Consider the following 81701-nt stretch of genomic DNA (forward strand, 5'->3'; position numbering starts at 1 on the left):
GACACTGCTGGCAACGCGACGGCGTGGCACGTCGACACCGACGGTCCGGTGAACGCGCTGCTCGTGTTCTCGTCGAACCTGTATCTCGCCGGTGGCTTCAACACGACGGGCGGCAACGCCTACGGGTCGCTGTCGGGCGTCGACGCCAACACCGGCGAGGTGCTCGACTGGCAGCCCACGCCGAGCGGCCTCATCCGCAGCATGGCGCTGACGACCAGCGGTCTGATTGCTCTCGGAGGCGACTTCGTGACGTTCAACCCGCCGGTCACCGGCACCAACCCGAATCCGGTGTTCACCTACCGGCCGGGATTTGCCCTGCTCGGCTAACGGCTCGTCGTCGTCGAGTTCACGGAGGACCCCGCCCGCGCCGGGCGGGGTCCTCTGCTGCTCGGACCATCGAGCGGACGGATCGACATGGTGAGGACGAACGCGTCGTCGGCGAGCACGAGACCACCACCCTGGCTCTCGGCGAGGCCGCGGGCGATTGGAAGACCGAGACCTGAGCCCCCGCGGTCGTCGAGGGTGGCGAACCGCTCGAAGATGCGATCGCGCATCGCGGGAGCAACACCGGGCCCGTCGTCGGTGATCGTCATCGTGAGCGTGTGATCGGCGACGTCCACGACCAGTTCGATACGGGTGCGGGCGAAGCGGCGGGCGTTGTCGAGCACGTTTTGCAGCGCTTCGGCTGCTGCTTCAGGACTGATCGCCACGAGCTCCGGGACGGCGTCGCCCACCTCGTAGTCCACGGAGATCAACGGGTTGAGGGCGCGCGTACGCTCGACTTCGTCGGCGACGAGGGCGCGCACATCGGTCGGCATCGTCGGCAGGACTTCGCCTTGATCCAGGCGGGCCATCCGCAACAGGCCGGTGACGAGGCGGCCACAGCGGGCTGCATCTGACGCGATCCGTTGCAACAGTCGAGCCGCCTTCGGGTCGACGCCCTCGAGTACGAGCGCATCGCTGGCGGCGCGCACGCTCGCGATTGGCGTGCGCAGCTGATGCGCCGCAAACGCGAGGAACTGCTGGCTGCGCTGATCTGACGTGCGGGCGCGGTCGAGCACCGAACGAAACCCGGCGATGAGAGCGACGACGATCATCAGCATGGCGGCGCGCATGGCCCCGTTGGCGATGTGCACGTCGACGCTCGTGTCGTGGCGACGCACGAGGTCGGCCGCAAGCCCGACGACCGCCGTCTCGGCCACCATCACCATGCCGCATCCCGTGCCGACGAGCACGACGCCGACCGCCACCGGCAGGAGGTACACGGCGCCGAGCGTGAGGTCGGCGCCCGTGCTGACGTCGACGACACCGATGACCGCCACGACCACGCTGCACACGGCCCCGATCGCCAGCGCGCGACCGCGCGTTGGCCGCGGCTCCAGCAGCAACTGGTGGAACCACTGCGTCACGCGCGGGCGGATCGACGTCATACCTGCAGCACGTAGCCCTCACCGCGCACCGTGTGGATCAACCGGGAGCCACAACGCTCGAGTTTGCGCCGGAGCGTGCTGATGTAGACCTCGACGAGATTGGGGTCGTACTCGTCGTAGCGCCAGACGAGCGACAACAGTTCTTGTTTCGAGAAGACGCGTCCGGGTGCACGCGCAAACACGCACAGCAGACCGAACTCGGTCGGTGTGAGGTCGATCGCGTTGTCGCGGCGCGTCGCGACACGTGCCGCTTCGTCGATGGTGACGTCCCCGGCCCTGATAACGGCCGACGCGAACCGTTCGTTCCGCCGCAGGATGGCCCGCAACCGAGCGAGAAGTTCGGCCATGGCGAACGGCTTCACGAGGTAGTCGTCGGCCCCAGTGTCGAATCCCCGCAGGCGGTCGTCGACGCCGTCGAGCGCGGAGAGAAACATCACCGGCACCGTCGAGACGTTGCGAATGCGGGACGCGACCTCGAAACCGTTCGCGCCCGGCAGCAGGATGTCGAGGATTACCGCGTCCGGCCCGAACGCCGCCACGACCGATTCCGCCGCGCTGCCGTCGCTTTCCGCCTGTACGTCGAAGCCGCAGGCGCCGAGTGCGGCGGCGACGCTCTCCCGCAGGCTGTCGTCGTCCTCCACGAGCAGGACCCGTGCCGCCCGGTCGTCTGCCATGGCATCAGGTTAAGCACGACCGCGGATTGTCCGGCTCCCTAACACGTCCGGGCGGTGTGGCCGTTGGCCCGCTGCACCTGCACGAAGCCGGCCCCGGCCTTGAGGTTCAGTATGAGCTTCGAACCGCTGTCGCAGCCGTTGAAGCTTCCGGCGTAGTCGGGGCTGAAACCGTTGCTCGGGTGGCCGAAGACGTCGAAGCCACCACCGGATTTGGTCGTGGCGTGCACTACGACCGCAGCGTTGTTGGGCACCGTGACCTGGAGGTAGCCGGCACCGACGCGAGCGTTGACGGTCGACGATGACGACTCGAAGCTCGTCTTGGTGAGGTCGAGTTTCATGTAGCCCGCGGCGACGCGTTCGGTCACGGATCCGTGCACCGCGGTCGGCCGCACCTCTTGGTAACCGATGGCGCCGTTGATCGTCAGCGACGCAACGGCGATGCCGACGGGGATGGCGAGCAGCGCCAGTGCGGGGATGATGGCCCGGGCGAAGCGGGCGTGCAGCAGCGTGTTCAGCACGCCGATGAACACGATCCACGCCGCCACGCCGAGCACGACGGGGGCCCGCACGCTGACGGCGCCGACCAGCCACAGCGCCACCACGGCGACAGCGCCGATGGACCACCAGATGAGCAGAAGCCAGCCGAGCACACGCGCCCAACCGAGGGCGGCGCCGCCGGAGTGGCGCACGTCGCCGCTCACCGTCGCCGTTGCGACCGGGCGCGTCGCCGCCTCTTCTTCGCCGGCGTAGGGGTTGTAGTTGCCGAATTCGTCGAAGCGGTCTTCGGTGTCGTCGTGGTCGTAAGTCGTCGTGTAGGTCGGCGCCGGCGGCTCACCGCTGCGGCGCGGCCGCGACTCGGTGACCGTGGTGCGGAACTCGCGGAAGGCGTCGGACACGGCTCCGTGAACCGAACCCATCGCTTCGCTGAACGGGCCGGTGAACGTGGGCGGCAGATCGTCGTCACCGGCCGGCGTCGCGCTGGGGGTTGCAGGACGCGGGTTGGGGGGCCTGGCGTCCCACAGGTTGCGGTCCGGCCGGTGACGAGTGAACAGGACGGCGATGCCGATGCCGAGGAGGATGAAGCCGAGTCCGCCGTCGAAGCCGAAGGGGTGCGGATGCGGATTGGCGAAGCCCCAGAAGCCGCCGACTTTGTTGAACAGCGACAAGACGGCGAGGACCACGAGGGCGATGCGGATGATGCGCGCCGTGGGCTCGGGTGCCGGCTCGATGAGGCGGCCCCGTTTGGGCGACTCCTCGGGGAGGATGACCCACATCAGGATGTACGCCGCCACGCCGAAGCCCGACAGCACCATGGCGCCGACGCAGAGGCGCACGAGGGTGACGTCGAGACCCGAGGCGCGGGCGAGACCCGCGGCCACGCCGCCGAGCATGCGCCCGTCGCGGGCCCGCATCAGCTTGTAGTCGTTCACGGACACATTTGCCATGCGTGCATCCTGCGCAATCGGGGGCGCCGGCGGTATCGGGAATCACCCTGATTCGTCGGCCGGATGATCTCAGGGTCGTTCCCGATGGTCGAAAACGCCGTCGCGTGCGACCATCGTTTGGTGCCGACGCCCCCGCTGCGCCTGTCGATCACCCGGCGACCGCGCTCGCGCATGGTCGCCGGCGTGTGCTCGGGCATCGCCGCCGCCTTCGGCGTCGAAGCGGGCGTCGTGCGACTCGCTGCCGTGCTGCTGGCGCTCTGCGGCGGACTCGGCGCGGTCCTCTACGGCGTGCTGTGGTTGTCCCTCCGCCCGTCGAATCAGCCGGTCAGGCCGCCGCGGCGCGGCGCGGCTATCGACTCCGTCGCCATTCTCTGCGCGGTGGCGGGCGTCGGCCTGATGGCGCGGGCCAGCGGCTACTGGGTGGGCGACCGCATCGCGCTGCCGACCCTCGTCGTCGCAGGCGCGGCCGCGTTGTTCGGCGGGCGCGACGAGTCGGCGCGCGGGGCGCGCACGCGCGGTTGGCCGCTGCGCGTCGCGCTCGGTCTGACGCTGCTGGCAGCCGGCGCGGCGGTGAGCGCGGCGGTGGCCGCCGGCGGGTGGACGACGGTGAGCCAGAGCGCGCTCGGTGCCCTGGCCATCGTGGCCGGCGTGGCCTTCCTCGGCTGGCCGTGGATCGGGCGCTTGACGGCCGACCTCAAGTTCGAACAACGCGAGCGCATTCGCAGCCAGGAGCGCGCCGACGTCGCCGCGCACCTCCATGACGGCGTCCTCCAGACCTTGGCGCTCATCCAGCGCCGCGCCGACGATCCCAAGGAAGTGCGCGCTATGGCGCGGCGTCAGGAGCGGGAGCTGCGTGAGTGGCTGTTCGAAGACCCGAACAAGCGCCAGATCGACTCCGTTGGCACTCTGCTGCGCCGCGAACTGGCAGCGGTCGAAGACGACCATCAGGTGCGCGTCGAGGTCGTATCGTCGGGCGACGCACCGCTCGACGACGCCGGGCGCGCGCTGGTGGCCGCGGGGCGCGAAGCCGTGGTGAACGCGGCGCGCCACGCCAAGGTCGACAAGATCGACGTGTACATGCAGGCCGACCCCGACGCCGTCGAGTTGTTCGTGCGTGATCGCGGGGTCGGTTTCGACCCGTCGACGGTCGACGGGGATCGCCACGGGGTCGCCGAGTCGATCAAGGGACGCGTGGAGCGCGCCGGAGGCACGGCCACGGTGCGTACCGCACCCGGCGAGGGCACCGAGATCGAACTGCGGGTGCCGCGTCCCAAGACCAACGGCGCAGTGGCGCAATGACGGCACGCGTGTTCATCGTCGACGACCACCCGCTCGTGCGTTCCGGCGTGCGCACCGAGCTGGGCGACGCCGTGTCGGTGGTGGGCGAAGCGGGCGACGTCGACGAAGCGGTCAAGGGATTGCTGGCGCTCGACGACGACGCCCTCGACGTCGTGCTGCTCGACGTGCACATGCCCGGCGGCGGTGGCGTCGAGATCCTGCGTCGCGTCGCGCCGAAGAAGCCGGCGCTGCGCTTTCTCGCGCTGTCGGTGTCCGACGCGCCTGAGGACGTGATCGCCGTCATCCGCGCCGGTGCGCGGGGCTACATCACCAAGTCGGCCACGGGCGCCGAGATCGCCGAAGCGATCGAGCGCATCGCTGCGGGCGACGCCGCGTTCTCACCGCGCTTGGCCGGCTTCGTGCTCGACGCGTTTTCGTCAGGAGTGCCGGCTTCGGTGGCCGAAGCACCGGTCGACGCCGAGCTGGAACAGCTCACGCCGCGCGAACGCGAGGTGCTGCAACTCATCGCCCGTGGCTACGCGTACAAGGAAGTCGGGCGGCGGTTGAACGTTTCGGTGAAGACGGTCGAGACCCACGTCAGTTCGGTGCTGCGCAAGCTGCAGCTCAGCAGTCGCCACGAGCTGGCGCGCTGGGCGACGGACCGCCGGCTGATCTAAGGGGAACTACTGCGGGGTGAGCGACGTCAGCGTCTGGGTGACGTCGGAGGTCAGCTTCGACGAGAAGCCGTAGCCCGACGACGCCTTGGCGTTGATCACCTGGCGCTGGACAACGGGCAGGCGCAGCGTATTCGACACCCACATGGTGAGGTCGGCGCTGCCGCTGATGTCGCCCGAGATGCTCAGCGAGGCCGTGATCTCGGTGACACTCACGCTCTGACCGGCAATCGTCATCGTCTTGGAATCGCCGACGCCGCCCGTGACGCTCACGTGTGTCGCCCCGTCGCTCGACGTCGCCGACCACGTCCACGACGAGCCCGACGGTGACGAGTACGGGATGAACAGCGCGGGGCTCGAGGGCGTGAACACCTTGGTGGTGTCGCCCGCCTTGAGCTGGAAGCTGACCAGGCGCGCCTCGTTCTGCGAGAACCGCTGCGTGATCTTCACGTCGCCGGGCGTGTTCGGGCTGCTCTGGCGTAAGTCCGAACCGGTGGCGGTGAAGACCACCGATCCCGTCGACGGGACGGCCTGCGCCCGGCCGTTCACGCTGGCGCTGCCGGCGAACGTCGCCGCGTAGCTGCCGGCGCCCGGCGCGACGCGCGCAACCGGTGGCGGCGCGGCAGACGACACGATGCCGGTCATGTCGTCCACCGCGGCCGCCGGACGCGTCGTCGAGGTCCTTGTCGAGGAGGACGCATGCGACGACGTCGATGGCGAGGCGTGGGGTGCCTGGGGAGAGGGGGTTACGCCGGTGACACTTCTATCGGCAGCAGTGGTGTCGGTTGTGAGGGGATTAGTCGTCGTTGTCGGCTTCGGCCTGTGGTGCGCCCCGCCGGCGACGTGCGTGACATCGGTGACCGGAGCGTTGACGGTGACGAGCCCGACGACCGCGAACGCCGCGTTGGACGCGACACAGGCGAGCAGGATGCTGCGGACGCGCCGGGGGATGCTCACTTGCCGACCTTCGGCGTGAAGAACGTGAACAGCTTGAAGAAGTTGCTCATCGGCGACGGCGTCGGCGTGGCGTTCGTCGGCGTGACCGTCGGCGGCTGCGGCAGGACCGTCGGTGTCGTCGTCGGCGTCTCGGGCGTCACGATCTGCGCGTCCGAGGCGACGGGCGCCTCGGTGGTCGGTGTCTCCTGCGGCGCGGGCGTCGCGACGACACGCGGTGTGATGACCGGCGGAGTCGTGACGGCGGGTGCGGTGACCGGCGGCGTGGTGACCGGTGTTGCGACGGCGGGAGTCGTGACGTCGGTCGTGAGCGGCGCGGCCGCGAGCGGCGTGCTGCGGGGCGTGGGCGTCGTGGTGCCGTGGTGCAGATGACCAAGGGCGAGCACGCCGGCGCCGGCGGACGTAAGGCTCAGCGCGACCGCGATGCCGGTCGCGGGCACGGCGGCGAAACCGAGACGGAGCCGGGGAACGCGAAAGTCATGCGCGGCACCGGCGTCGGGGTGCAGCGTGCGGGAGACGGCGCGCACCGTGACGATCACCCCGAAGGCGCTCAGCGCGCAGAGGGCGACGACGGCGTGGGTGCGCTCCGAGGTCGGACCGTTGAGCGTGGCGGCCATCGCCTCGAGCGCCCATCGGGTGCTGACGAGCCAGCGCGCCTGGTGCAACAGCGGCACGTGGGCACGCGCGGCCCACTCGCCCGCGAGCACGAGTTGAGCCACGAGGGTGACAGGCAGCAATGCGCCGGCGCGTTCGGTCGACTTCGACCACGCCGACAGCGACAGGCCGAGGGCCGTGGCGACGACACCGGCCACCGCGGTGAGCAGCACGAGTTCGATGCGATGGTTGGGATGCTGACGGCCCGTCGCCAGGAAGCCGACGAGCCCGCACTGGAGCGCGGCGATGACGCTCAGCGTCACGAACTTCGAGGCCACGTAAGCGCGGGCGGACAGGCCGCTACCCGCTTCCCACTGGAGGATCTTGCGCTCGCGCACGACCTCGCGGATCGAGTTCGACACGCCGAGCCACGTGGCGCTGAGCACGATGAACAGCAGGACCACGCCGGCCTTCGAGCTGTACGAGCCGTCGGCGTTGGGCACGAGGCCGTTGCCCGGCAGTACCGCCCACAGCAGCGCGCCGACGAGGGGCGCTTGGAGGGCGAGCAGGACGAGGTGGCGGCTATCGGCGCGCAGCACGTCGACCTGACGACGCACCAGCAGCGCGAACTGTGACACCGCACCTACCGCGGCCCGCGGCGCGGTGTCGTCGATGGTCGCCGCGCTCGCGTGCAACTTGGCGTTGCGGTGGTTGCGAAACTTCTGCTGCCACAGGTCGGGTGCGGACTCGAGGGCGAGGAACACGTCGGCGGCGTCGGCCTTGCCGAAGTACCGCGTCGCCTCTTTGGGCGTGCCGAAGAACGCCACGCCGCCGCCGGCGAGGTAGAGCACGCGATCGGCCGAGTGCAGTGCGTCGACGCTGTGGGTAACGGCGATGATCGTGCGGCCGCTGCGGGCCAAGGCGCGCAGGGTGTCGAGTACGACCTTCTCGTAGCCGGGATCGAGGCCGGCGGTGGGTTCGTCGAGCACGAGCACGTCGGGGTCACCGAGGAGCTGCGCGGCGATGCTCGCCCGTTTGCGCTGACCGCCGGAAAGATCGCCGATCTTGGTGCGCGCGTGCGTCGCCAATCCGAGTTCGTCGAGGACGGCGTCGACGCGATCGGCGCGCGCGTCGGCCGACGCGTCGGCGATGCGCAAGCCGGCGGCGAAGTCGAGCGCTTGGCGCAGCGTGAGCCCCGCGTGGAAGGCGTCGACTTGAGGCACGAAAGCGACACTCCCGCTCAGACGCACGTCGCCGCTCTGGGCGGCGAGCGACCCGGTGATGGCGCGGGCCAGTGAAGTCTTACCGGCACCCGTGGGTCCGACGACGGTGAGCACCTCGCCGCGGGCGGCGCGGAAGCTCACGTCGTCGAGGAGGCGAGTGCCATTGGGGGCGTAGGCGGTGACGCCGTGCACGTCGACCACGACGGCGTCACGTGAGCGAATAGACGCGTCAGCGTCACCCGCGAGGGCAATTTCCGGCATAGCGCCCTATCGGCGGGCTCCGCCCAAACATAAGACAAGGCACAATGTCGGCGTGGATCTCGGGCCCCGTGCGTGGGGCAAGGCGCTGAGTCGGTTGGGGGCCACCGCGCAGAACGCCCTCGAGGTGGCCCGCTTCGGCGGTTTGGACACCGGCGAGGAGCCCTCGCCCTACGACGTCGTGGTCACCCGTCCGGTCTATCGGCTGCGGCGCTACTTCCCCGAACGCGTGGGCGACGGGACCCGCCCAGCCCTTGTGCTGGTGCCGCCGCTGATGCTGTCGACGGAGGTGTACGACGTCGCCCCGGCCACCAGCGCCGTGGCGCAGCTCGTGGACGACGGCGTCGACGTGTGGGTCGTCGACTTCGGTGCGCCCGAGAAAGAGGCGGGCGGTCTCGACCGGACGCTGACCGATCACGTGCTGGCCGTGAGCGACGCGGTCGACGAGGTGCGCCAGCAAACCGGACACGACACGGTGCATCTCGCCGGCTACTCGCAGGGCGGCATGTTCTGTTACCAAGCGGCGGCCTACCGCCGCACTGCCGGTCTCGCCAGCATCATCACGTTCGGCAGCCCGGTCGACACCAGCGAGACGTCACCGATTCCCTTGCCCGAGGTGCAGGTGATCAACGCGGTATCGGGGATCACCGAGCGCCTGCTCGGCCGCAGCGGCGTGCCGGCGTGGGTGACGCGCACCGGTTTCCAGATGCTCGACCCGGCGAAAGCGATCCGCTCCCGCGTCGACTTCCTCCGGCAACTACACGACCGCGAGTCGTTGCTCGAACGCGAAGGCCAGCGGCGCTTCCTCGAAGCCGACGGCTGGGTGGCGTATCCAGCCCCGGCGATCGCCGAGTTGCTCGACCAGTTCGTGGCCCACAACCGCATGCTCATGGGCGGCTTCGTGATCGACGGGCGCCTCGTCACCCTCGCCGACATCGACTGCCCGGTGCTGTGCTTCGTCGGCGAGGTCGACGAGATCGCCGCTCCCAAGGCGGTGCGCGCCATCCGCCGGGCGACGCCGCGCGCCGAGATCTGGGAGCACACGATGCGCGCCGGTCACTTCGGCCTCGTCGTGGGGTCCAAGGCGATGGACGAGACGTGGCCGACCGTCGCGTCGTGGGTGAAGTGGCGCGACGGCCTCGGCGAGCAACCGGCGTCGATCGTGACGCTGCGCGAGTCCGACGACGCCGGCAGTGTCGACTGGCTCACCCGTGTCGGCCACGCCGCCAACCTCGTCACCGACGTCGCTCTCGCCGGCGCGCGCTCGACCCTCGACGCGTCGGTGCGCAGCGGCGACGCGCTGCGCCGCGCCGTGGGCGACGCCATCGACCAGTTGCCCCGCATCAACCGCCTCGAGTCGATCCGTCCCCAGACGCGCATCTCGCTCGGCCTGCTCCTCGACGAGCAGGCGCGGCGCGCGCCCGACCAGGTGTTCTTTCTCTACGACGGCCGCGGCCATACCTACGGCGACGCCAAGCGGCGCGTCGACAACATCGTGCGCGGTCTGATCTCGGTGGGCGTGCGCCAGGGCGAACACGTCGGCGTGCTCATGGGGACGCGTCCGAGCGCGCTGGCGGTCGTCGCCGCCTTGAGCCGGCTCGGCGCGGTGACGGTGTTGATGCGCGTCGACGGTTCACCGGCGCGCGAGGCCGAACTCGGCCACGTGTCGCGCATCATTGCCGACCCCGAGTCAGCCGACGTGGCGAGGGCCATCGGGCCGCCGGTCCTCGTGCTCGGTGGCGGCGGCGAGCCGCGTGAACTCGGCTTCGGACTCACCGACATGGAGCGCATCGATCCCGACGCCATCGCCGAGCCGGCGTGGTACGCGCCCAACCCGGGGCGCGGGCGCGATCTCGCGTTCATGCTCTTCGCCGGTGAAGGCGAACAGACGCGCGTCAACCGCATCACCAACAAGCGCTGGGCGCTCTCGGCGTTCGGCACCGCGTCGTCCGCCGCGCTCTCGGGCGCCGACACCGTCTACTGCGTCACGCCGATCAGCCATCCTTCGGGCCTGCTGACGTCGATCGGCGGCGCCATCGCCGGTGGGGCGCGCCTGGCGCTCACGTCGAGCTTCGAGCCCGAGACGTTCTGGGACGAGGTGCGCCGCTACGGCATCACGGTGGTGTCCTACACGTGGGCGATGTGCCGCGTGCTCGTCGACGCGCCCGTCGACCCCTTCGAGCGCGACCACCCGATCCGCCTGTTCATGGGCTCGGGCATGCCGACGGGCTTGTGGCGCCGCGTCCTCGACCGCTTCGACCCGGCGAAGATCGTCGAGTTCTACGCGTCGACCGAAGGCGAGGCGGTCCTCGTCAACCTGGGTGGGCAGAAGGTCGGCGCCAAGGGCCGACCGCTGCCGGGCAGCGCGCCGGTGCGCATCGCGGCGTGGGACGTCGCGGCGGGCAAGCTGGTCGAGCGCGAGGACGGGTTCGCCCGCCCGTGCGGGCGCGGCGAGGTCGGCATGCTGCTGGTGGCGTCGCGCGAGGACCGCGGCGGGCTGCTGGCGGCGCCGGTGCGCGGCGTGTTCGCCAAAGACGACGAATGGCTCATCACCGGCGACCTGTTCCGGCGCGATCGCGACGGCGACTACTGGATCGTCGACCACGTCAGCGGCCTGATCGCCACGCCCCACGGGCCGGTGGCGTCGTACCCGATCGCCGAAGACCTCGAGGCGCTGCCGGCGGTCGACCTCGCCGTCGCCTACGCGGTGCAGGGGTCGAAGGGGCCCGTCGTCGTCGCTGCGGTTGCGCCCCGAGCCGGCTTCGCGATCCGCGCCGACGAGTTGTCCGACGCGGTGCGCGATCTCGCACCGACGAGTCGGCCGGCGGTGGTGCGCGTCGTCGCCGCCATCCCGCTCACGACGTGGTACCGGCCGGTGTCGGCACCGCTGCGGGCCGCGGGTGTGCCGGCCAACGACTGCGCCTACGCGTGGGACGCCGCGACCCAGGCGTACGCGCCCATCACCGACGACCGGCGCGCCGACCTCGGCCTCGACGTCCCACCCTCGCTGTTCTGAGCGTGGCCGACGCGTTCCCCGCCGGGTTCTTCGACCGCGTCGACCCGTCCGCCGACGCCCGGTTCTACGCCGAGCCGCGCTTGGTCACCCACATCGACGACGGTGCGATCGCCGCGGTCGGCGCGCTCTACGACGAACTCGGCCTCGGCGGCACCGACGTGCTCGACGTGATGAGTTCGTGGATCTCGCACTTCCGTCCGCACGCCGCGCCGCGGCGGCTCACCGTGCTCGGCATGAACGCCGCCGAACTGTCGGCCAACGCGATGGCGGACGAGGTGGTCGTGCACGACCTCAACGCCGACCCGCGGTTGCCCTTCGTCGACGCGTCGTTCGACCACGCCACTTGCTGCGTGTCTGTCGACTACCTCACGCAGCCCGTGGCCGTGTTCCGCGACGTGGCCCGCGTGCTGCGCCGCGACGGGTTGTTCGTGGTCATGTTCTCCAACCGGTTGTTCCCGACCAAGGCGATTCGGGGGTGGCTGGCCAACGACAGCGAGGGGCACTGCGAGATCGTGCGGCGCTACTTCGAGTTGTCGGGCGCGTTCACGCCGGCAACCGTGGAACTCCGCACGGCGCTGGCCGATCGGGGAGACCCGCTGTATGCCGTCTACGCGCGGGTACGGTCCCCCGAGTGAGTGAAGCCATCGACGTCGTGGTCGAGATCCCCCGCGGGTCACGCAACAAGTACGAGTACGACCACGAGCGCCACGTGATGCGCCTCGACCGCCGGCTCTTCACCGCGACGGCCTATCCCGCCGACTACGGGTTCATCCCCGACACGCTGTCCGAAGACGGTGACCCACTCGACGCCATGGTCGTGCTCGACGACCCGACGTTCCCGGGCTGCTGGGTCAACGCCCGGCCCGTCGGCGTGTTCTGGATGACCGACGACAAAGGCCCCGACGCCAAGATCCTGTGCGTACCGGCCCACGACCCGCGCTGGCACGACGTCGCCGACCTCGAAGGCCTGCCGCCGTTTCTCACCGACGAGATCAGCCACTTCTTCGACGTGTACAAGGAACTCGAGCCGGGCAAGTCGACGAGCGTGCGCGGCTGGGAGGGTGCGGCCGCGGCGTGGATCGAGATCGAATCGTGCCGCGAGCGCTACCGCTCGGCGACGGCGTAGCTACTTCGTACCGACGATGCAGCGCGCCGCGCCGGGGACGTGCACCGCGCCGTCGCGCGCGTAAGGCGCCACCGCCGCGATGGCGTTGGCGCGCATGCGGGCGCGGGTGGCGTCGTCGGCCTCGGCCAGTGCGGCGACCGCGAGCGACACGTGCTCGCTCATCACGTCCCAGTACTCGTCCGCTGACCGGGTGACGAGGTCGACGGCGACGTCGGTCTCGGCGACGTCTTGGAGGCCCGCGTCGCGGAACAGCGCGCTGACGAAGCCGTCGCCGGCGCAGCGGTACATGTTGGGACCGTTGGGGTCGGGTGGCGACAGCTCGACTTCGGCGCCGATGGCTTGCATCAGGATCGACGTCCACGGGTTGTCGGCCGCGTTCACCCACACCGATGCCGCCAGGCGCCCGCCGGGCCTGAGGACGCGCACGAACTCGGCGGTGGCGCGCGCCATGTCGGGGAAGAACATGTAGCCGAAGCGCACCGACACGGCGTCGAACGATTCGTCGGCGAAAGGCAGGTCATCCGCGCTGCACACCTGCGTGGCGATGTTGGCGATGCCGCCGGCGTCGGCGCGGCGCTGCGCCACCGCGAGCATCTCGGCCGACAGGTCGGTGAGTATGACGGTGGCTTTCGGGTTGGCTGCCGCGATGGTGAGGCCGGGTTCGCCGGTGCCCGACGCGATGTCGAGCACGCGCTGGCCGTCGCTGACCGCCAGGCCGTTGACGATGGCGGCCGACACCGGCGCCATCTGGTCCATGATCACCGCGTCCCACTTCTCCCATCCCGCCGACAGCCGCGCCCACGTGGCGCGCTGGGCGGTGCGGATCTCGTCGGCGGTCGGCATCGCGTCGGACTCTACGACGGCGCCCGCAACTCGCACAGGGCGACGAGGTTGCCCTCCGAATCGTGGAAGAACGTCATCCACTCCTCGGTGCCGGCCGCTTGGCCGAGTTGGCCTTCGTGCACGTGGATGCGATGGATCTCGTCGACGAAGGCGACGCCGGCCGCCTCCATGGCGGCCCGTCGCGCCGCGATGTCGTCGACGCCGATGTAGAGCAGCGCGGACGAGCCGCGGCCCTCGAGCAGCAGGCGCGTCCCGCCGCCGAGGCCGAAGAACGACAACCCTGGCGGGTCGTACTCACCGAGCAACGGCAAGCCCACGACGTCGCGGTAGAACGCGACGGCGCGGGCGCGATCCTCGACATGCTGCGCAACCTGTACCAACATGCTTAGCAATGCTAAGTAAGTTGGCGCTCGAACTCAATAGCCTGTCGATCCACCTGACGCGCCACGCCCGGGTCGCCGACGCGCAGCTCGGCGTGCCGCCGGCGCGCCTGTCCGCGTTGTCGGTGCTCGTCTTCGGCGGCGACCGCACCATGGGCCAGCTGGCGGCGGCCGAACTGGTGACGCAGGCGACGATGTCGCGCATCGTCGACGGCCTCGAGGCCAGCGGCCTCGCCGCGCGGCGACGCAATCCCGAGGACGCCCGCTCGTGGGTCGTGCGCGCCACGCCGAAGGGTCGCCGGCTGATGGAGCGCGGCCGCGCCGCCCGCGCCGAGCGCATGGCGGCGGTGCTGGCCGCGGTTCCGCCTGCGGATCGCCCCGCGGTCGAGCAGGCGCTGAAAGCCCTGCGTAGGGCGCTTACGGAGGTCTCGTCTTAGGCCCCAGAATGCCCCATGTGCTACCTTGATCTGCCCTTGACCGACGGCAAACCCGCAGGTCAGAGGCACAATCAGCGCTCGTAGCTCAACGGATAGAGCATCTGACTACGGATCAGAAGGTTAGGGGTTCGAATCCCTTCGAGCGCGCTGGCTCCGCCAAATCGATCGCCCAGGGTCAGACGACAAGTTCTGACGACGTCACCGATCGGATTTCATCGACGCTCGATGCAAGGTGGGCCCGCGTTGCCAGATGAAGCCATTTCTCGACGTTCGAGGTCTGGTGCCTGAACCGCGAGATCCCCTTGGACCGCCGGCAAACCGTCAACATGGTTCTGAGGCGGCTCGGATGTCGCATCGAGGAGCGAGGACGCCGCAATGTCAACCAGTTCTACGGCGGCGCGCCGGGACGGTCCGACTAGGAGGCGACGACTTTGTGTCGCCCGTTGGGCTCGCGAGACCGCGTTCGAAGTCGGTGAATGCTTCGATGATGCTTGGAACTTCGAACGCCCGGTTTCGACTCTTGCCGATGTTCACCTGTTCGATGATGCCAGCGTCGATGAGAACCTTGAACGCTTCGTTCGTTGCTTGAGTCGTCCGATCGATCAGCGCCGCGGCGCTTGTGACCGTAACAATCGGAGCGCCAGGCAGAGCACCTATAAGCCGATCCGTCGCGGAGTTCGCTCGAACCCTGCCGAGTGTTTGTCGCCAACTCTCTTGGATTGCTCGAATGCGGGTCTCGAATGAGAGAGCCTCGGTAGCAGCCCTCCTAGCGGCTGATGCGAAGGTTGCAAGCCACCGGTTGAGTCCCTGGCGCGCCTCGTCTGACCGGGGCTCCCCGAGGTAGCGATAGGCCGTCAATCCGCCGATGTATTGAGCGGCCTCCGTCGCCAAGATCAGCGAAATCGGTGGCGTCGCCCGGTCAATTAACCCGCGCCTCTTCAATACGACGTAAATCAGCGCACGTCCCGTTCGGCCGTTTCCGTCGGCGAAGGGATGGATCGTTTCGAACTGCGCGTGCACGAGAGCTGCCTGGACGAGGGCAGGCAATTCGTCCTCGTTAATGAACGCGCACAGATCGTCCATCAGCCGAGGAACGTCGTCCGGCGGTGGTGGCACAAAGGTTGCGGAACAAGGGTTGTAGTCGCTTCCACCGATCCAATTTTGTGTCGTTCGAGGCTGTCCTCCGATGCGCTCGTGCTGAGTTCCCTCCAAGAGCCTGCGATGGACCTCGCAGATTCCCTCGACGTCGACGGAGGTTTCGAGAGCGAGCGTCTCGATCGCCCATCGCATCGCTGTGATGTTTCCGAGTACTTCGGTTGACGTCACGTCTCTCGAGTCGTCGCCAACATCGTGAGCCAACTCAGCCCTGAGAAGTCGTCTGCCTCCGACCTCAAGTCCCTCGATTCGCGACGACGCGACCGCCTCTGCTCGCAGGAGTAGTCGGGCGAGCGCTTCAGTGTTAGCCAGTGCTTTCGCGGACTCGCTAAGCCGCCTGATCGCTGCTTCCGCATCTGAGATGTCTGCTGCGACGTCGCCTTCGATCGTGTAGGAGCGCTTTCGCAGAGGGTCCGGGAGGTAGGCCTCGTAGTCGCAGGATTTGCGGTCGCGACGAGACAGGCCTTTGTCCACTCTGCTTTCCCAGTTGGCGGGAACAACCTTGGCCAATGGAGCCTCCTGGTCAAGGTTGCGGAAGAACCTTGACCAAACTCTGAGTTCGGAAACCTTGCCTTACAAGGTTTGTTAGTCAAGTTTACCGCATAACCTTGACTACCAAGAGTCGAAACTCAAAGGCGCCTATTCCCCTCGGTAGCGGGGGGACTGAGTTTCAGACCTGGAGTCTGGCCCCTCGCGCTGATCCGCCAGGCGGCATCTAACAGAACAGTTTGTTACACCCGGACGGACAAGTCCGCGGTACCGAGACCGTCAGATGGCGTCTTAACTCGCTTTCAGAGTTGCTTCCACCTGCTCACGCGAGGGAAGGCCCGCCAAGAACTGCTCGACAGCCCGCGTAACGAGCCAGTTAACCGACACGTCTCGCATCTCTGCATGTTCCTGGAGTCGGGTGTGGAGTTCCGCGGGCAACCGCACAGCGGTCGCTACACGCCTCTTTGAGCCAGTCGTTGCCATAGAGCGAACGTAGATCCAAAGCGCGCGCAGTTGGTGGATGCCCGAGCACCTCATGCACGCGCGCGCTGTGGTTCGTTCAGCGCGCATGCGAGCAAACCTCGCGCGTTCTGGAGAAGCGCGCGGATCCACCAGTTGCGAGCACTGCCTTCGTATGGTCGAAATCGGGCGCCGAATTCGGCGTCACACCCCATCCGTAAGGTCGCCGAATCGAGGATCAAATGGCGAAGCGATACACCAAGCAGGCGCAAAGCGGCGAGGGCGGGATGGCCCTCATCAGCATGCGAGTAACGGCAATGGGACTCATCTGGCATGCGCGCCGGACGGACCACGGAATCGACGGCGAGATCGAACTCGTCGCTCCGACTGATCGACGGCCTTTGAACCGGGTGATCGCTGTCCAGAGCAAGGCGCGCGAGCGCTTCCCAGGCGAGGACGAGCAGTCCTTCCATTTCGACTGTGACCGCGACGACCTCGCCTACTGGGCAGAGGCCAACGTGCCAGTGATCGTTGTCTTTTCGCATCCGAAAACGGGCGAGGCATGGTGGGCCTCGATCACTGCCATGTTGCGAGACCCGATGCGGCGGGCGAGCCGCCGCCTCCACATCGACAAACAACGCGACCGGTTTGACGCGAGTGCGACAGCGCGATTGCTCGACCTGGCGATTCCGCCTTCGGGTGGTCTCTATGTGCCGACGCCGAGGAAGCGTGAAACGCTGACCTCGAACCTTCTGGCAGTCGACCGTCTGCCTCAAACGATTTGGGCGGCGCCATCGACGGTGCCCGGAAATCGCGAAGCCAGAGAAGTCCTTCGTCGCCACCATGTTCACTCGGTCAACTGGATGGTTCTCGACGGAACTGTTTTCTCGTTCGACCGTACCGCCGACGGACTTCCACTCATCAGCGACGGTCCGCCAGAGGAGATCGACTCCGCCGAATGGGCACTCACCAAGTCCTCTGACGTGTACAGGCACTTCGTTCGACTCCTCAATCAGACACTGATCGAGATGCATCACCGCGAGCTCCGTCGGCATCCGAAGGGCCGTTACCTCTATTTCCGGCCGACGTCTGACCTACGGCCACGCAACCTGTCGACAGGCAAGTCGAAGTCGGGCCGAGTTGTCTTCCGCGCTTACCCACACGCTCACGCCGTTTCCGAAGCCAAACACTTCCGGCATCACGCAGTGGACCATCAGTTCGTGCGGCTGGATGGGCAGTGGTTTCTGGAACTGAACCCGACGTATCACTTCACGACGAACGGCTACCAGGACCTCCCGTGGGGCGCCGACTACGTGAAGGGAATGAAGCGCCTTGAGAAGAATTCGGCGGTGTGTTCGCTTGTCGAGATGTGGGCTCACTATTTCCGGGGAACCAATGAGCTCTTGGCGGGCCAAGCCTCAGAGCTCAGCTTTGGAAACCTCCAGGCGTTCGAGGTAGCCAATGGCCTCGACGATCGGTCTTGGCGTTCGTCGGACAGCGACAAGGCGCCAACCTCAGACGCTCCTGCTCTGTTTGAGGCGTCGTGATGCGCGCGGTCGTGTTCGATGAGCCCCCGGTCGAGTTCGCCGGCGGAAGCCAACACGTCGATCCACGCTTTGGCGTCGCCGACTATGGCCCAGTCGACCTCGGCACCCAATCCGCACCGAGCGAGATTCGAGTCGGAGTGGTGGGCCCTGCTGACGGCATCGATGGCGCGCGCCGCTGGCTCGAGAGTTGTCGCGAACCAATCCCCGCGAAGCAGAGCGACCGCGGATCGCGTCTCTTTCGAGATTTTCCGGGGTTTGACAACGACACGACCTTCAGGTCGCGCCTCACATTCGACGAAGCGCTCACCCGTACGCTGTCGAGCCGCACCCTGGCGCGCGCCGCCTCGAGGCCTGGCGCTCTCGGAGTCGTTGACGTCGTGGACCTGTACGCCGCGGAGGTTGCGGACCTTGCAGCCACGAACCGTTGTGACGTGATCCTTTGCGCTCGACCGGATGGGCTTGAAGAGGAGGATGCCGGAGCCGCCTCGGAGGACGGCGCGCTCGACGGCCCGAGCGTGGAGGTCGACGCGCGACGAGTGGACTTTCGCGATCTACTCAAAGCAAAGACGCTTCACGCGACGCCACCCCTCCAGCTCATTCGGTCATCGACGTGGGATCCAACTCGCGCAAAGGTTCGGAAAGCCGGACGGCGTCGTGGAACACCAGGTCAGTTACAAGACGAGGCAACGCGGGCGTGGAACATCCACACCGCTCTCTATTACAAAGCGGGCGGAGTGCCGTGGCGTCTCGTGCGAGCAGCGACGGACCTCTCGACTCTCTTCGTCGGTGTGTCCTTCTTTCACACGCCTGAGCGGGACTCGGTCCACACCTCCGTTGCGCAAGTTTTCAACGATCGCGGTGACGGGGTCGTCGTACGCGGAGGACCGGCCGCGCGCCGGAAGGACGATCGCCAGCCTCATCTCAGCGGGGCCGATGCGCAATCCCTTCTCGGCGACGCCTTGGCCGTGTATCGCAGGACACATCACAACTTTCCCGCTCGCGTCGTTCTTCATAAGACCTCCGAGTTTGATGACGCAGAAGTGCGCGGTTTTGAGGCAGCCATCGATGCTCTCGGCATCGAACACCTCGACCTTGTCTGGGTGCAAGCGAGCGAGCGCATACGGCTGTTTCGAAACGGCGACAACGCCGTGGCCCGTGGGACCTTCGTTCAGTTGGAAGAGCGTCGTGGCGCGCTGTTCACCCGCGGCACGATCGACTTCTACCGGCTGTACCCGGGCATGTACGTGCCGGTCCCGATCGGACTGCGGGTCGCCGTAGCCGAGCGCTCCGTGGAAGAACTGGCGAGGGAGATTCTGGCGCTCTCGAAGATGAACTGGAATCAGAGCCAGCTCGACGGCCGGCTTCCGATCACGCTTCGAGCCTCGGCACGGGTAGCGAACGTTCTCAAGCACGTGGCGATAGATGACCGCGTCGCGCCGCGCTACGCGCACTACATGTGAGCGATGACTATTCAGTAGACGGCCCGCGCCTGCGTGACGGACTCGGCGCTTCCTCGGAGAGCTGACAAGGTGACGTTCTCCTTTCGGGAGCCGACTTCCAGCTGCCGAATAGTGATGCAGTTCCTGGCATTCCAGGTGTGGTCGAGTTCCATGCCGGGCGGAATCGCCCCGACGTGACTTTCGAAGCAGGACCTTGCATCCAATGACAGGATTGCTCGTGTGCACAGAGCGTGGCCGGTTAGCGAAGGCGTGCGCGCTCGCGCTTGCAGCACTTTTACTGTCGGCAGCAGGGTGCGACTCCTCTCGTGAGACTCAGAGCGCAGCAAACGGGACTGATGCGGATCGGAGTTGCCCACTGCCGATCAACGATCCAGGTATCAAGTCGACCGAACCCTGGATACGAGCAGGCGGTCCGGGCTGCTACGGCGCGTACGGCCGCTTACAACGCTGCGGGGACGGATACCGCGATGGGCCTGGGGACATCGCGACCGGCGACAATTGGCTCGGCGATTGCTACGAGCGGGGAATTGCGGATTCGCCCGTGTCCTCGCTCCCAGCGGACTACTGCTTCGTACGCGCCGTGATAACGCACGTGGAGAAACGCTTCGGCGTTTGGTACGAGACGACCTTCGATTTGCTGAACCGGTATCCAGAAGCTGGCACTCTCGACGTTCAGTTCGACACGAACAACGAAGTGGTCCGTCTGCACAATCAAGTCGGTGTCGCGAAAGAGCTTGATGTGCCCGCCTCGTCAGCAACCGTGTCAACGCGTGTTGAACTCACCCTTGGCGATGGAGCGCCGACGAGAGTTACTTCCTTGCGTTTCGTCGGACGAGGCGGGCGTGGGCACACGTTCGACTGTGATCCGTACACCACGGGTTCTGCGACTGTGACGACCGCCGATCCGATCACGCCGAACATCCCCGCCCCTCCGCGTCAAAGCCTCTGTTCGCCCGGCATCCCGGAGTGTGGTTCTTAGCCCCTGAACTGCTCGGAGTCCGAAGCTACGTTCAAGGGGAGTAGGTCTCTCATCAGCCGTAGGGCAGCACTCTGATGGGCCGAGGCGACTACGACGATGTTCTTCACGCTGATGTTGCGCTCGCCCATTTGAACGGAGCCAGGATAAGGCCCGTGCAGTCCAACCTCTTCGGCCAGTCGCTCGATGGACCAACCAAGCTCTCGGCGATGTGACCGGTTCCCGGTGAGATGCATTGCGCGTCGAAGAGTTGTAAGGCGTAGGACAGCTTCGAGATGCGCTTCAGAGGTTCGCGATCTTGACGCCGCGCGGTTCTGCTGGATGTCCTCAGCTGACGGGCGTCGCGCTCAGCGGCGTACGCTGATGGTGCAGGAGCGCAAACTGGAGGTCTGCGTGGCGAAGAACACAGGTCATGGATCTCGGACCGGAGCCGTGCGTGACCGGTTCCAGCTGTTCGACTTCGCCACCGGCCTGTTCGTGGTGTTCTGCACTAGCACGGGCAAATTACTGAGGGTCAAGAAGTCACCGGGCCCAGCCAAGGGGATCAGCGTCAGGCTCCCAAAGCGGTACCGGTAGGAGCGCTCGCCGAGCGCGGCAGCGACGTGCCGTTGAAGTAGGGGACCGTATGGCGAAGATGACCAACGCGACGACGTGGTCGAAGGTGGGCCCTGATGATGGGACCGGGTCCCTCATCGATCTCAACTACACCTGCCCGCACTGCGATTGCCCTACCGGCGACCTGATCTTCATCGGACCGGGCAAGGATCTCGACCATGGGTGGGAGACCGATCAAGTCTGCGGCGTGTGCGACAAACAGGTGACAGTCATGGTCCGAGTAGCCGCCTCCTGACCGTGATCCGGTTCGGCGTTGACGCAATTCACTCGCGTCCGTGGTCCACAACAGCGACCAACTGAGATGAGGTCGATGGCGGGTCACCGAGGTGCCGTTGGACAGCCGAGACGGTCTGGCTGTAAGTCCCTGCAAGTCCCCGAGTTGGGCGCCGTGAATCGATGGACGCGATGGACGGTAGAGCCAACTGGTCCACGGGTCCAGCGTGTGGTGGAAGCCGTGGACGCATCGGACGCCTCCATAATCTGACTACGGATCAGAAGGTTAGGGATTCGAATCCCTTCGAGCGCGCCACGTAGCCATGCCCCCATCTGGTGGACCAGCTCGAGCCCGTTCGCAGCCGTTGGCGCTTACGATCGGCTCGGAAGCGCGACAGCCACACTGACAGCCAGTTGCATTGTCGCCCTAGCCGTCGACCCGCAGCGCAGTGCGCAGGAACGCGACGACGCGACGTTCCCACTCCATGCCGGCGACGCGCATGCCGGCGGTGTGGCCCGCACCCGGGATCGTCCAGATCTGTGTGCGGGTGGGCGCGCCGCTGGCGATGTAGTCGGCGGCGTAGCGTTCGTCGGCGACGCGCCCGCCGGTGATGAGGAGGTACTTGGTGCCTGCGCTGGCTGCGGCCGCGGCGCGCAGTGTCTGTGGACGGGGCGCATCCGTGAGGAGGCCCGTCACCCAATCGCGCGGGCGTGCGAGCAGTTCGGTGACCGTGCCCCGAACGCCGTACGCGTCGGAGAGCCACGCGTGATCGCCGGCAACGCGGCCGGTGGCGCCCTCGGCGACGACGGCGCGGATCGCGTCGTTCGAGCCGCTGGCACCGATGGCCTCCTCTCCGCCCATGGACAGGCCGACGACGCCGAGGCGGCTGGGGTCGACGTCGGCGCGATGCGCGAGGTAGTTCAGCGCGGCAGCGACGTCGGCGTCGCCATGCCAGCCGAAGTCCATGGCGCGTCCGCCGCTGGCGCCGTGGCCGCGGGCGTCGATCATGAGCACGCCGAATCCGCCGCGTGACAGCGCAGCTGCTTGCTGCAACACGTTCGAGCGTGTGGATCCCGCGCCGTGCAGCAGCACAACGGCGGCGCGGTTGGTCGATGCCACGTACCAAGCCGCAAGCTGCACGCCGTCGTCGGTCTTCAAGCGCGTCGCCGACATCGCCAAGCCGACGCTCGACGGCGTCGCGCCCACCAACGGCCGTGGCACGTGGGTGGCGGCGACGGCGGGGGCGGCGACGAAGGCAGCAGTCGCCGCCGAAATCAGCGCGAGGGCGACGAGGTCGAGACGCCAAATCACTCCGCGCTTTCGGCCGAGACGGATGACGCCGAGGGCACCCAACAAAAGCCCAACGGTCGTCCACGCCACCGCGGCGACCTGCATCGTCAGCGGCCCGTGCTTCCACAGGTGCGGCGCAAGCCCGGCGCCGACGGCGACACAGGCCACGCCGGCCGGGACGTCCATGACCGCGGTGATCTTGCGGAGACGCAGCCGGGGGAGAGACGGCGCGACCCTTGCAACTCGATATTCCATCTCCCAAGCGTGAAGGGTGCTGGTGCGCCGGTGGCAGAGGCGAAGGTCCCCGCCAAACAGCGGATGCGCGTACCGGTCAATCGGCGGACCCCACGATGGCGGCCGCCGCGCTTAGGACGTCGCCGACCTCACCGAACAGGGCTGGCTGGGCGGAAGCGTTGCCGTCGCCCCGACCCGCCGGGCGATCCAGTCGGCGACCTGGGCGTACCAGGCGGGGGCGTTGCGGTGCAGGTTGATGTCATGTCCTGCGCCCGGCACGATGACCGACTCGAGACACGCCGCGGGCGAGAAGAGCAACGGCGACAGCGACGCGGTCGGGTTCAGCGTGCTCGTGCAGGCAATGTCGCAGAAGAAGCGGTCGTGCTCGCCGTAGACCGAGAAGACCGGGACCCGCACGGTGCGCGTCGCCAGGTAGTCGACGAGGACGGTTGCCTCGCCCGCGGGGAACAAGTCCTTGAGCGCCTCGTCGGCCGCGACGACCGCGGGGTCGGCGTGGTCGAAGAAGAGGTGCTGGCGCGTGCCGGGCCGGGTCGTCGTGTAACCGAGCGGAATGTGCGCGCCGGAGAACGCCGGGTCGAGTTGCGCCGCGGTGAGGCTGGCGAACGTGAGCGGCGCGCTCGAACCGATCGGCACACCGGGCAGCCCGGTGTCGATCAGGCCGTTCACGTCGTGGTACGTCTCGGCCTCGAGCAGCACGATCGCCGAGCCTTGCGAGTGCCCGATGCTCACCACGCGGGGAAACGCCACGCCACCGAACGCACCGGAACGCAACCGGCGCACGAGGGTGTGCATGACCCATGCATTGGCCTGCCCGGTCGACGCGAGCGCCGCGGGATGATCGCTCTCACCGATGCCGATGCGGTCGAAGTTCAACACCGCATAGCCCGCCGCGGTCAGGGCGCGGACAAACGAGTAGCGGCCTGGATCCACGGGAAAGTCCCAGTAGGTGTGGTTGTACGTCGTGCCCGACACGCTGACGATCACAGTTCGCCCCGGCGCGGCCCCGCACAGCCACGCGACGACGCGGTAGGTGGCGCGAGCGTGCGTTCCGAGAGAGACCGGCACGGTCTGCTTCACGCACGACGGATCGGCGTAGTCGCGCGAGATCGCCGCGGAAGCGGACGCGGGAAAGACGCCGCCGGCTACGAGTGCGAGCGCGACAACGATCAGCAGGCGACGCATGACGACCTCCGAGATTGATAACGACCGTTAACGCACCTTAGCGATGACCGCGATGTCGACGGACAGATGCCGCTGGCGCGAAGAGTACGAGGGCAACGGTGCTCACTGAGATTGGCGATCTGCTTGACGAGGGATTGCCGGCGAACAAAGGCACGGTGAGCAAGACCAAGCTCGTGGTGGCGGCGGTTTGATGCGAACGCGTTTTGGGCGGACGAAGAGTTAACACAGGGCTTGTGACCCTATTTCGCGGCCTGCGCTGGGCTTACCGTCGACTTGTGGCAGCAGACGTACCGCCGACACTCATCGACTACTTCGAGCGCAACGTGCGGACCAACGGTGCCGCGATCGCGATGCGGTTCCGGGTGGGGACGCAGTGGCGCGACATCAGCTGGGCCGATTACGGCCGCGCCGTCGAGGAGATCGCGGCGGGCCTCATCGCGCTCGGTGTTGCGGTGGACGATTCCGTAGGCGTGCTCTCGGGCAATCGTCCTGAATGGCACGAAGCCGATCTCGCGGTCATGCGCGCTGCAGGACGGACCGTTCCCGTCTACCCCACCAACACGGCGTCGCAGACGGCCTACGTGCTGCGTCACTCCGGCGCCCGGGTCTGCTTTGTGGACGGGGCGGGCCAAGCGGCCAAAGTGCTGCTCGAGCGCGACACGCTGCCGGCGGTGGAGCGTCTCGTGATCATGGGCGAGGACGGGGGTCTCGACGATCCGTTCGTGATGTCGCTCGAGGACCTACGCGAGCTCGGCCGCGGACTGCTCGCCGACACACCCTCGGCCGTCGCCGAACGCAGCGGCGACATCACACCGGAGACGGTGGCGACCATCGTCTACACGAGCGGGACGACCGGGCCGCCCAAGGGGACCTTGATCACCCATGGGAATATCACGGCCACGATCGCCGGGATCACCCTCGCGATCCACATCGGGCCCGAAGACCGGTTCTTGTCCTTCCTGCCGTTGTCGCACATCGCGGAGCGAGTCGTCAGCCACTTCGGTCAGGTCGTCTCCGGCGGCCAAACCTGGTTCGCCCAGAGCCTCGCCACCGTTCCCGATGATCTCAGGGCGTGCCGGCCCACGATCTTCTTCGCCGTGCCCCGCGTGTGGCAGAAGCTGCGGACCGCGATCCTCGCCGACGTCGAGCGTTCGGCTGCGCCGATCCGCAGCGCCGTCGAGAGGTATCTGACCCTCGCCGTCGAACAAGGGCCGCGCTCGGCGTCGCACGAGCGCATGTTCCGGGTGCTCGACCGTGTCATTGGACGCTCGATTCGCCGGCAACTGGGACTCGACTGTGCCGCCGTCCTCATTTCCGGTGCCGCCCCGATCGCCCCGGAGATCCTCTCGTGGCTGCACGGCATCGGTCTGCCCGTCGGCGAGGTGTACGGCCAGACGGAGGACTGCGGGCCGACCACGCTCACCGTGCCCGGGCACGGCCGGATCGGAACGGTCGGCCGGCCACTGCCGGGCCTCGAGGTCCGCGTGGCCGACGACGGCGAGATCCTGGCGCGGGGACCGAGCGTGTGCGTCGGCTACCTGAACGATCCGGAGCGCACCGCGGAACTCCTCGACGCCGACGGGTGGATGCACTCGGGTGACCTCGGCGCATTCGACGTCGATGGCTATCTCACGATTACCGGGCGCAAGAAGGACCTGATCGTGACCTCGAGCGGCAAGAACGTCGCGCCACAGAATCTCGAGACGGCGCTGTGCGCGTCGCCGCTGATCTCGCAAGCAGTCGTCGTGGGCGACAACCGCGCCTATCTGACCGCGCTCATCGCACTTGACAGCGACGAGGTCGCCGCCTTGCGCGAGACCGAGGGCGACGACGCCGTCGAGGCGGCCTTGCGTGCCGCCGTCGAGGACGTCAACAGGGTGCGTGCACCGATCGAGCAGATCAAGACGTGGCGGGTGCTGCCCCATGAACTGGCGCTCGAAGACGGCGAGATCACGCCTACGCTGAAGGTCAAGCGCGACGTCGTCGCCGCCCACTACCGCGCTCTGATCGAGGAGATGTACGCGACCGAAGCCGCGTAGCCGACGTCTAGGCCCGGGCGGTTGCGAGGAAAATGCCGTACGTCGCGCCGTCTTTGACCATCGTCGTGCAGTCGCTGAACGCGACATCGCGGAAACCAGCGCGGGTGACGTCCTGCCCGAGCGCGTCGCGCGCGAAGCCGTGGTGACCGTCGAAATCGGCGCCGTGGAACGAGCCATCCTCGCGCTCGAGGTCGGCGATGCACAGGTAGCCGCCGGGCGGGAGTAACCGCCGGAACGCGCCGAGCACCCGGGTGAGATCGGGAATGTGATGCAGCGTCATCACGGTCACAATCAGGTCGAACTGCTCGTCGGGTGGCGGGTCGGTCGCGAGGTCGAGCGCCCACACGCGGGCGTCGACGAGTTGTCCCGCGGCGATCTTGGCGTGCATCACGTCGCGCATGCCGCTCGACGAGTCGGCCAGCGTGACGGGGCCCACCGCAGGCCGCAGCGCCTGGGTGACGAGTCCGGTGCCGGCGCCGTATTCGAGCAGGCGCGTCGTGGGTGCGAGCGGGACGGCGGCCTCGATGCACCGAGCGACCGCCTCGGCGCGCGCGATTTTCGTCGGATCGGCGTCCCACGTAGCAGCCTTGTCGTCGAACCGGTTCACGGATGCATCTTGGCGCTGTTCCGAGCTATCCGCTGTTCGGTCGACATTGGGCCCGAGAAGGTGCCGTTGGTCCGTGCCCTAAGCCTCTGATGGTGCGGATAGGAGGAGGCGCAGACTGCCGCAGTGGAGGCTCCGGTGGCGACGCTGCGTTGTGAGGGACTCGTCAAGCGCTTTGGCGAGCGCACCGCCGTCGACGGCGTGTCCTTCACCGTGTCCACCGGCGAGATCTACGGCTTGCTCGGGCCCAATGGTGCCGGCAAGACCACGACGATCAAGCTCGCCTGCGGCCTGCTCGAACCCGACGCCGGAGTAGCGACGGTCGACGGCATGGAAAGCCGCGACCTCGCCGCCAAAGCGGTGGTTGGCTACGTCCCGCAGGACATCGCGCTGTACCCCGACCTGACGGCGCGCGAGAACCTGGCTTTCATCGGGCGGCTGTACGGCCTCCGCCGCGCCGGCCTGCGCGAGCGCGTCGACGAGGCCCTCGAGCTGACGGACCTTGCCGAACGCGGCGGCGATCGTGTCGACACCTTCTCCGGGGGTATGAAACGCCGGCTCAACATCGCGGCCGGACTGCTGAACCACCCGCGGCTGCTGGTGCTCGACGAGCCCACCGTCGGCGTCGATCCGCAGAGCCGCCACGCCATCCTTGAGCGTGTGCACGAACTTGGCCGTTCGGGCATGGCCGTGCTCTATACGACCCACTACATGGAGGAGGCCGAGAAGGTCTGCCACCGGGTGGGGATCATGGATCAGGGCCGCATGATCGCCGAGGGCTCCCGGCGAGAACTCGTGGCGCGCCTGGGTGAAAAGGACCGCATCGACCTTGTCGCCGCGGGTGATCTGCGATCGCTCGCCGAGGCCTGCCGCAAGGTCGACGGCGTCGAGGCGGCGGCCACGACCGACGGCCGGGTGCAGCTCGTCGCCACCGACGGCCGCCACGCCCTCCCGGCGGTGCTCGAAGCCGCCGAGCACGCGCACGTCGCGGTGACCAGCGTCGAGGTCGTCGAGCCCGACCTCGAGTCGGTGTTCATGCACCTCACCGGCACTGCGCTGCGGGAGTAGCGGTGAAGGCTGCGTTCGTCATCGCTGCCAAAGACCTGCGTCAGCGCGTCCGCGACCGGTCCGCACTCGTGATCGGGATCATCGCGCCGGTGGTGATCGCCGGTGTCATGGCGCTCGCCTTCGGATCGTCGGCGTCGTTTCACTACACGCTGGCCGTCGTCGACCAAGACCACGGGATCGTGTCGGCCGGTGTGATCCAAGCGCTGCGCCAGCCGGCGCTCGCGGACGTGGTCTCCTTGCGGCCCTACTCGAGCGCCGACGCGGCGTCGGCCGCGGTCAAGTCGGGCAAGGTGCAGGCCGGCCTCGTCATCCCCCCGGGGTTCTCGGCGTCGATGACCGGCGCAAGCCCGCTCGGCATGACGACGCTGAGCAGTGTCGACCAGGTAATGGCAGCCAGCGTGACGACGTCGCTGGTGCGCTCCTTCGCCGCCCAACTCAACGCCGACCGGCTGGCTTTCACCACCGCGGTGGCCGCCGGTGCGTTACCGAGTCCGGCGCTCCAGGCGGCGGTCGCCAAACTCACCATTCCGCTGCAAGTCGTGCAGCAACCACTCGGCGCGCGAGCGGTAAGCGCCATCGGCTACTTCAGCCCGGCGATGGCCACGTTCTTCCTGCTGTTCATCATCAGCTACACGGCGCGCAGCTTCTTCGTCGAGCGCAGCCAGGGGACCGTCGAGCGGATGCGCGCCAGCCCGGTACGGCCCCTCGCCATCGTCGCCGGCAAGGCGTTGTCGGTCCTCGTGTTCGGCGGCGTGTCGCTGGCGACGGTCGCCGTGATCACGTCGGCGGCCTTCGGCGCGTACTGGGGCAGTCCGCTTCCGGTGGCGACGGTGTGCCTGGCGCTCGTCGTAGCCGTCATGTGCCTGACCACCCTGGTGATAGGCCTGGCGCGAACGCAGCGCCAAGCCGAGGGCGTGGCATCGCTGATCGTGTTCGGCCTCGCGTTGCTCGGCGGCAACTTCATGTACGTGTCAGCGGCGCCGAGCATCATGCGCCGCCTGGCACTGCTGACGCCCAACGGCTGGGCCATGCGCGCCTTCATGGACCTGTCGACGACCGGCGGCGGCTTCCGCACCATCGCCGAGCCCGTGCTGGCCATCGCGGTGTTCAGCGCCATCGTCGGCGCGCTCGCCGTCGCGCTGGCGCCGCGGGCGGTGGCGTGACGCGTCGCGCCCTCGCCGTCACGCGGGTCGCCCTCGGGCGTTACCTCGCCGACCGCCGCGCCCTGCTGTTCATGCTCGTGCTACCGGTCGCCGTGATCCTCATCGTCGGCGCGACCGTTTCGGGCGTCACGAAGTTCCGTGTCGGAGTGGTCAACCTCGGCGCCGGGGCGGCCGGCGCCGACCTGTCCGCGTCCTTGCACGGTTCGGCCCTGCTCAAGGTCACCGACTACCACAGCATCGCCGACGCGCGCACGGCGCTGACGCGCGGCGAGATCCTGGCCGCCGCGATCATCCCCGTCGGCCTCGACGCCACCCTCGCGCGCGGTGACAGCGCGCAGGTCGCGGTCATGACCGAGCCGAACAGCAGCGACGGCCAGGCCGCCCTCGCCGACATCGGCTCGATCGTTTCGGACCTCGGCAGCCAGGTGCAGGCCGCAGCGTTCGCCACCGTGCACGGACACGGCACCTACGCGGCCAACCTGGCCTTGGCGCGCTCGCGCGACGTCGCGCTCGTCACCGTGGGCGACAAGATCGTGCAGGCGCACGAGAAAGTCCTCCCGCAAGGATTCAGCTACAGCGCGCCCACTGAACTGGTGCTGTTCGTGTTTCTCAACACCCTCGCCGCCGGTGCGTTCATCATCGACACCCGTCGCCTGGGCATGTACGAGCGCATGGCGGCGGCGCCGCTGCGGCCCGTCGCGATCGTCGCCGGCGAGACCCTCACCTACGTCGCCATCGCGCTGGTGCAGTCGGCGCTCATCGTGTTCGTGGGCACGATCGTCTTCGGGGTCTCGTGGGGTGATCCGCTGGCCGCGCTCGCCCTCGTCGTCACCTGGGCGTTCGTCGGAGCGGGAGCCGGGATGCTGTCGGGCACGCTGTTCCGCACGCCCGAACAGGCGACGGCGGTCGGTCCCGCGCTGGGCATCGCGCTCGCCATGCTCGGCGGGTGCATGTGGCCGCTGGCGATCACGACCAAGGTCATGCAGACGGCCGGCCACTTCACACCCCATGCGTGGGCGGTCGACGCCTGGACGGCGTTGCTGTCGCGCCACGGCACGTTGCTGACGATCGGCCGCGAAATCGGAGTGCTCGTGCTGTTCGCCGCCGGCTTGCTCTGTCTCGCCACCATCAGGCTGCGGCGGCTACTGGCCTAGCCGCGCGAAGCGGCGCGCCAACGCCGAATACCGCCACTGGCGAACGTCCAGTACCCTCCGCAGCAGGCTCGTGTCCGTCTGGGACATGCCTGAAAGGCGCAATGTCCCGCACCCTGACGCGGGTGGCTGACGAAAAGATCAACTGGCTGTCGTCGCTGCCGTTCCTGCTGTTCCATCTCGTTCCGCTGTTCGCGTTCATCACCGGCGTGACGTGGCGGGCAGTGGCGATCTTCGTCGTGCTCTACGCAACGCGGATGTTTGCCGTCACTGCCGGCTACCACCGGTACTTCTCGCACCGGTCGTACCGGGCGAGCCGGCCCGTCCAGTTCCTGCTCGCCTTCGTCGGCACGACCGCCTCGCAGAAGGGCCCGCTGTGGTGGGCGGCCCATCACCGGGCGCATCACCGCTATTCGGACACCGAGGACGACGTGCACTCGCCGCAGAAGGGCTTCTGGTGGAGCCACGTCGGCTGGATCCTGTGCGATCGCTATAGCGGCACGGATCTGGACGCCGTGCGCGACTTGGCGGCGTTCCCGGAGTTGCGGTTCATCGATCGGTACAACTTCATCGGGCCGTGGTTCGTCGCCCTCGTCGCGTTCATGCTCGGCGGGTGGAGCGGGCTCGTGGTCGGGTTCTTCGGCTCGACGGTCGCGCTGTGGCACGCCACCTTCACGGTGAACTCGCTCAACCACACGATCGGCACCCGGCGCTACGCCACGCCCGACACCAGCCGCAACAACCCGGTACTCGCCGTGTTGACCATGGGCGAGGGATGGCACAACAACCATCACCACTACCAGGCGTCGGCGCGTCAGGGGTTCTTCTGGTGGGAGTTCGACATGTCGTGGTACGGGTTGCGCGCCCTCTGCGCGTTGCGACTTGTGCGTGACCTGCGGCAACCGACGCCGGAGGCGCTGCGCCGCAACCGCGTGCGCGACGGTGCCTTCGACCTCGGCATGTTCCGCGCCGCGTGGCGTCGCGCCGGCACGGCGGTGGGCGAGGCGCGTGACCGGCGCGCCGGCGAGGTGTCGGCCGCGGTGCACGCCAAGCGCGTCGCGCTCGAAGAGGCAGTGACGGCCTCACTCAAGGCCGCCGAGGATCTCACCCGCGCCGCCAGTCACGCGGCGCGCATCCAGCCGAGCTAGTCGCGGCGATGGCGGATCGTCCGCCGGGCCAGCACCAGCCAACAGACGATCGCGACCGAGGACAGCACGGCCGGAACGACGTGGCCGAGCAACGTCGAGGCGGCCACGGCGCAGCCGAAGGCGGTCAGGTTGGCGACCACGTCGTAGACCGGCGCGACGAATTTCCGATTGACGACGTGGGCGATCGCGATCACGACACCGCACGCGAACGTGACCGACAGGAGAAAGCTGACCACGCCGCAGTCTCGCCCGTGGCGTGACCCCGCTCGGCCCGGGCGTGCCAACATCGCGCCGATGACGCAGGCCTACGTCGACGAGTGCTGGACCGGCATCGTGCCGGTGATCGAGGACTACATCCGCATCCCCAACAAGTCGCCGGCGTTCGATCCCGACTGGGAAGCGCACGGGCACATGGAGCGGGCGGTCACGCTCGTCACCGACTGGCTGGGGGCGCAGGGCGTCGACGGGCTGACCGTGTCGGTGCACCGCCTGCCGGGGCGCACACCGGTGATCGTCGCCGAGATCCCGGCGACCGACCCAGCGGCCGCGGGCACGGTGCTCCTCTACGGCCATCTCGACAAGCAGCCGGAGATGACGGGCTGGAAAGACGGGTTCGGTCCGTGGGAGCCGCGCCGCATCGGCGACCGGCTCTACGGCCGCGGCGGCGCCGACGACGGATACGCGGCGTTCGCCGCGCTCACCGCAGTCAGAGCCGTGCGCGAGCGCGGCGGCGCGCACGCCCGCTGCGTCATTCTCATCGAGGCGTCGGAGGAGAGCGGCAGTCCCGACCTGCCGGCCCACATCGAAGCGCTCGACGACTTCCTCGGCGACGTCGAGTTGGTGGTGTGCCTCGACTCGTCCTGCGCCGACTACGACCGGCTGTGGACCTCGACGTCGCTGCGGGGCCTCGTCGGCCTCGACCTGCGCGTCGACGTGTTGACCGAAGGCGTCCACTCCGGGGCGAGCGGCGTGATCCCGTCGTCGTTCCGCATCCTGCGGGCGCTGCTGTCGCGCGTTGAAGACGAAGCCACCGGCCGCCTGCTGCTGCCGTCTATGCAGGCGGAGATTCCCGCGGAGCGCGTCGCCCAGGCGGAGCGCGTGGGCGCGTTGCTCGACATCGCGGCGGACTATCCCTTCGCCGGCGACACCCGACCGATGACGACCGATGGCGCCGATGCGATCCTCGCCCACACGTGGCGCCCGGCGCTGTCGGTTACGGGACTGGCCGGCGCGCCGGCGCCCGTCGATGCCGGCAACGTGCTGCGCCCGTACACGACGGCAAAGCTGTCGTTGCGCCTGCCGCCGACGGTGGACGCCGAGCGGGCCATGGCCGACATGATCAGCGCCCTCACCACCGATCCGCCGTACGGCGCCGCGATCTCGGTGTCGGACACCGAATGCGCCGACGGCTGGAACGCCCCCGCCACCGCCGACTGGCTCGCCGCCGCGGTTGACGACGCGTCGGTGCGCGCCTTCGGCCAGCCCGCGGGCGCGACGGGCATCGGCGGCTCGATCCCGTTCATGGCCATGCTCGGGCGCCGGTACCCGCAGGCGCAGTTCGTCGTGACGGGCGTGCTCGGGCCCGAGTCGAACGCGCACGGGCCGAACGAGTTCCTCGACCTGCCGACGGCGCGCCGCGTCACGGCATGCGTCGCCGACATCGTCGCCGCCCACGCGGCCTCCGCTTAGCCGAGGGAGTCCCGGCGAACCTGCCGGACTCGCCTATCGCGGCCGGGCGAGCGCCAGCGCCACGAAGGCGCTGGCCCCGGGCGACAGCGGACCGCGCCGATGCACGACGCCGACTCGGCGTCGCAACGGTGGGTTGAGTGCACACACCACCGCGCCCTGCTCACGTGCGCGGCGGGCGAGCGGGCCGGGGAGAAAGCACGTGCCGGCGCCCGCCAGCACGAGGGGCAGGATCGCCTCGCGTTGGCCGGTCTCGACCGCGATGTTGGGCACGACGTCGGCGCCCGCGAAGGCTTCATCGATGAGGTTGCGTGTTGACGTACCGCGCGGCGTGGTGACGAGCGGCAGGCGCGCCGCGGCGGTGGCGTCGAGCGTCTTACGCGCCCGCGTACCGGGCGGGCTCACGGCGAACAGCTCCTGCACGCCGAGTTCGTTCACGACGAGATCGGAGCGCACCGGAAGCTGTGCGAGGCCGACTTCGCACCGGCCGTCGCGCACCATCTCGATCACTTCGGATGCGCTGTCAGGTTCGGCAAGCCTGACCGTCACCTCTGGGTGCTTGGCGCGGAACCGCCCGATGAGTGCGGCCAGTGGGTCCACGGCGAGCGTCGGCAGTGACACGACGTCGAGACGGCCAGCGGCGTTACCCGCGACTTGGCGCACGGTGTCACGCGCGGTGAGGGCGTCGCGCAGCACTTGTCGCGCCGGCTCGAGGAACGCGGCGCCAGCCGACGTCAGTTGAACGCGGCGGCCGAGGCGGTGAAACAGCGCCACGCCGAGTTCGCGTTCGAGCGCGCCGATGGCCTGCGAGACGCTGGGTTGCGATACCCCGAGCGCTTCGGCGGCGCGGCCGAACCCGCCGTGCTCGACGGCGGCCACGACGTACTCGACCTGGCGTAATTCCACGGCTAGCGCGGCGCCGACGTGCTCAAAGCAGGCCGTGCGCCAGGAACGCGCCACCGAGCGCGACGAGAACGACGGCATACATCCGCTCCAGGCGGGCCGACTGGGTCGTCACCGCGACGCGCGAACCGACGATCGACAGCGGAACCGAGGTGGCGGCGAGCACGGCCACGATGGTCCAGTCGATGTGGCCGAGGAGCACGTGGACGATCGTGGCCGGGATCGCGAGCACAGTCGCCGCGCTCAACGACGTGGCGAACGTGCGCTTGATGGGCAGACGAAGCACAGTGAGGTACAGCGGCGCGAGGAGTGCACCTCCGCTGTTTGCCAGCAGGCCCGCCGAGAACCCGACACCGAGGCCGATCCACATCGCCGAGCGCGTCGGGGCCGGCCGCGGGTCTCCGTCGTTGGTGGAGTGGCTGAACAACAGGCGCACGCCGATCGCCGCAATGACCGCGTCGGTGACGAGCACCAGGGTATGGCCTGCGATCCAATTCGTGACGACAGCGCCAGCGATGGTCGCGGGAACTCCGAACACCAGCGTCGTCTGCAGGACGCGCCGGTCGAGCCATCCCTGTCGCCAGTAGACGGCCGCGGCCGCGATCGTGGTCGGAATCGTCGCCGGCAATGGCGACGCCACCGCGATCACGGAGGGAATACCGGCTGCGCTCAGCAAGGGCGTGGCAACGGCGGAGCCGCCCTTGCCAAACATGCCCGACAGAAACCCGACGCCAGCGCCGATCAGGCCCAGCACTGCGAAGGTCGACGCGGTCATGCGCCCATGGAATCACCACATAAGAAGTATCACAACTTCCGCCAGATCCATAGGACATCCCTATCAATGCTGATCGCGCGCTCGCAGGCAGTCCGAACGCGCGCGGCTCGCCCGTTAGGTTCGGTGGCGTGACCGCCACCCATGCAGAGAACCGGCCGGGCATTCGCCGCCTGGCTCTCGAACAACGCATTCCCTTCGAGGTCGGCGCGTTCGTCGCCGCGTCGCCGCTGCTGCGCACGCTCGGGCGCGGCGATCGCCATCCCGTGCTTGTGCTGCCGGGCTTCTCGGCGTCGGACTTCTCCACGGTGCCCCTGCGCGGCGTCATCCGCAGCCAGGGCTACTGGGTGCACGCCTGGGGGCTCGGGCGCAACATCGGCCCGACGCCCGAGATCGTCGGCGGCATGGTCGAGCGCCTGCACATGCTCCACGACCGGCACTCGGCGAAGGTGAGCCTCATCGGCTGGAGCCTCGGCGGCATCTACGCCCGGGCGATGGCGCGCATGTTTCCCGACATGGTGCGCCAGGTCATCACGCTCGGCAGCCCGTACCGCCTGCGCGACGCGTCGAGCACGCCGGTGGGCCGGCTGTATCGCAGTTACGCGGCGCGCCACGTCGTGGCCGCGACCGATGGCATCGACCTGCCGCCGGAAGAAGAGTTGCCCCCGCTGCTCGTGCCGGCCACGTCGATCTACACGCGTACCGACGGGATCGTGCACTGGTCGTCGTGCATCGACGCCGAAGGACCACTGCGCGAGAACATCGAAGTCGACAGCTCGCACATCGGCCTCGGCGTGAACCCAGCCGCCATCGGCGCCATCAGCGATCGCCTGGCGCAACCCGAAGGCGAGTGGAAGCCGTTCGTGCCGCCCAAGCTGTTCCGCGGGCTGTACCCCAAGCCGGTGTGGTGGAAATAGCACAAGGCGAAAGAGCGTTGAGATGCCTATGAGCACCGTTGCCCTGAGCGCCGAAACCTTCGAACCGACTATTCGCGACAACGACATCGTTCTGGTCGACTGGTGGGCGTCGTGGTGCGGGCCGTGCCGCATGTTTGCTCCCGTGTTCGAAGCCGCTGCCGTGAAGAACGACGACATCGTCTTCGGCAAGATCGACACCGAAGCCGAACAGGCGCTCGCCGGCGCCGCCGGCATCCGCTCGATCCCCACGTTGATGCTCTTCCGCGAAGGCGTCCTCCTCTTCTCCCAGCCGGGGGCGCTGCCCGCCGCCGCCCTCGACGACCTCATCGCCCAGGCGCGGGCGCTCGACATGGAAGAAGTCCACCGGGCGATCGCCGCGCGAAGCAGCTAGCTCGCCCGCGCGCGAGGCTCTGCGTCGTGACGCGCCTCGCCAAGCTGGTGCTACTCGCTGTCGCGCTGTTCGCGCTGGCGCAGCTGGTGCCGTTTCGCGTGAAGAATCACCCCGTTGTCTCCGAGCCGAACTGGGACTCGGCGCGCACGAAGCAACTCTTCGCCGCCGCCTGCGCTGACTGCCACAGCAATCAGACGCGGCCGCGCTGGTACGAGAAAGTGGCGCCGGTGTCGTGGTGGATCAACCACCACGTCGAGGACGGGCGCGCCGCGTTGAACGTGTCGGAGTGTGGGCGCGGTCGGGAGGGCGGCCACGAAGGACCCGAAACGGTCCGCGAGGGCTCGATGCCGCCGTCGTATTACACGTGGTTCGGCCTGCACCCCGACGCCAAGCTGACGGCCACGGAACGCCAGCAACTCGCCGACGGCCTCACCGCCACGGCGCGCCTCGGCTGCACGAAGTAGGTCGGTCGGCCGGGACCTTCAGCCCTACCGGCGGGGGGTCCGACGGCGTTCGCTGGTCCGGTGGAGAACCCGTTGCCTCTGCGTGACGCCGTCCGGGCGCTGGCGCGGTGTGTCACGCAGACGTTCGTATTGCTGGTGCGGCGCGAGATCGTGCAACCCAGCGACAACGTCGGCGCGCAGCTTCACTTCGCCGACGGCACCACCGGCCGCGTGTACCGCGAGACGCAAGTTCAGGGTGCGGCGGGCGACGACGTGGTGCAACTCGTCGTCGGGTTCCGCCTGCGGGGCGTGCGCGGTTGGGGCCACGCGTTGTTCCGGGCGGAGAGCTTGCTCAACACGCCGTTGTTCGTCGGCTTCCCCGGCTTTGTGTCGAAGCTGTGGGTCGCCGCGGACGAGAACGGCCTATACCGCGGCGTCTACGAGTGGAACGGCGCCGCGCTCGCGCTTGCATACGTGCGGGCGCTGTGGTGGGTGCTGGCGCTGGTGAGCTACCGCTCGTCGATCGATTACGCGGTCGTGCCCGGCGTGCGACGCGCCGCCGTGCTCGCCGGCGACGAAGTGCGGGGCGCGACCGCGGCGTGGTGGCGGGTCACCGGCGTTGCGTCCTACGCGCGCCAAACCCGATAGGAGTGCAGACCATGGAGTCACCCGGCGAAACAAAGGGCGACAAGTCCGTCGTCAACGGCACACGCATCAATGTGGCGTTCCCCTTCTCGCACATCAAGGTCGACGAGCCGTCGGAGGAGGTGCGGCGTCTCGCAGCGTTGGTGGCCGATCTGGCGGAGGCGGTGGCGCCGCTCGTCGCCGATGACATCGCGGCGGGCTTGCGGCGGCGCGCCCACGAATTGCTGGTGGCCCTGGGCGGCGCCTAGCGCGACTCGTCGAGCGGTGTGAGCAGCCCTCCGGCGAGCACCAGCTCGAGCGACAGGTTCCGGTAGCCCGCCTCGTCGAACAACACGACGAGCACGTCGGCCTCGGCGCGGATGATCTGGCCTTCGCCCCACTGGGCGTGGGCCACGCGAGCTCCGGCGCGGAAGGGGCTTCGAACCGCGGCCGCCTCCTGTTGGCTGCGGCCCGACACACAGTTGTCGCAGCGCCCGCACAGCTTGTCGAAGGTCTCGCCGAAGTACGTGAGCACGAAGCGGACGCGACAGCCGCGGGCCTCGGCGTAGTTGCGCATCATCTCGATGCGCGACCGGTCGAAGTCCTGCCGCGCCGCTTCGAGGTCGTCGACGGCCTTGGCCGCCGCGGGCGCCGACAGCCCGCGGCGCAGTTTCACTGTGCCAGAGGTGTCGACGGTCGCGGCATTCACGTCGGCCAGCTTGTTGAGCACGCGCGTCACTCGCCGGGCGGACATATCGGTGCGCGCCGCGATGTCTTCGACCGTCACGCGTCCGCGCTGCTTGGCGGCGTGGACGACTACCAGCACGTCTGCGGCGCGAACCGAACCACTCGCCCCGAAGTAGCGCCGCAACGACAAGTCCTCGGGGCGATAGAACAGCACCGCCTCCGCCGGCTTGCCGTCGCGGCCGGCGCGGCCGATCTCCTGGTAGTACGAGTCGACGGACTCGGCGATGTCGGCGTGCAGCACGAAACGCACGTCGGGCTTGTCGATGCCCATACCGAATGCGGTAGTAGCGACGACGACGTCGATGCGGCCGTCGAGGAACGCGTGATGCGCCAGGTCACGGCGTCGCCGCGAGAGCCCGGCGTGGTACGGCGCCGCCGGCGTCCCGGCATCCGTGAGTGCGGCGGCGACTTCCTCGGTGCGCTTCTGCGTGGCGACGTACACGATCCCGGCGCGGCCACTCTCGGCCAGCTCGCCGGTGCGGGTGATGACGCTCGCGTCCTTGTCGTCGCCGTCGCGGAAGTGCTCGACGGACAGCGCGATGTTGGGACGCCCGAAGCCGTGCACGACGACTTCGGGATCGCGCATGTGCAGCCGCTCGACGATCTCGGCGCGCACCGGGGGCGCCGCCGTCGCCGTGAGCGCGATGACGACGGGATGGTCGAGCGCGTCGATGACGTCGCCGAGGCGCTGGTAGTCGGGACGAAAGTCGTGACCCCACGCGCTGATGCAGTGCGCCTCGTCGACCACGAACACCGACGGCTGGGCGGCGCGCAACGCGTCGAGCGTGTCCGGCCGGGCGAGTTGTTCGGGCGCGAGGAACACGAACTCGAGTTCGTCGCGTGCCAGGCGGTCGAAGATGCGCACCCGCTCGCTCTCGCTCACGTTGGCGTTCACCTCGGCCGCCGCACCGGCCGCCTCGGTCGCGAGGGCGGTCACCTGGTCGTGCTGGAGCGCCACGAGCGGCGAGATGACGACGGTGCACCCGTCGATCGCCGCCGCGGCCAGCTTGTACACCGCCGACTTGCCGTAGCCCGTTGGCATCACCGCCAGCACGTCACGACCGGCGATCGCCGCGGCCGCGGCGCGGCGCTGCCCGGCGCGCAGCCGGTCGAGGTCGAGCGCGGCGCGCGCGAGCTCGTCGAGGTCGACGTCGCTGACGGCCACGACGAGCGTTCAGCGCCCGGGGATCTCGGGAGGCAGATCGGTGTGATGCGCTGCGGGCTCCGCGCGGCCCGGTGTCGGCGGGTCGTCGTCGCGTAGGGAAACGACCACCAGCCCGGCGATCGCCGCGGCGGCTACCAACCAGGCGATGGCGGAACGCGCCGGCGGTCGCCGTCGCGTCGCGAGCGGCGACGCCGGAACCGGCGCTTCCATCGTGGCGGTCGTCTGCGTTGCGGCGATGGGCATCGTCAACTGAGCCGCCAGGGCGCGGCGATCGCCCTCGACGCTCGGCGGTTCCGTCTGGGCCAGCGGCGACCGCGGCACAACCCCGGCGAACGCGGGATAGATGCCGGCGTCGGCCAGCTTGCCGGTGCCGTCGTCGTCCACGAGCAATGCGGTGTCGTCGATGGCGCCGTGGACGAGTCCCGCGGCGTGGGCGGCGCGCAACCCCGCTTCGAAGTCGGCAGCGACGCGCGCCAGTTCGTCGGGTGACAGCGAGCGCCGCGCTTCGGAGAGTCGCTGCGTCGGTGCTTCGGTGACGATGCACGTACGCCCGCCGATCTCGCCGCTGTCGTACACGGCCACGAGGTGCGGATCGACGACCGCCGCTGCCCTTCGTGCCGCCGCGAGGAAGCGCGCCGCGGCGTCAGGACTGCGCTTGACGACCGGCTTCAGCAGCCGCACCTGAACGGGACGGTCAAGGCGCAGGTCGCGTCCGTCGTAGACGTCGACGATCGGCGTGTCGAAGCGCCACGCTCCGAGCCGGAACCGATCGCCGAGGTCCTCAGTCGCCGGGTGGTCGTCCGTCGAGACCAAATTCGTTCACCAACATCGAGCCGGAGAGACAGGCGAGACCGATCATCGCGACGTCGAAGGCGTTCGCGTCGAGGATGACGGCGAGCACGAACATGAAGATCGCCACGATCAGAAGGACGGCGCGCAACCCGAAGCGGAGTTCGACGCCGCGGCGGGTCGTTCCTGATGTGGTTCCAGGTGTGGTTTCCACCCTGGACGAGTACCCGTCGCGCGGCGGCATGTAACGCGTGACATCGACTACACCTACGCGAATGATTACGACGACGACGGCCGGGAAGATCGAAGGGCGCGAGCTCACCGAGCGGGGACCGGCAGTTCTCCAGTTCCGTGGGGTGCCGTTCGCGGCGAGTACCGCCGGCGCCAACCGTTTCCTGCCCGCCCAGCCCGTCGATCCGTGGGACGGCGTGCGCGACGCCACGCGCCGCGGCCCCGCTGCGCCGCAGCCGCCGTCGCCGCTCGAGTCGGCGCTCGGCGGCCAGATGGGTGGTCAAGGCGAGGACTGCCTGAGCCTGAACATCACGACGCCCGGCCTCGACGGTGCCCGTCCCGTGCTCGTGTGGATCCACGGCGGTGCGTTCGTCGGCGGGTCGGGGAGCGTGCCGTGGTACGACGGCGAGTCGTTCGCCCGCAACGGCGACGTCGTGGTGGTGTCGTTGAACTACCGCCTCGGCGCCCTTGGGTTCATGGACGTCAGCGGTCTGCTCGGCGATGCGTACGCCGACTCGGGCAGCGCCGGCATCGGCGATCAGATCACCGCCCTGGAGTGGGTGCGCGACAACATCTCGGCGTTCGGCGGCGACCCGCAGCGCGTCACGATCTTCGGCGAGTCGGCGGGCGGCATGAGCATTGGCTGCATCCTCGGCTCACCCCGCGCCCGCGGCCTGTTCACCACCGCGATCGCGCAAAGTGGTGCGGCGCAGAACGCGTCGAGCCGCGACCACGCGGCCGAGATCACGAACCTCGTGCTCGCCGAACTCGGCACGACCGACCCCGCCGCGCTGCTGTCCGTCGACGTCGACACGTTGATGGCGGCGCAGGCGGCGGTGAACCTACGGGCGCAGAGCGGTGGCGTGGGTCTCTCGAGCGCCGGGCTGCCGTTCCAGCCAGTGATCGACACGCCGACCATTCCCGTCGCGCCGATCGAGGCCATCCGCGGCGGCAACGCGGCGGACGTGCGCGTCGTCACCGGCACGACGACTGACGAGTTCAAGCTGTTCGGGGCGATGCTGCGCGCCGCCAGCCAGCCGCTCGACACCGACGCGCTGCGCACGCGGGCCCAGGGCGCGCTCGGCGACCGCGGCGCGGACATCGTCGACGCCTACACCGCCAACCGTCCGGGTCAGTCGCCCGACGACGTGTGGAGCGCCATCGTCACCGACTTCATCTTCCGCATTCCCGCGATCCGCATGCTCGAGGCACAAGCGACGCAACGCGACGACGTCTACCTGTACGAGTTCGGCCACAAGTCGACGGCATTCGGCGGCGCGCTCGGCGCTTGTCATGCCATCGAGATCCCGTTCGTGTTCGACAACGTGCACAAGCGCGGCGTCGACGGTCTCGTGGGTGAGATCGGTGAGCGCGAGCGCGCCCTCGCGAAGGAAACGAACGGGGCGTGGATCGACATCGCGGCCGGCAAGGAGCCCTGGGAGCGCTACGACCTCGACCGTCGCGCCACGCGGCGCTTTGGCAGCGACACCCCCGGGCTGCTCGACGATCCGGCGGGCGACGAACGCGCCTTGTGGGAGGGCATTCGCTAGCCGGCGGACTGCGGCAGGCCCCGCCCGGGCACGACAGAACGTATGGGCCTACCCGATGAAGCGTTCGAGCAGTTAGCCGCGCTCAGCGGGGTCGTGCTCCGGCACGAAAACCTGCCGTCCGCCCTCGACGAGATCTGCTCCATCGCGGTGCAGAGCGTTCCCGGCGCGGAGGGCGCCTCGCTTACTTCCTTTTCCGAGGCCGGCCCGCACGCGGCCGCCGCCAGCGACGAGTGGGCCCGCACGCTCGACGAGACACAGTTCGTCGAACGAGAAGGACCCTGCCTCGACGCCGCCCGCAGCGGTTTCGTGTTCCGCGTGCGCGACGCCACCGCCGAGGCGCGATGGCCGTCGTACATGCCGCGAGCCGCCAAGCTCGGCCTCCGCAGCATGCTGTCGGTGCCGTTGACGTCGGAGGCGAAGCTCATCGGCGCGCTGAACCTGTACTCACGCCAAACGGACCGGTTCGAATCCGAGGACGTGTCCCTCGCCGAGGTCATCGCCGGGCACGCCAGCCTGGCGGGCCAGGTGGCTGCCGCTCTTTTCCAACACAAGGCACTCGCCGACCAGCTGCGCGAGGCGATGGCGTCGCGGGCCACGATCGAACAGGCCAAGGGCATCATCATGGTGACGCGGCAGTGCAATCCCGACGACGCCTTCAAGACGCTCGTCGAGCAGTCGCAGCACGAGAACCGCAAGCTGCGCGACGTCGCCACCGACATCGTGCGGCGCTACACGGCCTGACCCGGCGCGCCTGACAGGATGCCGGGCATGAGTTGGCCCGGAGCTACCGACGCGCCGCCCGATCCGAAGCGGTGGATCGCGCTGTTCGTGTTGTCGATGTCGCTGTTCATCATCGTGCTGGACAACACCATCGTGAACGTCGCCGTGCCGACGATCGTGCGCGAGCTGCACACCAGCGTCTCGGCGTTGCAGTGGGTGATCTCGGGCTACGCGCTCGCGTTCGCGTCGCTGCTGATCAGCTTCGGTCGCGTCGGCGACGTCATCGGCCGCCGGAAGCTGTTCTTCATCGGCGCCTTGCTCTTCGCCGGCGGCTCCGCGTTCGCGTCGGTGTCGCACTCGGCGTTGCAGTTGTTCATCGGCGAGTCGCTGATCGAAGGCGTCGGCGCGGCGATGATGCTGCCCGCCACCCTCGCCATCATCTCGGCGACGTTCCAGGGACGCGAGCGCGGCCTGGCGTTCGCGGTGTGGGGCGCAGTCGCCGGCGGCGCCGGAGCGCTCGGCCCCTACATCGGCGGCATCCTCACCAGTGACTACTCCTGGCGCTGGGCGTTCCGGGTCAACGTGATCATCGCTCCGGCCGCGGTGCTCGCCGCCGTGTTCGTCGTACGCGAGTCGAGGGACGACCGCGGCGGCGGGATCGACATACCGGGGCTGATCGTCGTCACGCTCGGGCTCCTCGGTGTCGTGTTCGGCATCATCGAGGCGGCGCGCTACGGCGCGGTGAAGGCGATCACATCGACGCGCGTCTTGGGTTTGTCACCGGTGCCGTGGTCGATCCTCGCCGGCGCGGCGTTCCTCGCCTTCTTCGTGGTGCTGGAGGACAGCCGAGCCGAGCAGGGCAAGCCCGTCATCTTCGACTTCCGTGACCTCGTGCACCGCGGGTTCCGCTACGGGCTGATCAACACGCTCGTGCTGGCGATGGGCGAATTCGGTGCCTTCTTCATCCTGCCGATCTTCATGCAGGCGTCTTTGCACCTGTCGGCCATCCGCACCGGGACGTGGCTGTTGCCCGCGGGTGCGTGCGCCTTCGGCGGCGGCTGGATCGGTGGTCTGCTGAGCCGCAGGTACGGGCCGAAGTATGTCATCACCGTCGGTCTGTTCTTCGAGGCGGCTGGCATCGTCGGCTACGCCATCGCGTTCGGTCCGCACACGACGTTCCTGTCGCTGCTGCCGGCGCTGGTTCTCCACGGCATCGGCATCGGGTTCGCCACCAGCCAGTTGACCAACGTCGTGCTGAGCGACATCCCGCCGCAGAAAGCGGGTTCGGCGTCAGGCGCGGCCGGCATGGTGCGCCAGGTCGGCACGTCCCTCGGCATCGCGGTGATCGGCGCCATCCTGCTTTCGCAGGCGGGATCGCACATCCGCGGCGACCTCAAGTCCGTGCCGGGCCTGTCACCGCAGGCGCAGGCCGGCATCGTCGACAACGTCAGCAACTTCGATTCCGCTGCTACCCGCTCCGGAGCGAACCCGGAGATCGGCGGCATCGTCAGCCGTGGCATCGCCGACGGCTCGGTGCCCGCCGCCGGCTTCGCCGCCACCGTCGTGTTCATCGGCGCGCTGCTGTCGATGCTGGTGCCCAACATCCCGCCTGACGCCCACCCCGGCCAGCTGGCGCAGCCGAGTGCGGCCTCTTAACCCGGGAGTTCGCTCAGCCCTTCCCATCCTGCGAGCGGGCGAGCGAGGCGCCAGTGCTGCTCGCCGAGGTTGGCGTCGAGGCGGTCGTCGAGCAGGTGGTCTCGTTGGAGGGGCGGAATCTGCGAGGCGTACGCCTGCAGGGCGCGGGTGCGGCGGGCGAGGTCGTCGTCGATCGGCACGACCGCCGGTGTGGGCCACCAACCCGAGCGGAACAGCGCGCTGATGCGCCACGCCAGCAGCCCGGGGATGTGTTTGTAGCCGGCGTCTTCGTAGCAGTACCACGCGACGTCGCCGAACTCGTCGAGGAGCAAGCGCGCCGCGGCGTGCGTGAGGTCGTGATCGGGATTGCCGAGGCCGAAGGGCACGAAGATCGCGGTGGGCGCCAGGTCCGTGAGGGCGACGCGCAGCGCGGCGGCTACGTCGTCGGCGGTCGCGCGCGCCGCGGCGTCGAGGTACTGATGGTCGACGAAATCGAGCCAGCGCGGCGCCGCACCGACCACCGCCAACGCCGCGACGTCTTCGTCGCGCCGGAGCGCCACGACGTCGTCGCCCGACGCGAATCCGCCGAGCGCATCCCACTCCGAGGGCGGATCGGGGTACGCGGCAGGAGGGCCGCCGAAGACGGTGAGCACCGTCGCGCCCGGATGCCGCGCCAGCAGCAAGCCAGCCCCCTGCACGGCGTCGTCGAAGTGCGGCGACACGACGACGATGCGTTGGAGGACGTCGTCACCCGGCAGATCGGCCCAGTCGGCGAAGCTCATCGCCGTCAGGTTGCCACGCGCGGCGACTGACGATGTCGCCGGAAAGACCATCGCATTTCTCGTCGCCAACGAAGGCATCGAGCAGGATGAGCAGCCCGTCGCGATGCGCTGAGTCGCTACCGTCGCGTGCATGCCGATCACGCGAGGGTTCAACCACGTTGCGACGCTGACCACCGACATGAACCTGACGGTGCGCTTCTACGAGCAGGCGTTCGGCGCCACTGTCACCTACGAGGTGGAGAAGAGTGACAACCACCCGTGGATGAAAATCGTCGACCTCGGTGGCGGCGCCGCGCTCAACATCTTCCAAGTCGCGGCCGACGACATCATCGGTGAGCGCCGGAGGCAGGGCCACCGCGGCGCCGTCGACCACTTCGGCCTCGCCGTCGACTCAAAGGCGACACTCGAAGAGGTGCAGCAGCGCCTCAAGGACGCCGGCGCCCAGGAAGTCGGGGAGATCCAGCAGTTGGGTCACGAGTGGTCGCTGTTCTTCCGCGACCCCGACGGGATGGAACTCGAGGTGTGCTGTCCGGCCGACTGAGCGGACTCACGCCGCGCGGCGTCCGGTGTAGGCGAGAAGTTTCGTCTGGATGTCGGCGTCGGGGGCGACGGGGATCTCCGGTTTGAACACGCCCTGCCGGTTCTCGGCGGTGAACTGCCCGTAGACGAAATTGAAGACGCCCTCGGCGAGGTCGGGCGGCATGGTGGCGTCCTGCTGGGTGGCGCGCGCGACGTCCCAGCCGTGGATGAGGAAGTCGCCGGCAGCGGCGCCGAGTCCGAAGCCCTTGTTCGCGAGCACGTCGGCGTCGGCGTAGCTCGCAACGATCGCATCGCGCACCGCCGTCAGATCGGCAGCCGGGTCGTCGCTGATCTGCGCCGGTGGCGTGGGCGCCGGCGGCGAGGCCTCGCGGCCCTCCGCGGTGGCGGCGAAGTACTGCTGGGTTTCGAGCATGTGGTCGAGGAGCGTGCGCAGGTTCCACTCGTCGCACGGGGTGGCGGCGTCGAGATCGTGGGCGCCGTTGACCTTCTCGATGGCCCACACCGACGCCTTTCGATAGAGATCGAGCAGTTCTGGTGGCATGCAGAGGTTTTACCCGCGCGCAATGGGAGCCAACGGGCGAAATCTGGCGTATGAGTTGCGCGTCAAAATCGCCGTGAACTCGTTGAACTAGTCCAGTGAGGAGCGACACGACGACGCGGCGGATTTGTCTCAGACACGTACTTATCGGCGTAACGGCCGGTCTGTTCTTGCTTTTGGGCGCGGTGACGCCCGCGGCGGCCCAGACCAACTATCCGTTGACCTCGAGCATCGAGTTGCGCGATGCCAACGGCAACCTCGTCACGTCGACCACACCGACCTGCCCGCGCGACGGAATCACCGTGCATTCGACGGGTTGGCTGCCGCTGAGCTCGGTCCACGCCACGTTCCACTCCGACCCCGTCGACCTCGGATCCCATCCCGTCGACGCCAATGGCAATCTCGACTTCACTTTCCGCGTGCCGAACGTCGAGAACGGGCTGCACACGCTGATTCTCGAAGGCGTCGGTGCCGACGGGCAGCCGCGGACAGTCCAAGCCTCGATCGTGTGTAACTGCAACCCGACGACGACGCCCACGGTGGCGGTGCTCGGTCAGACGCTCGACGCCACTGGCGGGTCGTCTGGGGCATCGTCGGCCACGGGGTCGTCCACCAACGGCAGCGTGTTCGCGACGACGGGTGCGGATATCGCCGGCCTGCTCGCGATCGCCGTCGACCTCATCCTCGTGGGCGTCGTCCTGCGCCTCGTCAAACAACACCGCACGCTGTTCCCTTCGCGCCGCTAGCGGGTACGCCCCAAAAAAACGGGTAACCCTCCTCCGCCATGCGGGTCGCACCAGGACTGCCCTATCCCCTTGGCGCGAGCTACGACGGGGCCGGCACCAACTTCTCCGTCTTTTCCCGCGTCGCCGAGCGCGTCGAGCTGTGTCTATTCGACGAGCACAACAAAGAAACGCGCTACGTCCTCCCCGAGGTCGACGCCTACTGCTGGCACGGCTACCTCTACGGCGTGGCGCCGGGCCAGCGCTACGGGTTCCGCGTGTACGGACCGCACGACCCGGCGCAGGGGCATCGCTGCAACCCGGCCAAACTCCTGCTCGACCCGTACGCCCGAGCCATCGAGGGGCAGGTCACGTGGAACCGCGCCGTGTTCGGTTACGACACCACGGGCCGGCGCCAGAACCGCGCGGACAGTGCGCGCTTCGTGCCGCGCTCGGTCGTGGTCAACCCGTTCTTCAGTTGGGACAATGACCGCCACCCGCGCACGCCGCTGCACGAGACGGTCATCTACGAGACCCACGTCAAGGGTCTGACCCAGCTCCACCCCGACGTGCCCGAGGAACTGCGCGGCACCTACGCCGGCTTGGCCACTCCCGCCGTGATCCGGTACCTCCAGGACCTCGGCGTGACCGCGGTCGAGCTGTTGCCCGTCCATCAGTTCGTGCCCGAAGGAGCCACCCTCGAGCGCGGCCTCACCAACTACTGGGGCTACAACTCGATCGGCTACTTCGCGCCGCACAACGCGTACTCCGCCAGCGGCCAGCGCGGCCAGCAGGTGCAGGAGTTCAAGTTAATGGTCAAAGCGCTGCACGCCGCCGGCATCGAGGTGATCCTCGACGTCGTCTACAACCACACCGCCGAAGGCAACCACCTCGGGCCGGTGTTGGCGTTCAAGGGCTACGACAACGAGGCGTACTACCGCCTCACGCCCGAGGACGCTCGGTACTACCTCGACTACACCGGCTGCGGCAACAGCCTCAACATGCGCAACCCGCACGTGCTGCAGCTGATCATGGACAGCCTGCGCTACTGGGTGAGCGAGATGCACGTCGACGGGTTCCGCTTCGACCTCGCGTCGACGCTCGCCCGCGAACTCCACGACGTCGACCGCCTGTCCGCGTTCTTCGACCTCATCCAGCAGGACCCGATCGTGAGCCGCGTGAAGCTCATCGCCGAGCCGTGGGACGTCGGCGAGGGTGGCTATCAGGTGGGCAACTTCCCGCCGATGTGGTCCGAGTGGAACGGCAAGTACCGCGACTGGATCCGCGACTACTGGCGCGGTGACGAACAGAAGCTCGGCGAGCTTGGGTACCGGCTCACCGGCAGCTCCGACCTGTACGAATGGGGTGGACGGCGCCCGTCGGCGTCGGTGAACTTCGTAACCGCCCACGACGGGTTCACCCTCGCGGACCTCGTCAGTTACAACGAGAAGCACAACGAGGCGAACGGCGAGGACAACAACGACGGCGACAACACGAACCGTTCGTGGAACCATGGCGTCGAGGGGCCGACCGACGACGACGCCATCAACGCGCTGCGGCGCAAGCAGCAACGCAACTTCCTTGCCACGCTGTTCTTGTCAGCGGGCGTGCCGATGTTGCTCGGCGGCGACGAGTTCGGTCGCACCCAGCAGGGCAACAACAACGGCTACGCCCAGGACAACGAGATCTCGTGGTTCGACTGGAACCTGCTGCGCGACAACGCCGATCTCCACGATTTCGTGCGCCGCCTCATCCGATTCCGGCGCGAGCAGCCCGTCCTGCAGCGCCGACGCTGGTACCAGGGCCGCCAAATCCACGGTGTCGCCGTCACCGACATTGCCTGGTTCCGGCCCGACGGGAACCCGATGTCCGAGGACGACTGGTCGCAGGGTTACGCCCGCGCCGTCGCCGTGTTCCTGAACGGCGAGCACATCACCGAGCCTGACGATCGCGGCGATCCGATACGCGGTGACAGCCTGCTGCTGTTGCTCAACGCCCACGACGGCCCGCTCGACTTCGTGCTGCCCGACGACAGCTTCGGCGACGCGTGGCACACCGTGGTCGACACCGCTGACCCCGGCGTGAATTTCCATACCGGCAGCGAGCACAAGGCGGGTACGACGGTCACCGTGACCGATCGTTCCCTCCGGGTGCTGCTGCATGAACGCAACCGCTGACGAACGCCGCGCGGCGTCCACCTACCGCCTTCAGCTGACGCCGTCGTTCGGTTTCGCCGCCGCGGCGTCGGTCGTGCCGTATCTCGCTGCCCTCGGCATCACCGACGTGTACCTGTCGCCGATCTTCGAGGCGCGGCCCGGTAGCACGCACGGCTACGACGTCGTCGATCCGACGCGCGTACGCGCCGAGCTCGGCGGCGACGACGGCTTCGCCCACCTGCGCGACACCGTGGACGCGGCCGGGCTGCGCTTGCTCGTCGACATCGTGCCCAACCACATGGCCGCCGCCGACGCCAACCGCTGGTGGCGCGATCCGGCCTACGCGTACGTGTTCGACCGCGACCGGGAGACGGGAAGGTACCGGCGTTTCTTCGACTACGACGAGCTCGCGGCGGTGCGCCAGGAAGAGCCCCGCGTCTTCCAGCTGACGCACCGGCGCATCGCCGAGCTGGCCGTCGAAGGGATGCGGGTCGACCACGTCGACGGACTGCGCGACCCGCGCGGGTATCTCGAACGGCTGCGGGCGATGGCCCCCGAGCGGTACGTCGTGGTCGAGAAGATCCTTGAAGGCGACGAGGCGTTGCCCCGTACGTGGCCGGTTGCGGGCACCACGGGATACGAATTCGCGTCGCGGGTGCTCGGCTTGTTCGTCGACCCCGCCGCGCTCCCCGCACTCGACGCTCTCTACGTCGACCTGACCGGCGACCGCCGCACGTGGAGCGACGCCGTGCGCGCCGGCAAGGCGCACGCCCTCGATGCCGGCTTACGCCAGGATGTCGCCCGGGTGGCGCGCGCCTTCGGCGACGCCTCGCTGGCCGACGTGATTCGCGCACTGGCGATCGAGTGGCCGGTGTACCGCACCTACACGCGCCGCGGTGACGTGTCGCCCGCCGACGTCGCCGTGATCGAGGCGACGTGTGCTCGCGTGCGGACGCTGATGCCCGACCGCGTCGACGCCATCGACCGCGTGGAACGAGCGCTGCTGCGCGTCGGCGGCGGTGACGAGGGTGCTGACCGCTTCCAGATGCTGACCGGCCCGGCGATGGCGAAGGGCGTCGAGGATCGCGCCTTCTACGACTACACCCGCTTCGTGGCCCTCAACGAAGTGGGTGGCAACCCGGACGCGTTCGGTGTGTCCGTCGCGGAGTGGCACGCGGCGTGCGCGCGTGCGGCCGAATTGCATCCGGCCGGCATGCTCACGACGGCGACGCACGACACCAAGCGCGGCGAGGACGTGCGCGCCCGGCTGGCGGCGATCACGGCGCGGCCCGGCTGGTGGGCGGACCACGCCGCAAAGTGGATGGTCAGCCACGACGGTATCGACGGGCCGACCGCCTATCTCTTGCTCCAGACCGTCGTCGGCGCGTGGCCGATCAACGAGGAGCGGTTGGCGGCCTACATGCGCAAGGCAGTGCGCGAGGCCGGTACGCACACGTCGTGGGGGGAGCCCGACGACGCCTACGAGCGCGCCGTCGACGCCGCGGCGCGCGCCGCGGCGAGCGACGCGGCGCTGCCTGAACTGGTCGAGTCGCTGGCCCCGGCGGGAAACGTAAACGCGCTGGCGCAGACGTTGCTGCGGCTGACGGCGCCCGGCGTGCCTGATACGTACCAGGGCACCGAGTTCTGGGATCTGTCGCTCGTCGATCCCGACAACCGTCGCCCGGTCGACTTCGACCTGCGGGCCAGGACGCTGGCGAGTCGCGGCGGCGACGGCTGGGCCAAGATGGCGGTGATCGCCGCCGCGCTCGAAGCGCGCCGTGCGTTCCCGCAGGCCTTCGCTGGCGCGTATCGCCCGATCGAAAGCGACGAAGGCGTGGTGGCCTTCGCCCGCGGCGACGACGTCGTGGTTGTCGTGCCGGTGCGCCCCGGTGCCGACGTGGCGCGGGTGGCGCTGCCCGCAGGCGGGTGGACGAACCGACTCGAGGGCTCGCCCGTAGCCCTCTTCACCCGTTGACCCGCCCGCGGGTGTGGGCGCCGGACGCGTCGAGCGTCGTCCTCGACCGCAACGGCGCGCCCGTACCCATGACGCGGGCGGGCGAGTGGTGGGAAGCGCCGTGTGAGCTCGGCGACGGCGACCGGTACACCTTCGCGCTCGATGGTGGCGCGCCGATGCCCGACCCGCGCAGCGCGCGCCAGCCCGACGGCGTACACGATGCCTCGGCCGTGGTGACGCTTGTTCCGCCACCGTCCTTCACGCCGCCGCCGCTGGCGGACTCGATCGTCTACGAACTCCACGTCGGGACCTTCACCGAAGGTGGCACCTTCACGTCCGCGATCGATCGGCTCGACGACCTGGTCGACCTCGGCGTCACGACGGTCGAGGTGATGCCGATCGCCGCCTTTCCGGGCACCCGCGGGTGGGGCTACGACGGCGTCGACCTCTACGCGCCGCACGAGCACTACGGCGGCCCGGCGGGTTTCCGCGCCTTCGTCGACGGCTGCCACCGCCGCGGTCTCGCCGTCATCCTCGACGTCGTCTACAACCACCTCGGACCAGACGGGAACTACCTGCCGGCATTCGGCCCGTACTTCACCGACCGTTACGAGACGCCGTGGGGCCCGGCGCTGAACCTCGACGGTCCCGGCAGCGCCGAAGTCCGCGCCTTCATCGTCGACAACGCGCTCCAGTGGCTGCGCGACTACGCCGTCGACGGCCTGCGGCTCGACGCGGTGCACGCACTGTACGACCAGTCGCCGACCCACGTTCTCGAGGAGCTGGCCGACGCGGCGCACGGCCTCGACACGCCCAAGCTCGTGATCGCCGAGCACGAAACCCTCGAACCGCGCTTGGTCGACGACTATGGCCTCGACGGCCAGTGGTTCGACGCGTTCCACCACGCGTTGCACTCGCTGCTCACCGGCGAGCAGGGCGGCTACTACAAGGGCTTCGGCACGCTCGACCGCTTGGTGGCCGCGCTAGCCGTCGGCGACGTCGACCCGAGTCGCCTCGTGGGCTTCGCCCAGAACCACGACCAGATTGGCAATCGTGCCCGCGGCGAGCGGCTGTGCCACCTTGTCGGGCCAGAGAAGCAACGGATCGCCGCCGCCCTCGTAGTGCTCGGCCCGTTCACGCCGCTGCTGTTCATGGGCGAGGAGTGGGCGGCGTCGACGCCGTTCCAGTACTTCACGGATCACCAGAACCCGGCGCTGGGGCAGGCGGTGCGCGACGGCCGCCGGAGCGAGTTCGCCGCGTTCGGTTGGAAGCCCGAGGACGTCCCGGATCCACAAAATCCCGACACCTTCGCCGCGTCCGCGCTGCGATGGGACGAGCGTGAAACGCCGCCGCACGCCCGCATGCTGGCGTTTCACCGTGACCTCATCGCGCTACGCAAAGCGAACCCGGGGCCGGTCACGGTTACGTCGCCGGCCCCGAACCGCCTCGAGATGCATCGAGGCAGCCTCGAAGTCCGTGTCGATCTGGTGAACAACGCATTGGAGATCGGCGGCAGCGGGTACGGCCATCCCTGATGAAGCGCGGGATCGTCGTCGACAACGTGCGTCCACGCACGCCCACCGGTCTGCCGGCGAAGGGAGTCGTCGGCCGCCGCTTGCGCGTGTCGGCCGACATCTTCCGCGACGGCCACCATGTGCTGGCGGCGCGGGTGGCATGGCGGGTGGCGGGCAGCAAGAAGTGGCAGGTCACGCCCATGGCGGCTGGAGTGAACGACGCCTGGGCCGCCAGCCTCGAGCCGACCGAACTCGGGCTGCACGAGTTCTACGTCGAAGCGTGGACCGACGCCTTTGGGACGTGGCGCCACGACACCGCGGCGAAGTTGCACGCCAACGCGGACGTCGATCTCGAACTGGAAGAGGGGGCTCGCCTGCTCGAGAGCCGGACGCGCCGGCTGCACCGGGTCGACCGCGAGCACGTGCGCTACGCCCTCGAAGCGCTGCGGGACCCGCAGCGCCCGGCGCAGGAACGATTCGACGCGGCGCTCACGCCCGAGCTCGTCGGGGCGCTGTCGGAGCTGTCGGGCAGCGACGCCACCAAGTCGCCGGTCCAGCGCGTGTGGATCGACCGCGAGCGCGCCGCGGTGGGCGCGTGGTACGAGCTGTTTCCGCGTTCCTACGGCGGCTTGCGCGGCGCCACGGCGCGCCTCGACGCCGTGGCCGCCATGGGCTTCGACGTGGTGTACTTACCGCCGGTCCACCCGATCGGCAGCAGCTTTCGCAAGGGTCGCGACAACTCGCTGACGCCCGACGACTCCGATCCCGGGAGCCCGTGGGCCATCGGCAACGCGTCGGGCGGCCACACCGCGATCGAGCCCGCGCTGGGCGACATCGCCGACTTCGACGCCTTCGTAGCCCGCGCCGACGAACTGCACCTCGACGTCGCGCTCGACTACGCCCTGCAGTGCTCGCCGGATCATCCGTGGGTCGCGGAACACCCCGAGTGGTTCCACCAGCGGCCCGATGGGTCGATCCAGTATGCCGAGAACCCGCCGAAGAAGTACCAGGACATCTACCCGATCAACTTCTGGCCCGACGAGGAGTCGGACCGGCGGGCGCTGTGGGACGCATGCAAGGAAGTCGTCGACTTCTGGATCGGCCACGGCGTGCGCATCTTCCGCGTCGACAACCCGCACACGAAACCCCTCACGTTCTGGGAGTGGCTGATCGCCCAGGTGCACGCCGACCACCCCGACATCGTCTTCCTGTCCGAGGCGTTCACGCGGCCGAAGATGATGGCCAAGCTCGCCGAAGTCGGCTTCAGCCAGAGCTATACGTACTTCACGTGGCGGACGTCGAAGCACGAGTTGCGCGACTACGTCGAGGAACTCGCGTACGGCCCGACGGTCGATTACATGCGCCCGAACTTCTGGCCGACGACGCCCGACATCCTCAGTGGGCCGCTGCGCAACGGTCATCCCGGTGTGTTCAAGCAACGCCTGGTGCTGGCGGCGACGCTGAGCCCGTCCTACGGCGTCTACAGCGGGTACGAACTGTGTGAGAACGAACCATTCTCCGACGGCAACGAAGAGTTCCTGCATTCGGAGAAGTACGAGATCAAGCACCGAGACTTCGACCGACCGGACTCGCTGGCGCCGTTCCTGACGCGGCTCAACGAGATCCGCCGACACCACCCAGCGCTGACCGAGCTCGACAACGTCACCTTTCACCACAGCGGCAACGACGAGATGCTCGTGTACTCGAAGGCGACGGCTGACGGCAGTGACGTCGTGCTCGTCGTCGTCAACCTCGACCCCCACAACCCGCAGGAGGACACGCTGGGCCTCGACGTGTGGGCCCTCGGCGTCGGCGACCGCGGGCGTTATGAGGCCCACGACGAGATCACCGACACCACCTTTGTCTGGTACGGCGCCAACCCGTACGTGCGCTTGTCGCCGGCCGAGCCGGCGCACATCCTCCACATTCGCGAGGCGCATCCGTGACCGCGACCGATCACGCCACCCAGCTGTCGCTGGTGATGCCGCCCCGCGATCCCACCTGGTACCAACGCGCCGTCTTCTACGAAGTGCTCACTCGCGGCTTCTACGACGGCAACGCCGACGGCACCGGCGATCTGCGCGGCCTCATCGAGAAGCTCGACTACATCGAGTGGCTCGGCGTGGACTGCCTGTGGCTGTTGCCGTTCTACAAGTCGCCGCTGCGCGACGGCGGCTACGACATCAGCGACTTTTTCTCGGTCCTGCCCGAGTACGGCGACATCGACGACGTGAGCGAGTTGATCGAGCAGGCGCATCGGCGCGGCATCCGCATCATCGCCGACCTCGTCATGAACCACACCAGCGATCAGCACCCGTGGTTTCAGGAGTCGCGGCAAGGCCGAGTCAACCCGAAGGCCGACTGGTACGTGTGGAACGACGAGGACACGCGCTGGTCCGAAGCACGGGTGATCTTCGTCGACACCGAGCCGTCGAACTGGTCGTGGGACGCGCGCCGCGGTCAGTACTACTGGCACCGCTTCTTCAGCCATCAGCCGGACCTGAACTACGACAACCTCGATGTGCAGGCGGCGATGTTCGACGTGTTGCGCTTCTGGCTCGACCGCGGCCTCGACGGCTTCCGCCTCGACGCCGTGCCGTACCTGTTCGAGCGCGACGGCACCAACGGCGAGAACCTGCCCGAGACGCACGAGTACCTGAAACAGGTCCGCAAGGAAGTCGACGCGCTGTACCCCGACCGCGTGTTGCTGGCCGAGGCGAACCAGTGGCCCGCCGACGTCGTCGACTACTTCGGCGACGGCGACGAGTGCCACATGGCGTTCCACTTCCCGGTCATGCCCCGCATCTTCATGGCCGTACGGCGCGAGCAGCGCTATCCGATCACGGAGATCCTGGCGCAGACGCCTGACATTCCTGCGGGCTGCCAGTGGGGCATTTTCCTGCGTAACCACGACGAGTTGACCCTGGAGATGGTCACCGACGAAGAGCGCGACTACATGTACGCCGAGTACGCCAAAGACCCGCGCATGAAGGTGAACATCGGCATTCGCCGCCGCCTGGCGCCGCTCGTGGACAACAACGACAACCTCGCCGAGTTGTTGCACGCGCTGCTCTTCAGCCTCCCCGGCAGTCCCGTCCTGTACTACGGCGACGAACTCGGGATGGGCGACAACATCTACCTCGGCGATCGCGACTCGGTGCGCACGCCGATGCAGTGGTCGCCTGACCGCAACGGCGGCTTCAGCCGCGCCGACTTCGCCCAGCTGTACCTGCCCCCGCTTATGGATTCGGTCTACGGGTACCAGGCGTGCAACGTCGAAGCCCAGATGAAGAACCCGTCGTCGTTGCTGCATTGGATGCGCCGCATGATCGCGGTCCGCAAGCAGCATCCGTTGTTCGGCGTCGGCTCGTTCGACATCGTCCACTGCGACAACCCCTCGGTGCTGGCGTTCATCCGTGAGCACGAGAACGACGTCGTGCTGTGTGTGAACAATCTCTCGTCGCGGGCGCAACCCGTCGAGCTGCCGCTCCAGCGCTTCGACGGCTACGCGCCCGTCGAACTGCTTGGCCGCGTGCCATTCCCGCGCATCGGTGAGTTGCCGTACTTCATCACCCTGCCGCCGCACGGGTTCTTTTGGTTCCAACTGTGTCCGGGCGAAGAACAGTGATCTCCGACGAGCGCGTCCGCGAACTGCTTGACGGTCGCCGGTGGTTCGCCGGCAACGCCGCGACCGCCGAGGTGCTCGCGCGCACGGAGTTGGCCGGCGACCCGCCGCTGACCCAAGTGTTCGTGGCGAGCGACGGCCACCGCTATCAACTCGTGGTCGACCCCGACGGCGTCGAGGTCGACGACAACGTGAACGACGCGTACGCGTTGCTCCACGTCGTCGCGCCCGACGAGCGGGTGTCGTCGGTGCGGCACCTCGCGGCCGAGCAGTCCAACACCTCGTTCGTGTTCGACGAACGTGTGCTGCTCAAGTTGTTCCGCAAGGTGGGCGACGGGCCGAACCCCGACGTCGACGTCCCCCAGGCGCTGCGCCGCGTCGGCTTCGCCCACGTGCCCGACGTGCTGGCGCGTTGGCAGCGCGACGGGCGCGACCTCGCCGTGCTGCAACCGTTCCTCGCCGGCGCCACCGACGGCTGGACGCTGGCGCTTACGTCGCTGCGCCAGTTGTTCGCCGAAGGCGCCGAACCTGAGTCCGCCGGCGGCGACTTCGCCCCCGACGCCCGCCGGCTCGGCGCCATCACCGCTGAGATGCACGTCGCCCTCGCCGACGCGTTCGGTACCGAGCGCGCCAACGCCGAACTCCTGGCGAAATCGGTGGCCGGTGGCGAGACGGCGTCGAAGCTCGCCGTGCTCGAAGACGGTGGCGCGCTGATCCGCGTGCATGGCGATTATCACCTCGGTCAGGTGATGCGCACCGACGAGTCCTGGTTCGTGTGCGACTTCGAAGGCGAGCCCGCGCGCCGCGAGATCGAGCGCATCGCCCCGAACTCGCCGCTCAAAGACGTGGCCGGGATGGTGCGCTCGTTTGATTACGCGGCGTCGATCGCGGCGCGCGAGCAAGACGAAGACGTACGCGGCTTGGCGCGCGCGTGGGAACGGCACAACCGCGTCGAGTTCCTGGAGAGCTACTGGGAAGCGATCCACGGCCACGACCTCGTGCCGCGCAACCACGCCGATGCCGTTGCGTTGATGGAGGCGTTCGAATTGGAAAAGGCCCTGTACGAAGTTGCCTACGAGCGGGCGCACCGCCCGGCGTGGGTCGAGATTCCGGAGGCCGCCGTGGCGCGGCTGCGTGTGGCATGACCGTCACCGTCAGCGACGAACTGGCGCGGGTGACACGCGGTGAACACCGCGATCCCCACCGCGTGCTCGGCCCGCACGCCGAGGGCAACCAGGTAATCGTGCGCGTGCTGCGCCCCGACGCCACTGCCGTCGACATCGTGACGGCCGAGGGTGTCACCGCAGCGCGCCCGGTGCAGCCCGACGGCCTCTACGAAGCGGCCCTGCCCGGCCCGCAGGTGCCCGACTACCAACTGCGGATCACGCGGCGCGACGGCGCGTCGTTCACCGTCGAGGACCCGTACCGCTTCTGGCCCACCATCGGCGAGCTCGACTTGCACCTTTTCGGTGAGGGGCGGCATCACGCGCTGTGGCGGGTGCTCGGCGCCCGGCCTATGCAGCATCAGGGCGTGACGGGGACGGCCTTCGCCGTGTGGGCGCCCAACGCCCGCAGCGTGCGCGTGGTGGGCGACTTCAACAGCTGGGACGACCGCGTCCATCCAATGCGCCAACTCGGCTCGTCGGGCGTGTGGGAGCTGTTCGTTCCTCACGCCGGCAGCGGCGATCACTACAAGTACGTCGTCGTCGACGCCTGGGGCCAGCGCCGCCCGAAGGCCGACCCCATGGCGACGGCCACGGAGTTGCCGCCCGGAACCGCCAGCCGCGTGTACGCCAGCGCCCACGAGTGGCACGACGAGGACTGGATGCAGCAGCGCCGCGGGTGGGACCGCCTGCACGCGCCGATCTCGACCTACGAGGTGCATCTCGGATCGTGGCGGCGCTGCCCTGAAGAGGGCGACCGCCCGCTCAGCTACCGCGAGGCGGCGGACGCGCTCGCCGATCACGCGCTGTCGCTCGGGTTCTCCCACGTCGAACTACTGCCTGTCGCCGAGCACCCCTTCGGTGGGTCGTGGGGCTACCAGGTCACGTCGTACTACGCGCCCACGTCGCGCTTCGGCGAGCCCGACGACTTCCGCGCCTTCGTCGACACGCTGCACCAGCGCGGCCTCGGCGTCATCGTCGACTGGGTGCCGGCGCACTTCCCCCGCGACGACTGGGCGCTGGCCAACTTCGACGGCACCGCGCTGTACGAGCACGCCGACCCGCGCCGGGGCGCGCACCCCGACTGGGGCACGTTGGTGTTCAACTTCGGCCGCCACGAAGTGCGCAACTTCCTCGTGGCCAACGCGCTGTATTGGTGCCAGGAGTTCCACGTCGACGGGCTGCGCGTCGACGCCGTCGCGTCGATGCTGTACCTCGACTACTCGCGTAAGGACGGCGAGTGGCTGCCCAACCGCCACGGTGGTCGGGAGAACCTCGAGGCCATCGACTTCCTGCGCGAGGTCAACGAGCTCGTGCACGGCCAGCACCCCGGTGCCATGGTGATCGCCGAAGAGTCGACGGCGTGGCCGTCGGTGTCACGGCCCACGTATTTGGGCGGGCTCGGCTTCACCTTCAAGTGGAATATGGGCTGGATGCACGACACGCTCACGTACTTCTCGAAGGATCCGATCCATCGGCGCTATCACCACAACCAGCTCACCTTCGGGCTGCTGTACGCCTTCAGCGAGAACTTCGTGCTGCCGCTGAGCCACGACGAAGTCGTGCACGGCAAGGGCTCGCTGCTCAACAAGATGCCGGGCGATCGCTGGCAGCAGCTGGCGAACCTGCGGGCGCTGTACGGCTGGATGTGGGCGCACCCCGGCAAGAAGCTGCTGTTCATGGGCGGCGAGATCGCGCAGGAACGCGAGTGGTCCCACGACCGCAGCATCGACTGGCACCTGCTCAACCTGCCGGAGCACGCGGGCGTACAGGCCCTCGTCGGCACGCTCAACGAGGTCTTCCGGCGCGAACCGGCGCTGCACCAGCGCGACGTCGACGAGGCGGGCTTCCGCTGGATCGACGCCAGCGACGTCGACAACAACGTGCTGTCGTTCATGCGAGTGGGCGGAGACGACGCCCGCCCCGTCGTGTGCATCGCCAATCTGTCGCCGGTGGTGCACCACGACTACCGCGTCGGCTTGCCGCAGGGCGGCGAGTGGGTCGAGGTCGTCAACACCGACGACACCCGCTTCGGCGGCAGCGGCGTACTGAACGGCTCCGTCATTGCCGACGATGCACCGTGGCACGGGCTGGCGTACTCGGCGGGCTTCACGCTGCCGCCGCTCGGCGTCTGCTGGTTCGCGCCGACCACCTGACGGCGGTGATCGTCGAGCCGCGCTACCGGGACTGGAAGGGTGAGTGGCGCGACGTCAACCCCGACACGCTCAAGCTCGTGCGCGACCTGGTCGACGAGCATCCGGCGAACGAAGCGGCCTACGAGATTGCCAACGCGTCGCCGCGCTACGCGCGCCGCTGCGTTGTTCCCGGCGAGCGGCGCCTCGGCCTGGCGGTGCAGGTGTACTCGCTGTGGTCGGAGCGCAGCGCCGGTATCGGCGATCTCGCCGACGTGGCGTCGCTGGCGCGAACCAGCGGCGCCGACTTCCTGCTGCTGAGCCCGCTGCACGCGCCGGCGCCGGGTTTTCCGCAGTCGGCGAGCCCGTACTTTCCGAGCTCGCGCCAGTACCGCAATCCGTTGCACCTGCGCGTCGACGGCTTGCGTCTGCCGAACGATCCGGCGACGCCGATCGACCGCGACGCCGTGTGGCGCGCCAAGCTCGCGGCGCTCGAGGCGGAGTTCGTTGCCTTTGCCGGTGACCCCGCCTTCGAGAGCTACTGCGCCCTCGAGGGCGACGACCTCATGCGCTACGCGACGTTCGTCGACCCGCACAACGTCCGGTTTCAGCAGTGGATCCAGTGGCGCATCGACGAGCAGTTGCGCGCCGCCGCGGCCGCCGGCGCCAGTCTCGTGCACGACATCGCGGTGGGCTTCGATCCCGCGGGTGCCGACGCGTGGATGTGGCGCGGGCAACTGGCGAGCGGCTGGCACATCGGCGCGCCGCCCGACGAGTTCAACACCGCGGGCCAAGACTGGGGCCTGCCGCCGTTCGTGCCCGACAAGCTCGCGGCGGTGAACTACCGCCCGATCGAAGCCGCGCTCGAGGCGGCGGCGGCCCACGGTGCGGGACTGCGCATCGACCACGTGATGGGCCTGTTCCGGCTGTTCTGGATTCCCGAGGGCGCCGGGCCGGCCGACGGCGTGTACGTGCGCTACCCGGCGACCGAACTGCTCGACGTCGTCGCCACGGTGAGCCAGCGCCACGGCGTGTTCGTGGTGGGCGAGGATCTCGGCACGGTCGAGCCCGGGGTGCGCGAAGCGCTGGTGGCGCGCGGCATCCTGTCCTACAAGGTGCTGTCGTTCGAAGACGACGCGCCGCGCGCGTGGCCGCGCCTCTCGCTGGCGTCGGCGGGTACCCATGACCTGCCGACGCTCGCGGCGAAGGGCGAGGACGTCGACGCGGTGCACGCGCGGCTGCGCAATGCCAACTCGGTGCTCGTCGTCTTCACCGCCGAAGACGTGCTGGCGATGACCGACCAGCCGAACCGTCCCGGCACCGACGATCCGTGGAACTGGTCGCGGCGGCTACCCGTCCCCGTCGAGGGGCTCGCCGCTCGCTTTGCCGAGCAGTGACTGTTTCCACGAGCGGAACCGGGTGTGGTGCGAGCCGTCCGGGCCGAACCCGTCGGCCGAACCATCGGGGTACAGGCGCAGCGTCACCTGCCGCGTGAGGTCGGTGGCGAAGTAGCGCGCGTCACCGCCGCTCGCCGGACCCGATCGCCACAGCAGCCAGTCGCCGATGCGCCGCTTGTAGTCGGCCACGGGCGTGCCCGGCAGGTCGTCGCCGAGGTGGAGCAGTTCGGGCGGCGCCTCGATCCACGCCGTCGCCTTGATGTTGCGGTCGCGCACCGGCGTGGCGGGCAACTCGGCGGTCGAGATCGGCGTGTTGTCGTCCGGTCGCTCGTCGTACCGCAGTGCCATCGCTCGACCCTAGGGGCTGTCGGCGACGTAGGAGGCGAAGCCGGGGACGAGTCCACCGAAGGCAATTGCCGCGACGACGCAGGCGATACCACCCGACACGATGGCGAAGGGCACGCTCACGAGTCCGCCCACGACGCCGGCTTCGACGTCGCCGAGCACCGGTCCGCCGGCGTAGACCGCGAACTCGACGCCGCTCACGCGGCCGCGCAACTCGTCGGGTGTGACGGCGGCGGCGATGGTCGAGCGGTAGACACCCGAGATCATGTCGGCGCCGCCGGCGACGAGGAGGGCCAGCAGCACGATCGCGGGCGTCCGGACCAACCCGGCGACGGCGATGGCCGCGCCCCAGCCACACACCGACAGCACGACGGCGCGGCCGTAGCGCCGAATGCGCGCCGTCCATCCACTCGTGAGCGACGCCACGAAGGCACCGGCGGCGACCGACGACAGCAACAGGCCATACAGCAGCGGACCGCCCCCGAGGCGCTCGCTCAGCGCCGGGAACAGCGCCCGCGGCATGCCGAAGATCATCGCCAGCAGGTCGATGCCGAAGATGCTCATGACCAGCGAGTGGCCGCGCAGGAAGCGGAGCCCTTCGACGATCGACGTACGGCTCGCGCCGACGACGGCCACGGGCGGCGACGGCGCGATGCGCGTGTACACGAACAGCGCCACGACGTAGGTGACGACGTCGACGGCGTACGCCGACTTGAGGCCGAACGCGCCGATGAGCAACCCACCGACGGCGGGTCCCGCCATCATCCCGAACGAGCCGTACGTCGCCTGGAGGGTGAACGCCGCCGGCCGCTGGTCGGGCTCGAGCAGCAGTGGCAACAGCGACCGCATGACGGGGAACAGGAGTGCCCCGATCGACGTGCTGGCGACGCCGAGCACGTAGATCGCCCAGATCTGGGGGTGGGACAGCGCGGCGTTGAGCGCCAGTAACCCGGACGTCGCCATCGCCGAGACGCCGAGGACAAGCAGCAGCGTGCGCTTGTCGATGGCGTCGGCGAGCGCACCGCCGAGCAGACCGCACACCAGCATCGGTCCGAGCTGCGCCAACCCGAGCAGTCCCACGTCGACCGACGAATTGGTGGCGTGGAACACCTGGTAGGGCAGCGCCGCCATCGTGATCATGCCGCCGAGATACGAGATGGCTTGGCCGATGAACAGGAGCCGGAAGTCGCGCGACACGCGCAGCGGTCCGGTGTCGATGAGTAGGCCCGGCATCGGACCGCCGAACCTACGCCCCGAGGGAGCGCAGCGCTCGATCAATTCCGGCCACGTAGCCGCCGCCGAATTTGACGGCGTGGATGGCCAGCGGCGCCAGCTGATGCAGCGCCACGCGCGCCTTCCACCCCTCTGCGAGCGGGAGCGCGTCGTTGTAGGCGTCGAAGGCGGCGTCGGCGAAACCGCCGAAGAGGCGCATCATCGCGAGGTCGAACTCGCGGTGACCGCCGAAGCACGCCGGGTCGATCAGCCACGACCTGCCGGCGGTGTCGACCAAGCGGTTGCCGGCCCACAGGTCACCGTGCAGGCGCGCCGGTGGTTCCGCGGGCCCGGCGAGTTCGGGCATGCGCATCGCGACGGCGTCGAGACGGGTCGCCAGCGCAGCGTCGAGGTGGGTGGTGGCGCGCACGATGCGCGCGATTGGCGCGAGCCGTTGCGTGGCGTAGAACTCGGCCCAGGACCCGCACGGTTCGTTTGGCAGCGCGCGGCTACCCGTGGTGCGCCGGTCCTCACGTCCGAAGCACGTTGCCCCGGCGCGATGGAGCGCCGCGAGTTGGTGCCCGAACGCGTAGTCGTCCGGACGCCGGGTGCGCTCCTCGATCCACTCGAGCACGAGCATCGGCGGCGAGGCGTCGGTGCCGCCGTCGTCGACGGCGAGCACGGCGGGGACGGGCAGCGCGTCGGCCTCGCGTAACCAGCGCAGACCGGCGGCCTCGGTCGTGAAGAAACCCGGCGGTGGGGCCCGGTGCGTCTTGGCGAACACAACGGTGCCGTCGGCCAACGTCACGCGGTAGCTGTCGGCGACGTCGCCGCCGCGCAGCGAGACCATCTCGACCACCTCGGCGTCGAGCGCGGCGCCGATGGCGTCAGCGAGCACGCCGTAGTTCTAGATCACCGAAGGCTCAACGTTTGCTCCACAACTGCCACGGTGTTCAAGTCGAGCATGAACTTGGTCGATGGAGCACCGATGGCGTTGACATTCGCCGAGGGTGCTGACCGTCTCGCCGCTGATCGCCTGATCATCGCGGTGCGGGCGCTCGCGTCGGCGCGTCGCATGGACGACATCGTCGAGGTTGTGCGCCATGCCGCGCGCGAACTGGTGGACGCCGACGGCGCCACGTTCGTGTTGCGCGACGAAGGCTGCTGCTTTTACGTCGACGAGGACGCGATCGCGCCGCTGTGGCGCGGTCAACGATTCCCGCTCGAAGCCTGCATCAGCGGCTGGTCGATGCTGCACGCGCAGCAGGTCGTCATCCCCGACATCTACCTCGACGATCGCATCCCGCATGACGCGTACCGGCCGACCTTCGTCCGCAGCCTGGTGATGACTCCGGTCCGTGCCGAAGAGTCGGTGGCCGCCATCGGTACGTACTGGGCCGACAACCACGTCGCTACGGAGAGCGAACTCGACGTACTCCAGGCGCTCGCTGATTCGACGGCGGTCGCCATCGAAAGCGTGCGGGTGCTCACCTCGCTCGAGCAGCGCGTGCAGGAGCGCACGGCGGAGTTGGCCGCGGCGAATCGCGATCTCAAGGCGTTCGCGCACCTCGCGGCGCACGATCTGCGCAACCCGCTGCTCACCGCTGGCGCCTACGTCGAGCTGGCGCTACGCACCGACGGCGACAACCTGACCGAAGAGGGCATCGAAGCGCTCGAAGAGGCGCAAGCCGCGCATCAGCGCATGACGGAACTCGTGAGCGCCATCCTCGAATACAGCACGGTCGCCCAAGCCGACATGCATCGCGAGCGAGTGGATCTCGACACGGTCGTCGCCCGTGCCTGCGCCGACCTCGACGCCCTGATCAAGCAGCGCCACGCGGTGGTGACGGTGCGGTCCCCGCTACCCAGCACGTTCGGCAACGAACCGCTGCTCGAGCGCGCTGTGCAGAACGTCATCGCCAACGCGATCAACTACGGCGACCCGGTCGCCCCCCACGTGATCGTCGAAGGTGCATGCCACGACGACGGCTGGGTGACCCTGGCGATTTCGGATAACGGTGCGGGCGTCTCCGCGGCCGAACGCGACACCATCTTCGCCATGTTCACGCGGGGCAAGTCCGGGCGGGATGGAGCCGACGGGTTCGGCCTCGGCTTGGCGCTGGTCGACCGCGTGATGGAGAAGCACCGCGGTGCTGTCACCGTTGGAGAGGGCCCCGAAGGCGGGGCGCAGTTCACGCTCAGCTTGCCGCCTCCGCCCGCGTAGCTCCGGCGCTGACCCGGCAGACGCGCGAAAGTCGCGGCGTGCCCGTTCCAGTGCCGCCCGACGACGCAGCGGTCCACGGCCTGCCGACGACCGAGGAGGCGCAAGCCCTTGCCGACGGCGTCGCGTCCGCCGCGGCTCCGCCCAGCGGGCTCACGCACCTCCAGCGCGTCCTGATCGAGGCGTTGTTCAAGGAGATGACGAGCCGCGTCGTCGACGTGAGCACACCGCGGCCGACCACACCCGCGGAGTTCGCGCGGCTGCTCGCGCACCGAAACCTCGCCACCCGCGAACGCATGGTGCAGGTGATCCTGCTGACGGCGCTCGTGTTGCGCCCGTTGCCGAAGGACGTCGCCGACCGGATCGACGCCTTCGCCGCGGAGCTGTGCGTGGACGACGGCATGGCGCGTGTCGCCCACGACTTCGGCAAGCACGCGTACGCGCTCGCTGCCAAGGACTTCGACCGCAACGGCTACGTCGAAACGTGGCATCCCGACGCGGCCGCCGAGTTGCATACCGCCGCCGCGCTGGAGTCGCCGTGGGCCGAAGACGTCGACGACCCCGGTTTGGCCGCCCGCTGGGCGGCGCTCGAACAGCTGCCGGGTGGCACGCTCGGCCGCGGTGTGTGGGAGATGTACCAGGCCCGCGGCTTCCAGTTCCCGGGCCGGCCGGGGTCCGCGCCGCCGCTGCTGGCCCAGCACGACTGGGTGCATGTGCTCGCCGACTACGGCACGACCGTCGAGTCCGAACTCGAAGTGTTCGGCTTCATCGCCCGCGCCAATGACGACATGCACGCCTTCTCGCTACTCGCGATGGTCGTCTCACTGTTCGAGACCGGAGCGCTCAAGCACGGCGCCGGCTTGTTCGACGCCGATCGCGGGCACCTGTCGCGCAACGAGTCGGTCGCCATCCGACTCGCCGACGCCATGCGTCGCGGCGCCGAGTGCCACGACACCGTCACGGGATCGCACAGCGTCGACTTCCTGCGCATCGACTGGTTCGACGTCGCCGCGCTGACCCTCGACGAGGCGCGCACCCGCTTCGCCATTCCGGCCAAGTCGGGCGACGCGTGTGCCGCCGGATCAGTCGGGCCGTGGGATGTGGGCGGCATCAGCCCGTATCAGCTCAGCGCCGGTCAGAAGTTGGCGGCTGAGAACGGCCGCTCCTACGACTCCTACGGCGCCGCGGTGGCGACCGCGCCTTAGCCGCCGGACAGCTCCAGGCTCAGGCCGTGAAGTTCCGCGGGTGGAGGATCTGAGCACTGACGACCAGCGTGGCCCCGATCAGCAGCAGGGAGGCGCCGAGGAGGAAGGTCCACCAGCGGGGGCCACCGGTACGAGCCAGATTCGACCCGAGCACTGCGATCGTCGTGGACGTCGTGGGTGCGATCGTCGTCGACGTCGCGGGTGCGATGGAACTGGTCGTGGCCGGCACCGCCGTGGTCGACGTCGGTGCGACGGACGTGGTCGTCGCGGGCACCGTGGTCGTGGTCGGCGCGACTGACGTGGTCGTCGTGCCCGGCGCCGCCGTCGTCGTGGTCGACGGATGCATCGTGGTCGACGTGGTCGTGGTCGGCGCGGCGGTGGTTGTCGAACTCGGCGTCGAGGTCGACGTCGTCGATGTGGAAGTCGTTGTAGTCGTGGGAGGTTCCGGCGGGTGGCAGGCGCCGCGCACCTGGAGCGTGCGGCGGCCGGCGATCACGTGCAGCGTCCAGTAGAGCGGTGACGTCTTGGAGTAGCCGGCCTTCACGAGGTCGACCGTGTAGAGCGTGCCGCTCTGGCTGTAGCTCACGTGATGGCCGTGGACGCCGGCGCACACGTTGGCGCCGACGGCGAACGGACCGCTCGCCTGCATGCAGATCTGCACCTCCGTGACCTTGTCGTTGGCCTGGATGTCGAAGCTCATCGGGGTGGCGGAACGGAGGTAGGTGACGATGCCGTGGACGGCGGGGTTCTTACCGGCGGGCTCGTCGAGCACGCACACGCCGCCGCTGGACGTGCCCACGCAGTCCCCCTGGAACACGTGCGGGACTGCGGAAGCCCCGGCTTTGGGCACGATGAGCGCCAGGATGACGAGGATCAGACCGAGGGCGACCAAGGCGACGCCGCTGCGGTGCAAGGCGGTGTGGCGGGGATGCGATTCCATGCACCCGACGATCGCCCAACGTGGACCCACCAAATAGAGGCAAAAGTCCCAACCGGGGGCCCAGAAGTCAGGTCAAGTCAGGTGAGGGCGGTGGTGATGGGCGTGCCGGCGCGCACCGCTTTGGTGACCGGCGTCTTCTCCGCGATCTCGGCCATCCGCGCCCGCTGATCCGCGTCGAGCCCGGGTGGCAGCGTGATGATGCGCGCGATCGTCCGCTCGCCCGTATCGGAAACGTCGTAGCGGGCGTCGACCGTCAGCGGCTCGTACGCCCACCCCTTGCGCTGGGCGTACATGCGCAACGTGATGGCGGTGCACGACACCAGGCCGCTGAGCAAGAACCCGAACGGCGACGGCCCGGCGTTGGCGCCGCCGTTGTCGGGCGGCTCGTCGGCGACGAACTCGTGGCCCGCGGAGCGGATGGCGACGCGGTAGTCAGGCGAGCCCGCCTCGACGGCGGCGAAGGCGCGGGCGACGTGGGTTTCGGTCGTCATGGATGGGCGAAGCTCGGCGCGTTCGGCACCTCGAACGCGGCGTCGTCGAGGTAGCAGTACCACCAGTCCTCACCCGGTTCGTACGACTGGATGATGGGGTGGTGATCGGCGTTGAAGTGGCCGGTGGCGTGTCGGCCCGGTGACTGATCACAACAGCCCACGTGACCACAGATCATGCACATGCGCAGGTGCAGCCACTGGCCACCGCTCTGGAGACACTCCTCGCAGCCCGTGTTGCTCGGCGACACGTCGTGCACCTGGTCGAGATGCGAGCAGACGGCGTCCATGCCGCCGAGGCTAGCGATGATCACCGAACGCGCACGGCGGCCGCGACGCGATCTTCACGCGCAGGGTCGCGCGGCCACGTCGGGAATTCTACGAGTACGTTGCCGACCCATGGCACCGCACCCCGTTCGCCGGCTCGGCACGCTCGTCGAACCGCTCGCCGCCGCCGTCTACTTCGCCCCCGAAGCGCACGCCGCCTACGCCGAGCTGGGTGACTGCGGTGACTTCTGGGCGCCGTACTACGCCAGTCGCGGCGCCTGCCTGGGAGAGACGCCCGGCCTCGTCGTCGCCGCGGCCTTCGGCGTATTCAACCCGGCGCACATCGCCGAGCAACTCGAGGTGGCGTGGAAGGTGGCGACGCCGGCGCAGTGGTGGACGGCGCGCGTACAAGGGGCCACCGCGCAACTCGAACGGCTGCTGGGTCCGTCGCCTGAGGGCGCCGAACGCGCCACCGAGTTACTGCGCCGCATCGCGGATGCGAGCCCGATCTCGGGCCATCCCTTTTTCGCCGGGCTCGTCAGCCAGCCCTGGCCCGGCACCGTCGTCGGTGACCTCTGGCACGCGGCCGACCTCGTGCGCGAGCACCGCGGCGACACCCACACCGGCGCGTACAACACTCTCGGGTTCACCGCCGTCGACATGATGATCATGACGGAGCTGTGGTGGGGTCTGCCGCATGGCCTGTACCTCGCCAGCCGGCACTGGGACGACGCATCGATTGCCACCAGCGTCGAGCGCCTGCGCGCCCTCGGATACGTCGACGGCGATCCGATCAGCCTTACCGCGGCGGGCGTCACCGCACGCGTCGCCGTCGAAGACGCCACTGATGTCGGCGAAGCGGCGGTGCTCGACGCCCTAACTGACGCCGAGCGCGACGAGTTGTTCACTGTCCTCAAGCCGATGGCGGCCTCGATCGTCGCCGGCGGTGGTTACCCCGCCGACCCCGACGAGCGGGACTTGCCTGGGGTCGGCTGAGCCAACAACCCGTGAAGGCGCCGCATCGAGGTGGCGTTGTTGCGCTTGAGGTAGGCGCGCGTGAACGGGGCGGTAAGGCGGTCCAGTAGGGGCGCCACGATCCAGCGGTATTCGAAGGTGACGCGCGTGCCGCCGTCGGGCAGCGGCGCCAGGGTGTAGGTGCCCTCGCCGACGCGGCCGGCTTTCTGCGCACGGTTCCGCTCCACGATGCGCGTCGGGGACTCGGCGTCGATCACCTCGATGTCGATGACGTCGGCGACGCCCAGCGCCTTCGTGCGAACGCGCGCCTTCGAGCCGACGCCGCGCGCCGGGCCCGACAATTCCCAGTCCCGCATCAGGTGGTCGTTGAACGGCTCGTGGTTCGCCATCACGTCGAGGAAGTCGTAGACGCGAATTTGCTCGACGGGGACGTCCACGGAAACGGTGACCGGCTTCATGTACCATATGGTACATGTCCGGCGACCCGAGGCAAACGCTGCTCGACGCCGCCATCGACTACGTCGCCGACAACGGCCTCACCGATTTGTCGCTGCGCAGCCTGGCCGCGGAGCTCGGAACGAGCCACCGCATGCTCATCCACCACTTCGGCTCCAAGGAGGCGTTGTGGGTGGCGATTGTGCAGGCCGTCGAAGCGCGCGAGCGCGCCGGGCTCGCCGGGTTGCTCCCCGACCCAGAGTTGCCCTTCGACGAACAGATGCGGGCGTGGTGGCGCCACATCTCGCACAAGTCGCTGTGGCCCAACGAGCGGCTGTTCTTCGAGATCTACGCCCAGGCGCTGCGGGGCGGGCCGACGGCGCACTTCCTCGACGACATCGTCGACGCGTGGGTGGAGCCGATCGCCGCGGCCTCGGGATCTGCAGCCTTCGCCCGGTTGTGCGTGGCCGTGACCCGCGGCTTGTTGCTCGACCTTCTCGCCACGCAGGACCGCAAGGCGGTCGACGCGGCGATGGACTACTTCATTGCCCGGGTGCAGCCTTCCGTTCGATGACCTCGAAGGCGAGCAGTTCGGCGCCGTGGGCGACCGGGGCGCCGCCGCCTTCCGTCGCCGACTGATCGGTGGCCACGTGGGCGTGTGCCTTCGCGAAGTCCTGGCTCGACAGCCATGCCTGGTACGCGTCTTCGGATGCCCAACGGGTGTAGACGAAATAGCGCGTGGCGCCACCCGTGGGCCGTAGCAGTTCGAAGGCCTCGAAGCCGTCGGTGTGCTCGACGGCGCCGGCGCGGGCGGCGAAGCGGGCTTCGAACTCCTCGGCGCGATCGGTGGGTACGTCGACGGCGTTGATCTTCACGACACTCATGCGTCGATTCTTACCTGCAACGGGGGACCGTCAAGTTGGCACTGCACTCGGCGTGCCGTTCGGCCGCACACGATGGTGCGGCCGATGCCCACGATCGCCGTCAGCGCGGCGCTGGAGGCCACCCCGGCGGCGAGCACGAGTGCCACGCGGAAGGCGTGCGTCACGGCCGCGGCGCCCGTGGCGCGCGTGAGTCCGGCGACGACCGGAATCACGGCGATCGCCGCAAGACTCGCGGTGCGGGCGACAGCGTTGTTGACGCCGGAGGCCACGCTCACGTGGTCCGGGTCGGCGGCGGCCATAACCGTCGCCGTCAGCGGCGCCACGAACGTCACAAGGCCGAGGCCGAACAGGAGCGAGCCGGGGAGCACGTCGGCGCCCCACGACGCCTGCTCGCCGATGCGCGCCAGCACGAGCAGGCCGGCCCCGGCGAGGAGCGGTCCGGCGACGAGTTGGGGTCGCGGCCCGATGCGCTGCGCCAGCGCGCCCGAGCGCGCCGACAGCGTGATCATCAACACCGTCGACGGGAGCAGAGCCGTACCGGCGCCGAGCGCCGACCACTTCGTGGCCACCTGCAACTCGTAGGCGACGAGAAAGAACGCGACGCCGATCGCGGCGTACAGCTGCGCCGTCATGACGTTGATGAAGGTGAACGTGCGGTCGCGGAAGAGCCGCGGCGGCACGAGGGGGTGGCGCGCCCGCACGACGTGGCGCACGAAGCCGGCGGCCGCCACCACGCCGACGACGCCCGCGACTGTGTTGGACCGCGTCAGCGCCCACGTTCCCGCGGCGAGGCTCACCACGGCGTACGCCGCGCCCACGACGTCGATCCCTCCGGGCGGGTGCTCGTCGCGGCTTTCCGGCACGGCCGCCCGCGTGAGGGCCAGCGTCGCCGCGCCGAGCGGCACGTTGAGCAGGAACGCCCAGCGCCAGCCCGGCCCGTCGACGAGCGCCCCACCGACGAAGGGTCCGACCGCGCCGGCGACGCCGATGAGCCCTGACCATGCGCCTACCGCGGCGGCGCGGTCGCGCTCGCGGAACGACGCCTGGATGAGGGCGAGCGAGCCCGGCGTGAGCAGCGCGCCGCCGACTCCCTGGAGCACCCGCGCCGACACGAGCACGCCGATGTTCGGCGCGGCGCCACACAGCGCCGACGCGGCGGCGAACCACACGGTGCCGATCACGAACACGCGCCGGCGTCCGAACCGATCGCCGAGCGCGCCGCCGAGCAGGATCAGCGACGCCAGCGACAGCAGGTAACCGGTGAGGACCCACTGCAATCCGCTTACCGTTGTGTCGAGGTCGCGGGCGATGTGGGGCAGTGCGACGTTGACGACGGTCGCGTCGAGGCTTGCCATCGCGCTCGCCGCAACGGTGGCGGCGAGCGCGAACCTGCCGCGGGCGGTGTCGAGGGCTAGATCGGCTGGAACAGCGGAAGGTTACGGCCGTCCGACAACGGCTCCCACGTGACACTCACCGCCTGGCCGACGGTCACAGACTCCGGGGCGGTGCCGACGATGGTCGACAGCATGCGCACGCCTTCTTCGAGTTCGACAACGGCCACCGCGTATGGCGCTTCATACGCCGGCATGGGCATCTGTGGCGCGTGCTGCACGCTCACCGCGTACACCTCGCCGCGTCCGCTCGCCGCCCGCCACTCGAGGGTGTCAGAGCGCAGGCACGACGGGCACACTTCGCGCGGGTAGAAGATCGCCCGCCCGCAGTCCGTGCACCACTGCAACACCAGACGCTGCTCACGCGTCGCGTCCCAGAACGGGGCAGCCACTTCGCTGGCCTTCGGTTCCATCCGTCGCGCCGTCACCTCTTCTGGGCTCACAGCGCCGCCTCCGTTCCCAGGACGGTCGTCGACATGCACGACAACACGCCGCCACTGCCGTGGGCCACGGCCACTTCGCATCCCTCGACTTGGCGCGGCCCGCACTCGCCCCGCAGCTGCTTGACCGCTTCGACTAACAGGAACATGCCGTACATGCCCGGGTGCGTGTAGCTGAGCCCGCCACCGTTGGTGTTGGTGGGCAGCGGTCCACCGGGACCGAGGTCCGTCGACTCGACGAACGCCCCGCCCTCGCCCTTGGCGCAGAAGCCGAGGTCCTCGAAGTGGAGCAGCTGCGTGATGGTGAACGAGTCGTAACCCATCAACAGGTCGACGTCGCCCGGCTTCACGCCGGCCTGTGCGAACGCCGCGGGTCCCGACACCGCGCCCGCCGTCGTGGCGAGGTCGGGCATCTGGCTGATCATCGAGTGGTCGTGGCACGTGGCCGCGCCCAGTACGTAGACCGGCGGTTTCTTGAGCGACCGGGCGCGCTCGGCGCTCGTCATCACGAACGCACCCGCGCCGTCGGTCACGAGGCAGCAGTCGAGGAGGTGCAGCGGTGACGACAGCATCTTCGAGGACAACACGTCGTCGATCGTGATCGGCTCCTGGAAGCGCGCCTTGGGGTTCAGCGTTGCCCACCGCCGCGTGTCCACCGCGATCTTGGCCAGTTGTTCCGACGTCGTGCCGTACACCGCCATGTGGCGACTGGCCGCCAGCGCGTAGGAGCCCATCGGCTGGCGCAGCCCGTGCGGCAGTTCCCACTCGGCCTGCGGGTTCGGCCCACCCATCGCCATCGGGCGGCGGCCACCACCGCCGCTGCCACCGCGGGCCTTGGCCCGCGCCCGGTCGCCCGCCGGCGTGGACGCGTACACGCACACGACGACGTCGCACAGCCCGTTGGCGATGGCCGACGCCGCGTGCTCGGCGTACACCTCGTAGCTCGACCCACCGGTCATCGTCGAGTCGGTGTAGCGCGGGTGAATGTTCAGGAACTCGGCGAGCCCGAGCGCTCCCATGCCCACGCCTTGACCGGCGTAACAGATGCCGTCGACGTCCGCGATCGTGAGCCCGGCGTCGTCGAGCGCCGCTTTGATCATGGCCGATTCGAGGGCGCGCCCGTACAACTCGAGCACGCCCGTCGGTGAAGCGTCGTCGGCCACGCCGACAATGGCGGCGGCCCCCCTCAGCGAATTCATAGTTAGGGAACCTAACAACTTTTGAAGCCGCTGGGGGCGCCCGCACCCGCGGCGCGATTGCTACAGAACCGCGCTGGCGGTGTGGATTGCCTCTTCGGTGATCGGGGTCGCCTGCATGATGTCGAGCACCGGGACAACTTCGAACTTCAGCCACGGCGACCACGTCGCGAGATCGCGGTAGAGGTCGGTCATGTTGTCGCCCTCGATGACGGCGAATCCGCCGGTGCCGTCACAACGCTGGACCCACTCTTTGATGTCGGCGTTGGGACTCGGCGTCCAGTTGGCGAGCAGCTTCTGGGCGGATTCGAGCGCCTTGAGGTTGTTTTCAGGAGTGCTGCCCTCGCGGTTGGTGTAGGCCAGAACGAATTTCATCCTGTTCTCCTTTCACCCCCAGCGCGCGGCAGTGTGCGCTTCCGCGAGAGGCGGCGCTAGGGCCGAGTGCTAGGAATTTCGTATGCCAGACGCATTGATCATCGACGCCATGCGCTCGCCGCGCGGCAAAGGCAAGAAGACCGGCGCACTGCACGAAGTGCATCCCCAGCGGATCCTCGCCCAGGTGCTCAACGCGTTGCGCGATCGCCACGGATTCGACACCGCCGAAGTCGACGACGTGATCATGGGTTGCGGCGCCGGCAGCGGCGACCACTCAATGGACATCGCGCGCATGGCGGCGCTCGACGCCGGTTGGTCGCTCGACGCGCCGGGCGTGACGCTCAACCGGTTCTGCGGTTCGGGCCAACAGGCGGTCAACTTCGCCGCGATGGGTGTCATGTCGGGCCAGCAGGACTTCGTGGTCGCCGGCGGCGTCGAGTCGATGTCGCGACCGGGGCCGATGGGCGTCGACGGCTTCACCGCCAACAACCCGCACCTGTTCGAGCAGTACCCGATGGTCGCCCAGGGCATCAGCGCCGATCTCATCGCTACCGTCGAAGGCTTCTCACGCGAGGACTGCGACCGTCTCGCCGTCGACAGCCAGGACCGCGCCGCCAAGGCGCTCGCCGAGGGCCGCTTCGACAACAGCCTCGTGCCGATCTTCAAGGACGACGGCACCCTCGCCCTCGACCACGAGGAGTTCCCCCGCGCCGGCACCACGCTCGACGATCTCGCCAAGCTGGCGCCGAGCTTCGAGCAGATGGGGGCCTATGTCGCCGAGGGCAAGGAGCTGTCGATCGACCAGACGGCGCTGCTCACCTACCCGCAGTACGGCGCCATCCGCCACGTGCACCACGCCGGCAACTCGTCGGGCGTCGTCGACGGCGCCGGCGCGGTCATGGTGTGCTCGCCCGACTACGCCCAGGCGCACGGTCTGCGGCCGCGGGCGCGCATCGTGCAGACGGCCGTCGCCGGCACCGAACCGGTCATCATGCTGACGGCGCCCGGACCCGCCACGCTGCGCTGCCTCCAGAAGGCCGGCATGACCATCGACGACATCGACCTCATCGAAGTCAACGAAGCGTTCGCCGCCGTCGTGCTCAAGTTCCTCAAGGACACGGGGGCCGACTGGGAGAAGTGCAACGTCAACGGCGGCGCCATGGCGCTCGGTCATCCGATCGGCGCCACCGGTTCGATGCTGATCGGCACGCTGGTCGACGAGCTCGAACGGCAGGACAAGTCCACGGGTCTCGTCACGATGTGCACCGGCGGCGGTATGGGCACCGCCACCATCATCGAGCGGGTCTAGATCGGGTAGGGCAGCGTCGTGCTGCGCCTCCGCCAAGTCGTCGTCGCCGCCCGTGATCTGGGCGCCACGCGCACACGCATCGAAGACGAGCTGCGCCTGCCCCACGTGTGGGCGGACCCGGGCGTCGGCCACTTCGGCCTGCGCAACGCGCTCTACGCCGTGGGTGATTGCTTCCTCGAAGTCGTGTCGCCGGTGAAGGACGACGCGCCGGCGGCGCGCTTTCTCGAGCGCGCCGGGCGCGACGCCGGCTACATGGTGATCGTGCAGACGACCGACGCCCTCGACGACGTGCGCACCCGCGCCGACGGCCTCGGCATCCGCACGGTGTTCACCGCCGACGGTGACGGCGTCACCGGCATCCACTTCCACCCAGCCGACACGGAGGGGGCGTTGCTGTCGATCGACCGTTGCACGGTCGACGCCGCCTGGCCCTGGGCGGGGCCGGCGTGGGAGGCGGCGCCCGATCGCGGTTACCGCGGGCTGCGGCGCGCCACGATCGCCGTCGACGACCCGAAGACGGTCGCCGGTCGCTGGGCGGAACTGCTCGGCGCGTCGGCCGACGGCGCGTCGATCGCCTTGTCTGACAGCGCGCTCGACTTCGTGGACGGTGACGGCGGATTGTGCGCGGTGGATCTCGTCGGGCCGGCGCACGCGCCCGTCGAGATCGCCGGCGTGACCTTCAGCTCAGGCGAATAGGCGCCAGGTCGCGGCGGTACTGCGCCAGCAGGCGCGGCGCCTTCCACGCCAGCACGCCGGCGACGTTGCCGGCGACGGAATACGCCTGCACGAACTGATCCGACTCGACGTCGCCCTCGACCACCGAGACATCAGCGCCCGGAGGCATGACGCCCGCGAGCTGCACACGGGCGTCGTACTGGTCGGTCCAGAAGTAGGGGACCGGGGTGAACGGCTCGTTGGCCCCGAGGATGTTCTTCGCCACCGCGTGGCCCTGCTCCTGGGCGTTGGTGCGGTGCTCGAGGCGCATGCGTTGCCCGTAGCCGACGTGCATCCACGACGCCACGTCGCCCGCGCCCCACACGTCGTGGCCGGCGTGGCAGTACTCGTCGCAGATCAGACCGTTGCCGATCTCGAGGCCGCTGCCGTTGAGCCATTCGGTCGTCGGGGTCGACCCGACGGCGATGAGGATGACGTCGGCGTCGTGGGTCACGCCGTCGGCGCGGATGACGTGGCTCGCTTCGATCGTCTCCACGCCGATGCCGGTGTGAATGCGCACGCCGCGCGACTCGTGCAGCGCCAGCAGCTTGTTGGCCGCCGCGTCGCCGATGCGCGACGCCAGCGGTGGGCCGGGCACGGGCTCGACCACGTCGACTTCGGCGCCGAGGCCCCGCGCCGTCGCCGCGACTTCGAGGCCGAGGAAGCCGGCGCCCACCACGACGAGGCGTGTGTGTTCACGGGCGGTGATGGCCGCCCGCAGGCCGAGCGAGTCGCTCAGCGTCCGCAGTACGTGGATCGTCGGCGCGTCGGGATGGGGCAGTTGGCGCGGCGTGATGCCGGTCGCGACGACCAGCGCGTCGTACTCCAGGCGGCTGCCGTCGGTGAGCAGGACGGAGTGGTTGGCGGCGTCGAGCGACTCGGCGGCAATTCCGCTGCGGATCTCCGGATTCATCGGCGCGATGCGGCGGTGGGCGATCAGTTCGGCGCGGGGCACCTCCCACGCCCCCGACAGGATCTCCTTGGACAGCGGTGGGCGGTCGTAGGGCGTCTCGGTCTCGGCGCCCACGATCGTCAGGGCGCCGGCCCAACCGTTCTGGTGCAGCCCCTCGGCGACGGCGTAGCCGGCCGCCCCCGCGCCCACGATGACGATGCGGTTCACCCGTCCATCATGGTCGGTCCCGTGTACACCGCCCGCGGTCGGTACCGCAGGCGGTAGCGGTACTCCTCGATGGCGTGGGCCAACCAGCCGGCGGTGCGGGCGACGGCGAAGATCACCTCGCCGGCGTTGTCGATCATCTCGTAGCGCTCGGCGAACGATGCGATGGCGAAGTCGATGTTGGGGAAGGGCAGGCCGCGCTCGCGCATGATGACGAGCAGCTCTTCTTCGACCGGTTCCCGTTTGATCGCGGCGAGCATCTCCAGCAGCACGTCGCAGCGCGGGTCGTTGTGGTCGTACACGCGGTGGCCGAAGCCGGGGATGAGCTCGTTGTTGCGCAGCCGTGACGCGATCGCCTCCGCCGGGCTGAGGCCCTCGGCGTGCACCTCGTGCAGCAGCCGGCGTGCCTGCGTACTCGCCGCACCGTGCAGCGGGCCGCCCAGCGCCGCCAGTCCGGCCAGCACCACGAGGTACGGATCCGCCCACGTGCTCGCCGCGACGCGCGCCGCCAGGGTCGAGGCCGCCATCTCGTGATCAGCGAGCATGACGAGGGTGGCGTCGAGCAGCTTGACGAGACGCGGCTTGGCGGGATGCGCCGTGAGCCGCGGCCACAGCCGCGCCGCCACCGACCCGCCGACGACGTCGTCTCCCACGACCGGCAGCGCGTCGAGCATGGTGGCGACGATGGCGCGGCCCGCGGACGCCACCGACTCGGGACGGCGGTCGTCGCGGAACGGATCGCAGCGCCGCACCGACGCCACCGTGGCCCGAATGCGGTCCATCACGGGTTGCCCGCTCAAGGTGCCCGCGAGCTGGCGGGCGATGCGGCTCATGTCGCGGGGCGTCACGAACTCGACGCGCTCACGCTCGCCGTGCCACAACCACGACGCCACTTCCTCGAACGTGGCCGTCTTGACGGCGTCGGCGACGTTCCAGCCACGGTAGGCGAGCACCCCGGCGGGGTCGAGGTACGTGAGATCGGTCTCGATGATGAGTTCGAGCCCGCCGGCGCGGCCGCCGCCGCGCTGACGCCCGGCGAGCTTCTCGACGTCGGTACGCCGGAAGCGACTACGGCGCGAGCCTGGGATCTTCTCGCTGCGCACCATCCCGCGACTGACGTAGGCGTAGAGCGTCTCGGGCTTCACGCCGAGCTTGCGCGCCGCCGCTTCCGAACTGAGCCACTCCGATTCCGCCATCGATCCACTATACATTGATGCAATCAATCTTGACAATGCATCTAGGGTTGGAAGCATGAGAACAGTCAGCACGGCTATGACCGAACCCGCGATCGTCGCGGCGCCCACCGAGTCCCTCACCACCGCCGCCGAGCGCATGCGCGAGCACGGCATTGGATCTGTCGTCGTGGTCGAGCACAGTCGCCCCGTCGGCATCCTCACCGAACGCGACCTGCTGCGGGCGGCGGCCGACGGCGCCGCGCCCGCGACGGCCACCGTCGGCCAGTGGATGGCGCGCCACCTCGACACCGTCGACGCCGACGCGTCGATCGACGACGCTTGGCACCAACTCGCCGACCGCGGCTACCGCCACATTCCCGTGACGGTGGGCGACGAGCTCAAAGGCATCATCTCGCTGCGCGACATCATGGCGCTGGCGCAACTGCGTCCCGCCGGCGAGTTGGCCGTCAGCGTTCCGCCCGGACTCAAAGGTGTCGTCGTGGCCGAGACGCAACTCGGCGACGTGCGGGGTGACGAAGGCTTCTACCACTACCGCCAGTACGCCGCGCCCGAGCTGGCGGCGAAGCGCACGTTCGAAGACGTGTGGCATCTCCTCATCGACGGCGAACTCCCGCACGATCAGGCTGAGCGCGACGCCTTCGCCGCCGAAGTCGCGCCGCTGCGCCATCTTCCCCAGCAGGTGCTCGACGTGCTGCCGTCAATCGTGGCCGCGGTGCCGACGCCGGTCGCCGCACTGCGCACTGCCATCTCGTTGCTCGCCGGTGCCGAAGACCTGCCGGCGTCGCTCGACGTCGACCGCGCCGAGTTGCGCCGCGAGGCGCTACGTCTCAGCGCGGCGGTGCCGACGCTGATCGCCGCCATCCACCGGTTGCGCAGCGGCGTGGAACCCGTCGCCCCGCGCGACGACCTCGGCTACGCCGCCAACTACCTGTGGATGATCAACGGCATCGAAGAGGAAGCCGCCTTCGTGAAGGCGATCGAGAAGTACCTCATTCTCGGCATCGACCACGGGTTCAACGCGTCGACCTTCGTGTGCCGGGCCGTGATCTCGACGGGTGCCGACCTTGGCGCCGCGGTGGTCGCGGCTCTCGGCTCTCTCAGCGGCCCGCTGCACGGCGGCGCACCGAGTCGCTCGCTCGACACCCTCGATGCCATCGGGGAGCCCGAGAACACCGCCGCGTGGGTGCGCGACAGGGTGGCGTCGGGGCAGCGCATCATGGGCTTCGGCCACCCCGTCTACCGGACCGAAGACCCGCGCTCGGTCATGTTGCGCGGCGTCGCCCAGGAGCTCGGCGGCGATCTCGTCGACTTCGCCGTGCAGGTCGAGACCGAAGTCGAAAAGACGCTGGCCGAACTCAAGCCCGACCGCGTGCTGCGCACCAACATCGAGTGGTACGCCGCGGTGACGATGGATCGCTGCGGCTTCCCCCGCGACCTGTTCACCCCGACGTTCGCCGCCGCCCGCGTCGTCGGCTGGTGCGCCCACGCCCTCGAGCAACACGCCGACAACCGCATCATCCGCCCCTCGTCCCGCTACATCGGCCCCCCGCCGCCCCAAGAAGTCCCCACCATCTGACCTTGTGCATTTGGGCGCGGGAGGGGTGCACGCAGATACACAAAGTCGGAACGGTTAGGCCTTGTGGGTCTCCCGGAGTTCGCGCTTGAGGACTTTGCCGGTGGCGTTGCGGGGGAGTTCTTCGGTCCGGATCTCGACGACGGCGGGCACTTTGAACGCCGCGAGACGATCGGCGACCCACGTGCGCAGGTCGTCGGGCGTGGCCGTCGCGCCGTCGTGGAGACGGACGAACGCGCCGACGATCTCGCCGTACTTCTCGTCGGGCAGGCCGACGATCGCCGCCTCGAACACGTCGGGGTGCTCGTAGAGCACCGCTTCGATCTCGGCGGCGTAGATGTTCTCGCCGCCGCGGATGATGACGTCCTTGATGCGGTCCACGACGTAGAGGTAGCCGTCCTCGTCGAGGCGGCCGACGTCGCCGGTGTGGAACCAGCCTTCGACGATGGCCGCGGCGGTCGCCTCCGGCAGGTTGAAGTAGCCGCGGAACACCGTGGGCCCCTTGATGCAGATCTCGCCGGTTTCGCCGGTGGGCACTTCGTGGTTGTTCTCGTCGACGATCTTCACTTCCATGACGGGCGACGCCGGCCTGCCGACGCTGTCGGGGCGCGACACGTAGTTGGAACCGCCGTTGCTCACCGCCGCTCCCGACGTCTCGGTGAGTCCGTACCCGTTGCCCGGCGACGCGTGCGCCTGCTGGTCGATGCGCTTCACGAGTTCGGGTGGCACCAGCGTCGCTCCCGACGCCAGCGACGACACCGCGCCGAGGTCGCGACCTTGGCGCTTGGCTTCGTCGAGCAACTCGAACATCGTCGTCGGCACGCCCGCCATGATGGTGATTTGTTCGTCGTGGATCAGGTCGAGGACCTTCTGCGTGTCCCACTTGAAGATCAGCACGATCTTGCCGCCGGCCATCGTGAGCGGCGCCAGCGTCGACTGCAGCCCACCGACGTGGAACAGCGGGAAGGTGAGCACCGTCGCGGCTTGCGCGGGTGCCGCCGCGCCCGCGGTCGACGCGTCGCCCGCCGCCGCGCCCTCGAGCGCGCCGTACATCGCGTTCATGACGTGGGCACAGAAGTTGCGGTTGGTGCCGACGGCGCCCTTGGGGCGGCCCGTCGTGCCCGACGTGTACAGGATGGTGGCGTCGTCTTCGGGATCGATGGCGACGTCGGGTAGCGGCGCAGTGGGGAAGTCCTCGACGTTCGTGAACACGTGCTCGACGGCGGTCTCGCCCAGGTGCTCCTCGACGCGCGCCAGCCGCTCGTCGTCGGCTACCAGCACGCGCGCGCCCGAGTCGGCCAGGCCGTAGGCCAGCTCGGGTCCCGACCACCAGGCGTTCAACGGCACCACCACCGCGCCGATCGACGCCGCGGCCCAGAACGCCAGCGGGAACTCCGGCAAGTTGCGCATGGCGATGGCGACGCGGTCGCCCTTCTGCACACCGAGCGAGACGAGGTGGGCGGCGAAGGAATGCGAGATCTCCTGCGCCTGGCGATACGTATAGCGGCGGTCCTCGTAGACGAGATAGGTGGCGTCGCCGTGGATCGCCGCGAGCTGCCAGAGCGCGCGGATCGACGGCGGTGCGTTCTTGAAGACTTTGATCTGTTGCCCGCGGATCTCTACTTCTTCGATCTCGAACATCGGATTCTCGGACATGGAGCCGACCTTACCGACTAGAACCGCGGGCGATTCGGGGGGATCAACATGGCTGGATTGAAGAAGTGGTTCGACGAGTGGCGGCCCGCGGCCGTCACGCTGGGGCTGCCGACGTTCCCATTGCTCGTGCTGTTCGGGCTCAACGTCGTCGACGAACTCGACCGTGCCGCGTTTGCCGTGTTGCTGCCCGACATCCGCGACTACTTCCACCTCACCAACGCCAAGGCGCTCGGCATCGTCTCGGCGACGGCGTTGCTCGCCATCTTCATCGAGATCCCCGTTGCGTTCTGGGCCGACCGCGCCAACCGGGCGCGCATGGCGGCGATCGGTGCCGCACTCTGGGGTGTCTTCTCGTTTGCAACGGGTCTGGCACCGACGGTGTTCCTGCTGATCCTCGCCCGCGTCGGTGCGGCGGGGGGCAAGTCGGTGGTGACGCCGACGCACTCGTCGCTGCTGTCGGATTACTACGCCCCTGAGGCGCGGGTGAAGGTGTTCTCGTGGCACCGGCAGGCGAGCGCCATCGGGCTGATCATCGGTCCGGCACTCGGCGGCGTGCTCGGCCAGGCCTTCGGCTGGCGCGTCCCGTTCTTCCTGTTCGCCATTCCCACGTTCGTTCTCGTTGCCTTTGCCTTGCGCCTCCACGAACCGCCGCGCGGTTACTACGAGCGCTTGTCGGCCGGGCTGAGCGAGGAGCACGCCACCGCGACGGAGACGCCGCCGAAGCTGTGGGAGTCGTTTCGCATCCTTGGGCGGGTCAAGACGATCCGGCGCATCTGGTGGGCCATGCCCTTCCTGTCGATCGCGCTCGTCGGCATCGGCTCGCTGCTGGCGCTGGTGTACCGCGACGTGTTCCACCTGCACGCGGCGCAACGCGGCTTCGTCGCGGCGGCGATCGAGCCGCTCCAGATCATCGGGGTGTTCGTCGCCATTCCCTTCGTCGCCAAGATCACGGCGAAGGACCCGGGCTTCCTGCTGCGCTTCGTGGCAGTCGTCGGCGTGTTCGACGGCCTCATCATCGTGGTGCTGGCCTACGCGCCCAACGTCGGCGTCGCCATCGGCATGAACATGTTGCTGTCGGCCACCATCGGCACCCTGGCTCCGGCGTTCTTCGCCATGATCTCGATCGTGGCGCCGGGACGCGCCCGCGCCTTCGCCTTCACGACCGTGACGATCTTCGGCATCCCCGGCGCGGCCGTCTTCTTGCCCCTCATCGGATCCTTCGCCGACAGCTACGGCATCCGCGCCGCCATGCTGACGATGGTGCCCATCACGTTGGCGGCGGGCTTCGTCCTCTCGTCGGCGTCGCGCTTCGTCGCCGACGACATCGCCGCGACGCAGGCGGCCGTCCGCGCCGGGACGGCCGCCGTTCCCGCCGTCGACTAGTTGACCGGCACGTACCCGTTGGGCGGCAGCTCGTCGGGCACGTTGCCGCCGCGGGCGCGGATCCGGTCGTGCGGCTCGTCGAAGTGCCAGCGGTGGCCTTCGAGATCGCTCGCCTCGTAGCGGCGCGACCCGTACC

The 81701-nt window shown here is 68.9% G+C and carries 76 protein-coding genes and 1 tRNA gene (1 of these 77 only partly in view); 43 read left to right on the forward strand and 34 right to left on the reverse strand.

Annotated elements, in window-relative coordinates:
• Positions 1-327 carry the 3' portion of a hypothetical protein gene (locus tag VHC63_14230; protein HVV37763.1) on the forward strand. The gene continues 4872 nt to the left of window position 1, outside the view, so the window shows 327 of its 5199 coding nt (coding positions 4873-5199); the start codon falls outside the window, past its left edge; it ends in the stop codon at positions 325-327.
• On the opposite strand, the gene VHC63_14235 is transcribed toward VHC63_14230, so the two are convergent.
• From VHC63_14235 to VHC63_14245, 3 genes are all read right to left on the reverse strand, one after another.
• A complete protein-coding gene (locus tag VHC63_14235) occupies positions 324-1430 on the reverse strand; it encodes a HAMP domain-containing sensor histidine kinase (GenBank protein HVV37764.1) in 1107 nt (368 codons plus the stop codon). The genes VHC63_14230 and VHC63_14235 overlap by 4 nt on opposite strands.
• Positions 1427-2071, reverse strand: coding sequence for a response regulator transcription factor (locus VHC63_14240; GenBank protein ID HVV37765.1), 645 nt, complete (start codon positions 2069-2071; stop codon positions 1427-1429). The genes VHC63_14235 and VHC63_14240 overlap by 4 nt, the downstream gene beginning before the upstream one ends.
• A 71-nt stretch (positions 2072-2142) precedes the next feature.
• Entirely contained in the window at positions 2143-3549 is a 1407-nt protein-coding gene (locus VHC63_14245) for a PspC domain-containing protein (protein ID HVV37766.1), read from the reverse strand.
• Between the two features lie 120 nt (positions 3550-3669).
• Between VHC63_14245 and VHC63_14250 the strand changes: the two genes are divergently transcribed.
• Together VHC63_14250 and VHC63_14255 are read left to right on the forward strand one after the other, a co-directional pair.
• The gene (locus tag VHC63_14250) at positions 3670-4848 is read left to right on the forward strand and encodes a PspC domain-containing protein (GenBank protein HVV37767.1); all 1179 of its coding nucleotides are present in this window, start codon (positions 3670-3672) and stop codon (positions 4846-4848) included.
• Positions 4845-5504 carry a response regulator transcription factor gene (locus tag VHC63_14255; protein ID HVV37768.1) on the forward strand — a complete coding sequence of 220 codons (660 nt, stop codon included), beginning with the start codon at positions 4845-4847 and terminating at the stop codon, positions 5502-5504. The genes VHC63_14250 and VHC63_14255 overlap by 4 nt, the downstream gene beginning before the upstream one ends.
• A 6-nt stretch (positions 5505-5510) precedes the next feature.
• On the opposite strand, the gene VHC63_14260 is transcribed toward VHC63_14255, so the two are convergent.
• Complete coding sequence (locus tag VHC63_14260; GenBank protein ID HVV37769.1) at positions 5511-6458, reverse strand: hypothetical protein; 948 nt, start codon at positions 6456-6458, stop codon at positions 5511-5513.
• Complete coding sequence (locus VHC63_14265) at positions 6455-8533, reverse strand: ATP-binding cassette domain-containing protein (protein HVV37770.1); 2079 nt, start codon at positions 8531-8533, stop codon at positions 6455-6457. The genes VHC63_14260 and VHC63_14265 overlap by 4 nt, the downstream gene beginning before the upstream one ends.
• Positions 8534-8585: 52 nt before the next feature.
• Here VHC63_14265 and VHC63_14270 point away from each other — a divergent pair, with 52 nt between their 5' ends.
• Genes VHC63_14270 through VHC63_14280 form a run of 3 tightly spaced genes read left to right on the forward strand, consistent with a single transcriptional unit; the run spans position 8586 to position 12672 of the window.
• Positions 8586-11546, forward strand: a complete 2961-nt coding sequence (locus tag VHC63_14270) for an alpha/beta fold hydrolase (GenBank protein ID HVV37771.1) — start codon at positions 8586-8588, stop codon at positions 11544-11546.
• A gap of 2 nt (positions 11547-11548) precedes the next feature.
• A complete protein-coding gene (locus tag VHC63_14275) occupies positions 11549-12181 on the forward strand; it encodes a methyltransferase domain-containing protein (GenBank protein HVV37772.1) in 633 nt (210 codons plus the stop codon).
• The gene (locus VHC63_14280; protein HVV37773.1) at positions 12178-12672 is read left to right on the forward strand and encodes an inorganic diphosphatase; all 495 of its coding nucleotides are present in this window, start codon (positions 12178-12180) and stop codon (positions 12670-12672) included. Before VHC63_14275 ends, VHC63_14280 begins: the two co-directional genes overlap by 4 nt.
• Here the strand turns inward: VHC63_14280 and VHC63_14285 are convergent, their stop codons facing one another.
• The gene (locus VHC63_14285) at positions 12673-13515 is read right to left on the reverse strand and encodes a class I SAM-dependent methyltransferase (GenBank protein HVV37774.1); all 843 of its coding nucleotides are present in this window, start codon (positions 13513-13515) and stop codon (positions 12673-12675) included.
• A gap of 11 nt (positions 13516-13526) precedes the next feature.
• Positions 13527-13898 (reverse strand): VOC family protein, encoded by a 372-nt coding sequence (locus tag VHC63_14290; GenBank protein ID HVV37775.1) that lies wholly within the window; start codon positions 13896-13898, stop codon positions 13527-13529.
• Positions 13899-13906: 8 nt separating this feature from the next.
• On the opposite strand from VHC63_14290, the gene VHC63_14295 reads away from it, so the two are divergent.
• Positions 13907-14332: a MarR family transcriptional regulator gene (locus tag VHC63_14295; GenBank protein HVV37776.1), complete on the forward strand. Its 426-nt coding sequence runs from the start codon at positions 13907-13909 to the stop codon at positions 14330-14332.
• Positions 14333-14406: 74 nt separating this feature from the next.
• Positions 14407-14479: transfer RNA gene (locus tag VHC63_14300), tRNA-Arg, on the forward strand.
• 231 nt (positions 14480-14710) lie between these two features.
• On the opposite strand, the gene VHC63_14305 is transcribed toward VHC63_14300, so the two are convergent.
• Positions 14711-15997 carry a Fic family protein gene (locus tag VHC63_14305; GenBank protein ID HVV37777.1) on the reverse strand — a complete coding sequence of 429 codons (1287 nt, stop codon included), beginning with the start codon at positions 15995-15997 and terminating at the stop codon, positions 14711-14713.
• 680 nt (positions 15998-16677) lie between these two features.
• On the opposite strand from VHC63_14305, the gene VHC63_14310 reads away from it, so the two are divergent.
• From VHC63_14310 to VHC63_14320, 3 genes are all read left to right on the forward strand, one after another.
• Entirely contained in the window at positions 16678-17982 is a 1305-nt protein-coding gene (locus tag VHC63_14310; protein HVV37778.1) for a DUF4365 domain-containing protein, read from the forward strand.
• On the forward strand, positions 17982-19442 hold the full coding sequence (locus VHC63_14315) for a hypothetical protein (GenBank protein HVV37779.1): 1461 nt from the start codon (positions 17982-17984) through the stop codon (positions 19440-19442). Before VHC63_14310 ends, VHC63_14315 begins: the two co-directional genes overlap by 1 nt.
• A 1601-nt stretch (positions 19443-21043) precedes the next feature.
• Entirely contained in the window at positions 21044-21268 is a 225-nt protein-coding gene (locus VHC63_14320; GenBank protein ID HVV37780.1) for a hypothetical protein, read from the forward strand.
• Positions 21269-21673: 405 nt separating this feature from the next.
• Here the strand turns inward: VHC63_14320 and VHC63_14325 are convergent, their stop codons facing one another.
• Both VHC63_14325 and VHC63_14330 read right to left on the reverse strand, forming a co-directional pair.
• On the reverse strand, positions 21674-22723 hold the full coding sequence (locus VHC63_14325) for an alpha/beta fold hydrolase (GenBank protein HVV37781.1): 1050 nt from the start codon (positions 22721-22723) through the stop codon (positions 21674-21676).
• Positions 22724-22903: 180 nt separating this feature from the next.
• Positions 22904-23974 carry an alpha/beta fold hydrolase gene (locus tag VHC63_14330; GenBank protein HVV37782.1) on the reverse strand — a complete coding sequence of 357 codons (1071 nt, stop codon included), beginning with the start codon at positions 23972-23974 and terminating at the stop codon, positions 22904-22906.
• 275 nt (positions 23975-24249) lie between these two features.
• Here VHC63_14330 and VHC63_14335 point away from each other — a divergent pair, with 275 nt between their 5' ends.
• On the forward strand, positions 24250-26013 hold the full coding sequence (locus VHC63_14335) for an AMP-dependent synthetase/ligase (GenBank protein HVV37783.1): 1764 nt from the start codon (positions 24250-24252) through the stop codon (positions 26011-26013).
• Between the two features lie 7 nt (positions 26014-26020).
• Here VHC63_14335 and VHC63_14340 read toward each other — a convergent pair whose 3' ends face one another.
• On the reverse strand, positions 26021-26620 hold the full coding sequence (locus tag VHC63_14340; GenBank protein ID HVV37784.1) for a class I SAM-dependent methyltransferase: 600 nt from the start codon (positions 26618-26620) through the stop codon (positions 26021-26023).
• 135 nt (positions 26621-26755) lie between these two features.
• Here VHC63_14340 and VHC63_14345 point away from each other — a divergent pair, with 135 nt between their 5' ends.
• The 4 genes from VHC63_14345 to VHC63_14360 all read left to right on the forward strand — a co-directional run bounded on the left by VHC63_14345 (position 26756) and on the right by VHC63_14360 (position 31147).
• Positions 26756-27685 (forward strand): ABC transporter ATP-binding protein, encoded by a 930-nt coding sequence (locus tag VHC63_14345; GenBank protein ID HVV37785.1) that lies wholly within the window; start codon positions 26756-26758, stop codon positions 27683-27685.
• Between the two features lie 2 nt (positions 27686-27687).
• Positions 27688-28848, forward strand: a complete 1161-nt coding sequence (locus VHC63_14350; protein ID HVV37786.1) for an ABC transporter permease — start codon at positions 27688-27690, stop codon at positions 28846-28848.
• Positions 28845-30002 (forward strand): ABC transporter permease, encoded by a 1158-nt coding sequence (locus VHC63_14355; protein HVV37787.1) that lies wholly within the window; start codon positions 28845-28847, stop codon positions 30000-30002. The genes VHC63_14350 and VHC63_14355 overlap by 4 nt, the downstream gene beginning before the upstream one ends.
• Positions 30003-30124: 122 nt before the next feature.
• Positions 30125-31147 carry an acyl-CoA desaturase gene (locus tag VHC63_14360; GenBank protein HVV37788.1) on the forward strand — a complete coding sequence of 341 codons (1023 nt, stop codon included), beginning with the start codon at positions 30125-30127 and terminating at the stop codon, positions 31145-31147.
• Here the strand turns inward: VHC63_14360 and VHC63_14365 are convergent.
• Entirely contained in the window at positions 31144-31383 is a 240-nt protein-coding gene (locus tag VHC63_14365; protein ID HVV37789.1) for a hypothetical protein, read from the reverse strand. The genes VHC63_14360 and VHC63_14365 overlap by 4 nt on opposite strands.
• 58 nt (positions 31384-31441) lie before the next feature.
• Between VHC63_14365 and VHC63_14370 the strand changes: the two genes are divergently transcribed.
• Positions 31442-32836, forward strand: coding sequence for a M20/M25/M40 family metallo-hydrolase (locus VHC63_14370; protein ID HVV37790.1), 1395 nt, complete (start codon positions 31442-31444; stop codon positions 32834-32836).
• A gap of 33 nt (positions 32837-32869) precedes the next feature.
• Here VHC63_14370 and VHC63_14375 read toward each other — a convergent pair whose 3' ends face one another.
• Complete coding sequence (locus VHC63_14375) at positions 32870-33739, reverse strand: LysR substrate-binding domain-containing protein (protein ID HVV37791.1); 870 nt, start codon at positions 33737-33739, stop codon at positions 32870-32872.
• A gap of 22 nt (positions 33740-33761) precedes the next feature.
• The gene (locus tag VHC63_14380) at positions 33762-34511 is read right to left on the reverse strand and encodes a sulfite exporter TauE/SafE family protein (GenBank protein HVV37792.1); all 750 of its coding nucleotides are present in this window, start codon (positions 34509-34511) and stop codon (positions 33762-33764) included.
• A 128-nt stretch (positions 34512-34639) separates the two neighbouring features.
• Here VHC63_14380 and VHC63_14385 point away from each other — a divergent pair, with 128 nt between their 5' ends.
• The 5 genes from VHC63_14385 to VHC63_14405 all read left to right on the forward strand — a co-directional run bounded on the left by VHC63_14385 (position 34640) and on the right by VHC63_14405 (position 37152).
• A complete protein-coding gene (locus tag VHC63_14385; GenBank protein ID HVV37793.1) occupies positions 34640-35425 on the forward strand; it encodes an alpha/beta hydrolase in 786 nt (261 codons plus the stop codon).
• 28 nt (positions 35426-35453) lie between these two features.
• Positions 35454-35816 (forward strand): thioredoxin, encoded by a 363-nt coding sequence (gene trxA / locus VHC63_14390; protein ID HVV37794.1) that lies wholly within the window; start codon positions 35454-35456, stop codon positions 35814-35816.
• Positions 35817-35842: 26 nt separating this feature from the next.
• Positions 35843-36280, forward strand: a complete 438-nt coding sequence (locus VHC63_14395) for a heme-binding domain-containing protein (protein ID HVV37795.1) — start codon at positions 35843-35845, stop codon at positions 36278-36280.
• A gap of 72 nt (positions 36281-36352) precedes the next feature.
• Positions 36353-36907: a hypothetical protein gene (locus VHC63_14400; protein ID HVV37796.1), complete on the forward strand. Its 555-nt coding sequence runs from the start codon at positions 36353-36355 to the stop codon at positions 36905-36907.
• Positions 36908-36918: 11 nt separating this feature from the next.
• Positions 36919-37152 carry a hypothetical protein gene (locus VHC63_14405; GenBank protein ID HVV37797.1) on the forward strand — a complete coding sequence of 78 codons (234 nt, stop codon included), beginning with the start codon at positions 36919-36921 and terminating at the stop codon, positions 37150-37152.
• On the opposite strand, the gene VHC63_14410 is transcribed toward VHC63_14405, so the two are convergent.
• Genes VHC63_14410 through VHC63_14420 form a run of 3 tightly spaced genes read right to left on the reverse strand, consistent with a single transcriptional unit; the run spans position 37149 to position 39798 of the window.
• Positions 37149-38795, reverse strand: a complete 1647-nt coding sequence (locus tag VHC63_14410) for a RecQ family ATP-dependent DNA helicase (GenBank protein ID HVV37798.1) — start codon at positions 38793-38795, stop codon at positions 37149-37151. The two genes, VHC63_14405 and VHC63_14410, sit on opposite strands and share 4 nt — an antisense overlap.
• A 9-nt stretch (positions 38796-38804) precedes the next feature.
• Positions 38805-39608: a hypothetical protein gene (locus tag VHC63_14415; protein ID HVV37799.1), complete on the reverse strand. Its 804-nt coding sequence runs from the start codon at positions 39606-39608 to the stop codon at positions 38805-38807.
• The gene (locus VHC63_14420) at positions 39577-39798 is read right to left on the reverse strand and encodes a hypothetical protein (protein HVV37800.1); all 222 of its coding nucleotides are present in this window, start codon (positions 39796-39798) and stop codon (positions 39577-39579) included. The genes VHC63_14415 and VHC63_14420 overlap by 32 nt, the downstream gene beginning before the upstream one ends.
• 61 nt (positions 39799-39859) lie before the next feature.
• Here VHC63_14420 and VHC63_14425 point away from each other — a divergent pair, with 61 nt between their 5' ends.
• The 3 genes from VHC63_14425 (at position 39860) to VHC63_14435 (ending at position 43741) form a co-directional block, all read left to right on the forward strand.
• On the forward strand, positions 39860-41365 hold the full coding sequence (locus tag VHC63_14425) for a carboxylesterase family protein (GenBank protein HVV37801.1): 1506 nt from the start codon (positions 39860-39862) through the stop codon (positions 41363-41365).
• A gap of 93 nt (positions 41366-41458) precedes the next feature.
• Entirely contained in the window at positions 41459-42106 is a 648-nt protein-coding gene (locus VHC63_14430; protein HVV37802.1) for a GAF and ANTAR domain-containing protein, read from the forward strand.
• 27 nt (positions 42107-42133) lie between these two features.
• Positions 42134-43741 carry an MFS transporter gene (locus VHC63_14435; protein HVV37803.1) on the forward strand — a complete coding sequence of 536 codons (1608 nt, stop codon included), beginning with the start codon at positions 42134-42136 and terminating at the stop codon, positions 43739-43741.
• On the opposite strand, the gene VHC63_14440 is transcribed toward VHC63_14435, so the two are convergent.
• A complete protein-coding gene (locus VHC63_14440) occupies positions 43738-44502 on the reverse strand; it encodes a PIG-L family deacetylase (protein HVV37804.1) in 765 nt (254 codons plus the stop codon). The two genes, VHC63_14435 and VHC63_14440, sit on opposite strands and share 4 nt — an antisense overlap.
• 130 nt (positions 44503-44632) lie before the next feature.
• Between VHC63_14440 and VHC63_14445 the strand changes: the two genes are divergently transcribed.
• The gene (locus VHC63_14445; GenBank protein HVV37805.1) at positions 44633-45043 is read left to right on the forward strand and encodes a VOC family protein; all 411 of its coding nucleotides are present in this window, start codon (positions 44633-44635) and stop codon (positions 45041-45043) included.
• Positions 45044-45049: 6 nt separating this feature from the next.
• On the opposite strand, the gene VHC63_14450 is transcribed toward VHC63_14445, so the two are convergent.
• Positions 45050-45583: a TIGR03086 family metal-binding protein gene (locus VHC63_14450; GenBank protein HVV37806.1), complete on the reverse strand. Its 534-nt coding sequence runs from the start codon at positions 45581-45583 to the stop codon at positions 45050-45052.
• 182 nt (positions 45584-45765) lie between these two features.
• Here VHC63_14450 and VHC63_14455 point away from each other — a divergent pair, with 182 nt between their 5' ends.
• Genes VHC63_14455 through VHC63_14495 form a run of 9 tightly spaced genes read left to right on the forward strand, consistent with a single transcriptional unit; the run spans position 45766 to position 60243 of the window.
• The gene (locus VHC63_14455) at positions 45766-46326 is read left to right on the forward strand and encodes a hypothetical protein (protein HVV37807.1); all 561 of its coding nucleotides are present in this window, start codon (positions 45766-45768) and stop codon (positions 46324-46326) included.
• A gap of 38 nt (positions 46327-46364) precedes the next feature.
• Positions 46365-48479, forward strand: a complete 2115-nt coding sequence (glgX, locus tag VHC63_14460; protein HVV37808.1) for a glycogen debranching protein GlgX — start codon at positions 46365-46367, stop codon at positions 48477-48479.
• On the forward strand, positions 48463-50433 hold the full coding sequence (gene treY, locus VHC63_14465) for a malto-oligosyltrehalose synthase (protein ID HVV37809.1): 1971 nt from the start codon (positions 48463-48465) through the stop codon (positions 50431-50433). Before glgX ends, treY begins: the two co-directional genes overlap by 17 nt.
• Positions 50430-51947: an alpha-amylase family glycosyl hydrolase gene (locus VHC63_14470; GenBank protein HVV37810.1), complete on the forward strand. Its 1518-nt coding sequence runs from the start codon at positions 50430-50432 to the stop codon at positions 51945-51947. The genes treY and VHC63_14470 overlap by 4 nt, the downstream gene beginning before the upstream one ends.
• A complete protein-coding gene (locus tag VHC63_14475) occupies positions 51947-53872 on the forward strand; it encodes an alpha-1,4-glucan--maltose-1-phosphate maltosyltransferase (GenBank protein HVV37811.1) in 1926 nt (641 codons plus the stop codon). Before VHC63_14470 ends, VHC63_14475 begins: the two co-directional genes overlap by 1 nt.
• Positions 53869-55554, forward strand: coding sequence for a maltose alpha-D-glucosyltransferase (gene treS, locus VHC63_14480; GenBank protein HVV37812.1), 1686 nt, complete (start codon positions 53869-53871; stop codon positions 55552-55554). Before VHC63_14475 ends, treS begins: the two co-directional genes overlap by 4 nt.
• The gene (locus tag VHC63_14485; GenBank protein ID HVV37813.1) at positions 55551-56696 is read left to right on the forward strand and encodes a hypothetical protein; all 1146 of its coding nucleotides are present in this window, start codon (positions 55551-55553) and stop codon (positions 56694-56696) included. The genes treS and VHC63_14485 overlap by 4 nt, the downstream gene beginning before the upstream one ends.
• On the forward strand, positions 56693-58870 hold the full coding sequence (glgB, locus tag VHC63_14490) for a 1,4-alpha-glucan branching protein GlgB (GenBank protein ID HVV37814.1): 2178 nt from the start codon (positions 56693-56695) through the stop codon (positions 58868-58870). The genes VHC63_14485 and glgB overlap by 4 nt, the downstream gene beginning before the upstream one ends.
• Positions 58795-60243 (forward strand): 4-alpha-glucanotransferase, encoded by a 1449-nt coding sequence (locus VHC63_14495; GenBank protein HVV37815.1) that lies wholly within the window; start codon positions 58795-58797, stop codon positions 60241-60243. The genes glgB and VHC63_14495 overlap by 76 nt, the downstream gene beginning before the upstream one ends.
• On the opposite strand, the gene VHC63_14500 is transcribed toward VHC63_14495, so the two are convergent.
• Genes VHC63_14500 through VHC63_14510 form a run of 3 tightly spaced genes read right to left on the reverse strand, consistent with a single transcriptional unit; the run spans position 60196 to position 62698 of the window.
• A complete protein-coding gene (locus VHC63_14500; protein ID HVV37816.1) occupies positions 60196-60591 on the reverse strand; it encodes a hypothetical protein in 396 nt (131 codons plus the stop codon). The genes VHC63_14495 and VHC63_14500 overlap by 48 nt on opposite strands.
• Before the next feature lie 9 nt (positions 60592-60600).
• Positions 60601-61821, reverse strand: a complete 1221-nt coding sequence (locus VHC63_14505; GenBank protein ID HVV37817.1) for an MFS transporter — start codon at positions 61819-61821, stop codon at positions 60601-60603.
• 13 nt (positions 61822-61834) lie between these two features.
• Positions 61835-62698: a fructosamine kinase family protein gene (locus VHC63_14510; GenBank protein HVV37818.1), complete on the reverse strand. Its 864-nt coding sequence runs from the start codon at positions 62696-62698 to the stop codon at positions 61835-61837.
• 90 nt (positions 62699-62788) lie between these two features.
• On the opposite strand from VHC63_14510, the gene VHC63_14515 reads away from it, so the two are divergent.
• Both VHC63_14515 and VHC63_14520 read left to right on the forward strand, forming a co-directional pair.
• Positions 62789-64024, forward strand: coding sequence for a GAF domain-containing sensor histidine kinase (locus VHC63_14515; protein ID HVV37819.1), 1236 nt, complete (start codon positions 62789-62791; stop codon positions 64022-64024).
• Between the two features lie 38 nt (positions 64025-64062).
• Positions 64063-65226, forward strand: coding sequence for a hypothetical protein (locus tag VHC63_14520; protein HVV37820.1), 1164 nt, complete (start codon positions 64063-64065; stop codon positions 65224-65226).
• A gap of 19 nt (positions 65227-65245) precedes the next feature.
• Here the strand turns inward: VHC63_14520 and VHC63_14525 are convergent, their stop codons facing one another.
• The 3 genes from VHC63_14525 to VHC63_14535 form a co-directional block, all read right to left on the reverse strand.
• Positions 65246-66166: a hypothetical protein gene (locus VHC63_14525; protein ID HVV37821.1), complete on the reverse strand. Its 921-nt coding sequence runs from the start codon at positions 66164-66166 to the stop codon at positions 65246-65248.
• A 77-nt stretch (positions 66167-66243) separates the two neighbouring features.
• The gene (locus tag VHC63_14530) at positions 66244-66657 is read right to left on the reverse strand and encodes an OsmC family protein (protein ID HVV37822.1); all 414 of its coding nucleotides are present in this window, start codon (positions 66655-66657) and stop codon (positions 66244-66246) included.
• Positions 66654-66944 carry a UBP-type zinc finger domain-containing protein gene (locus tag VHC63_14535; protein HVV37823.1) on the reverse strand — a complete coding sequence of 97 codons (291 nt, stop codon included), beginning with the start codon at positions 66942-66944 and terminating at the stop codon, positions 66654-66656. The genes VHC63_14530 and VHC63_14535 overlap by 4 nt, the downstream gene beginning before the upstream one ends.
• 109 nt (positions 66945-67053) lie before the next feature.
• Here VHC63_14535 and VHC63_14540 point away from each other — a divergent pair, with 109 nt between their 5' ends.
• The gene (locus tag VHC63_14540; GenBank protein ID HVV37824.1) at positions 67054-67917 is read left to right on the forward strand and encodes a hypothetical protein; all 864 of its coding nucleotides are present in this window, start codon (positions 67054-67056) and stop codon (positions 67915-67917) included.
• Here VHC63_14540 and VHC63_14545 read toward each other — a convergent pair.
• Positions 67872-68354, reverse strand: a complete 483-nt coding sequence (locus tag VHC63_14545) for an SRPBCC family protein (protein HVV37825.1) — start codon at positions 68352-68354, stop codon at positions 67872-67874. The two genes, VHC63_14540 and VHC63_14545, sit on opposite strands and share 46 nt — an antisense overlap.
• Before the next feature lie 14 nt (positions 68355-68368).
• On the opposite strand from VHC63_14545, the gene VHC63_14550 reads away from it, so the two are divergent.
• The gene (locus VHC63_14550) at positions 68369-68905 is read left to right on the forward strand and encodes a TetR/AcrR family transcriptional regulator (GenBank protein HVV37826.1); all 537 of its coding nucleotides are present in this window, start codon (positions 68369-68371) and stop codon (positions 68903-68905) included.
• Here VHC63_14550 and VHC63_14555 read toward each other — a convergent pair.
• Genes VHC63_14555 through VHC63_14575 form a run of 5 tightly spaced genes read right to left on the reverse strand, consistent with a single transcriptional unit; the run spans position 68874 to position 72617 of the window.
• Positions 68874-69215: an antibiotic biosynthesis monooxygenase gene (locus tag VHC63_14555; protein ID HVV37827.1), complete on the reverse strand. Its 342-nt coding sequence runs from the start codon at positions 69213-69215 to the stop codon at positions 68874-68876. The genes VHC63_14550 and VHC63_14555 overlap by 32 nt on opposite strands.
• Complete coding sequence (locus VHC63_14560) at positions 69212-70570, reverse strand: MFS transporter (GenBank protein ID HVV37828.1); 1359 nt, start codon at positions 70568-70570, stop codon at positions 69212-69214. The genes VHC63_14555 and VHC63_14560 overlap by 4 nt, the downstream gene beginning before the upstream one ends.
• A gap of 56 nt (positions 70571-70626) precedes the next feature.
• Complete coding sequence (locus tag VHC63_14565) at positions 70627-71019, reverse strand: Zn-ribbon domain-containing OB-fold protein (GenBank protein HVV37829.1); 393 nt, start codon at positions 71017-71019, stop codon at positions 70627-70629.
• A gap of 26 nt (positions 71020-71045) precedes the next feature.
• Positions 71046-72245 carry an acetyl-CoA acetyltransferase gene (locus VHC63_14570; protein ID HVV37830.1) on the reverse strand — a complete coding sequence of 400 codons (1200 nt, stop codon included), beginning with the start codon at positions 72243-72245 and terminating at the stop codon, positions 71046-71048.
• Positions 72246-72305: 60 nt separating this feature from the next.
• On the reverse strand, positions 72306-72617 hold the full coding sequence (locus VHC63_14575) for a DUF3303 family protein (GenBank protein ID HVV37831.1): 312 nt from the start codon (positions 72615-72617) through the stop codon (positions 72306-72308).
• 82 nt (positions 72618-72699) lie between these two features.
• Between VHC63_14575 and VHC63_14580 the strand changes: the two genes are divergently transcribed.
• Both VHC63_14580 and VHC63_14585 read left to right on the forward strand, forming a co-directional pair.
• Positions 72700-73926: an acetyl-CoA C-acetyltransferase gene (locus VHC63_14580; GenBank protein ID HVV37832.1), complete on the forward strand. Its 1227-nt coding sequence runs from the start codon at positions 72700-72702 to the stop codon at positions 73924-73926.
• An 18-nt stretch (positions 73927-73944) separates the two neighbouring features.
• Positions 73945-74622 (forward strand): VOC family protein, encoded by a 678-nt coding sequence (locus tag VHC63_14585; protein HVV37833.1) that lies wholly within the window; start codon positions 73945-73947, stop codon positions 74620-74622.
• On the opposite strand, the gene VHC63_14590 is transcribed toward VHC63_14585, so the two are convergent.
• Both VHC63_14590 and VHC63_14595 read right to left on the reverse strand, forming a co-directional pair.
• Positions 74606-75760, reverse strand: a complete 1155-nt coding sequence (locus VHC63_14590; protein ID HVV37834.1) for an FAD-dependent oxidoreductase — start codon at positions 75758-75760, stop codon at positions 74606-74608. The genes VHC63_14585 and VHC63_14590 overlap by 17 nt on opposite strands.
• Complete coding sequence (locus VHC63_14595; protein HVV37835.1) at positions 75757-76953, reverse strand: citrate/2-methylcitrate synthase; 1197 nt, start codon at positions 76951-76953, stop codon at positions 75757-75759. Before VHC63_14595 ends, VHC63_14590 begins: the two co-directional genes overlap by 4 nt.
• 76 nt (positions 76954-77029) lie before the next feature.
• On the opposite strand from VHC63_14595, the gene VHC63_14600 reads away from it, so the two are divergent.
• Positions 77030-78529, forward strand: a complete 1500-nt coding sequence (locus VHC63_14600) for a citrate/2-methylcitrate synthase (protein HVV37836.1) — start codon at positions 77030-77032, stop codon at positions 78527-78529.
• A 54-nt stretch (positions 78530-78583) separates the two neighbouring features.
• Here VHC63_14600 and VHC63_14605 read toward each other — a convergent pair whose 3' ends face one another.
• Entirely contained in the window at positions 78584-80182 is a 1599-nt protein-coding gene (locus tag VHC63_14605; GenBank protein ID HVV37837.1) for an AMP-binding protein, read from the reverse strand.
• Positions 80183-80230: 48 nt separating this feature from the next.
• Between VHC63_14605 and VHC63_14610 the strand changes: the two genes are divergently transcribed.
• Positions 80231-81565 (forward strand): MFS transporter, encoded by a 1335-nt coding sequence (locus tag VHC63_14610; protein HVV37838.1) that lies wholly within the window; start codon positions 80231-80233, stop codon positions 81563-81565.
• Positions 81566-81701: the final 136 nt, after the last annotated feature.

It is taken from the genome of Acidimicrobiales bacterium, from assembly GCA_035546775.1.
In the GTDB taxonomy this organism is placed as follows: domain Bacteria; phylum Actinomycetota; class Acidimicrobiia; order Acidimicrobiales; family JACCXE01; genus JACCXE01.

Excerpts from the sequence above, each read along its gene's own strand:
- VHC63_14235 (HVV37764.1), bottom strand. The coding sequence starts at position 1,430 with ATGACGTCGATCCGCCCGCGCGTGACGCAGTGGTTCCACCAGTTGCTG.
- VHC63_14245 (HVV37766.1), bottom strand. The coding sequence starts at position 3,549 with ATGGCAAATGTGTCCGTGAACGACTACAAGCTGATGCGGGCCCGCGAC.
- VHC63_14255 (HVV37768.1), top strand. The coding sequence starts at position 4,845 with ATGACGGCACGCGTGTTCATCGTCGACGACCACCCGCTCGTGCGTTCC.
- VHC63_14265 (HVV37770.1), bottom strand. The coding sequence starts at position 8,533 with ATGCCGGAAATTGCCCTCGCGGGTGACGCTGACGCGTCTATTCGCTCA.
- VHC63_14285 (HVV37774.1), bottom strand. The coding sequence starts at position 13,515 with ATGCCGACCGCCGACGAGATCCGCACCGCCCAGCGCGCCACGTGGGCG.
- VHC63_14290 (HVV37775.1), bottom strand. The coding sequence starts at position 13,898 with ATGTTGGTACAGGTTGCGCAGCATGTCGAGGATCGCGCCCGCGCCGTC.
- VHC63_14295 (HVV37776.1), top strand. The coding sequence starts at position 13,907 with ATGCTAAGTAAGTTGGCGCTCGAACTCAATAGCCTGTCGATCCACCTG.
- VHC63_14310 (HVV37778.1), top strand. The coding sequence starts at position 16,678 with ATGGCGAAGCGATACACCAAGCAGGCGCAAAGCGGCGAGGGCGGGATG.
- VHC63_14315 (HVV37779.1), top strand. The coding sequence starts at position 17,982 with ATGCGCGCGGTCGTGTTCGATGAGCCCCCGGTCGAGTTCGCCGGCGGA.
- VHC63_14320 (HVV37780.1), top strand. The coding sequence starts at position 21,044 with ATGGCGAAGATGACCAACGCGACGACGTGGTCGAAGGTGGGCCCTGAT.
- VHC63_14325 (HVV37781.1), bottom strand. The coding sequence starts at position 22,723 with ATGGACGTCCCGGCCGGCGTGGCCTGTGTCGCCGTCGGCGCCGGGCTT.
- VHC63_14330 (HVV37782.1), bottom strand. The coding sequence starts at position 23,974 with ATGCGTCGCCTGCTGATCGTTGTCGCGCTCGCACTCGTAGCCGGCGGC.
- VHC63_14370 (HVV37790.1), top strand. The coding sequence starts at position 31,442 with ATGACGCAGGCCTACGTCGACGAGTGCTGGACCGGCATCGTGCCGGTG.
- VHC63_14380 (HVV37792.1), bottom strand. The coding sequence starts at position 34,511 with ATGACCGCGTCGACCTTCGCAGTGCTGGGCCTGATCGGCGCTGGCGTC.
- trxA (HVV37794.1), top strand. The coding sequence starts at position 35,454 with ATGAGCACCGTTGCCCTGAGCGCCGAAACCTTCGAACCGACTATTCGC.
- VHC63_14405 (HVV37797.1), top strand. The coding sequence starts at position 36,919 with ATGGAGTCACCCGGCGAAACAAAGGGCGACAAGTCCGTCGTCAACGGC.
- VHC63_14425 (HVV37801.1), top strand. The coding sequence starts at position 39,860 with ATGATTACGACGACGACGGCCGGGAAGATCGAAGGGCGCGAGCTCACC.
- VHC63_14435 (HVV37803.1), top strand. The coding sequence starts at position 42,134 with ATGAGTTGGCCCGGAGCTACCGACGCGCCGCCCGATCCGAAGCGGTGG.
- VHC63_14440 (HVV37804.1), bottom strand. The coding sequence starts at position 44,502 with ATGAGCTTCGCCGACTGGGCCGATCTGCCGGGTGACGACGTCCTCCAA.
- VHC63_14445 (HVV37805.1), top strand. The coding sequence starts at position 44,633 with ATGCCGATCACGCGAGGGTTCAACCACGTTGCGACGCTGACCACCGAC.
- VHC63_14450 (HVV37806.1), bottom strand. The coding sequence starts at position 45,583 with ATGCCACCAGAACTGCTCGATCTCTATCGAAAGGCGTCGGTGTGGGCC.
- glgX (HVV37808.1), top strand. The coding sequence starts at position 46,365 with ATGCGGGTCGCACCAGGACTGCCCTATCCCCTTGGCGCGAGCTACGAC.
- treY (HVV37809.1), top strand. The coding sequence starts at position 48,463 with ATGAACGCAACCGCTGACGAACGCCGCGCGGCGTCCACCTACCGCCTT.
- VHC63_14475 (HVV37811.1), top strand. The coding sequence starts at position 51,947 with ATGAAGCGCGGGATCGTCGTCGACAACGTGCGTCCACGCACGCCCACC.
- glgB (HVV37814.1), top strand. The coding sequence starts at position 56,693 with ATGACCGTCACCGTCAGCGACGAACTGGCGCGGGTGACACGCGGTGAA.
- VHC63_14500 (HVV37816.1), bottom strand. The coding sequence starts at position 60,591 with ATGGCACTGCGGTACGACGAGCGACCGGACGACAACACGCCGATCTCG.
- VHC63_14505 (HVV37817.1), bottom strand. The coding sequence starts at position 61,821 with ATGCCGGGCCTACTCATCGACACCGGACCGCTGCGCGTGTCGCGCGAC.
- VHC63_14515 (HVV37819.1), top strand. The coding sequence starts at position 62,789 with ATGGCGTTGACATTCGCCGAGGGTGCTGACCGTCTCGCCGCTGATCGC.
- VHC63_14525 (HVV37821.1), bottom strand. The coding sequence starts at position 66,166 with ATGGAATCGCATCCCCGCCACACCGCCTTGCACCGCAGCGGCGTCGCC.
- VHC63_14530 (HVV37822.1), bottom strand. The coding sequence starts at position 66,657 with ATGACGACCGAAACCCACGTCGCCCGCGCCTTCGCCGCCGTCGAGGCG.
- VHC63_14535 (HVV37823.1), bottom strand. The coding sequence starts at position 66,944 with ATGGACGCCGTCTGCTCGCATCTCGACCAGGTGCACGACGTGTCGCCG.
- VHC63_14540 (HVV37824.1), top strand. The coding sequence starts at position 67,054 with ATGGCACCGCACCCCGTTCGCCGGCTCGGCACGCTCGTCGAACCGCTC.
- VHC63_14545 (HVV37825.1), bottom strand. The coding sequence starts at position 68,354 with ATGAAGCCGGTCACCGTTTCCGTGGACGTCCCCGTCGAGCAAATTCGC.
- VHC63_14550 (HVV37826.1), top strand. The coding sequence starts at position 68,369 with ATGTCCGGCGACCCGAGGCAAACGCTGCTCGACGCCGCCATCGACTAC.
- VHC63_14555 (HVV37827.1), bottom strand. The coding sequence starts at position 69,215 with ATGAGTGTCGTGAAGATCAACGCCGTCGACGTACCCACCGATCGCGCC.
- VHC63_14560 (HVV37828.1), bottom strand. The coding sequence starts at position 70,570 with ATGGCAAGCCTCGACGCGACCGTCGTCAACGTCGCACTGCCCCACATC.
- VHC63_14565 (HVV37829.1), bottom strand. The coding sequence starts at position 71,019 with ATGGAACCGAAGGCCAGCGAAGTGGCTGCCCCGTTCTGGGACGCGACG.
- VHC63_14570 (HVV37830.1), bottom strand. The coding sequence starts at position 72,245 with ATGAATTCGCTGAGGGGGGCCGCCGCCATTGTCGGCGTGGCCGACGAC.
- VHC63_14575 (HVV37831.1), bottom strand. The coding sequence starts at position 72,617 with ATGAAATTCGTTCTGGCCTACACCAACCGCGAGGGCAGCACTCCTGAA.
- VHC63_14580 (HVV37832.1), top strand. The coding sequence starts at position 72,700 with ATGCCAGACGCATTGATCATCGACGCCATGCGCTCGCCGCGCGGCAAA.
- VHC63_14595 (HVV37835.1), bottom strand. The coding sequence starts at position 76,953 with ATGGCGGAATCGGAGTGGCTCAGTTCGGAAGCGGCGGCGCGCAAGCTC.
- VHC63_14600 (HVV37836.1), top strand. The coding sequence starts at position 77,030 with ATGACCGAACCCGCGATCGTCGCGGCGCCCACCGAGTCCCTCACCACC.
- VHC63_14605 (HVV37837.1), bottom strand. The coding sequence starts at position 80,182 with ATGTCCGAGAATCCGATGTTCGAGATCGAAGAAGTAGAGATCCGCGGG.
- VHC63_14610 (HVV37838.1), top strand. The coding sequence starts at position 80,231 with ATGGCTGGATTGAAGAAGTGGTTCGACGAGTGGCGGCCCGCGGCCGTC.